This window comes from Mycoplasma sp. HS2188 (genome assembly GCF_025209835.1).
Classification (GTDB): Bacteria; Bacillota_I; Bacilli_A; order Mycoplasmatales; family Metamycoplasmataceae; genus Mycoplasmopsis.
This window is the reverse complement of record NZ_JAOAOI010000002.1, coordinates 1-115,343: the sequence shown is the minus strand read 5'-3', so window position 1 is coordinate 115,343 and position 115,343 is coordinate 1. Positions and strand designations below refer to the sequence as shown.

Below are 115,343 nucleotides of genomic sequence, written 5' to 3'. Positions count from 1 at the left end.
ATTTACAAGTCTATGGTGCTAAAGCAGCGGGAGTGAAATCGTGTTTTTTATCAGGCACAGATTTAATTGCTGATTTTGCTCTGGTCAATAAAAACGATATTGTCAATATTATTGCGAACGAAAAATATATTAAACGTATAAAAGTGTCAAATATTTCTAAAGTGTCTAAAAAACACCTTGGAAAACCGTTATTCCCTCAATTTAAAACAAAACCATTGACAATTCACGACATGATAACAAACGATGAAAGTTTTGAAATCTTTGTGAAAAATCAAAATAACGAAATAATTATCGAAGACATTTCTGATTATCCAGTTTCAACAGCTGAAGAAGGATTTTCAAAAATAAAAATTGATGCAATCCTAAACACTTCATTCAAATATGGTTCTTTAACAAAAGAAAAACCAAAAACAATTAAAAAAGAAACCAATAAAATTGAAACTAATGAGAAAAACAATAATACATACTCGGACAATCTTGATGATGTTTTAGATATGGATGTTGACGCAATTCTTAAAAAATACGATATTGATTAAACTTTTTCAAATCAAACAAAAAAACTTCAACTTTTTTGTTGAAGTTTTTTTGTTATTCTTCTGTCTTAATTTTTTGAAGTATTTTTTCAATTTTCATAGCGTCATCAATTACGTGATCTAATTCAAAGTGAATTTCTGGAACCTTACGTCAATTAAGAGCGTGCGATAATGTTTTTCTAATGTAGCCGGCAGCATTTCTGATTGCTTCAATTCCGTCTTGTGATTTTTCACTAAAAGTCACAAAGACTTTTGCGTGTGACGAATCTGCCGATAATTCACAATCGATAACTGTCGGGTTGATAATATTTACGTTTGTTAAGTCAGTAGTAACAATTTGTGCGATCATTGTTTTTAACTGCGATTCTTTTCTTAATGTGTTGATACTTTTGCTCATATTATCCTTTCTATAGGAGTTTATCTCCTTACTTTAATTATAATTTTTTTACTATGCAAATTTAAATGAGATTATATTTTATTGTAAATTTGTTTAGTCTAAACTTAATCTACTCACAGTATTGTAACAATACACACATAAAAAACGGCATTAATTTAAAAACTATGAAAATTTAGTCGTTAATAGACAAAAAAACCTAAATTGAAATGCTTTCAAAGAAACAAATAAAGATTTTTGTATTTATACCAAAATGAAGAAAGTTAATTAAACTTTTAAAAAATAAACAATTAGAAGTTATATCAAAAGCAGATCTAATCAACACTTAGAGACGACAAATATTGCGAAATTGACAAATTCGCAATGTTTTTATATTTTAATTACTGCCTAAAATTGCTTTAAAAAACATAGAGTTTAACTCTATGCCTCGTATTTTTCAGGATGTAATTGCATCATTTTAGCGATAAATTCTTTTTTAGGCATTTGGCCGTATTTATCCATTAATTCTTTGCATTCTTGCAATTCTTCCAATGCTCATTCAACATTTTCGAAACCTGTTACTTTTGAAGCACCAGGTTTTTTTCAATTTTTGTAGTTGTTGAAAAACATTTCAACATTTTTCAAAAATGGTTCAGGTAATTGATCTAAAGTAGTGATTGTGTCTAATCTATAATCATCAGCGTGGACTGCAATTAATTTGGTATCAGTTTCGCCTGAATCAATCATTTTCATTGCACCAATAATACGTGCGTTCAATAATGAACCTGGAACAAATGTTTCTGGTGAATAAACTAATACATCTAGTTCATCGCCATCTCAATCAAGTGCATTTGGTATAAAACCATAATTTGCTGGATATACAAAATCTCCTCTCAATATTCTATCCACGTGCAATTGACCATCTGCACGATCAAATTCATATTTAATATTTGATCCTTTTTGGATCTCAATTTTAACTTCTACTATATTTGACATACTTTAATTATAAGCATTTTAATGCTATCTCGCAAAATTTAATTAAATATGTAAAATTAATACCATTTTTGGACATTTTTTTATTAAAAAGAAAATTTATTTTTATAATTATATTATTAAAAACGGCAAAAATATTTTTGCCGAAAAGAAAGGATTATTATGAAAAAAGCTTTTAGCGAAAAAGGCGTAGCATACACAGGTAATGTTGACGCTGAATACGAAGTTATTATCGTCGGAGCTGGTCCAGGGGGATATTTAGCAGCCGAAGAACTTGGTAAATCAGGCAAAAAAGTTCTTATTATTGAAAAAGAATTTTGAGGCGGTGTTTGTTTAAATGTTGGATGTATTCCTACAAAAGCAATGTTGGCTTCTGCACACGTTTTAGACATTCTTAAAAATGCTGCTAGCTATGGTGTTGTTGCCAACTTAGAAGATATTAAAGTTGACAAACAAGAAACATGAAGAAAAATGCACGAAAGAAAAGCTGCTGTTGTTAAACAAATTTCTGGTGGTGTAAAAATGCTTATGAAAGGTTCAAAAGTAGCCATCGAAGAAGGACACGCAGAATGACTATCTTCACACGTTGTTAAAGTTAATGACAAAGTTTACAGAGGTGAACACATTATTATGGCAATGGGTAGTCGTGCACGTAAACTTGAACAATTACAAGGTTTTGAACAAGGTTACAAAGATTTCAAACTACTTTCATCACGTGAAGCAATTAATTTTGACAAAGAATTACCAGCTAGTGTAACAATTGTTGGTGGTGGTGTAATTGGTGTTGAATTTGCTCAAGTTTTTGCTACAGCAGGTTCAAAAGTAACTATTATCCAAAATACAGATTCATTACTAACCGGAATGGATAAAGACTTAATTAAAGAAATTACTAAACACTTTAAATCAGCTGGTATTGAAGTTATTTACAACGCTTCAACAAATGGTTTAAACGAAGCTAAAGAATTAATGTACGAAGTTAACGGTGAACAAAAAACAATTCTTTCAGATGTTTACTTAATTGCTGTCGGACGTATTCCAAATTCACACGGTTTAGAAAACACAGGTGTTGAATTAGGTCAAAGAAAAGAAGTGTTGGTTGATGAATACATGCGTACAAATGTTGAAAATGTATACGCTATTGGGGACTTAACTGCTCAAAATATGTTAGCACACGTTGCTTACCAACACGCTCTAACAGCTGTTGCTCACATTTTGGGACACGATGTTAAATACGAACTTACAAAACCAGTTCCAGGTTGCATCTACACACACCCTGAAATTTCTGTAATTGGTATAACAGAAGAAAAAGCAAAAGAATTAGGAATGGATGTATTTTCAGCTAAATACTCATTTGGATATTTAGGAAAAGCTATCGCAACTAAAGATACATCAGGTTTTGCTAAATTAGTTGTTGACCGTTCTACAGGTCTAATTGTTGGTGCTGCTATTATTGGTGCAAATTCAACTGACTATATCGCTGAAATCGGAATGGCAATGCAACACAAACTAACCGTTTCAGACATTACCTATACAACTCACCCACACCCAACATTCAACGAAATTGTTTGAGAAGCAGCTCGTTCAGCTCACTTAAAACTTGAATTAGAAAAAGCAAAAAAATAATTCACTAATATTCTTTAAAAAGAGACATAATTCTGTCTCTTTTTAAATTTGCAGAATATTCAAATAACAATGAGTATTAACAATTAGCCATTTTAATATATAATTTAAAGACTATGGCTATGTTATTTAATTACAATAAAGAATTTAAAAATACATTTGAACTTGTTTTCAATTCATCTATTCAAAGCGAAAAAAATTTAGTGATAAACACTGATGAATATAAGTTTTCAATAAACTATGCAAACAGCAATGACTTAAGAGTTAGCTCAATTATCGTTAGTTCAAAAAACCAATTAATAGAACAAAAACAATTTTCAATTGCTAGCAATCATTTAATCAATAAAATTATTGAAAAAATCAATAAAAACACTGAATTTAAATTCATTTTTGAAGATATTGCAAACATCAAAATCGGTAAAATAATCGAAAGAAAATCTCATCCTAAAAGCGAAAAATTATTTGTTCTAAAGGTTAATTTTGGTGAGTATAGCAAAACAATCATTACCAATACAACATATACGACAGAAGGTAAATATTTAGCTTGATACATGAATGGTTCAATTACACCTGGCGGACTAATAATTAAAAATGGTGAAGTTATGGGTGTAATGAGTGAAGGAATGCTATGTAGTGCAGATTCTTTATCTCTGAGTGAATATACTAATGAATTTGAAAACAATGTATTGGCGAAAATTAGTGAACCTGATAATTATTTAGGCAAAAATATAGAAACGGTTTATACAGAATTGATAAACAAAACCGAGGAGAAATAAATGAATATCATTGAAGAATTAAAACAAAGGGGTATTTTAAAACAAATAAGCAACATTGACAAATTCAATAAGCTAGTCCCTTCACAAACAAGCGTATATGGCGGTTTTGACCCAACAGCTAAAAGTCTTCATCTAGGTAATTACATGTTAATGTCAACTCTTAAAAGATTTAAAGATGCTGGTTTCAATGCTGTTGCTCTTATCGGTGGCGCAACAGGTATGATAGGCGATCCTTCGTTCAAAGATTCTGAACGTGTATTACTAGACAATGCACAAGTAGTTGAAAATAAAAACAGAATTAGAAAACAACTTGAAGGCATTGGCCTAGAAGTTTTTGACAATTTTGATATTTACAAAAATATGAATGTTTTAGAATTTCTAAGAGACGCTGGTAAATTAATAAATATCTCATACATGTTGGCAAAAGACTCTGTTTCTTCTCGTATTGAAAGAGGTCTATCTTTCACTGAATTTGCTTATCAATTACTACAAGGTAATGACTTTTTAGAGCTATATAAAAACAAAAATGTAATGGTACAAGTCGGTGGAAGTGACCAGTGAGGCAATATCACAACTGGCCTAGACATGATTTCGAAAGTAGTTGGCGATAATAATTCAAAAGCTGTTGGAATTACATTAGATTTACTAACAGATGAAAACGGTAAAAAAATTGGCAAAAGTACAGGTGGTGGTTCATTGTGACTAGATAAAGAAATGTCTTCGCCATTTCACATGTATCAATATTTATACAATCAAACTGACGCCATTGTTGAAAAACTATTATTATGATTAACGTTTATTGATATTGAAAAAATTAAAGAAATCATGACAAAACACAATGCAAACACATCTGCTCGTTTTGCACAACAAGAATTAGCCTACAATGTTGTAAAAGATATTTACGGAGAAAGTGAAGCAAAAATTGCTGTCAATATCACTAAGATATTATTTGATAAAAGTTTTGATGCATCAAGCTTAACCATCCAAGATCTTGAACAAATGCAATTATATTTACCAGTTTCAAATATTGCAATCAATGAAAATATAGTCGATAACTTAATAATGAATAAATTCATTTCTTCAAAAAGAGAAGCGAGAGAATTTATCAATAACAAGGCACTTAGAATTGATGACCAAATCATTGGCGAAACAACACAATTCAACCCTCAAAAATACGGCAATAAATTCGCCATTTTCAAAAAAGGTAAAAAACAAACAATAATTTTAAAAGCAATCTAATTGCTTTAAATGCCAGTTTCGCTTAGTGGTAAAGCAGTTGACTCGTAATCAATAGCCACGGGTTCGATTCCCGTAATTGGCACCATATAATTAATAATTACCATTTCAAAATCAGTCTAAAAATTACTATTCAATATAAAGCAATAAAATTTAAACAAAAACATTTGTTTAAATTTTTTATATATCTAATTTGCCAAACATAAATCAACTAATTTTGTCAATAAATACTGAATTAATATGAGTAAAATTTGATTTTTTTAAGCTGAATTAGCATAGTAAAATTTAATGAATATTTTATTTGTTACGTCCTCAATATATCTATAATTAGAGTGTACGAACAAGGAGAGAAAACAATATGAAAAAGATTTATTTTGCTAACGCTTTATTCTCGCAAGCGGAATTAGCATTTAACGAGCAAGTTGTGAAAAGAATAAGAGAATTAGGTAAATATGAGGTCTATTTACCACAAGAAAACTTTTCAATTAACGATAAAACAAAAGTTGCTGATTCAGAAAAAATATATCTAGCTGACAAAAAAGAATTGGAAGATTCACAAATTATTGTCGCAGTTTTAGATGGATTAGTAATAGATCCAGGAGTGGCAGCAGAAATTGGTATGGCGGCTCAAAGAGGAATGAAAATTTACGGGCTAATTACAGATTCTAGACGTACAGGTTATTTACAAAGAAATGATGCACGCTTGGATTTAATATGTAATTCAAAAGCTGAATCTCAATTTATGTATTTCAATTTATTTGTTATTGGAGCAGTTAAAGCTAACGGGCATTTATTCGACAATGTCGATGACTTAATTAAAGAACTAGATAAGTAAAAAATAGCATCAAATTTTGATGCTATTTTTTGCTTCGTTTTTTATTTTCTAATTGAGATTTCAATTCGTGAATGAAACCACCAGCAATAACACCACTTGGTATGGCGAATATTGCTATACCAATTAATGAAAGCACAATTACCATTATTCGACCAGTTTGTGTTGCCGGAGTTAGATCGCCATAACCAATAGTTGTCATCGTTACGGTTGTAAAATATATTGCCTTTAAAAACTGATTTCCATCCGGTACTGTTTGGCCTTCTTTTTTCATAAATATTCCGGTAACTTTGTCATATTCTTCTAAGTAAAAGATAATAGAGAATATTAAAATCACAAATATAATGAATATAAACGTGTATATTAATACTGATTTTTCTTTTTTAAAGACACTAAATAGAGCAGCAAATGGTTTGAAATAAGAAAGCAAGAAAAATAATCTGATTATTCGAACAAGGACTAAATAACGTAATTTAGAAGCTTCTGTTTTGGAAAAACCGGTGTAAATTAAAAGTTGATTAATTGATGGCACCATTATCAAAATCAATAATATACCGATAAAACTAAATGGAAATTTAATTAGATTTAGCAACGGCTTTTTGCCTTTAAACGATATTAAGAACCATAGGAAAAAATCGGCAATTGCAATGATAATAACCAATAAGTCGTTTATACCTAATAGGTAACTTAAAAATTTATGATTTTCTATCACGCTTTTGTCAGCGGCTATAGCTGAAAGAGATGTGAAATAGACAATAAATATTGTTATCATATAGATACGACGAAGAATTTTTGTCATTGTGTGATGTTTATCATCAATTTTAGACATATCACGTGAAGAAGTGACAATAACTTCAGTGATATTACGGAACGTATTCCAATTTTTTGTGTTTTTATTCATGTTTGAATTATATAAAACTTATTGTTTCAGATAGAAACAATAATAATTTCGATTCAATTTATGCAGTTATTGAGCGCTGTTTTGTGTCTGTGGAATATTAAAAAATGCCTTTGTTTTTTACAAAGACATTTTTTAATTATTCATCATGTGATTTTACTAATTCTTTTGCATAACGAGCTATAATAATTTCTTCGTTAGTTCTAACTTTAAATACAGGGAATTCTGATGCAGGAGTTGAAATTTCAAGAAAATCATTATAATCTTGCACGTTTTTAGGTGCTGATAATTTAATACGGTATGAGTTCAATCCTTTTACAATCATGTCTCTTATAACAGGGTCGTTTTCACCTATACCGGCAGTAAATACTAACGCATCGATTCTTTCGCCAATTTTATTTAAATAACTTGAAATATAATCAACTGCTCTAGCAACAAAAATGTCTATAGCAAGTTTTGCATTATTGTTTGTGTTGTAAACATCGTGTAAGTCACGAATGTCATTTGATACACCCGATACACCTAAAAGTCCTGACTTTTTGACCATCATATCGTGAACTTCTTGAATATCTTGTTTTTCAACACGAACTAAGTAATCTGTAATTCCAGGGTCAATAGCTCCAGGTCTTGTTCCCATCATCAATCCGTCCGATGAACTAAAACCAACAGTAACATCGATAGATTTAGAATCTTTAACAGCACAAACAGAAGAACCTGAACCTAAGTGTGCAATGACTACATTAACTTTTTTCTTGTTCAAAATTTTTTGCATTTTGTGTGTTACATATTCATGTGAAAGACCGTGGTATCCGAATTTAAAAATGTGGAATTTATCACTTCACTCACGTGCAATTGGGAATATTCTGTTTACATCTGGAATTGATGTGTGGAATGCTGTATCTTGGCAAATAACTTTTGTTACATTTGGAAGTGAATTTTCAAAACCGGCTACAGCATCTAGAGTTGCTGGTGCATGTAAAGGTATAAATTTAGTAGCTTCTTGAATGCCTGCTCTAACATTTTCGTCAAAAATTACTGGCGAAAGGAAGTTGTGGCCTGCGAATGGGGTTCTAAAACCTACAACTTCAATTTCGCTAAAATCATTTACCACACCGATTTTTCCTCAAAATTTCAATAATTCGGCAACAGCAACTGTATGATTAGGTAAATCAACTTTGTGTTCGTATGTTCTACCATTCATTTTAATAATTATGTTTCCGTCTAGATTAATTCGTTCACATAATCCTTTAGCTAGAACCTCCATTTTAGTGTATGAATATAAAGCTCATTTTAAACTTGAGCTACCGGCATTAACTGTTAATATTTTTTTCATTATAGAAAATCATATCCTTTCAATATTGTGATCGATGTAACATCGATGACATCTTGTACAGTGGCACCACGGCTAAAGTCATTAATTGCACCGTTAACACCAACCATGATTGCACCAACAGCACCATATCCGCCCATTCTTTGTGCAACTTTACATGCGATGTTGCAACTTTCTAAGTTAGGGAAAACAAAAACTCCGGTAGGTTCTTGCGTTGCTGATGGGAATTTGTGTTTTCTAACATTTAAGTCATATGCTGAATCAAATTGTAATTCACCTTCAATTACATTTAAACCTTTTTCTAATGATAATTTCACTGCTTCTCTAACTAAATCAGGGTTTTCCCCTTTTCCTGAACCATTTGTTGAATATGTTAAGAATCCACCTAATGAGTTCATGTTCATTGATTTAGCAAAATCAATGGCATTTTTTGCAATATCAACTAGTTGATTAACATCTGGTTTTTGAACTGTTGAAGGGTCTGTGAAAATAATTTTTTCGTCGCCTTTGTGCATTACGATAATAGATGACATTGTTTTAACACCTGGTTTAGGACCAACACATTTAAAAGCGGCTCTTAAAATATCTTGTGTTGAATAAATTAAGCCGCCAACTGCGCTATCAATGTCTTTATTTCTAATCATCATCGCACCGTAATATGGACGGTAAGCACATAGTTCGCGTGTTTGTTCAATTGTTTCTTTACCCTTTCTGATTTCGGCCATTAATTGAGCATATTTTTCAATTGATTCACTTTCATCTTCTAGAACAATATTTTTTAACCCGTCATCAACGATTTGATCTCTTGTTTCTAAAAGCATTACTGGTTTGGCTAAGTTATTTTTTTGTAGAAAAAGAGCTGCCTCTCTTGATCTTTTATCATCACCGTCTATAAATAGAACAGATAGAATTTTTTCCTTACTTTTTTTTGTTAGTAAGTCATTTATATAGTTACTATAATTCGCCATTTTATCTCCTTAAAAAACTTATTTTTTGTACATTTTAATTTTATATTCTTTACAGAAAAAAGATTGATAAAAAAAGATTTTTATCTATAAAAAAATTTTTTATTATTTTTTGTACGATTTAGCAAAGGACCAATATCACTTAAAATAAATATAATTAGTAAAATGAAACATAAAAGTCTTTGTTTATAAAATATGAACTTTATTTTTCCACAAATTTCCATAATGGGAACAATTTCCTATAAAGTATGTCATCAAAATAAATTGCTTATTTTTTAATTTTTCAAAAAGACTTATTTAAATTTAAAAAAGTAATAAAAAACCAAATTTAATAAGTAAATATAAATTTATATGGAATTGATTTTAATATATAATAATGATAGCAGTTTAGCGATTGTATTGTCATGCATCAATACATCCATTATCGTCAAATTGCAGAATTAATAAATTCGAATTTATATTTCACAACAAGGAGACACACATGTCAAACGAAGAAAAAAAAGAACAAGGCGCGCCTGCTGTTGTAGGACAAATTAAAGTTTCAGATGAAATGCTAGATTTTTCATCATTTAAAAAAGCTACAAAAAATGTTGCTCCAAAAAAAGAAGAAGTTAAGGATGGTGATCTTACACCACGTGAAAGAGCAATTCTTGAAAGATTAAAAGCTAAAGCTGAAAATAAATAATAAAAAATTAAATTAATAAGGTTTATAGAAAAGAGGATAACAAATGTCAGAAATGATTAAACCAAAAGATCTAGTAGCTAAAGTAGAAAAAATTCCACCAATTCGAAAAGCTATTGCTAAAAACCTTAAAAATGTAATGGATAACATCGCATATTGTGCACTTACACGTAAAGGTGATGCAACAACATTGTGAAATTACCGTAAAGCAAATGTTGCTAAAGTTTTAGAAAAAGATGGTGTTAAATTAACATTTTTATCTTGAATTACTAAAGCAACCGCAATCGCTTTAACTGAATTTCCTGCATTTTTAGGTTCATGAAACGCAGAAACCGGAGAAATTACATATCCAGATTCAGTAAATATTAATATTGCTGTTGATACACCATTTGGATTATTAGTTCCAGTAATCAGAAACGTTGAAAAACTTTCTGTTGTTGAAATCCAAAAAGAAATTGTTCGTCTTGCTGCATTAGCACAAGAAAGAAAAATTGGCCCTAAAGATATGGCGGGCGGAAACTTTACAATCACTAATGTTGGATCTGTTGGTGTACTACATGGTTCACCAATTCCAAATGGTGGTCAAGTAGGTATTCTTGCAGTTGGTGCCATTATGGACGAAGTTATCGTAAACAAAGATGGTTCATTCGCGCCATCAAAACAAATTTATTTATCTGTTGCTGCAGACCACCGTTGAGTAGATGGTGCTGATATGGCCAGATTGAATAATAGAATTATTGAATTACTACAAAAACCAGAATTATTAGGAGAATTATAATATGTTTAGAATGAAATTTACAGACATCGGAGAAGGACTACACGAAGGAACAGTTGCTGAAGTATTTGTTAAAGTAGGTGACTCAGTTTCTGAAGGAGATAACCTATTCTCAGTTGAAACTGATAAAATGACATCAGAAATTCCCGCACCAACAACAGGTGTTATTGCTGAAGTTCTAATTGAACCAGGTCAAGAAATCCACGTAGGTGAAGAAATCTTTGTTATCGAAGAAAAATAATAACTAAAAAAACACAGGCAACTGTGTTTTTTTCATACCCTCATGAGATTCCTGCGTTATACACATAAAATAAATTACATTATAATATATAAATATTAATGTAATATAGTAGATAAATTAAAGAGAGTAAATATGTGAAGATTATTTAAGGAAGTTTTTAAGTCATTAAGTAAAAATAAAGTGGTTGTTATAGGCTTAAGTATTTTAGTATTTTTAAGCTCAGCAGTTATCACTTTACTTTCTAATGTCGGCAACGTAATCGTTGGCGGATTTAACAATTATAAACGTGTTTCAAAACTGCATGATGTCAGTGTTGATTTAAACCTTCCAACTCAAGGGGATGCGTATAATCAAGGTTATTTCATTAACGGCGAGAGCTCACAAACACTCTCATCAACCGGAAAAAAAGGGTATACACCAATTATTTATGACATTGACCAAAGCTTATATAACAGTTATGGTCAAGCGGCTAAGGAATATTTATTCGCTAACCAAAACGAGTTATACACTGACTCATTAAGTGAATATATTCCTTTTAGTGAATTAGGAATCAATGATCCTGAGTTGAACAATAAATATTTCCATCGTGACGACTTGTTGAATCTTTACTCAATATTTTTAGCAGAAAAAAGCAATAATATTACAGATAAATCAATCGATTTTATTCTTAATGATCCAAATAACGCAAGAATTTCTCTTTACAACAACCATTCTTTCGATGTTTATAAATATCAAGACAATTTTTATTCACATATGACTGAAAATGTGTCAATTCAGCCAAGTGAAAATGTTCACTTTGATAGTGATGTTCAATTAGGGAAAATTATAAGCTTCAAAACAATTCAAGACAGATTGTACGCAACACAGGTTGCTTCGCTTTATATCAATGTTGAAACTAAAGAAATTACTGAAAATTTCCAAAAAGCATCTAAGTGAATAAACGAAAATAAAGCATTTATAGTGCCGCCACACGCAATAGCAACTGCACTAGGTTTCGAGCGAGCCGAGCAAAATGGTACTACAGTTTTTGTGCAAACAAACCCGCATAAAGATTTGCATAATATTATTAAAAATTACGAAAACACAATCGATGAGTTAAGTGTTTTTGAAAACCAAATACCACTTTCGTTATTTTCACAAAAACCAATCAACATAGAGAAAAATATCAATAAAGTTATTGAAAATGGTACTGACTTAAAAATTAACGGATCATGAATTATAAACAACAAAAGTCAGACCCAATTTTTAAGAAATAATTACTATACTTCTTTTGTTGACAAAGAACAAAGCAAAAATAAATGAACCGGTGCCTTTAAAACATATATTCAGTCATTAGGTGATATTCGTGCTCAAAATCGAAATGACGATTGAAACGAGCTTGAAACATTCTCAAATTGAGTTAAATTAAAAACAAACACTTATACGCCATTTGAACAAAATTTAAGCGGTGAGTGGGTTCTTGATCCAAAACACGCAAGAACCATTGAAACAGAATTGCCGCTGAGTGATGGTTTTGACTTTTCTGATATCTCACGTGTAAAATTATTCACTAATGATAATAGAGTTAATTTACTGGGTGAACCTTATAAAATATCACAAAATAACTCAACTTCAATAATAGATATTGAAACAAAGTCATTATTTGGCAAAGCACAAGATGATTTTATTAAACTAAGCAATCAAGAAAAACTTGAATTATTGAATAACCAAAATCTTTTGAGTGAAAAATATACATTCATCAATGCGAAAGCTTATGACGCTACCAAACAATTGATAGTTAATCGGATAATTGACATTGTTGGCAATGAAAATATTGGTTTAAGACAAACAATAACTGTTGACGGAATTAATGAAGAAACAGGGAAACAAAATGTGTTTCATTTTATCAATTCCGGAGATGAAAATTATTCAATTTCGGGAATTAAATTAAATGTTGGTTCATTGTACAATGAAAAACTTGAACCAACTGCATTAACTCAACTTGAGAGTGCAACTACTTCTTTATACAATTCACCACAACTAAACCCATTTGTTGCTGCTTTATTAATTCAATCAATATCAAAAAACTTATATCCAGATCCCGAATATGTATCACCTATGTATCGTTTTGCTGATGTTATTGATATTAGTGAACAAAGCGGACAAGAAAAAATTATAAACAACGCAAAAATAGTAATGTTAGCCGACTTTGCTAACGATGATAAAAATCACAATAATGAAACAAATAATTTAGGTGTTTTTGCTGTAGGTAATAAATTTAAAATTGTTTTAGAACAAAACAATAAATACATAGTCGAATACACAAAAAATATGCCATATGAAGGTATGGATATTGGTTTACTAACTCGGTTCTTGTCAAAAAATAATTTAACTATAGCCCTTAAAAATATTAAAACTAGCGGTAGAGGTTGAACGCTTAGAGATAAAGAATTCGATAATGTTAATTACATTCCAATTTATTTCTTATCTCCTAAATCTGAATTAATTAATGATGTTTTACGCAATGGCAGAATTGATATTTTGCCCGAAACTATTGAAAAATATTTATTTAACTCAGACTTAATTAAAAAAGATTTTCTAACGGTAGAGCAAATACTACAAATATCAAAAATAATGAAAAAAGTGTTGAACAAACACAATTTTGCCGCTGTGTTTGCCAACGGTAAACTAAATAAAGGTATTCTGCCTGAATTAATGATTGATTTTGCTTACGAATTGAGCCATACATCGAGTGGTGATTTGTTAAAACAAATAATTTCAAGAATATTATTACAAGCCAATAAACAAATAACTAACAATAAAGATATTGAACATCAAAAAGAACTATTAGCTTTAGAAGTCGATAACTTGTTTAAAACAATCAAGGTATTAGGCAACATTGATCTAAACAGTTTTATCTCCCCTGAAGCTTTAGCTAAATCTTCAATATCACCAACAAAATTTATTGATTCATTCATCAAAATAGTAAATTCAATTGATATCAAAAAATTCAGCGAGCTTGCTCATGAATGATTTGAAAACCACAACAATAAAGTAATTGTTGAAAATAACATTGAATATGTAACCAAATTAAGTAGTGGACGAATGATTGAATGAATTTTCTCATCAATTAATCAAAACTTATTGAAGGAAGGCCTATCAGAATTAATTCAAAACCTTGATTTATCTTATGTAATTGACTTAGATAATACAAATTCAATTATTTATCGGTTATTACAAAATTTTGTGCCAGATTTAATTCAACCATTAAAACCTATAGTTAGAAAAATCACAGTAATCGATGAAAATGACCCTACTTATTCAAATGTTAAAGAGGGCATCATCAATTTCATAAATAGTATTAACTTTAATATTTTGGCTAACGAATTATCAAAATCAATAAAACCAAAACTAGTTAAATACAGTCATAAAGTATTTGATGAGCAGACTTCTAAATATGTTGATAAATTCTACAACGTTGCTTTAGATAGAATTTCACCGAAAGCGGGCATAATATCATTTTTAAAATCAATATTTAGTTTGCCTGGTTCAAACCGTACATTTAAAGAGAATATTATTAAAATGTTTAACTTATCTGATAAAGTTAAAGAAATTGAGATAAAAGGGACAAACCAAAGAGTTTATGTACCTGATAATGATGATGAAAAACTTTCTTTCTTTGACTTTTTAGGTATTTTCACTAATCTGCTTAAAAACAACAGTAATAAATTATTTAAAAATTATGTGTACGAACAAAAATTGACAAATCTATTGAACTATGTTTCAAATTCAAAATTAGAAACGTTCAATTTAAATGATTTTGCAATTCAAGACAGTGCGTTTATTAGAGAATTTAACATCATAACAGCTGATATTTCAAAAAATGAATTAATTAAAAAAATTAGTAATTTATTAGAATTTATTCAACAAACAAAAGGTGGTACAAACACTTTCCTAGATGAAAACGAAAAAACAGGAACTGACTTACTATTTGATTTAGCAAAATTTGAAGATGGTAATAGTTCATGACTAATTATTAAGAAAATAATCGAATCTACAGCAGGTGTTGAAATCGAAAACGAATATGCATTGGCACCACAAGCTTTCGATATTTACTTGTCTTATGTTCAAATGTATTTGAATAAAGATGCTAACATAATTCAAGCAAACAAATTTGTTAAGGATTTCCTTGCTTTCGCTATTAAGCCAAGTGTATTAAAACTATCACAAGCCAAATCAGCAAACGAAAACATTCCTTTTGAAAAATCATTAGATTACTACATTACTGAATATTTAGCAAATCATAGAACTGTTGATATATTCAATACTGATGCAAATGGTGATTTTATAAATGCTGATGTTCAAAAATTAGTAGCGTCAAATCCGCAATACAAAGACTGAATACTTAACAATAAACAATTGCTTATTACTCAATTATCTTATATTGGTGCGAGTGCTAAATTCAGTTCGAATTCAACAACACACCAAAATGGTATTTATCACTATGTAATCAGTAAATTTATTGACAATTACATGTCAAAACCTTCATTCTACTCAGTTAAAGAAATTGCGGCTTTAATGATTTCAAAAATTACACCATCATTACCAACGCAAATATTTGATATACCAAGCACCATCACAAACCCTATCTTAAGATTTGTCTTCCCTGAAGTTTCGTTGACATTCCTTGCGTCACAAAAACAAGACAACAATTTAATCAACGGTAATTTAGCTTATTTAGTGCTTAATAAGATTGGTAATTTTGAAGAGTTAATTGATGAAAATAGCGATAGCTATAAACAACTAAATAACCTATTAGAAACAGCATTTATTGACAAAGATACTTCATTGGTTCCGCTAAACTTAGATGAAAATCAAAATCTTCTAATTGATGGCCCTGTAATAGCTGAATTACAATCAAATTCACAAATTCTTCCACCTATTTTCGGAGTCAATATCGCCCAAATAATTCCTGAATTAATTAGAGATATTGTTGAACCTAAAGAAATTAAAGAAATTGTCTTTAACTCGCCTTCGAGTTATGTTGCTAAAGCTAATTTCGCTTACTTAATTAAAAATAATAAGGAGATTTTTAACGGTACAATTCCGAGCGATCCTTTACAAATTAATGATTTTGTCAATAATTTAGACACAAAATACATTCTTAATGTTAACGGGGTAAAATTCATAATTGTTGGTGAGGAAACCACTGTTGATTATATTTATCCAGTTATTGACGAAAATAATTTACAAGTAAATACTGAAAGTCAAGCTTTAGTCTATGTCAACAATTATGGTTTTTCACGTGTCAAATTAGCATATCGTGGTAACGTAATTAAACAATCATTACTCGTTAAAAACAATGGTTCAATTAGCAACCAAGAACTTAAAAAAGAAATCACAAAAATTGTTGATTCATCAATAAGTGATTCAAACAAATTACAAAGGGTTTTCCTATCTAGCGAAATTGACCCAATTAACCCCGAAAGAGCACTAAGAATAAATACTGTCGGTTCAATGATTAACTTAATTGAAATTACAACATTATCTGTGCTAATTGTCTTGTCATTAGTTGTCAGTGTTTCTATTATATTTATTATTAAAAGATACATTGCTAACAAGTACAAAGTTTTAGGTATTCTTGTTGCCCAAGGATATACGGCATGACAAATTGCTCTCTCACTTACTGTCTTTGCTCTTGTTACTTCCGTTATTGGTGGGGTATTAGGCTACACCATTGGTAATAAATTACAACTCGTGTTGCTTGAAATATTCTCCGGCTATTGAACATTGCCGAAAGAAACAATAAGATTTAACTGAATTTCAATGATTTTTACAGTATTTATACCATTTATTGGAATGAGTTTATTGATCTTTGTTGTTTCCCTAATTTCCTTGCGTTATAAACCTAATGAGTTAATCACAGGAATTGTAACTACACCAAAATCGAAACTACTTACCAACTACTTTAAACTTAAACCAAAAGCAAATGTTAAGTCGAGATTCTCATTTGTCTTGGCATTAAACAACTTCTGAAAATTAACAGCATTTGCTGTTAGTGTAATGTTAACAGGTGTGACGACAATGTTTGGTATTGCCTCCCACAATACATTCAAGAAGACAATAAACCAGACATATCTAAACAGACATTACACCTTTAAGGTTGATTTACAGACGCCTACTATTGAAGGTGGTCCATATAAACTATATTCACCTACAGATTTAAGCAAAAACATTTATACGCCTATTGGTGAATCGATTGAGTCACAAAGAGAGATATTTGATTACTTTAGACCTGGTTATTCATCTGTTATAAACAAAGGTGGTTTAAACGGAATAAAAAATGCTTCTGACTCAAGTTTTGATTCGCACATTCTAACTCAATTCTCTGCTTCAATTAAAGTTGACGCCGGAGTATCGGCCGACCCATGATTAGTTGCTTATAACTCGATGCCTGATTCTCAAAAAGCAAAAATTGACAAATCGAGAGATAAAGTTGGAGCTTTATTAGAAAAAACACAAAACTATCAAACTGAATTGCACTGATTTGTTGACCCAGTTTCGAAAAATCTTGCATTACGTAACTCACGTGATAAAAATGTAAGTTTCTTCAAATACTATCGTTCACCATACGAAAAACAAGGTAAATTTGTGTATGCTTATTGAGATGGTGATGAATATCAACTAAAACCAATAACAACTGAGAAAAATATTCGTCTAGAGTATCGTAACTTCTTAATTAAGGGATACAGAATTCTTGAAGAACGAATTAGACAGGAAGAATTGGACCCAACATTAATCAACAAGGCTCCTAATGGTGTAGAACCAGACTATTCAAAATACGATTATTGATTGAATGACATTGGTCAAATTTACGGCCCTACGATTAATGATTATTTCATTAGTTTTGGCGGTGTGCAATTTAATGAAAAACATGACCAAGTTTATACATATCTATCATCAAATATGAATGGTAATGAAATAAAAATTTATGGTTACCAAAACAATTCACCTTATGTTAAGTTAGAAAACAAAAACGGTGATGATTTATACACAAAATTGTATTCATTTAACAAAGAAAATGTTTATCCATTGGTAATCAACGAGACAGTTGCAAGAAAAAGTCTATTGAAAGTTGGAGATAAACTTGAATTAAGTATTGATAATCACATCAATAGATTCCATAACAAAATTCTTGCTCAAATCAATGGCGAAAATGCTCAAAAATACAAAGCAAACTTTGAAATTGTCGGCATTAACTCAACATACATTAATTCCGAATATATAACAACATATGATGCAGCCAATAAGCTAATCGGATTTGACGCATTTAATCTACCGAGTGATTTTATCAAATTTAACGGAATTTTAACCAATAATAAAGAGCCTCTACAAGTAACTCAATCAACTGGCCTATATTCAATGAGCGGTTACTGATCGGGTATTGATTCATTTGATATTTCAAGCACTTCGCCTGAAACATTAAAATCAATGTTTGATCAAATATTCAATCCAACAAATGGTGTTCTAGCCAAAACATTAACAGCCGATCAGATAATGAAATTTTTAGACTCTTCAAAAACAAAATTTGATCAAGCAACATACGATAATATTCGTCAACAACCTAAAGAAGCATTAACTAAATTCTCTGAAGCATACAATAATAAAATCTATGTTGCCCTTTCAACATCAATTGACTCAAAAGACATTGAAGCCGGCTTCATAACTCAAATCAGTTCAACAATTCAGTCAATATCATTTGTTATAATTGCCTTGAGTTTTACAATATCACTGATTATTTTAGTGATTATGTCAACGATAATGATTGGTGAGAACCAAAAAAACATCGCTATTTGATCTATACTTGGATATAACCAAAAAGAAAAAACCAAAATGTATTTCGGTGTTTATATTCCATTCATTTTAATAGCAATATTATTCTCTATTCCAGCAGTAATTCTAACAATACACATATTCAATATATTCTTGTTGAATTTCACTAATATTGCACTATCGTTATCTCTATCATGAGTGCACGTCTTGATTACAACCATATTGATATTTGCTATATTTATAGTAACTTCGTTTATTACCTGAATCACAGTCAATAAAATGAAACCTGTTGACTTATTGAAAGGAAAATAATGAGCAAGATAAACAAAAATTGATTTAAGAAAAAAAATAAACTTAGCCCTGAAGAAACTCAGTATTTAAATCTACAATCGCAAACCGGTGAATTTATTGTAAAAGATAAGATTACAACTAAAAACATTTTTGAAATCGCTGATTCAATCGGTGAAGCTAGAAGTTTTGTTGTCCCTTCACGTGTCGCTCGTTTTCTTAAGCGAATTGCTAAATACAAAAGAAAAAAAGACGGTAAAGAAAAAGACCAAAACACCAACGATAACATAATTGAAGTTAGAAATGTAAGTAAATATTATGTCACAGCCAATGTCGTAACAAAAGTTTTAAAACACATCAACCTAGAAATCAAACGTGGCGAAATTGTTTTAATTCTTGGTGTCAGCGGCGGCGGTAAATCAACGTTATTGAATCTTATTTCTGGTTTAGATCGACCTACATTGGGAGATATTATTGTCGACAATATCAATTTGCCTTATCATTCTGACAGAACATTAACCAAATTTCGTAGAGATTCTGTAAGTTTCATTTTCCAAAATTACAACTTGTTAGAAAATCTTAATACTTTCGACAACATAATGACTGGTGTCTGATTACAAAAAGATAAATCTAGACGTTTAGATTTAACCGAGTTATTGAATACTTACGGCATGGGAGATCAAATAAATAAATTTCCTTCACAAATGTCTGGTGGTCAACAACAACGTGTATCGATTATGCGTGCGTTAGCAAAAAATGCCCCAATAATCTTTGCTGATGAACCAACAGGAGCACTTGATGAGCAGACAACAAGAATTGTGTTAAACTCTTTATATAATATCAATCGAGATTTAAAAACAACAGTTGTTATGGTTAGTCATAACCCTGCGATGTCAGCAATGTGTCATCGTGTCGTTCATATTGATAAAGGTGTAATTAAAAAAATAGACATCAATAAAAATCCTTTACATCCCGATAAAATCGGTTTGTATAATGAATAACAAAAAAGCACTATCAAGTGCTTTTTTTGTTATAAAAAAATTATTGGTTATTTTTATCGTTTGTATCTTCTCTATCTTTTTCGCTTTTTAACTGTTCTATTTGGTCTTTAAATTCTTCGTCACTAATTGGTAGTAAATATCTATCAGGATATCTTTTGAAAGCTGCTATGATTCATGCTCTAATTAATTTTCTTTGGTCTTGTACATTTGCCCCTTTAATAACTCTTGAGACAATAACCATTATTAAAACATTAGCAACTAATCATCAAACAGAAACAATAAACGCTAGAATCAATAAAACCATTCCTGATATAAGATTGGCTGTTGGTGTTGTATTATTAGATTTAATTAAAGAGTAAGTTATCAACCCAAGCAAAGTACCAATAATCAATACCATTAACGATGATGACTGAAGAGACAATAAAGTTCGTGATCTAAAATGCTCTGCATTTTTATCAATAACTTTTTCTCATGTTTCGATTTTTTGTTCTAATGTGTATTTTTTCTTCATAATTTCTTCTCCTAATCGTAAGTAACATTTTTTAAATTACGAACTCAATTTAAAAAGAACTTATATGTTCGATTTAAGTCTATCTTATTATTAACTTTAAAACCTCTAAGATTGGCTAAAGCCGAAAATATATTATGTTTATCAATGTCGCTTAATTCGTCATGTGTGCTGATTTCAATACCCAGTTCCTCTTTAAATCTGTGTGCGTAATATTTGTGAATGATTGTTAGAAATGAATTAGCAAGAAACATGATTGGGAATATTTTAGTTTCAATTGAGCCTATCATAGCCAGTTTTGTGGCTGCTTCCTGGTCTTCGTGTTTAGGAATCAAAATTCCAGGAGTATCCATGAAATAAAAATTGTCAATAGCTACTCACTGTTTTGCTCTCGTGACACCAGGAAAGTTAGCAACTTTTAAAGATTTTTTCTGACTTAAAAGATTAATTAACGTACTTTTTCCTGCGTTAGGAACACCTAAAACAAATGCCTTAATTTTAGAAATCAGTAAACCTTTTTCTTTATCACGTTTTACTTTTTCTCTTGTGATTTTTTCAATATTATTCAGTATTATTGAACGGCTTTTTTGTTTTCTTAAGTCAAGTCACAATAATGTTGAACCTTTGAAGCGTTGCTCAATAACTGCTTTTTTAGTCTTGTCCATTAAATCGCTTTTGGTAATAACAAACAATCTTGGTTTATGAGGAGCAATAGCATCAAAATCTTCATTATAACTACTGATTGGGCAACGTGCATCCAAAACAATAATAAATACATCAGCAATAGTTGCGTTTGTTTTAATTTCACGCATTCCTTTCGCCATATGGCCCGGATATCAGTTGATTAAATTCTTGTGTTCATCGGATATTTTAATCACTACTTCCTCCCTCTATTTTCTTACTAAATCTTAAGGAGCTAATTTCATTTTCTAAATTTTGATTTTTGATTAGTTCACTCATTAAAGTATTATTCAAAATATTTATCTTTTTTTCGCATTCATTCAATAAAAACACTAAATCATCAATGATTGCTGTTGTTTCAGGTACGCTGTAGCCGTTAAACTCACGGCCGATATTATGGAATCTTTCTAAAATTTCTTCTTTATTCATTGTTTTCTCCATTGTATGTTCTACTCAAAATTATACCACCCGCAACAGCAACATTAAGACTCTCAAATTCAATAGGTATGTATACTTTTTCAGTAGCGAATGAGTATAATTCTTTATTTACTCCGTGTCCTTCATTGCCTAAAACAATAACTTTATTCGATCTTGGATAAGAAATTGTGTTGTATGGTTTTGAGTCTTTATCTAGAGTTGTAATATAAATTTTGTTTGTCTTTGCTAACTTTGCAATTTCTTCTTTTGAATCTGAATAATTAATTATGTTGATTTTAAATATTGCCCCTTGTGTTGAACGAATAATTTTAGGGTTATAAACATTAACATTTGTAAAAACAGTATCGTAGCCAAACGCAATTGCACTGCGAATAATTGTGCCTATATTGCCAGGGTCTTGAACATTGTCGCAAAAGACAATATTTTTGCCCACAGTAAAATTTTCTGGTTTTTTACACAAAGCAACAAAACCTTCCGGAGATTTTGCACTTGCAATCGCTTTTAAAACATTGTCAGTAATTTTTATTGAATTTTTGAATAAATTTGTGTTGTTTAATTCAAAAATTTGTTCAATTTTAATATTATTATTTATTGCTTCTTGAATAATGTTTTTGCCTTCAATCACAAAATGAGTTTTGTCGCCCTTTAAAATCTTTTTAACTCGTTTAATTAATTTATTTTCAGTACTAGATATCAAATTACTCATCTATATTCTCCAAGTAATTTTTGCCTTTTTGGGTTTCAAAAACACTTAATCCATCGAAGTTTAATTGACGCATGATTTCAAAACCAATAATTGACACACAATTAGCTAAATTAAGACTTCTCATTGCCGACACCATCGGAATTCTTAAACAATTATCAAGATTATCGTGAAGTATTTTTTTATCAATTCCGGTGGACTCACGACCAAACATTATTCAAATTTCACCTTCTGTTTTAGCTATTTTCAAAAAATTAGGTTCAACATATGTTCGCAATCCATAACGAGTTATGTATCAAATATTCTTGTTAGAATATTTTTTATGAAAATCTTCATATGAAGCATGAACTTCATGTTGAATATCACTTAATAATCTACCTGCCGCAGGTCTAGATAATTTATTTGGCAGCAATTCAAAACCTAGCGGTTTTATAATGTGTAATTTTGCTCCTAATGCATAACAAGTACGAATAATATTTCCGGTATTAGGTGATATTTCAGGTTGATATAAAACGATATTTAACATAATGCTCCTTTGTTAATATGTATATTTTAACAAAGAACACATTTTAACCACTTCTTTTTGCTTAATAATACAATATAAAACTCACACAGGAGTGTGAGTCAAATTAACCAAGAATTTCCATAGCTTCTTCACAAATGTCGTCTTGCTTTTTCTCTAGCAACTCAATTTCTTTTTTCATATTCGATATATTTGAAAAGTGAAAAATTGCAATAATGACAGGAATTATTATTGTAAGAAAAAGCAATAACATTCACATTACTGGAAAACTTGATTTGTCAAGTTTATCTTGTAACTTTTGTTTTTCTCTTTCGCAGTCAAGAAATTGTTCGAATAACATCGATAGTTTTTCCATGTTTGGTTGTGAGTCTGATTTAGATATAAATTCTAAATTAACGCTTTGTGAATAAGTGACACTTTTTTCCAACTCAAAACCAAATTTAGCGGCGGATTTTTTTAATCAAGAAATAGGTCTTTTATTAGAAACATTTATTGTTTTTTTATAAACTTCGGGCATTTTTCTCCTTTTTCGTTTCGAAAAAATTATATGAACATCAAAAAAAAAAAAAAAAAAAAAACGAGTTTTTTAAAAAAAATACATACGTTTTTGTGAAAAAATATGAAAAACCAGGCTTTTGCCTGGTTCTAAATTATTTAGCTTCTTCTGTTTCAGTTTCTTTTGATTTTTCTGCCATTTCTTTTTCTTTAGCAGCTTTTAATTCTTCAGCTCTTTTTGTTCATTCGTCAGCAATTTTAGCTAAGTTTTCGTTTAGTTCTTTTTCAATTTCAACTAATTGTTTACCTTTTTTGCTGTCAAGTTTTACTAATAATGCTGTTAGATTTCTTCTGTCAATTAAACGTGAGTAAATTGATCTTTTGTTGTTTTCATCGCTCAAGAAATACATTTTAATGAATGCTGCAGGAAGACCTGTTGAAGCAACTGTTGCGTTTATGAAAGCTTTTAGTTCGTCTTCTGTTGGTTCATTATCTTCTGTTGCAACTTCTTTAATTAAATGTTGAGCAATTAAAGCAAATTTGATATTTTGTTTTTCTTCATCGAAAACAAGTTTTCTAAATTCGTCTTCAGTTTTACCTAAAACTTTTAAATATTCGTCAAATTTAATATCTTGTTGTTTCAATTGCGAAGCAACTTCGTTTATTCTTGTTTCTACTTGGCTAGCAACCAAACGGTCGTTTAACGCAATATCATTTTTTTCTAGAATTGAAGCAACGTATTTTTCTAAGAAAGCACTTAGACTTACTTCAACATTGTTGTTAAGTAAAATTCATTTTAATGCGTCAGTAGCTTCTGCAACTGTTTTTGCAGCACCTGCTCTAAGTAGTGAAACATTTTCGTCTGTTAATTTAACATCTTCAGCTCTTTTAGCATCAACGATTTCAACATCGAATGTTGCTTTTTGCCCTGCTAATTTGTCAACTGGATATTCTTTAGGGAATGTAACAACAACTTCTCCTTTGTATCCAACTTTTTTATCTAATAATTGATCTTCAAATGTATCGATAAAGGTTTTTGAACCTAATTTTAAATCGAAGTTTTTAGCTTCACCACCATCAAAAGCTTCATCATTTACGTAACCTTTGTAATTTAAAGTTACAGTGTCGCCTAATTTAGTTTTGTCATCAGCTTTTAAAGGTAATTGCAATGCGTTTGCACTCAATTTCTCTTGAATGTATGTATCGATGTTTTCTTTGGTAGTTTGTGGTAATTCAAACTCAACTTTAACATCTTTTACTGAAAGATTCGAAAAGTCAACATCTAATGGATAAGCAATAACAATTTCAACTTCTTCATCGCTTATTTTTGTAATGTTTGTAAGTGGTGTAACGTTGATGATTTTGTCATTTTCTTTTTGAAGTTCTTCAAAAATAGCTTTTAAATTATTGTTTAAATATTTATTAATTGATTGTTCATAAATAGCACCTTTAGAAATGTGTTTTTTAGCAATATTTGCTGGCACCTTTCCTCTTCTAAAGCCATCTAATTTAAGATTTTTAATTAATTCTTGAGTTGCTTTTTCTTGCAGATCGCTTCATTCAGCACCTGATAAAACAATTTTTTTACTGATTTCTGATTTTTTGTGATCAACAGTAACGTTTTTATTTGCCATATTTTCTCCTTATTTAATTTAATATTTAAATATTATACATATTTTAATATAAAAAAAGATTTTTCGCTTTATTTTGTTTATTCATATTAGCCGGTTAATTCAAAATTTTTCATTTTTAGAAAAATATTTATAATAAATTAATCTATGGAGGTCGTATGTCTAAACACAGAAAAACAAAAATAATGTCAGGTATAACGATTGGGGCTACAGTAATTGGTGTTGCATCATATTTCGGATACAAATACATATTGAAAGATAAATTTTTCAATAAAAAGACTGAAAAAAACAAACAAAATACCAAACAAGACCAACCAAAAAGAACTATTTCAAGTGATAATGCGAAGTTGAATGCTGAAGTTCAAACTCAAATTTATAAACCTAGCAATGTGAATCGTGTAGGACACTGAAATATTTTAAATTTTGGTGGTAGCGGCAGCGAAAAAGGAAATATTAAAGTAAATGCAATTGCAGAAGCAATACACAAAACAAAACAAGATATAGTTGGTCTAACTGAGGTTAATTATCGTGACGGGGACAAAGTTCAAAGAATTACAAAAACATTAAATGAATTGGGAGAAGAAAACTTTGATCAAGTTATTCAACCTCAAAGCGATTCAAACACTAAATCAAGTAACGCTACAAAAGAAGTTGTTGCAATTTTATACAATACACAGAAATATAAATTAATTAAAAGTGGTAGTTTTAACATTGAGAATAATGGCTACAGTTATAAAAGAACTCCTTTCGGAGCAATGTTTGAAGATTTATCGAATGGTAAAAAAGTGATCACATTTTTTGCTCACCTAGATTCACCTGGTGTTAGAAAAGACAGAAATGACAAACACCCACAAGAACAGGACAGTCAATATGCCGGTCAGGGAACACAAGAGGTTTTTGAAGCAGAAAATATTGAAAATGCATTCAAATACTTCCAAAAATGAGATCCGAGTGCAAGTATTATTTTTGGTGGTGACACAAACATTATGACTAAAAACCGTGCCATTTTTGAAAACAACAACACTTATAAAAATTATTACAATGATATTAAAGCTGCAAGTGGTAAAAAACCAAATGAACAATATGAGTACTACGAGACAAGTTTAGGTTCAAAACAAGGTTATGCAAACGCATATGACAAGATTTTATTCAAAGAAAACGATAATTTAAATATTATTGACGAAAACGAAAAAAGAGCCTTTTCAGATGAAAAATACCAAAATTCATGATTCAAACTCGATTTAGTCAATTCGTTTAATAATGGTTTCTACGATAAAACCTATTATCAAAAATTATGAACGCAATATGAGAAATCATTATGACCTAAAGATTTTCAAGTCATTCGTTCGAAAATAAGCGACCATACACTCGTTTGAATTGATTATGTTATTAATTAATTCAATAAGCACACTACAAGCATTACAAATAAACAAAATCCAAACACATGATGATAGAAGCTTCCTCTTGTATTTGGATTTTTTATTTATAAAATCGTTACTAAACAAAATAATCAAGAGATTTTGTGTGTTGTTGAAAAGAAAAACACTCACAAATCTCCGTGAGTGTTTATGGTGTTTATAGTGTTTAACCCAATAGTTTAAACACTGTGTGAGCAACAACAGTTCAAATTGGCATTGTCACTAGACATAGCAATGTTGTTAGTGAGCTAACCTGTGCTGTGAATCCGGTGTGTTCGTGTTTGTAGGCAACCGAGAAAATAATACATACGGCAGCTGGTGGACACGAAGCTAAAACAACTAGCAATGTTCCTGTTGAAACCTGAATTGATTTAGTACGTACTAAAATTAGAGTAATTAAGAATACCACTAATGGCATTACAACCAATTTTCTTAATGTAGTAATTCAAACATCTTTATCTCTAGCAGCAGCTTTGATATCTGATGAAGCCAATGAACCACCAATAACGATTCATGCTAATGGCGAAATGATTTGTACACCAGGAAGAATAATAGCAGTAAGAACAGGGAATCTAGCTAGTAGTCCTCCTCAGAATTGGTGTCCGCCTGTTGTCGCTTTCGCAAAATTAAATGGTTGAGCGGCACTGGTCACGAAATATGTATTTGGACCAGGGATAAATTGAATTAATCATAGTAACATCGATGTATATAGAACAATTAACATCGGTGTTGTTAAAGCTTTTATAATTGGTTTTACTTGGTCTTTACTCATTTTTTGGCCCGAGTAGGCGATTTTTACGTATGAGAAAGCACCGATCATGTAAGGTAGATTTCAAACCTGTAATAATCCTTGTGAAAAGCCTCCAAATACTTCTGAACCTAATGCTTGCACTAGGGGAACAGCGAAGAATTGTAATGATGCATATCCAATCATCATTTGAGCAGTTAATAATTTTTGAGCATAACTATTTACATATGCCTCTTTAAATTTAGCTTGTGATTGAGAACCATCAGTTCTTTCTCACATTCTAACTGCTTGTGCGTGTAATTTACGCGAAATAAGTTTTGGTACAAACTTAATAATTAGTGTATTGTATACACCAATTAAAATGTAGAATGCTGCGGATAAACCGATTACAATTCCAACTTCTTTACCAATTTTTGCATTTGCGTCTTTCATAAACGCAACTAAACAAAGGAATGGTAAAGCAAAATCTAGTAAGAATTTTGATAGTTTTCCGTTAATTTCTTTGTTGAAAATACCTTTTTTGGTAACAAAGAAACCTATCAACACAAAGGTAAGTGTCGCTAGTACAGCACCGTATAATCCTTGAGAGCTAAGGATTTTAATTAAGTGTTGCATATAATCCTCTTTATTGTAAGTGTATCTCTGATACTATTTAATTTAAGTGTTTGGTACGATGTACCACCTATATTATACATTTTGCTCCGTAAATGATTTATTTTTAAGATTATTCAAAATAATTTTTTTTGTTGAAAAATGATATATTGGCTGTGAAAAAATAACCAATAACACTTATAGAGTAATTTTTAGGTAAAAATGTAATTAAATTTGTGAATATATAAATTCGAAAAATATGGAAACGTTTTTCCACATATTTGTTAATAAAAAAATTAACTTTTATCAATTAGAGTGATAATAAAATTATCGTAATTTTAATGTATAATAAATTAATAATGATACTACAAAATAAGGAGAATGCATGGTAGAAAATAAAAAATATATGTTTGCCATAGATTTGGATGGAACTTTACTTAAGTCTAGTGCTGATGGTTCTATTCACGAAAAAGCAGTTGAGGCAATTAAGAGAGCAAGAGAATTAGGACACGTTGTTGTTATAATTACAGGTCGTCCTTGAAGATCGACTCGGCCAATATACAAATCTTTAGGTTTAGATACAGTTGTAACTAATTACAATGGTGCTCAAATTCACAACCCAAGTGACGAAAACTTTATCCCGTTAATTAAATATCTAAACTTGAACGAAATGCTTTATATTTTAGGAGATCCTAAAGTTAAAGAAGAAATTACTAACATCGCAATTGAAGGTCCGGGTTGAGTACAATTACAAAAACGCGATCTTGCAATGGAACAAGTTTTCGGTTTTAGAGAAAACCCTAAATTTCATGTAGGTTTGGATTTTACGAAAATCCCATTAAAACCAACAGGAATCATTTTTGACGTTAAAGAAACAACCGACCCTGATGATTTAAGAGACTATCTAAGAGCTAAATATGGTGATTTAGGTGAGTTTTCATATTGATCAAAAGGTGAAGGTTTAACCCCTGTTTTCGATATTACCAATGTTTCAGTCAATAAAGGTAGAGCAATTTCATTGCTAAGCCGTTACTACGACATTCCATTGGAAAATATAATTGCATTTGGTGACGGACACAATGATATACCTATGTTTAAAGTTGCTAAAGTTGCTGTTGCAATGAAAAACGCACCAGAACCTGTTAAAAAACACGCAACAGTGCGTTTGAACAAGAAAAACACTGAGGGTGGGGTTGGATATTACATTAATAAATTCCTTGATAACCCAGAAGAAGAACTACAAAAAAGTCTTAAAATTCGTCAAAAATTTAGAAAATTCAAATACAATGATCCAGAATCTGATGAATAATGAAAATAATTGAATATAACAATGATTTAAAACTTGATGATAAATTAATTATCGGTATTGATGAAGTAGGTGTCGGCGATTATTTCGGCCCATTGATTGCTGCAGCAGTTTTAATTCCACAAGAAAATAAAAAGAAATTATTAGAACTCGGTGTAACCGATTCTAAAAAAATTATAGATAATAAAATAAAAATTTTAGCTTCCAAAATTCGTGAATTAACTCATTTTGCTGTTTACACATTGACTCCAAAAGGATATAACAATTTAAGTCAAAACAACAATGCTAATGAGCTAAAAATGTTTGTACATTTAAGTGCTATTAGTTCTTTATTAAACAAAAATGTTGAATATCAAGCAGTGTTTATTGATAAATATTCAACAACAAAGAGTATTGAAAAGTATTTCGCAAAGTTTTACCAAGATGATTACTTTATTAAATTCGCTAAAATTGATGAGCCCATAATCTTAGCCAATAAGGCTGAGAGTTTGTCTCTCGAAGTCGCTTGTGCTTCGATACTAGCAAGGGAAAAATTTATTTACAAAATGCAAGAAATGAACTCACATTACCAAGTGGAATTTCCTTTTGGAGCTTCCAATGCTGTTAAAGCGTTCGCAAAACATTTGTGAAGTGTTCGAGGAGATATAAAAAAAGAAGAAGTGTGCAAAAACACATTCAAAATGGATATTTAAAAATCAAGATTTCTCTTGATTTTTTTAATTTTTATTTAGATTTTGATTGTCTTTTGAAACAAAAGTATGGGAATGTTTTTGCGTCTGGAGATGGTTCTTTAATCATTAAAGCACCAACAACCGAAATCGATGACAATAGAACTAGAACTACAAATTTAATAATTGCTATATTGAAGGCGCTTAGACCTTGTTTAACTCCGATAATATTTATAATTGCCATAATAATTACGCCAATTGTAAAGAAGATATATCCGAAGCCTCAGATTAAGGCAAACATTCAACCAATAGTTTTAGGGTTATTGTCTTTATATTCGTGTGGCAAGTTCAATGTCACACCTTGAATTCCTCATAATGATAGTCCAGTAATAAATGCGAAAATAAAGAAAAATATTAAAGCCGCTAAATTACCTTTGGCAATACCAAATACAAATGTTAACATTGATAGAATATAAAATACTATACCTGTTAGAAGCGCTGCTGTAATAAATCATCTACGTTTTAAGTTATATTTAGATCATAGACCAACTGTGATTGGGCCAACAAATACAGCCGCTAAGAAAATTATGAATCAAATTCTAATAATTTTACTTACACTCATTCCGAAAAGTTGTGTACTTGCACTAACGCCTGAAATTTTTGTGAATAAATCAATTGAGAATGAGGTAGGGAAAACAACCGCTACTAGGAAACCTCCATAAAGTAAAATTCATACATAAGTTGATTTTGTTTTTAAATATTTTCCTAAAATCGCTCAGTTGTTTACTTTAGGTTCTGTGCTTTGTTCTTGTTTTTTAACGTCAAATTTAGTCCCGAAAATTACCATTACAATCAATGGAACAACATTTAATGCTGACAATACCGTTAAAACAATTTGTCAATTGTCTCTAATTAGTGCTACATTTGCTGCAAAAACAAACGGTACTATTGCAATAATTGTACCCAATGGGTAAAATCAAACACCGAATTGAGAAACGAATGATTTTTGTTTCTTGTTAAAAAAGTTAGCAACCACTGGTTGAGTTAAAATAATTAACATTGTTCCACCAATAGCCATTATTGTTCTTAAAATAATAAAGAATGCATATCCTACACCATTGCCTGGCAAATATTGGGCAGGAATACCAAATAATGTAAGTGATAGAGCAACTATTGTTGAATATTTATGTGCTAATTTAGCTAGTAAAAACGCTACTAAAATTGAGCCAATACCACGACCAATAGTTATTCCTCAGTTGGTAGCTTGGTTAATCAAAGTAAAGTTAGCATCTGGGATGATATCGAAATATCCTAGAATACCTGTATCACCATGACCGCCACCATTTAAACCGGCAGCAAATCCCCAGTTAGCTACGAAAGCAAGATAACCAATTGAAATGAAGGCTCATAATAATAAGCCACGCACAAATTTCGCTTTTTTATTTTCACTAGTTGAAAATTTTGAAGTGCTATTCATTTTTAATTCCTTTCTTTAAATTATTGACAAAATAATTTGTCTTACTTATTATAAAAAAATATATACCGTGTACGCAACAATTAGTAAAAATATTTCCTTTTTACTAATTGTACTTAAAATAAGTGAAATAAGTAAATTACATATTCGCAAATAATTGAAATATAATTTTTTTCACCTTATTTAATAATCAAAAATGTGGAAATGTTTTTAAAATTGTATATTAACAAACTTTTTTCATGTATCAAAATTGCAAATAAAAAGTTGACAGCGTCAACTAATTATCATTTAACAAATATAAATATAATAGAAAGCACAAAGATTAAAACACACATAATACTAAATGAGATTTTATAGTATCTTGTCTTTGTCCGTTTTATCGTCTGCAAGTCAATAAATTGGGTAAATTGCATGTTTTTTTGTTGTGATTGATAGATATCGACACGTCTTTCGCCAATGAAAACTAATATTAAAACAATGGCTGATAATATGGTCGGAATAATAACTGTACCAACACCATTAATTGATGTTAATAATGATGATTTTTGAGAAATACTTAAGCCGCCGGCTGCGTCAGGTTTAATAATAAACTCAAATATTATTTTCCTAATAATATCACTTGTCCCAGTACCCCCTGGTGTAGGTGAGATTGAATTAATATTTCTAATCAATACGTCTGCGGTCATCATATTGAAATATGCACCGCCAGGAACTACTTTAATCATGTCAACCGACATTGCGAATAAAGCAACTGGCACATAGACTCATGGTAAGAGTTTTCAAAGTAGAATTTCCAAAAAGTTATATCATTTTTTGACAATAGTTTTTAGACCGTGTCGTACTTTATAGAACTCATATTGAAATTTTGTTCGTAAATTTTCAGGGTCAGTAATTGTAACAAATGGCAATCACTCTAAAAAACCAATTAAATGTTTTAAGGCAAAATTTTGAATTCTAGAGCTTAACGACAATATTAGAAGTGTTAATGCTAAAATCGTATCAATAGAAATACCCAAAATCAATGAAATTAATAGAATTAAATTTCTACCACCTGAGGTGTTATTAAAGAAATTACCATAAAATTTAATACCAATCGGAATAAAAATTAAGATTAAGACAATGTTTGAAATTTGTCAAACAAATGTGTTGATAACAACAGCGGAAAGTAATTTATCTCGTGAGACATTCCGGCGTCTTAAATATCAATATGTGGCTATATCGCCACCAATTGATTTGGGAGTTATATTTTGCGATACTAAAGAGATTAAAGAACCAACAAGTAGGTCCTTAAAGGACACTTTTTCATTTTGTCAATGCAATAAACGTTTAAAAATTATTGCATTGACTACTGACGTTAATAAGAATGTGGCTATTATTGCCAAGAAGGATATTCTTGAGTATATATTCGTTTTTATGTGTGTTCACATTGACGCTATAACACCCAACGGATTATCAGTAACTACTCCTTGGGTTTTAAAGTTATAAACCGTGTGGAATAGGAAAACAAAAATTCCGATAAATATGGCCGTTAAAAGCAAGTATTTTATGATCGATTTAATTCGTGTTGTTTTATCAACTTCTGTTTCTTTTAGGTCTAAAACATTATTGAGCAATTCTTTTTGTCTAACAACAACATCTAACCTCGAGTTTTCGACATTTTTTCGCTCGTGTGTATTGACTAGCATCAACCCTTTTTCCTCTAAGGGGTCATATTCAAATATTAGAGAACTGCCATCGTTTAATTTCGTCTTTAATAAAGTAGATGAATATTCAATATCTTGCGAGTATATTTTTGTGTTAACAACCTTCATGTCGCCAAAATTTTCAGTATTTTTTACTCGTTCAATAAACAATTTTGCATTTTTGTTTGATAAGCGAAATTCTTTAACCACCGAGTTAGTGTAGCCATAACATTCATACACACTCATCAATACATCGTATAAGGTTTTATTGCAAGATTTATAATAAGCTGTCATGTTAATTATTTTGGTACTAAAAGTGATTGCGTCTTTGTTTGCTGATGAATTACCAAACAGGAACTCATTATTATGATTATGAGCCAATAATAATTCTTTATTATTGTTTTTTAGATAATCAAATAATTCTTGTTCGTCCTTATATTCAATAAAATCTATTTTATTTTTTCGAGCAATAACATCAATAAGAGAAGAAGATTCAATCGAACGAGCAATAACATATTTAGACAGTCTATTTTTGTCGAATTGTGAGCAATCATTGAGTAGAAAATGTAAGTATATTGCCGTTAAATGTTCGTTTTTTAAATATTTATACACTTTCTTATGTTTAATTGAAACAACTAACGATTTCCCTGTTTTATTGATTGCTAAATTTAAATCATTTTTGTGTAGAAAATTTTTAGTATTGATACTAGAAAGATTGGATAATTTTATGTCAGTTGTCTTAGAATTTAAGGTTTTGGAAATCTTATAATCAATGTTTAATTGATCGTAAATATTTCTAGCATATTGATAATGAAAAGAGTTGAATAAATGTACACCGATTTTGAGATTATCAAAATTGCTGTTTTTTTCTATTTTTTGTTTAGAAATATCAATAATTTTGTCTAAAATTGATACTTTTGTAACTATTGGATTTTGAGTAGGTATTGAAACACTTTCATAGTCTACTTGCTGCAAAAATTCTTTTAAATACAAAATATCATCATGAGTAACTTTATTCCCAGTTCAATTAAATTCTACTTGCATCAGTGAGTTTTTACTTGATATTTCACTGATATTAACATAAAATACTGAATCTGTTTTTTGTGCTATGTAACGATCGAATGAATTGGGTATAAACTCATTTTTATCAATAGTAAAAATGTTAAAACCATTCAATATTAATGCTTTGGCAAAAATATTTAAATAAATATGCGACCTAAGAGAATTATCTCTAATAAGCAAAACTTTATTGTTTGTGAAATGTTTAGATTCGATTAGTGATGAAATCGATTGAGCAAGAGTATAAACTGTGAAGTCGTTAAATAAATCAGTCGCAATACCAACACGCGCAGTAATTTTATTCGTGGAAAACAAAAGAGGTCTAACAAACGAATTTTTGTGTTTTTTATTCAATATAAACATTGGTTTTTTTAATCTTTTGTTCAAAAAAACATCAGGTGACTGATATCTGCTTCACTTTTCAATTATTGTTTTCATTCTTTCTCCGTTGGTAAAATTATATATTAATATTAACGAGTAGATATTCAATAAAATATATAATAGATTTATGATAAAAGTTTTACTAGCCGGAACTCCTGAGTTTGCAGTTCCTATTTTTGAGAATGTTATTAAACATTTTGATGTCGTTGGAATAATTTCACAACCTGACAGACCTTCACAAAGAGGTCGAAAAAGCGTATTTACGCCAACAAAAGAATTGGCTTTAAAATACAATATAAAATTATTCCAACCAGAGAAAATCGGTGATATTTATGATGAGTTGGCGGCTCTTGAATATGATTATTTACTTACAGCTGCTTTTGGTCAATTTATACCAACAAAAGTCTTGAATATTGCTAAAAAATTAAATATAAATGTTCACGGTTCTTTATTGCCAAAATATAGAGGGGCAGCACCAATACAATATTCAGTATTGAATGGCGATAAAAAAACTGGAATAAGTATTATGGAAATGGTTAAGGAAATGGATGCAGGCGATGTGTTTGCTCAAAAAGAAATCGACATAACCGAAGACGACACATCTTTAAGTGTATTCAATAAATTACAAGCAATTGCGGCAGAAAATATAGTCGATTGAATAAATGCACTCGATAATGGCCAATTAACACGTACAAAACAAGATGAAGCACTAGTTAGTTTAAGTCCAAAACTGGAAAAATCAAAGGGTGAAATACACTCAGATATGAGTGTTGATACAGCACTGAAAATTATTAAAGCTTATAATCCCAACCCGGTGGCCTTTAGCTTTATTGATGAAAAAAGAGTAAAAATATTTTTTGCCACTGTAAAACCAATAAAAAACGCACCGCAAATAAAACTAAGTGACGGTGCATTGTATTTAAGTGATTATCAATTTGACTCAAAAAAACGAGTAATTTTAAAATAAAAACTCGCTTTTGCGAGCGGTGAATTTACATATGGTGCCGACAACAGGACTTGAACCTGCGACCCCATCCTTACCATGGATGTGCTCTACCGGCTGAGCTATGACGGCGTATATCAATTATAATATAAACATTTAAAAAACAAAATTTTTCATTATTTTTTCAATAAATTTATTGAAAAAATTGAATAATTAAAAAACGTCTCTTACATAAGAGGCGCTTTTTTGTTATTTGAATGGTATAACGTGAACGTGTGTATGGAATATTGATTGTTCGGCACTTTTGCCAGTATTTACAACAATTTTAAATCCTGGAATACCTTTATCTAAAACTTCTTGTTTTCCTAATTTACGAGCAACATTAATTAAATGTGCTGCTGTTTCGTCATCCATTTCGGTTATATTTGTTGATTTTACTCTCGGTACAACTAAAAAATGTCCGGGTCTGAATGGAAATTTGTCGTAAAAAGCTACGCAAACATCATCTTTATAAATAAATTCTGCTTCAGCTTTTCCGTTGATTATGTCTAAAAATATGTTGTCCATTATACTAACTCCACAAATGGTAAATCTTTTATTGTTTCTCTTAGTGCTTTACTTTTATCGTTAACTTTAAACTTATAGCCAATATCAGCAAATGATTTAATTGCTGTTTCATATAATGATTGATCATTTAAGAAAAATAGAAACGCTAAAATATCTAATTTATCTCTATAGAAAGTGTTTTTAAAACTCAATAAAGTAACTTTTGTTTTGTTGTTTACATCGTTTTCAACAGTTGGTAATTCTACTTCAACACCAGATGAAATTGGTGCAACTTGATTTACATAGACAACTGTAGGAATATTGGTTGGATTATTTGAAATTTTGAATGGGTTAATAACAAAGTTAGGTTCTATCTCTTCATTAACAAGACGGTCGTTGTTGACATCATAATAACCGTATAAATCTTTTGAACCGGTTTTGTTTTTTAATGAGTCATAATCTCATTTCAGTGAGTATGAAGTTGTATTTGCTTTAAATCCTTTGTAACCATATAGTTCTTTGTCACTTTCATGACCACTAACAAATTCAATGTCATCTTTTAGTTTTATTTTAGGTAGTTTAGAGAAATTTCAAAAGTCGTTAAAAGTTTTTACATTGCTTATTGTGTTATATCCACGAGTGAAAAATGAGTCATTATTGTTAGATGCTTCATTGTCTTTGCTTCAAACTTGTGCAAACTTTTTATCAACTGCGTATTTTGAAAGTAAATAATTTTCAAGTTCATATTTAAGTTCTGAAGTGTATTTAAAGTTTTTATCAATTTTTTTCAATTGATCTTTATCAGAAATTTTGAAATAAGCATTTACAAATAACATTTTTTCAATTTCTTGACGAATTTGTGTTTTTTCGTTCAATCAAATAATGCTAAATTGATCTTGTGTTAATGGTTTATCTTTTTCAATATCACCAATACTTTGAACATCTTCGACACTTAAAATTCTGTCTCTATTTCAATCGATTACTTTTTGTGCAAAATAGAAAGGATCTTTTTGTAATTCATTTCTTTCATATAACTGGAACGCTTGATAAGAATCAATGAATAATTTTGAACTTCTATCTTTGAAGGTATTGATGTATGTTTCGTCTAAATTGCTTGATGAATTAAAAGGAATACCGTATAAAGATAGCAATGTAGCGTGTGAAAATTCTGTTTTTAATTGTTCTACAGAAAACTTACGGATTTCATCATCTTGTTTTAATTTTGCTGTGGTATCAATTGTTTGGCCACAAGCAATCACTGAAAAAGGTGTTATAGCAGATACGCTAGCAAGTAATAATTTAATTTTTTTCATATATACCTACTTTCCTGCCTTTGTAATTGTTTTTAAAGTTTCATAAATAATCGCACTAGCATTTTTGGTGTGTGAATCGTTATTGTGTGTGAAATAAACTTTGCCTTGATTTATTTCAAAATTAGAGTCATATCCATCTTCTGCTCTTTGTTTCATTCAACTTTCAACACCTTTAACTAGATCTAATGATTTTTTCTGTTTGTTTGCGTTTAAAACATTGACATTTAATTTAATGATTTCGTCTATTTCGCTGTCAGTGATTTTGTCAACAAATTTATATGTGATAGACTTATCGCTTTTGTCCGTTACAAAATAATCTGATTTCATGAATGTTTTAAAGTTATCGTCTTTAAGCATATCTTCAAGAACAATTTCAGACATATCCATAGATCTATTAATTAAGTTTAAGGCATTATATTTGTTGCCGTTAGCTGATGATTTATATTTATTACTTAATAAGAAATCACTTTTAATCATTTCTTTAATAATTTCTTCGTTAGATTGAGAATTACCGTTATTTAGCTGCGATAATTGTTTAACATCTACTAAAGTAATTCCTTTTGAGGTTAAAATGACTTTTGTTTTTGCTGAGCCATGTAATGTGTAAAAAGTACTAATTTTATTATTAGTTGAATCTTCGAACAATTGAATTATTGGTTTAACAACTAATTCATTGTATTTATCTTGATAAATACCTTCTTTTTTCACATCGCTTGCTTCATCAAAAGCTTTAATAATTTCTTTATTGAAATCAGCAATTTTTGTTTGTGCTTCTTCTTTAGATTGTGCACTAGCAACTAAATCTTTAGGGTCTTGTAAACCCAAATATTGAATAATGTTTGTTCTTATGTCGCTTAATGTTTTAAATAGATCAACATCTTTGCTACTATCGTTGCCTAATACTAGGTTATCGAAAACAGAAAAAGCTTGTAAGGTTTTGTCATTTTTTGAAGTTAATAAACCGGTTATTGAAACTAAACCTTCACTACCTCAATTTGATTTTATACTTTGGTCATCTAAAGCAATAACAGACAACAATGTACCATAATCTGCAATTTCTTTGTTTAATGTAGTTGATTTATTTTCAGTTGCTTCTTTAACAAATTCATCATAACTTTTGAATGTGTTTTTAACCTTTTCGAATGATGTTTCAGCTTTAAACGGAGCATTTTCATTATCAATTGGTCAGTAGAACATCAATCTTTTAAATGCCTCTCTATCAATTGTTCATTTAGCCTCTTTACCTTCCTCTTTTTTAGCTGGAGCAATTCCAGGTAAAGTAAATTGACTAATTAAGAAAGGATTATCGTTGCTTAAATAAAAATCAATGAATTTTGATGCATCTTTGTACTCTGCGTAATTTTCTTCATCAACAACATAACTGTTAGTCATAAATGTCATTTTTTCTTTAATTTGGTCAATTTCGAAATAGTTGACATTTTTTTTGAAAAATGGAAATACCCTTTGTCCCACTTCATATAGCACTTGGTTTGTAGGTTTACCATTTTCATCTAACTTGTAAATAGTTGTTTTAGCAACTCTATCAATATCATCAATATTGAATTGAGTATTTAATTGGAAACGACGTAAAGCATCTTTTTTAATTTCATCGTAAACTCTAAGTGTTACAGCTTCATTAATTGATTTTGCACCTTGAAAATTTTTAATTAAGAAATCATTAAAAGCTTGCTCTCATTTAGAAAAACCAAATGTTTTTATCATTTGTTCTTTAATATCTAAAAGTAAATCTTTATGTTTCTTAGTTAATTCTTCAATTGGTTTTAAAGCAATATCAGTTCTTTCTTTTTCATTGGTTTTAAGTGAAGCGTTCCATAATCTTTGGTATTCTTTGGATGCCTTAACTTCTTTGTTGTATAGATAAAATATCGCCGATTTGAATGCGTTGTCTAACATCAATTTTGGATTGCTTTTTTCATCTGTAGAGCTGTTTTTTAATACATCTCCTAGATTAAAACCAATTGATTTAGAATTTTCATCAGGGGTTTTAAAATGAAACACAACTGTATCATTTTTTAAAGGATCATTATATTTTTTAACTAAACTATTTGCAACTAAAGGAATTGTGATACCACTTGCTACAGTGGCAGCAATTGATGATGCAATAACTCAGAATTTTCAATTTTTTTTCTTTGGTGATTTTGGATTTTGACTATCTTCTTGTTGAGCGTTTTTTCTAGTTAGACGCTCAAAAAATGTTTCTTTTTTCTTTCCCATTTTAATCCTTTCATTACATAAAATATTCTTTATTATACTAGATTATATATATAGTTATATATAATAAATGTATGAACAATGAATTTATAAGTGTATTTTCTGAATTTTTAGGAATATTAAATACAGAAGCAATGATGTGATCATTGTCGCCTTTAACACACAAAAAATTCAATAAAATTCAATCAACTTTCAATCATTTTTCAATAAGTTTATACTTCAATGATTTCTTAATATTGAGAGAAAAATACCCCGAAAATTTCAGATTTGAGGGCTGAATGTATGAAAACAAAAGTTTTATGCCTTATTTTTATTATGATTCAAAAAAAGTGCATATCTCTTTAATTATTCCAACAAATATTGATCAATTTACTGAAAAATTAACAAAAATCAACAAAATACGTTTGTGTTATTGAGGCAATAATCGCAAAAGTTTACTATTAAAAATCAAAGGCTCAAGAACTAAACACATTGATATAGATGAATTAATAGATCTGTTTTATATCAAAAAAAATACACAATTTATTATTACGGAAGATAGCATTTACAATTTTACTGTTTGAAACAATTTGAATTGAAACAATATGAATTATTTTGAAATACAAAATATAAGATTCCAATATTTTGATGAATTTGAGAAGTACCTAAATTTTATTAACATAAGTTAATATTTTCTTTTTTAAGATAAAATAATCGTTATGAAAAATATAAAGTTAAACAATTTAAAAGAGAACAAAAATTACCTGTTCTTAACGCTAGGGCTATTTATTTTGTTAGGTTCGTTTATTTTTATTTTGATGGATTCTATCAATTACAATTCTTCCTACGAAATAGATTTAAAAACATTAACACCAACTGTTTATGCTTTGTTTAAACACGCAGGGACAATATTTTATTTCACTTACTTGACAAACTTATTTACTGGTATAACATTGATTTTGTTTTCTATAATTAAAAATAGAGAAAAGATACTAAAAATGTTCGTTATTTCTGTCGGTCTGATTACTATCACGTTTTTAGTTTATTGACTGTTATTATCATGAAGAAAGGAAACATGATCTACATTCTACTCTGCAATAAGATCAACAATCACACACGCAATTAACCCAGTAATCGCTTTTGTTGTGTTGTTTTTATTGAGAAAAACAGCAGTGATATCGAGCAAGGAAATAAAAACTACAGCAATCATTACAATTGCCTACTGCCTATTTGCACTGATAATTTATTTTGCTTCTTACAATAAATTTGTCGAGGGCGCAGGTGTTACAATATATTCATTTTTAAACTTTACTAAACCGCTATTTTATACCGGAGGAAATTTAGGGGTAGTTATATTTTTAGATATTTTAATCTTTGCTTTAGCCGTTGGTTTATCTCTAAGTACATTATTATTTTGAAAAGGAGTTTATAAAATCAAGTTTGTTAAATGTCAAAGACATAAATAATTTTGATTTAAAAATAACACTTTAAAATATCAAGCACGGTTTGTTGTGCTTGATATTTTTATTACTTGCATACAAAATTTTAAATTGAGTTGCTTTTTTTGTAAATTTTCCGGAAATTCTCTATAAATTTACTGAAAAAAGGCAAAAAACACACATTTTTTTTTTTTTTTTTAGCACGTATAAAATTTAAATACATATCTTAAATTTATATCAAAGTATGTAAACAAAATAACTGTTATAAGGAGAAGATTATGGCAAAATATATTAATAAAGTAATAAGAACTTCAATCAAACAAGAGGCTTATTTAAATGAAACGGCCGGTCATTTCGGATTTGAATTAAAAGGTTCGCAGGATATTTCGCAAGGAAAAGTTAAATTAGATTACACTATCGATACAAACGAAAAAAAATGCTATTGCACTAGCACAATTATTCCAAGAATTTTTAGATTTAGAAGAACGCAAAAATGTGTTGAGAGAAGAATTAGAGAATAAAAAAATCAATAAAAAGACGGCGTTCATATTATTGATGTGATTTATAATCCCAGGTATTATTTATATTGCTTTATTTTTTAGTAAGATAAAACGAATCGAACTCGAAATAGATGAAGTTATAAAAGAGCAAAAAAGAATTTACGAAACAGCAGTAGAATTACAAGGTGGAATATCTGAGAACCTTGAATCGCAAATCGAAGCATAAAATTATCATTATTTATTTCAAGGTGCTATGCATCATTGCATAATTACTTGATTTTTATTTCTATAATTAGACACATAAAATATTGTGAATAACAATTTAAAACAATTTAAAATATACAAAAATTAACATTCATGCGAATGTTAATTTTTTTATTGTTATTATTTGTTGTTACGTTTAATTTCTTTAAGTCTTGCTGATTTACCACTTCTTTCACGAATGTAGTTTAATTTAGCACGACGAACTTTGTTTGAACGTACAACTTCAATTTGTGCAACAAATGGTGAGTGTAATGGGAATGTTCTATCAACTCCAATACCGAATGAAATTTTTCTAACTGTAAAGTTTTCACGAGTTCCTGATTCAGTTTTGCTAATTACTAAACCTTCAAAAATTTGAATACGTTCTTTTTCACCTTCACGAATACGAACGTATACTTTAACATTATCACCAACACGAAAATCTGGGTGATCTTTACGTAATTGGCTTTGTTCTACTAATTCAATTAATTTACTTCTCATTATTAATCCTTTCGATAATATCGGGTCTGTTTTTTAATGTTTTGTTATATTGAGCTTCTTTTTTCCATTTTTCAATTTCAGCATGATTGCCGTTAAATAACACATCTGGAACTTTCATTCCTTTGTATTCGCGCGGACGAGTGTATTGAGGATAATCTAATAATCCTTCATTTTGAAATGAGTCATATTGGTGTGATTCCTCTTTAATTACTCCAGGCACAAGTCTGATTATTGAATCTGCCATAACCATTGAAGGCAATTCACCTCCGGTTAAAACATAATCGCCAATTGAAATTTCTTCATCTACCAACTCAACAACTCTTTCGTCAAAACCTTCATAACGTCCAGAAATGAAAGTAATTTCCTTTTCGTTTGCGAGTTTGTTAGCAATAGATTGATCGAATTTTTTTCCTTGCGGTGTAACTAAAATTTTATAACCACCTCTTTGTTTAAGCGAATCTAAAGCCAAATCAATTGGTTCAACTTGCAATAATAAACCATGTCCACCACCATAAATTTCATCGTCAACTTTATGATGTTTATTCTTGCTGAATAATCTAAAATCAATTACTTCAATATCGATTAAATTTTTGGCAATTGCTTTAGAAATAATCGATTCTTCAACAAAGGGTTTGAAATAATTGGGAAAAAGAGTCAAAAAATTAATTTTCATTATTTAGCTTGATTTTTTGAATTTTTAGCAAGTTTTTCATTTAAGCCGTGTTTTCTGAATAAGTCGTGAACTACTTGTGTTAATTGAGCACCATTGTCTACTCATTTTTGCACTAATTCTTCTTTAACAAAGAATTCTTTTGTGTGAGGGTTGTATTGACCTAAAGCTTCGATAAATTTACCATCACGTGGTGAATGTGAATCTGCTGCAACAATTTTGTATTGTGCATTAAATTTAGATCCAGTTCTTTTTAATCTAATTTTTACCATAGATTGTCTCCTTACATATTTGTTGTTGACAACTTAATGTCAAGCGCAAGTGCTTGACACCAAGCCAATTGCAATATAATTCTATAACAACATTTTAAAAAGATAAGGAAAAAGTGCTAAGTTTTTTTCTTGCACTTTTTCAATATCTTATAAATTTTCTAAATCTTCTAACTCATTCAAAATTTTAGTCAAACCAGCGTTTGAAAAATCATAGCCGATTGCGTCGGCATTTTCTTTAACAAAATCCAAGGCCCCTGCAACGCAGATAAACTTTCCTAAATATTGTTTTGTTGGCAAATCATTAGCAGAATCTCCAATATGATAAGCATCTTTAGGATTGATTCCTAAATATTCACACACGACTGAATTTGCTATACCTTTATTGGCGTCTTTAGGGCCAACTTCGATTGTTCAACCATTAGAAACTAAGTAAAAAGCTAATTGTGGGTATTTTGCAGATAATTCTTCTCATAACTGTGCTGTTTCTTCACGAGATAGACCAAATACTAACAATTTAGAGAAATCAATAGATGTATCAATTTCTGAATAATCTTTTTTTGCTGTATCGGCCGCTCAAGCCTTCATGTATTGACTATCTAAATTGCCGCCATGATACATCATCATTTCGCCGTTAATGTAAATAAACATCTTGCGGCTTTTAAAAATTTCGATTACTTCTAGCAGTGGTTTTTTATCCAGTGTTTTACGATACAAAATGTTGTTGTTTTTATCAACTATTAGTGCCCCATTTAAACAAACAACATACTCAGAACCAACTTTATTGGCAATATTCATTGTGAAATCTGTATTGCCACGTCCAGTCGAAAAGATTACTGGTTTGTATTTATTTAATTTTTTGGCCGTTTCAATATTTGTATCGCTGACTGTACCGTGGCCATTAGGTTTGTCTAAAAAAGTACCATCAAGGTCAAGGAAATATGCCTTGGCTTTGTTTTTTAAATTTTTCATGTGTTAATTATAACAAAGTAATTTTTTATTTGCATATGGAATTATTTCTATAAAGACAATAAAAAATAGGATTTAGCATCCTAAATTTATAGCATTGAAAGTGGATCTCATGGTTCAATTTCAATAGCTTCTTTTTTATTGGCTTCAACAGTTGTATTTGAACAAAAATCAGGATTAACAATAACACTGTAAACATACTCGTCAAATCATTTATCACTCATTGAGAAATAGCCTTTATTGCCGTTTTCATCGCCTCATGAGTTTTCAACTTCTCATTTAATTGGATTATCGTTTTCGTCCAAATCAACACCTACAAAAGTCATAGCATGGTTAGGTGTTGACATTTTAAAGTTCAATCTGTCAGCTTTTGATAAAACATTATTCAATTCAAATGCTTCATCAATATTATAAAGTCTTGTATCCATTAGTCCGTTTTTACGGTCGATTTGTGGACCCATATCGCAAGCAAATCATACTGGCTCACCCGCTTTAATACTTTTGATGGTTGCTTTTTTCAATTCATCCATCGAAACATTTATGAATGATAAGTGTCTACTTTCTACTGGTCCTCTAAAATATTTAGCTTGTAATTTGGTGTTAACTGGATAAATATCTCTTGGATCGGCATATAGGTTGATTAAATTTTTATATGTTGGAGTTGTGTATTTTTCCAATCATTCTAAAGGTGTTATATCAGAAATTTTGTGAAATTTCTTGTCTTTATCACGGTATTCAAAATCAAATTTGATTGGAGGCAATCCTAATGATTTGGCACAAATATCAAAGACTTTTTGCATTGCTTGTGTTTTAACTTGTTGTAATTCAGTATTATTTGCATTTTTTTGTTGAAGTTCTCTTAATATTTTAGTTGTTGATAGTAAGTGAATTTCTAGCACAGAGTTCATTTGTGCAGTGTTTGAAGCGTTAAAAGTTTCAGGCATAATTGACTTAGGAACTACACCATATTTTGTAATTAAACCTTCTGATCATTCTCAAAAACCGCCATCTTGGTGACCAAAACCTAAAAACATTTCAAATAGACGATCTTGGTATTTCAATTCAGGATGTTCAATAATCAATTCTAAATAGGTGTTGGCTTTTTCCATTTTTTCTCAAAACATTGTGTAGGCTTGAGAATATTCAAAACTTTCAACATTTAATTTTTCCATTGTGATTGGTTTTAAAATATTTAATGCTGCAAAAATTCAACATCTTCCGGATGATTTTTGATTAGTCATTCCGGCTTTTTTAGTTTGATTGCTAAATTCATTATTATGAAAAGCACGTACCTCGTTGTTGTAGGTTGCATTGTAAATGCCATTTTTTGTAACTGCGTTTTCAACAATTTTGTTTACTTTGTTTTTTTGGTATTCACTATAAAAGTTTTTTATCATATCAAATTCTAATTTCATTATTTACTCTCCTTTTCGTTTATAAATTTTTCAAAATTTTGAATAGTTCTGCTCAAGCCAGCATTGGCGAAATTTTCGCCAATAAAGTTTGCAACTTTTTTTACTTCATCGTCAGCATTACCCATTGCTACTAAATAACCTGTATCAGGCAGAGCTAGAACATCATTGCGTGAGTCACCTATGTGTGCGCATTTTTTAATGTCAATGTTTAATAGTTGGGCCACAAAAGCATTTGAGGTTCCTTTTGTAGCTTTTTTGTCAGTCACTTCTATTGAATAACCATGCGAAACAACGTGTGTTGATAAATTAGGAAAATTTGTATTAATGTATTTTTCTAATTGGGCAATTTCCTCAAGTCCTGGACCAAAAACCAGTGTTTGGCGTATGTTTTGTGTTAAATCAAAACCATCGTAACTTATTTTATTAAACCTTTTTACTCAATCTCTTTTATCTCAAGTAAATTTGTCTCCAAAGTGATATATATTATCAATACCATTTACAATAAAATTAAGTTTTTTACTCATAAAGTATTGAAAAAGTTGTAATTTTGTGTCGTTTTCAATTAATATTTCTCTCACAAAATTACCTCGACTATCAATTACTACACCTCCGGTCGAACACACGGCGTAAGGAGCATTAATCATTGCCATTATTTCAGCGACAGCACCGGTTGGTCGGCGACCAGTTGAAATAATTACTGGTTTAATTTTTTGTAATTCGCGCAGAAAATTCTTATTTTCTTCAGTTAAAAATCCTGTTTCATCGGTTTTGTCAATCATTGTTCCGTCAAGATCAATGAAATAACCTTCTATATAATCTTTATGCATAATTTAATATTATAGTATTTTTAAAAAAAGCATTAAAAAAGCACAAAATGTGCTTTTAATTGTTTTATTGATTGTTTATTATTGATTCAATTGCTTTAACCATTTCTTCATCTGTTTTAGCGCTATCTGATGAAGAGATATTTGTTTGTCCAATCAATTCTTTTCCAAGTAAATTAATAATATTTGCTGTTGTGTCATCAGTTGGCAATTGTACAGCTTTAATATTTAATTCAGGATCTTGCAATTTTAAAATTGATGTTAGTGAAATTCACGCAGAAGATAGATAATCTGCATATTCGTGTGCTTTTGTTCTTTCTTCTTCGGTTAAACTTGCATTATTTTGTATTGCTCTTTGTTTGTCGTGTTCAGCTAACAATGATTGTTTAGTTTGGTCATTAATAACATCTTTTAATGGAATTATATAACCAGTTGTTTTAGCTAAGGTCAATCAGTTGGGTTCAAAAGTACCTTTATTTAAAGTGTCGTTAGTTCCTAAATATAGTCAATTTAAAAACGCTTTAGTACCTTCATTTAATGCTGGATCTGATGATTTAATTGGTAATAAACTCGATCCACCTTCTCAATAAACATTGCTTTTATTAGGCCCAACAATATTAACTTGAGGTAGGATGTATTGATCTTCGAATTCTGCATATTTCTCGAATGCATCTAGTGAATCTTTTTGGAAACCAACAAAGAAGCCTTTTGAGAATTTAGTTTTATGCGATTGATTGTTTCCAACACTTGCTGCAAAACTAATTACAGTTTTTCATTTAGCAATATCGTGTGTACCTCATTCGCTATAACCATTTGCCATGTATTTAACAGCTTGAAATGCTTTTTTATTTATACTATCACTTCCATAAGCAACTTCTGTTTTTTTAGAAGCAGCGTCTTTGTACACGTTTCATAATTCTTTAAATTTATTTTTAACTGCTTCATTTCTTGTTATGTTGTATTTAATTCTAGTAGGTTCGTTTGAATCTCCAGTTTTTTCTAACTCAAAAATTGAATTATCGCCAATAATACCTTGTAGTTCTTTTAGAAAGGCATCTTCTTGATAGTCTATTGCTAAAATATGCCCACTAATTGTGTTTTGATTAATAGAATCAGTAGCTAAATTAACTCCATCATAAACTTTGTTTGCAAATTCTCTAATTTTTTCCAATGAGGCAAATGTTGAATCATCTACTGTGTAACCAGAAAACTGTGTGTCTGATTTAACGCTTAATAATTTGAAAATACTATTTTCAGGAACGCTATTACCCACGGTTGTTGCTTTTCTAGCTCTCTTAACAATATCTGCTTCCTCATCGATAGCTCCGCCTCCATTTTTAATTAAGTTTAAAATCAAGTCTAATAAATCTAAATTAAATCTTACTGCATCAATATCAGCTTCATCGAAAGGTAAGTTGTATAGTTGGTCTGCATCATCTTTACCAGCCAATTGTGAGTGAATTTTAGCAATTTTTGGATCAAAAATACTTGTTGTAATACCGGCATCGCTAACATCTAGCAATCTATCGTCTTGTGATAACACATACGCTCCGGATTGCGCCCCTAAGATTAAGTTAGGAATTTTTTCAATTTTTGCATTGGTTTCAATTTTCTCTTTTACATTTTTAATTAATGGGAATTCTTGGAAAAATTTGTGGTCTTCAAAAAATTCAAGTTTAACCGGAAGGAATCCAGGTTTGTTTTGTTGTGTTTCATTATAGTAATTGACCAAAGGTATAACACCTAGTGACAAAGGTCAAGATTTTCCTTGCGGGGTTTGAAATAAAACTTGTTTATTTTTTATATTTTCTTTGTTTTCCCCGTTTTGTTTAGTATCTGTATTTTTATCATTTTCTGTGTTTTGTTTATTATCTTTTTTACTATTATTAACACATGCTGCTGCTAAAAAACTAACACCAATTCCTAAAGTAGGAATCAATGATAACCATTTTTTGTTCATTTTTTTCTCCTTAGAAGTATTTTGTATTCATACATTTTGATAAATTAATAAAAAATTATCTTAACTATTATATAACTAAAAATATATTTAAAACACTTATAAAGAGATGCAAAAGTAAAAACCGGAATTGTTTTCATTAATTTATTTATAGACAATATAGTTTAAAGAAAAAATGAGTCTATATTGACTCATTTTGGATTAATATCTTTGATTTATTTTTTTAGAAAATATTGAATAAATTGTTAGTGGAACTAGAACTGTAATAAATGAACCTGCTGCTTGCAAATTACCTAAAACACCTGCTTGATAAACCCCGACATTAATGTATCAAATTGTCAAATTGGTTAGTTTTGTATCTTTAGTAATAAAATCTGGTCATAGATAATCATTTCAGGTGCCGATAAAAGTAAAGATAATAAGTAGAAAATATGCGAGTTGAAGTTTAGGACGATAAACATATCAAATTTTTTCATATCATTTTAAATTGTCATTTATCATTAATTTTCTTCTTTCTAGTGATGTGGCTTTTGCAACATTGAACACATATGTGAAAGTGAAAAAATTAAATATCGAATTTGAAACAGCGCTAAAAACAGTTCCTCTTAAATTTAGTCTACCTAATTGGGTTGCTAAAGCTAAATAAATTGAAAATTCTGGTATTAAACTAATTAATAAGAAAAAATATTGAAAAACTTTTTGAAATGACGTTTTCATTTTTAATAAGCCAGCGATTGCAAACGAGAAAACAAAAATTCGCAGCATAATTAATATCGTTGAAAATAAAAAAGTATATCCGAGTGCGATAAAAAATTCCTTGCCTATAACAGACTTAAAGTTTGTTCAACTCCATTCCTTGACAAAAATATAGATCTTACCTTCTATATATGAAGGGCTCGATAGCAGTGCGTATAGCAATAAATAATAAAGGGGAAATAAAAATAAAAATAACAAGAAGATAATTAATATATATTTAAATATTTCTTTACTGATGTTTTTAAACATTTTTAACTCCTCTCGTTTTGTTTTTTCTGATTAGTGCAATAATTTTATTTTTAAATCAAATCAACGAAGATGGTTGCACAATAATAGCTAACAATAATAACGAAAGTAAGTAAATAAAACTGAAAAATGCGGCCGCATAACCTTTTTCATATTTTAGTGATGGTTGCGAACCACCACCAAAATACTTAATAGTATAACTAGTCAAGGTGTGAGCTTTATTAATGTCAAAATTATAATTTGCTCCCAAAATTGCTTCTGGTAAAAATAAGCCCGCATATATAAAATTAGTAAACAAAATGGCAAACATAACTTTATTTAGTTCTGGGACATAAACATATTTGATTTTGTTAATTAAAGATATTTTATCTGTTCGCATTAATCGGAAATATTTGGCGTTAGCTTTATTGATTGCAGCAGCAAATAAAATCAAATTAAATGGCAAGGAGCGTCAAACCTGAAACAATGTGTAATAAACTCAAATAGGAGTTTTGTGGCTACCGGATGTGAATGCGTATTGCTCTAAATTAAAGAGTCTAAAGAAAACTCTCTTTTCGCCAAAGAAAAGTGAAAAAGCAAGACCGACAGCAAATGACGAGATAAAAAATTGTGAATATAAAATTCCTAAAACTGCCGTTTTTGCTTTTTTATGAATCAATGATTCAATAATAACAGCAAAAAATAGGGCAAGAATTATTGAAATGCCAGTCCCTAACAATAAAACCGCACTTGTGTTTTGAATTGCGGCTTTAAAGCCAGTATCATTCAACACACTTTGATAGTTTTTAAAATTTATTTCAATAATTTTATGATTGCTTTTGTAAGGATAATATTTTAAAGACTTAAAAAACGTTTCGCCAATAGGTATTAATGTGAACAATAAAACCAATATAAGTAAAGGCGATACTAAAATAATGATTTTGGAAATGCTTCATGTTTTACTTTTGAAGATTTCTAATTTAGATTTTTTCACTATAAACCCTTTCGCCATCAGCATCAAAAACCAAAACATCCGAGTTTAAGTATTTAACATTTACTCTCTGACCAATAGCATATTCCTCGTCGTCTTTTAGAACAACTACTCATGTATTATTTTCATCAACTTCAATTCAATAATGAATAGTATCACCAAAATGTTTACTGTCAATTATTCGATATTTACCGTTCTTCACTGCCTTCAATTGCATTTTATTTTGTCTTATGTAATAATGCAGTCCATTTTTTGTTTCAATGAAATTTATTTCAGGTGAACCAATAAATTTAGCAACAAATAAATTGGCTGGATTATCATACATATTTTTGCCGTCGCTATATTGTTGTAATTGACCTTTGTTTAGCAAAATAATTCGGTCGCTAATTTTCAATGCATCGTGTTGATCGTGTGTAACAATAACAATAGTTAAATTGAATTCCTTGCGAATTTTCAATAATCATTCAATAGTTGATTCTTTAATTTTGGCATCTAATGCACTAAAAGGTTCATCCATAAACACTAAATTTGTTCGCTTAATGATCCCTTTTGCAAACGCAACTCTTTGTTTTTGACCACCACTTAAATCATTTACATTTTTGTACAGTATTTCTTTAATTCCTAGCTTTTCAGCAACTTCTTCTACGTCGTTTTTGAAAAGGTTTTTTAACCTTAAATCTCTTAACATTCGCATGCGATCTTTAAATTTCATTGCTTTGAAATTAAATAAAATTTGCCAGATGATTTTAAAATAACGTATTTTTTTTACAATAGGTTTTATTCCAGGACTAACCAATGCGTTTGCATAACGTCAGTACGCACTCAGTAGTTTATAGTTAATATTTTCACTGAAATATTTATCAAAATACTTAACTCGAACACTTTCAATTCATTTTTGATAATTTTTAGCACTTAAAAAAATATTGTCAAAAGCCGTGATGTTTTCGTATATTGCATTTTCTTGCATAATATAGGCTGTTTCGTGTATTTTTGGATTATTTCTAATGATTATTTCGCCATCAGTAGGCTTTAAAAAACCTAAAAATAAATTAAGTAATGTTGTTTTACCAGAACCTGATGGACCAAGCAATGAAACAATTTTATTGCTTGGTATTTTCAGCTCATCTATTCTTATATCATCGTGTTGTTGTTTACGATTGTATTTAAATTTTAAGTTTTTAACAGAAATCAAAGGATAATTGTCTTTAAAGTTATCTTTTTTCATAATATAAAATTATAAACTATATATCAATAATGCGTTTAGTTGAGTTATTTTTATCTAAAATATTTGTTTTTACTTTTACTAAAAAAAGTGTTTTTTCGGTAAAAAATGTCTTTTTTCTTTATTTTTAAAAAACTCTTTTGTAATAAAATAAAAATTATGAATAATAATAAAAAATACGATGCAATTGTTGTTGGCGGAGGGCACGCAGGGCTAGAAGCTGCGTTTGCTTTAGCACATCAAAAACATAAAACATTGCTAATTTCATTTAATAAAAATAGACTAGGAATGATGCCATGTAACCCTTCAATAGGTGGGCCGGCAAAAGGTATAATTACCCGTGAAATCGATGCATTGGGAGGAATGCAAGGACTATGAGCTGACTTGGCGACTATACAACTAAAAATGTTGAATAAATCAAAAGGGCCAGCCGTGTGAGCACTAAGAGCTCAAATCGATAAAGAAAAATATTCACAAATCATCAGTGAATATGTAGAAAAAGAAGAATTCCTTGACCTACTTGAAGCTGGTGTTGAAGAAATACTTACTGAAGATAATAAATTTATTGGTGTTAAATTAGAAAACGGCGAAATCATAAATGCATCAGTGTGTGTAATTACCACTGGAACATATATGGATTCAAGAATCTTGCGTGGTAGCGAAACAACCAAAAGTGGTCCAGATAACGAAAAAACCACATCGCAACTCAGTGAATCATTGAGAAAAAACGGTTTTAAACTACAAAGACTTAAAACAGGAACACCTCCACGAATTTGATCAGACTCAATAAATTATGACGAAGTAGAGCAAGAAGTTCTTGAAGATATTAATTTAAGTTTTTCTTCAAGATCTAACGTTAACACACCTTCACAAATAGCTTGCCATTTGACATATACAAACGCAGAAACACACAAAATTATCAATGAAAATCTTCAATTAAGTGCAATGTATTCAGGTTTAATCGAAGGTATTGGTCCTAGATATTGTCCTTCGATAGAAGACAAAATTGTTAAATTTTCTTCTAAACCTAGACACCAAATATTTTTTGAACCAGAAACTGCGGACGGAACAATAACCTATGTTAACGGCTTATCAACTTCTCTACCGATTGAAATACAAGATAAAATTATTAGAACCATTCCCGGTTTAAAAAATGCTCGTGTTCAAAAATGAGCATATGCTATTGAATATGATGCAATTGATCCCTTACAGTTAAAACCTTCTTTAGAAACAAAAGTTATAGAAAATTTATTCACAGCTGGGCAAATTAACGGTACTAGCGGTTATGAAGAAGCTGCTGGTCAAGGGTTAATTGCAGGTATTAATGCAGGTTTAAAATTAGATAATAAAGAACCAATAACAATACTGAGAAATCACGGATATTTAGGTGTTTTAATTGATGATTTAGTGACAAAAGGTACAAAAGAACCATACAGAATGTTGACTTCTAGAGCTGAATATAGACTGTTATTGCGTAATGATAATGCCGATATTAGATTAGCGGAATACGGGCTATACGCAGGAACACTAAATCAAGATGATTACACAAAAGTTATTGATAAATACAAAAAAATTGATGATGAAATTGAAAGACTGCAAAACACATATTTATCATCAAAATCCGAAATTGCTATTAAATACAAAATTTTTGATGGTGTTACCTTACTAAAAGTATTGTCGCGCCCTGATGTTGATATCGATGATATTATCCCTGATTTTGAATTCAAAAGAGAATTGACAATTATGGTTAGACTTCACGGCTATATTGAAAAACAAAAAAACGACGCCGACAAAATGGTTCGTCTAGAAAACTTAAAAATTCCGAGAGATATTAACTATGACGATGTTAAAAATATCGCTACGGAAGCAAAACAAAAATTGTCAAGTGTTAGACCGCTAACAATAGGACAAGCGAGTCGGATTAGTGGTATAAACCCTTCAGATATACAAATGTTGATGTTTTACATTGAAAGCAGACACAGTGAAAAAAATTAAAATAATTGCTGTTGGTTCACTTTCACCTGATTTTAAAAAACTTTTTTTACACTACGAAAAACGAATTTCGCAATATTACTCAGTAAATATAAGTGAAATTAAAGAGTTTAGTGAAGAAAAAAATATAGAAACTAAAAAATTAAAAGAAACAAAATTAATAATTCAGACAATTCCTGAAGATTCATATGTAATTTTATGTTCTCTTAAAGGAAAACATTTAGATTCAGTCAAATTCAGTCAACTCATTGAAAATAAAAGTAATTTAACCTTTATTATCGGCGGTTCTGACGGGATGATAGAAGATATGATAAACGCTAATGAAAAAATTATTTTTTCGCAAATGACTTTCCCGCATCAACTTTTCCGTGTTATGTTGTCTGAGCAAATTTACCGTGCCGCAACAATCCTAAATAATAAAAAGTATCATAAATAATTATGATATTTTTTATGAAACAAAACAAAAAACTCAAAAAAACTACAATTTTGTTTATGTATTTAAGGAAAAAGGTTGATAAAAATATATAATTTAAGTGTTCATTTAATTGAATAAGGAGTTTATATGAAAAAAAATAAATTGTGATTATTATCTGCAGGAGCCTTAGCACTTGTTCCTGCGTCAGTCGTTTCATGTCAAAATGACAAAAAAGTAGAAGAACCAAAACAAAAAAATGAAACAACTGAACAAAAAATTACACGATTATTAGGTGAGTTAACTACACTTCAACCTGAAGAAAGAATTAAAGTTGCAACACAATTAGGTTTAGATGACTCTCAAATGGCTAAATTATTAGAAAGTTTCGTATACCAAGCTGGTGCTGCAAGTGCTGTGGCTTGATATATGAAATCAGCCGAAAATAGATTACAAGCTGAACAAGCATATAAATTAGCTACTATTGCTTTTGATAACATTAAAGCTAAACACGCTGACAGCGACCATTTAGATTACACAGCTTTACAACAAGACACAGGAATTGTAAATGATCCTGCTGCAGGTAAATATGTACCAGTTGTATTCATGGATATTGATGAAACAGTATTTGTTAACGAATACATGGAAGCTTACATGTTAAAAGGTTGAAAAAACGGTGACTGAATTGAAAAAGACAAAGATGCAGTGGATGCAAAAGGAAACAGAAGAGCAGTTCCAGGTGCTATCGACTTTATCAACCACGTTTTTAAAAACGGTGGAATCGTAATGTTTAACTCAGGTATTAGACAACAAGAAGCATCAATAGAAGGAATTAAGAAAAACTTAATTGCTGCTGGTGTTGAAGCAAAATATGTTCACGACTGAATGTTCTGATGTTCAGGTGTACAACCAGTTCTTTCAAATGAAAATGGAACAGTTAGATACGACAAAACACCTTGAAGAACAGCAATTAATAAATTCAAAACATTCTCAAAAGATGAAGAAGGTGAAAAAGCAAGCTTAAAACACCAAAAAGTAACATTTAAAAACGAAAGAATGAATGCTGTAAGTGATAACCCAGACGGTTGAGATTTTGCAGAAGCACAAAACGGTCAAGGCGGTCACCATGTAAAAACTAGAGTAATAATGAGAATCGGTGATGACTTTAACGATTTCTATGACGAAGCATACAAAAACCTAAAAAGTAACGACAAAAATGTTGAATTTGCTGAACAAGAAAAAGTTAAAAAACTATTTACAAACATTGACGGTGCACAAGGAATTAAAGTAACAGTAAACTACACAACTGAAGGCGATAAAAAAATTCCTGAAGTTATTATTACTGACTTAGACTGAAATCAATTTAACTTACAAGTTCCAGGTAATGCAATGTATGGTGGATGAAATAGAGGTTTAGGTTACGGTTCATTTACAAAACTATGAAAAGAAATCGAAAACATAGTTGAAAATTCATTAGACAACAAAGAAGACACACCAAGATATACTCCAACCACTACTCCTGCTCAACCAACTACACCAACAACTACAACAACAGGAGCTTAACAAACAAAAAAATCAGAAGCGTATGTCTTCTGATTTTTTGTCGCCCAAAGCATCAATTAAATATTTAGTATAATACCTTTGAATTTTCAAAGGAGAATATTATGAAAAAAAATTTTAAATTTATTTTAAGACTTTCAGCAATAAGTACTGTAATTCCTGGAATAACTGTTGCTTGCAATAACAGCAAAAGCACTCAAAAAAGCAATGTGAACACAGCTGACGAATTAAAACAAAAAATTGAATCGTTATCGAAAAATGATCAAATTAAATTGATTTCGAGCTTAAATTTAAGTGTTGACGAAAAAGCTGACTTAATTGCTAAATTAAATTCAGGCGCTGGAATTGTGGCCTCTCTAGTTTGATACATGAATTCAGCTGAGCAACGTTTAGCTTCTCTACAAGCATACGCATTAGCTACACAAGCATACGATAACCTAAAAACACAAAACATTGATGGTTTTGACTACACAAAAGTTAATTCAGACACAGGACTTGTAACTAATCCTGATGCAGGTAAAGCAATTCCTGTTGTGTTTATGGATATTGACGAAACAGTGTTTGTTAATGAATATACTGAAACAGCAGTAGTTTTAGAAAATGATGGTAGATTTATCGAAGATAAAAAAGATGCCGTGGATGCAAAAGGAAACAGAAGAGCTGTTGCAGGTGCTATCAACTTTATCAATCATGTTTTTGAAAACGGTGGAATTGTATTGTTTAACTCTGGTATTAGACAATTAGAAGCTTCTGTTGCTGGTATTAAGAAAAACCTAATCAAAGCTGGTGTAAAACCAGAATATGTTCATGACTGAATGTTCTGATGTTCAGGTGTAGAGCCAATCAGCTCAGTCGAGGGTGACACAATAACATACGATAAAACACCTTGAAGAACAGCGATTGAAAAATTCAAAAACGGAACAGCAAATAGCAAAGCGACATCTAAAAACCAAAGAATGAATGCTGTAAGCGACAATACAACTGGCTGAAACTTCAGTGAAGCTCAAACCGGTGCTGGTGGTGCTGTTGTTACAAAAGTTGTTATGAAAATCGGTGATGATTTCAATGATTTCTTTGACGATGCCTATAAACCAGAGAAAAAAAACTCAGTCAATGTCGAATGATCTAAAAAACCAGAAGTTGAAAACCTTTTCACCGACTTTAAAGGAACCGCAAAAGGTGTTAAAGTAACAAGAGAAGGTAAAAACGATGCTATTTTAACCGGACTAGATTGAAATCAAGTTTATGTTCAAGTTCCAGGTAACGCAATGTATGGTGGATGAACAAGAGAATACGGTTATGGCGCTTTCACAAAACTTTGAGCAGCTCTTAAAGACATAATTGCAAATTCACAAGATAATGTTGAAAGTGCATAATTCAACACTAACAATTGATTAACATAAAAAAATTGACGGGCTTCGTCAATTTTTTCAATTAAATTATTGTGTTATTTCTTCTGTTGAGTTTGCTTCTTTTAAAACATCGTCTATCGAAAGATTCTCAATGTTAAGTTCATCTTTTTGTTGAACTGGAGGCAATTTCATATTTTTAGCAATATATTCAATTTCTTCAGCAACAATTGTTTCTTTTTCTAATAAAGCAGTTTTAATTAATTCAAGTAATTCTTTGTTTTTGCTTATTACTTTGACAGCTCTATTTTTTGCATCTAACACAATTTTTCTTACTTCTAAATCAATTTCTTTAGCAATTTCAGGTGAAAATGTCGAAGATTTTAAATAATCTCTACCTAAGAATGGCGAGCCTTCATCAGCTTCGTATTGAATTGGACCTAAATCAGACATTCCTCATTCGGCAACCATTTTACGAGCAATTTTAGTTGCTTTTTGAATATCATCACTCGCACCGGTCGAAATGTTGTCGGCGCCGTAAATAATTTCTTCAGCTGCACGACCACCCATGAACGATGTAATCATTGAAATTAATTCATTGCGAGACATATTATATTTTTCATCTTCAGGGGTCATTAGGTTATATCCACCTGCTTGACCACGCGGGATTATTGTTATTTTTTGTACTTTATTACCACCAGGAACTTTGATTCCTACTACCGCATGACCAGCCTCGTGGTAAGCAACCATTGTTAATTCTTCTTTAGAAATAACTCTATTCTTTTTAGCAGGTCCAGCCATTACTCTATCGATTGCCTCATCAATATCTTCTAAAGTAATAACTTGATGATCGAACCTAACGGCCAATAAACTCGCTTCATTAATAACATTTTCTAATTGAGCACCTGAATAACCTGGTGTTCTTTTAGCAACATTAGACATTTTTACATTTGGTGAAATTCTTTTGCCTTTAGCGTGTAATTCTAGAATTTCTTCACGTTCTTTAACATCTGGCAAACCAACTGTAATTTGACGGTCGAAACGACCTGGTCTAATTAAAGCTGGGTCTAAAACATCAGTACGGTTTGTGGCAGCGAAGAATAACAACCCGTTATTTTCCTTCATACCGTCCATTTCAACAAGTAATTGGTTTAAGGTTTGCTCTCTTTCATCGTGACCACCACCTAAACCGGCTCCTCTTGTACGACCAATGGCATCAAGTTCATCGATAAATATGATAGCAGGTGCATTTTTACGAGCTTCAGCAACAACACTTCTTACACGTTTAGCTCCCAAACCAACATACATTTCAACAAAATTAGATGCAGAAATGAAATAAAATGGAACATTAGCTTCTCCGGCTGTAGCTTTAGCTAATAAAGTTTTACCCGTTCCGGGAGGACCACCTAATAGAATACCGTGTGGCATACGAGCGCCAGCTGTGGCATATTTTTTAGGATTTTTTAAATAGTCAACAATTTCCGATATTTCTTCAATAGCTTCTTTATTACCGGCAATATCACTGAATTTTTTATCACTTTTGATTTTTGTTGCAGGGTTTTTTTCTTCACCGATAACACCCATCATTCCGCCTGTGCCTCTAAATAATGGACGCATTAAGAATCAACCAATTAGTATGAATACTATTAGTGGTAATGTTGATTCTAAAATAATGTAAAGCAGAGGTGTTTGAGTAGATTTTTTAGTCGAAGTAATAACCGGTAGAACTAAATTAGATTGTTCTAGATGACTTCCTGCTTTATTTAAAGCTTCAAAAAGCGTGAAGGTTTTGTCTAATGGTAAACCAGCAGCTTGTTTAAACGAGCTAGGCGTATCCTTTGTTAAATCGACCAAATCACGGCCAACATTAACGCTGTATTTAAACTCTTCTCCTGCTTTAATCAAAGAATAAACTATTTTACCTTCATAAGTTTGTACATCAATGTTATTTACATATTGATTTGGGTCTTTGATTGACTGAGCTAATTGAGCATATCAGTCATTAATACCAATATTTTGGGGTGTAGGTTTGAATTTTTGAAACAACATATACCCAAGTAAACCAACTGCTAAAGCAACTATAATAGCAGTAATAACAATTCACGTTACATTCTTTTTAGGTTTGTTTTCGTTAGTATTATTCATATGTCTCCTTTCTTTTATTTACATATTTATATATTATATAGAATAATCAGGATTGCTAGTTTAGTAATTTTCCTGACTTTTTATTTATTCTTAAGTCTTTTTTCAATAAGTATGAAGATGTTCTGTTTTTAGATAAATATCATTCAATGATTGATTCTAGTTTTGAACTTGATAGTTTCACCTCATTGAAATGAGTGTGAATGTATTTATAGATCAGTCTTTTCTTATATTTTAATGATTGAAAAAAATCTTGAGTATAGAATGAATTTTTTCAATCATTGTATTCACGATCGACTTCATTTTTTTCAAAAGTTAACTGTTTATTTTTTTCAAGTATTGACTGATAGATATTTTCTTTTTCTTGTTTACTCAATGATCTGTTGTTGTCTCTTATTAAATTTCGTTTAAATTTCGTGTCAAAATTAGACTCATCAATACAGAATGGAATATTGTTTTTTTGAACCAATTCAACAATTTCTTCTTTGAAATATTTATTCACAAAAGGTCTATAAATATTCATATTTTTCAATAAATTTATTGATTTTATTCCTAAAAAATCAGGAAACCTATTGCTTTCAAGTTGCATTTGTGCAGTCTCAATAAAATCATCTTTGTGATGTCCTAAAATTAATAAATCACAATTATATTTAATGTATATACTCTTAAAAAAGTCATATCTTTGATTTCGTGCTCAATTTTCAAAATTTCCTTCAGCGTACTGCTTATCACACACAATTGATTCAAAAATAATATTGTTTTTTTGACAATATTTTTTAACTAACTCAATTTCAAAATCACTATTTTTTCTCGTTTTATAGTTAACACTCACAACAACTATATTGTCTATTCCATATTCATTCATGCACCAATTCAATAAAAACATTGAGTCAGGTCCACCACTAACGGCAATTACTTTTTTACTTGTTTTCACTATTGAATTTATCAATAACTGTCTTGATATCGTTAAACACAAAAGATAGTGCAGCGTCAGCAGCAACAGAACATACTTTTTCCATAATTCCAACTTCAATTGCTGAAAAATTACTCAAAACTCAATCTTTTAATTCAACATTTGTGTCTCTGCCTATACCAACTCTAAGTCTTTTAAAATCATTAGATGGATAATGTTGTAATACGCTTTTCACTCCGTTATGTCCACCGGCTGAGCCACCTATTTTTATTGCCGCTTGACCTAATTTATAATTCATTTCATCATAAATTATCATAATATCTGAGCTGTCTATTTTATAGAAATTAGATATAGCTTGAATGAAATCACCTGACTTATTCATGTAAGTTGATGGTTTAGCAATAATAAAACCATCACCAAGCCCAAATTTACCATTGAATTTATCTTTGTTTAATTTAATTCCTGTTTTTTCGATTAATTTATCTATAACCAAAAAACCAGCATTATGGCGAGTAAATTTATACTCATTACCTATGTTTCCAAGTCCTACGATTAGTTTCATTAAACACCTTCTTTCTTTAAAAATTCAGTTAAGGATGTGTGAATATTATTGTTTTTATGTTGTTGAATACGATAGTTATATTTTTGCATATCACCAAGTAAAACTAAATTACTTTGAGCTCGTGAAACGGCTGTATAGATTAATTTTGTGTCCAGCATTCTCTCAAATTCGTTTAAAACCCCAAAAATTACTGATTTAGATTCTGAACCTTGAAATTTGTGAACGGTTACAGCATAACCTAACGAGATATATTTATTGAATTGTTCTTTTTCATAAACAATTTCTTTGTATAAAAAGTCAACAGTTATTTTTTTACCATCAAATGATTTAATATACCCGATTTCGCCATTGTAAACATCTAACTCATAATCATTTTCGCCCTGTACAACCTTGTCTTTTAGATAAAAAATTTTAGGATTTTCAGTGCTTCCAAAGCTTCTGTATTCGACTTCATTGTCATTGTTAAAATTATTTGTTTTGTTTCATTTTTGTAATAATTTATTAATTTTCACAATACCATTTGGCGTGTTATTCATTGGCAGTAAAACAGCAACATTGTCGATACCAAATTCGTTGACTTTTTGTTGATATATTTCAACTAATTGCTTTTGAAAATCATATTCATTAGCCTCTGATATTTCTATAGGTTTTGATTTTTCGCTATATGAATATGTATTTTTCTCATTCAACTCAATACCGTGATTGTTTTTTACATTCAAAAAGTGGTCAGGAATTTCTTTGCTATCAGTTCTAAAAATTTCAATTAGTTTAGTCAATGGGAAAACATTTGAATCAACAAGATCGGCAAGAATATTACCTGGACCAATGCAAGGTAATTGATCAGCGTCCCCGACCAGTATTAATCTTTCAAGATTAGGAGAATTTTTTAAAACTAAATACAAAATATCAGTATTTACCATTGAAAATTCGTCTATTATCAGTAATTTATGTTCAAGTTCGGTTGAAGAAAAAGATAAATTTGTTTTAAGTGAATTGTCACCAATTTTAAAGAAACTATGAATTGTTTTAGCCTCAACATTTAATTTATTTTTAATGTTGATAGAAGCCCTTCCGGTCGGTGCTACAACAGCAATATCTGATTTTTTACGATAAATTTTGTTTTCTTTAAAAAAGTCAATAATTGCTTTGATGACATACGATTTACCAGTGCCAGGAAAACCAGAAATTATAGAAATTTTGTTACTTACCGCTTTGTCAAAAGCTTCTTGTTGTAACGGTGATAAAGAATTTAAGGTTAAATTATTTTTTGTGTTTGTTGATTTATTTTTTAAAGCTATTAAAGTTGCAGCAATGAATTTTTCTTTTTCACGCATTTTATATGTTGTAATCAATTTTAATTGCTCATCAAAGATAAGCTTATTGTCATTTATCAATGATTGAATTGCTTGATATAAATCAGCTTGGTTGTATACGGCTGATTTAGCTACTTGTTTTTCGATGTCGTTAATTGATACCAAAGTACTTCCGTTGTACATAATTTTTTCAATTGATGAGAAAACTAAGGCTTTTAGTCTTTCTTGTGACGTATCAAGCTCCAGCAAATGACACAACTTATCAATTTCGTCAAAAACATAATTATCATCAATAACAAGATTGTATGGATTATTTTGTGCAAAATAATCTAGTAAATTCAAATCAGGAAAATCCTTTTTCAAAACATCATAAAGTTTTTGTAAACCGTTTTTGACAAAAAAGGCATAACTTTTGTCTTTTAATTCATCAAAATATTTTGATAGCGATTCAAAAGTTGAGCTGGTGATTTTACTTTGAAAATATTCTGGCTCATTTTGAAATTTTTCTGGTCAATCTTCTCCAAATTTTTCATCTAATTTCTGAATTGTTCTTGGTCCGACACCTGGAACAGAGCGAGAAATTACTTTTTTAATTTCTAAAGATGTTCGTGGTTTTGCTATTTCTAAGGAAACCAAAATCTTGTTATTTTTGTAAGCTGCACTGTGATTATTTGTTAAAGTCACTTTATATGGAGTCATCAATTTAATTTTTTCTTTTTTAATATAAATTGTGATGTGTTTTCCTTCATCTGATTGAAAAGAAGCTAATGTATAACTTCAATCAACACTCTCTCCACCTGATAAAACTTTTTTAAATGATCCTATCACTTCTTCGGTCTTAATATTTTCGGTATTTTTGCTTTTATTAAATCTGTTATCGTAGTTCATATTTAACATTATATTAATTTTTAATTTTTTTGAAAAAATTAGAATATTTACCAAACAGCAACATATTTTTATAGTGTTCGTAATTAGTTTTTTTATGTGGATAACTCCGTTAATATTTATTTCTTAAACCACATTTAATATGCATATAAACACAAAATTATCCACATAACATTTTATGTTGATAAAAATTACGTGTTTTTTTCTTTTATTCTTTATTTTAAAGTGTTTTTGTTGTGGTTAAAACCTTATTTTTTATGTTGATAACTAAAATTAATAACTATTTTTGGATAATTAAAAGAAATTAATTTATCATTTAATCACCATGAAGGAATAAATATGACAAAAAAAACTTTAAACAACAACGAAATTCACTATTTGAACAAAACCTTTTCAGAAAACTTAAACAACATCGTCGATGATAAGATGATTTTAAAAAGCTTTTTTACAAGAGTAAAAATTTATGATATCGAAAATGACGAAGTTGTTATGATTACTGATTTAAAAGGCGATAGTTTGAACTTTTTAAGAAGAGATTATAAAGAAAAAATAATCAAAGCTTTAAGTGAAACTTTTGATCGTAAAGTAACTTTTAGATTTGACATAATCGAACAGAAAAAAGAAACTAAAAAGGCATTAAATTCTGAAACAAAAGAAAATAAAAATGATGTTTTTGAGATAAAAAATCAAACAATTTTCACGAGCAAAACAAATTCTCAATTTAAAAAAGAATTTTCTTTCGAAAACTATGTTGAATCTGATTTTAACCGTGAAGTCATAAAAATTGGTAAATTAATCGCTGACGGAAACTTCTTATATACACCTGTTTTTATTTCTTCAAAATCAGGGTTAGGTAAAACTCATTGACTAAACGCTGTAGGTTTGGAGTTAGAAAAGAAAAATATAAGTGTTATTTATTTAAACCCGATCGATTTTGTTACTGAAGCAACTATGATCTTACAAGACAACAAACAAGAAAAAATCAAAGAATGATACCAAAAATACTATTCAGTTGATGTTTTAATGTTTGATGACTTCCAAAATTACGGACAAGGTAACAAAAAAAGTACTTTAGCGGCTATAAATCAAATAGTCGATAATCGAATAATTTCAAATAAATTAACAATTTTTACTTCTGATAAAGATTCAAGACTCTTAAATACGATGTTTGACCAAAGATTGTTAACTAGAATAACAGCTGGATTACAACTTAAAATAAATCCTATGAAGCAAGATGATTTAATAATTTTATTAAACCACTTCTTGATACGAAACCAAATTTCTCCTGAAAATTGGGAAGACGAGGCTAAAAAATTTATGGCAAGAAACTTTTTAGATTCTATCCGTAAATTAATTGGGGCTGTTAATATGTTAAATTATTATAAAAATGACATAGAAACTAAATCAAATTCGAAATACACTTACGCAATTGTTAAAAAAATTCTTTCGGAAATAAGTAATAATAAGGATGTGACTCCAGATTCTGTAATAGAACATGTTGCAAAATATTACAAAATTCATAAAAAAGATATTCTCGGTAAGTCGAGAAAAAAAGAATTTGTTATTGCTCGTCATATTGCTATGTTCATTATTAGAGATGAATTGAAATTCTCGTTAATTAAAATAGGTGAAATTTTCGGAAATAGAGATCACTCGACCGTAGTAAATGCAGTGAAAAAAGTTGAGTTTCAAAAGGAAAGAGGAGATATGTCATATGAACGAGCATTGTCAGACATTTCCGATGAAATCCACAAATTTATTTAAGTTATTAACAATATAACAACATTTATTCATTTTACTAATCTCTCTTATTACAAGGGGAAAAAGTAAAATAATTGTGAATTATCAACAAATCAACAAGATATATTATTTATATCATTAAGGAGAAAAAATGAAATTCCATATTAATAAAAAAATTTTCGATGATGCGTTAGAAGTAGTTTCGAAATATGTAGACCCTATCAGTACTTTTTACAGTTTTAGGGGAATTTATATTAATTTAACTGAAGATTTTATTACCTTAAAAGCAGCAAATGATTCAACAAGTATAGTTAAAAAAATTCCAGTCGATGATGTTAATATTAAAGTTGAACAAACAGGCGAATTTTTAATTCAAGCAAACATTTTTAAAAATATTATCAAAAAACTATCGGGGCAAATAACCATAAATAAATCTATTAATGGATTGTTGGACATACACGAAGGAAATTCAAGATATCAAATTTCAACATTAGATGCTTCATCTTTCCCAATAACTGATAATTTATTAAACACAAAGCAAATAGAATTTGATACAAACGAATTTAAAAAAGCAATTAAATCAGTTACTCACGCTTCTAGTCAAGACAATAATTTAATTTATAGATGTATCAATATGAGATATAAAAATGGTCATATAAATTTCACTGCTACCGATTCATATAGACTTGCTCTTTATCAAATGAAAACAACTTTATTAAATGATGAAGATGTTGACATTTCGGTTGTTGCAAAAGATTTAAAAGATATTGTTGGTGCAGATGCTCCGAAAAAAATAACATTCTTTTACAATGACATTAAAGTTGGTGTTAAATACGACAACACAACAATTATTTCAAGAATTGTGTCAGTACCTTTTAAAGATACAGAACCTATTTTTAAAGAAATGAATATAAAATATACGATTCAAATAAACAAAAATGAATTGAACGATTTATTAAACAAAGTTTGAATCGCAAATGGCGACAAACAAAATAGAATTGAATTAAAAGTTACTGCTGATTTTCTTCAAATAACCAATAATATAGCTGAAATAGGTTCTTCGGTTGCTAAAACAAAAAACTTTAAATTCAAAGGTGATGATTTAGAATTAGATCTTAACTACAACTTCTTGAAAGACGCTATTTCTGTATTTGATGACGAATTATCGATATTAATCGACCAAACTGTTAAAAAAATATTGATTGTTTCTAATTCAAATAAATTATCTAAACAATTAATCACTCCTTTAAGAAGATAAAATGATAAAAAATATTTATATTAATACCGAATTTATTACGTTAGGCCAATTGCTTAAATTAGTTGGTTTAATATCTACCGGAAGTGAAGCTAAATACTTTATTAGCGATAATTTAAATAGAATCAGAATTAACGGAAAACACCCGCAAGGTAGGGGAACTAAAATTTATCCCGGGATGGCAGTGACGATTATTTCAACTATTTATTACATCAAAAAACAAGAAAATTAATGTCTTTATCAAACACTTTTTGTGTTTGGTTTTTTTTAAAATAAAAACCACACGCTTGTGTGGTTTCAAATTATTTTCTGGTGATAATCATTAAATATACTTGTGATGAGTAAATTGATAACGATATTGATTGTCAAACAATACTTGTTAAAATGTTTGAGTCAAAATCACCTCTGTTTATACCTAAAAATATTCAGTATCCAAGTCACATTATGTTAATGAAAAGCAATGTAAATAACATTCCTTTTGACATACCGCTGAATTTTTTTTCTTCTAGCGATTTAATTGCACCTGGTAAGAAACTGAAAGATGTTAGCATTGGGAATATCAATATAACAACTGACATTAATTTTACTGGCATATGTTTATTAGCAACATATCCTCAAATCGATAAAGAAGCAGCTAGTGTAGAAATTGATAGCGAAATTATTAGTGCTGGTATAGAAAATTTTTGTTTTTTTATCTTTGATGAATACTTGTAAGATAAAAATATGGTTCCAGATAAAATAAATGAAGATACAAGGTTGGCAAACATAGTTGCGGTCATTTTAACTTGACTAGGATCTCATGCACCTATCAACATTCAACCTACAACCCCTGTGAAGAACATTCAAAATGAATAGAATTTTGTCCCGTCTTCAGTCTTCTTGGTTTTGATTAAATGAACAAATTGTGGGATTCCAACCGATATTGTTAAAATTACTGATAAAACTCCAAATATAAAAGCAAATCAAGCAGAAACAGGATGGCTAGAATCTAATATAAATAGCTTTAATAAATCCATATTTTCCTTTCATTATTGTGATATATGATTAAAATCTATTGATTTTGATTGAGCGTCTCTCATTATATATTTTTATTGAAAAAACAATAAAAAAACTCTATAACACGCATTGAAATTGCTGTGTAAAAAACAAAAACGTCCGCTTAATGTAAGAAATAAAAAAACACGTCCAAGAAAATACTAAGTTAGGACAAAAATTAGACCAGGATCTTTACAGATCTCGGTCTAATTTTTTGTTTTAATTTTTAGTGACTGTTTTTTTAATAAAAGCCTTCTTTTTTAAGAATGAAATTATTTATGTATTTATGTATTCTTGGTGTGTTTTTATAGAACATAGCGTGTCCCGAATCATTTATCTCAACTGATTTGATATCATAAAGGTCTAGATATTTCTTTGAAGCTGGGTAATCAAAATATTCATCATTAACGCTAACAAAAGCCATAAAATCGTGTTTATTTTTGAAATATTGACTGTAAATTTCTTTGACATATGACCCGTCTACAATTTCGTTTGCTAATTCAGTAAAAGTTGAGTGTCTATGATTGTAGAAATCTACACCAGTGTTTATTATTTTGTTTTTAACATTTTCTTGAATGATGTATGAATTATCGTGTTCACAAAACAATTTTAATTGCGAATCATATAATTCTTCGCCATTGGTAGGAAGAAGTCATTTAATTCTTTTTTGTTTCATTTTTTCGTCCTCATCGCGCGGCATTAGAGGAGCTACAGCAAAAATCTGAATAATGTTAGGATTTTTAACTGCGTTATAAAGCGCAGTTATTGTGCCTAGCGAATGGGTGACGATATATAGACGTTTTTCTGGTAATGATGTATTGATAAACTCTTCTACAATTTGACAGTAGTATTCCATAGTTATGTTTTTGTGGTTATTTGTTGATTGACCACAACCAGGCATATCGGGAGCAATTATAGAGTACATTCTGTCTTCGTTTTTAAATAAAGTTGACGCACGGATTGCTTCGTCTCCAAATCCGTGTAAAAATAAAACAACTATATTGCCTATTTTTTCATCAACTAAATAACTAATTGTTTCTTCTTTTATTTGTACTGTTTTTCGTATCATTTTAACCTAAAATTAATTTTATTAATTCTTCTTGTGTTACAGTGCCAAAATATTCATCTAATTCGATGCTCGAAAAAACATTTTTTAAAGATTCTTCTTTAAGTGGTAAATTAACAAATAATGGTTCAATTTCAGAAACATCTTTTTTACTTAAAAAATCACCTTCAAATCTCAATTCTTTAATTATTCCTTTTTCAATGTTTCCTTTAACATTGACAATTCCACCCTTGAATTTATCACCATTTCTAAATGTAAATGTTGCTGCTTTATTGAAAATTCAATCTTCTGAACTAACTTTTTTATACATTTCGTCCAATTGTTTTTGATATTTTTTGTAAGGTATTTCTACAACTTCAACATCGTAATTTTCAACAAAGTATTGAATAAGTCTTGTAATAAATTCTTCAACGTCCATTTTTTCTTTTAGTTCATCATAAACGTTTGTTACACGAGCTCTAACTGACTGAATACCTTTTGACTCGTATTTAATACGAGCTGGGTTTAAGGCGTTAGAAAGTTTGGTTAAATCAACATTGTATAAAATTGTTCCGTGGCTAACAATTCTATTTTTACTCAAATATTGGGCATTTCCACTGATTTTTGCTCCATTTACGTGTATATCGTTTCTACCGTGGAATTCTGCGTCTAAGCCCAATGAACGTAAAAAGCCGATAATAGGAGCTAGAAATCTTTCATAGCCGCTTTGTTTGTTGTAATCGGTTATGAAGCTAAAGTTGATATTTCCCATATCGTGGTAAACGGCTCCGCCACCAGATTTTCTACGTGCTAATTTAATGTCTTTATCAATAACATATTGTCTATTAATTTCTTCATGTGCGTTTTGGTTGTTACCAATGATTATTGCGTTATCGTGTTGATACAAAATCAACACATCCCCAGTCACATCAGGGTCGTTTAATATTATATTTTCTAAAGGTAAAGTAATATAAGGATTTGTTTCTTTTATTCTATAAATTTTCATAATACCTGCTTTCTGTATATTACAATTTTACCACTATTGCAACCCTTTAAAAATGCGTAAAAAAATAACGAGATAACCTCGTTATAAATTATTAAGTTCTTATCTTTTTGTTGTATCTTTTACGGAAAAACTCTGTTTTACGTAAATAGTGAATTACAATTGCTTGAGCTATTGATCACAAGTTTGTTGCTACTCAATATATTTGAACACCAGCAGAGAAAATTAATGTAATGAACAAGAACACAATCATCATAATTCATTGAGTCTTATCGTTTTTTCTCATTGCTTGTTTTTGTTCGATTGTCATATGTTTAGTATTACGTTTATTAAGTAATTTAGGAACTAACATTGACATTAATTGAGAACCTGCTGTGATTAATAATAAGAATATGTATCATCATTCTCCAGCAAATAATCTTTTATATGAAATGGCGGCAAAATCAAAGCCTAACCAGGTAGTTGATTTTAATTCCGGTACAGATTGAATAACACGTCACATAGCGATAAAGATAGGAATTGAGATGATTAACGATAGAATTGAATCCATTGGACTAATGCCGTTTTTCTTGTACAATTCTGAGACTTCTTGTTGTTGTCTCATTCTCATTTCTTTATTGCCTTTATATTCAGCGTATTTTGCGTCAATTTTTGCTTTTTTAACACGTAATTCTTCTTGCATCGTCTGCGACATAGTTGCTTTTCATGTAATTGCTAAACCGATTAAACGTGTAACAATAACAGCGATTACAATAACAAGTATTGTACTTCATCCGTCAGCCACCGGCATTGGAGTTCTAATAGCAATAGTTAATGCTGCAATTGGATAGATAACAAAAGAGAAGAAAGGTCCGTATGATAATGTTGATTTAAATGAATAGAATGGAATTTGAGGTTCACTAGCTGAAAAAACTAAATCTTTATTTAAATCAACTGAAAAAGGTGATCCTAAAACTGAATCTTCACTACTTAATTGAGAGTAGGCTAAATTTCCTTTTTTGTCATATTTTTGAACACCATTTTTGTCCAATAACGGAAGTTTAGAAATAGTTTTATCTAAATTAGTTTGACTTAAGTATTTTTTAACAACACGATCGTAATTGTTTAATACAGTAAATTGTTCAGAACTAATTTTATCAATATCACCATCTAAAATTTTGGTCATAATTGTTTCATATGTTTCTGTACCGAATGTTCTTTGATATACATTGTTTTGAACTAAAAATGTATTACGGTACAAGAATTCTAGAACATCACGAGCGTATTTTGCTCTTGAAGTTTTATAACCATCTTGACTATTGAAAACACTAAATAATGTTGCGTTTTTTAACACAAGTTCTTTATTATCTGGGTGTTTCATTGCTAAAGCATCTCTATTAACAACATATCCATCTTCGCTTTGTTTAAACAAATTAGAAAATTGGAAATCTGGATCTAAGACTGAAAAAGCAGTTCATTCGTTGTAAATAGAATTGTAATCAGAAGCATCAACTAGATGAGATGTGGTAAATAAATAGTTTCCATTTTCACCTCTAACAATTGGTGGATTTTTGATGCTGCTTTGATCGTATTTGGTTTCAACAAATTCGCCATTAGGCAATAAGTATTGAATAGAAGATGTTTTAACACCTGATAGCCCGTAATTTTTTTCACCGACTTGGTTTCTTAAATCTTGTAAAACATCTTTGTAATTTTTGTAAGCTAAATGGTAGTTTATTTCTGGTGAATTATTTAATTCGTAAAACTCACCTTTGACTAAAACTTTATCGTTTTTTGGTTTATTTGCTCTTTCGAATGTAGCAACTCTAGGTGCTATACGGTCTTTAGACATGTAAAACTCGGTACCAGCTCCAGTAAAATTAGAGCTTTTGACAACCATAGTTTGCACACACCCTGTAAGAGTTAAAGCAAATAATAAAACATAAAGAATTACTTTAATTATTAATCAAACCTTTTTGCGAATATCTTTATTTCTTTTCGGTCCATTTGCATCATTGTTTGATTTAAAGTAATCAAAATTTTTTGATCTATCTTGCATATTTTATTTTTGAAAATAACCTTTCGGTTGTTTTGTGTTTTGTATCATAGTCTTGATTTAAAAAATCTTTTCTTAAGATAACAACGAAGTGAAAATTTAAATCATACATATTTAAAGAATGAATTATTGACTTTAGTTGTCTTTTATAGTAGTTTCTATATACGGCGTTACAAAATTTTTTTGGAACTGTAATGCCGACTTTAAAACTTTGAGCAGGTTGGTAATAAACTATTAAAAATTTATTTATGACTTGCTGTTTATTTTTGATTACACTGTCAAATTCTCAACTTTTTTGTAATCTGTATTGTTTTTTCATTTCTAAACCTTGATTAGATTAATTAATTTGCGTCTGATACTGTCAATCTTGATCTACCTTTAGCTCTTCTTGCTGCTAAAACTTTACGTCCACCAGCAGTAGCCATTCTTGCACGAAAACCGTGTGTTTTAACGTGTTTTCTTTTGTTTGGTTGGTATGTTCTTAAACTCATTATAACCTCCTATATATTAAGTCTTAGTTAAATATTAATACTAAAACGCTTTTTTATTATATACAATGTCGTTTTTTTTCATAGCAAAAATATATCTGAGTAGTTTTGCCATGAAAATTGTTTGCTTTATCTGTGTATAAAACACTTAATTTTTGGCAATATTTTTGAGTAAATTTTTATCGAATCAAGAGCTAGAAAATAAGTTATACAGGTCAAAAAGCGAAAATATTTTTATAATTTTTTGGTCTATAAAATACACATTTTAATGCTGGTTTTTGGAAATGTTTTCATATATCATATTTTTTTACTTTTTGTATTGATTTTAAATTTAATTAGTAAAAAAGTTATTTTGTTTTATTAGCAAAATTATTGAGAAAAAAATGTTAATAAGGATTTTGTGTTTCGAAACAGAATTAATATTGACTGTATTTATATAATAAAGTAGCACAAAAAAATAAAAGGAGATAAAAATGACGCCAAAACAACTATTATCTACAAAATGAAACACAACAGGATTCATGTATGAGTTTATTGCGGTTTTCACATTGATATTCTTTGTATCTTTATGAATTTTTTTAGCTAATATAAATAAAAAACAAAATAACAAGTTGTACATGACATTCGGATTTACATTTGCAACACTTTTAATGTTTGTTATTCCATGATCTTGAAGTTTCTTTCTATCGAGCCGTAGAACATTTGCACTGGCAAATCCTATTGTGGTGCTATTACAATCAATATTGCAAGGTATTGATGTTTCGCGAAAAACCTTTTCGCCGATATTTGATGGTGTTGGTTACCTAATATTAGGGGAAATGTTAGGTGGTCTTTCAGGTTTTATATTATTTATTCCTATTTTTTACCTACTTAAATTCTTTTTCAAAGATAACGAAAATATCAAGAACACAAATTTAATAAATATATTTAACATCGGAAATAAAGCCAACAAGCATCCTGGGTATTTTGCAATTAAAGAGGCAATATTTATTTCGTTATTTACTGCGTGCATTCCACTATTGAATTACATAAATCAGACAAGTTATGGGGCAACACATTGAGATAAAACCTTAATTACAATTGCAGTTGTAGGATTTACAATATACATTTCTTCACACTTTGGATATTATGCTTTTCACATCTTTTTCACGATTATGAACTTAGTCCTTTCGTTAGTTGATATTATTCGTGTTAGTTTCAAAAAGACAAAAATGAAAATTCAATTGCAACACTTATATCAAGGTTTATGAAGTAGTTCAATAGTTACAGTCCTTTCGGGTTTAATTCCTATTGTGTTTGGTTTGTTGATAGTTTGAATAACAAAAAATTCAGGTGCAGGCCTAAACTTTTAAAGGAGTAAAATGAAAATTAAAAAAATTACGGAACTTTTGTTAATACCGACATTATCATTACCCTTTGCTGTGGTAGCTTGTGTTGACAACAAAAGCGACACTGAAAATAAAGGTAAACAAAATTCACAAAACAAAACAAATTCAACCCCTAGTATAAAAAATAATGAAACTCAATTAGATACTACATTTCATATTGAGCCAATCCAAAGTTATTTTAAATACAATGATAGGGTAGTTGATTTATTCAAGTTTAAAACTCCTGGAGCACAGAGTTCTAAAATTGAATTTAGAGATTTTATTCAAAATAATTATGTAAACAAACATTTTGATTTTGATTTTGAAACTTTCAAAAATATTTTAATTAACGATTTACAAATGAATGCTGATCAGGTTAATCAACTGAAATGAAAATTTGATTATCATAATATTGAATTAGATCCGTCAAATATCAATAATGTCATATTACCGATAAAAATAATTTCACCAGCAAACATTGCAGACAACGATAAAAATTTATTTACAGAACACAGATTAGAATTTAGATTACCAGACATAAAATTAAGTTCTAGTGATCAAAAAAAATATCAAGAAATTAATCAATTAAACAAATCATTAAAACAAAAAATAACACCAGAAACTATTGAAATATCTTTCAATAACAGTCAAAAAGATGGCTTTATTGAATTACTAAACAAATATGATATTGATAAACTTTCAACAACTCAATTGAATAGTATATTCAACATTAGCGGTTTTAATCTTGAAGAATTAAAAAACGGTTTTGCTAATCAAGATATAAATATATTTGTTAATGGAATAGATTTAACAAAAAATCCTGAATTAGACAAAATTACAATTTCAATTAGAGTTGCTAACGGAAAAGTTGTAACAGATAAAAAAACTGGACAGCCTACTAAAGAAAGTAAAGAAAATGTTGGCTTCAACATATACAAAGAGATTCAATTAGATGATGACTGAAAACAAGTTTTATTGCAACAAAAATTGAATAAAAATGTGTTGTTTTCAATAAAAAACAACAACATCTATGATGCTGATTTTACAAAATTAAACAAAAATAGTTTTGCTTTAAAATCGCTAATCAACAGGGTTGACTATAAGATAGTTTCTTATAAACCAATCGATTTAAGAAACGGTATTTTAGAATTAGAAGTATCGTATGGAGATTCTAAGGTAATTTTGAACAAAAAAGTCGGTACTGGGAAATATTCGAACCCATTCCAAGATCAATTTGTTGAAGAAAATGTCAATGCATATAATTTCATAATTGATACATTGACACGTGAAGACGTGTCAAAAGTAAATGATTCAATTTACAATATCTATGGTACAAGATTGCTATCGGGTGGTTACGATTCAACTAGAGCAGTTTATGGTGCAAAAATCACAGTACCAACATTTTTACATATCGGTGAAGATTATCTAGCACCGGCATACACACCAATAACAGCACCTTATGATGGCGAAATTATAGGAATTTTTAGTAGAGAACAAAATTCAGCAGAAAAAAATGATGCCGATGCTTCAGGGACAACTCTAATGATGCGTGTTAAAAAATCAGAGCTAAATTTAGCACCGGCAGAATTTGAAAAACAATTCAATGTATCAAATACTGACGAACTTGATGAATGAATGTATATAGGTTTTATTCATTTAGACGCAAACTCAACAATGAATAACAGCAATTTGAATATTCATCAATCTCAGTATACAACAGGAAACAAAAGCTTTAGTATTGCTGTAAACACAGAAACAAATAAAGAGATTGATGTTATCAATCCAATTAAAGTTCGAAAAGGTCAAATTATTGGTTTTTTAGGAACTCCTGATACCAATGGTGGTTGAATGCCACACGTACACATCACTGTATATAATAACAGCGATAAAAATTTTGATAACAATGGATTTTATACAAAAGTTACACGAACTAGAGAAAAACGTGTCAATGATTGAGATTTTGTTAAATATTACAAAAAAACTAATTCAAACCCATCAAAATTAATTCCTAAACCAGATCCGTTCAGAAGTATTCGTGTTGATGGGGTTACTGCCACAGTTTCTACTTCAGGTCAAAAAGCCTATGTTGTTGACCCAATAACAGGTAAAAAAGTTGTGAAAAATGACGGCGTAGAGCGAGAAAAAAATAACCCGAATAATTACGAGGAAGACGGACAATTGATTTGAATTTCAAACCCAATTAGCAATCAAGAAAAAAGAAATGGTTTTGTTAATCCTAATGTTTTATTTAAGATTAGAGGAAGCGAATCATTTTCGTTTGATTTAGAACAATTATTTGAATTACAAGACAAATAAAAACAAACTAACACCTTTGGGGTGTTAGTTTTATTATTGATATTAATCCTCATTAAATGAGTTAACAAAAATTTCGAATAAATTAACGATAAAGGCTGCTGTACGATTTTGTTTATTTTCAAGCATTTTTTGGATCGTCTCATCTTTTCTCAATCTTAAAACACTTTTTTCACCATCAACTATGTTTTCTTCTTGAACAATTATTGTTAAAAAGTCTCTAATACTATCGGTATTTCAATTACCGCCTTCAGTGTTATTCAAAGGTATTATTAAATTATCCCCTTTTTTTGCACGTGTGTATGAAACAACAACACGGTCACCTTCAATATCATGTTTTCCGTATGAAATTTCAATATAACTATTACTATTCATTGCTAAACTCCTTCAATTTTGATTTATTTATTTGAACTCTTTTTTCTAATGCAGACATTCCACCTTCTAAATAACGTGTTTCGGCGGTATTTAATTTGTCGTAAATTGCGTTAATTTTAAATTTGTTCTCAAAATCACTCTCACGTAAATCAACTGTGATAGATGTAGAATTTTCCAAAAGAGTACCAATATTCGCATTATGGGTTACAATAAAAATTTGTTTATCTTCGCTAATCAGTTTTTCCAATAAAGGTATTATTTCTTCAATAATAGTTCAACTATCTAAGTCGTCTTCGATTTGATCTAGTAGTAGAAAATTACTTGTTTCCTTGTATGGATTACTGTTATTTATTGTATTTTTGATTCCGAATAATGTTTTTTGTCCATTAGACAAAGTTTCATAAATTTGATTATCAACATTTACTTTATGGTGCGTTTTGACCCATTCTTCAAAAACTTTTTCCATTGCGTTTTGGCTGGTATCAGCAGAGAAATCATCGGGTTTTTTGATTAAAGATATTAAATTTTTAGGAACTGTGTTGCTGGTTGAAGTTGAAATAATTTTAATTATTTTACCCTTTTCGCTTTCGTTTAAAGCGAAAGGCGGAATTGAGTAAGTGATTGAACTATATTCTTTATTAATAACAGGTTCGATTGCAAAATCCACAACTTCTTCATTTTTATGACCATTTACTAAATCAAAGCTCTTTTTAATGTTTTTTAAATAAGATGGCATATCTTTGAAAAATCTTGTCAATCTGTCATAATCGGATTGATTTTTTTCATTTTCTTCCATCGTTTCTCTAATCGAATTGGAAGCTTGCGTGTACGCATCGTTGAACTTTATAAATGTTTGGTTTAATTTTTCAATTTTCTCAATTGCATTTTGATAAATATTAATTTTGCGTTGAATTGATTTATATATTTCTTCATTAATTTGTTGCAATTCTTCATTGTCTTTTTCAAACAAAGAACTTAAAAATGAGTTATTTTCACCAATAGATGTGCTTAAAAGTTTTGGGTCGCTCAATTTGCTAACTGTTGAACGCAAAGAGCTTATTGCATCTTTTAATTCTAGTTTTTTAACATCTATTCTGGCATCAGTTGTTTTTCACAATAAAGAACCGTCGTTGTTGTCTGTAATATCTTTATAAATTACATTTAGATTTAAATTATTCGATTGTCCAAAAAATGAATTTCAGTCACGTATGGAATTATTTAGCATTCTAACATTTTTAACAAATTGCAACTCAAAACCTGCTTTTTTAATTTTGTTCAGTAATTCGGTTGAATAACCATTTTTTTTGGTTGATTTAATATCATCAGAATAAATGTCATCCAAACCTTTTTTTCTATCATCGTTTTGTGTGATGTAAACTTCAAATTTTTCTTTTAAGGCTTTTAAAGCCTTTTCATAGCCAGTAGGAGTAGAGTTCATTGACAAAAAAGAGTTTCAAGTTTTGGTTTCATTGTCGATATTTGCTTCCTTAATTTTTAAACCGAAACTTTTTTCAACAAAATCTTCTTTTTTAAATATTTTGGTTCTTAATATAGTTTCGGCAATCATTCTCAAAAATGTACTTTTTCCGGAACCTTTTTCACCCAAAATAATATTTACATTGCCGAAATTGATTGTTTTTTCTTTGTCGCCGTCTTTATTACTGAAAGTAATTGAATATAATTTTTTCATTTTTCCTCCTTATTTAGAATATTTAAAAACATTTGTCTTGTCTTTTAAAACATTTTTGATGTATGAATATATTTCTCTTGAATCATTTAATTCATTTTTTCACGAAATAGCTGTTCGATGGTTGTTGTTATCGAAGGGGTATTTTTTTCAGTTGTGTACATCACTAAAATAAACATCCGGAACATCTGGGTACAATTTCATTGCTTTTTTTAAATTTGAACTCTTGGGATTTGAACTATCAAAACCGGAGATATAGCATCCTTCTAGTTCGAGGGGATTAATGATGTCCTTTGCTTTTCCAGTGTGTGGAAATATCATAAAATCGTAGTCGGCAAATTTATTGAAAATATTGCAATAGCTAATTTTGTTTTTATTAACGATTTTTTTGATCTCGTTTAAGTCTTGATCAGGTCTAAAAACTAGAATAGCTTGTGCTGATTTTTCGCCATTTAATAAATTTATTTCACAGCCTGGTAAAAGAGTTAATTCATATCCTTTTTCTTTTATTATCTCCACTCTTCTATTATAACTCTCAACAAATAAATTGTCATGATCGGCAAAGCATGCCACACGAACCCTATTATTGATTAATTTCTGTAACATTTCAACATCTGAGTGTTTGGAAATTGTACTTCCTGTATTATTAGAATCTTGAGAATGAATGTGTAAATCAATATAAACTTTAGTTGTTTTCATTTATTTCTCCTTTATATTTATTGAATTTTTTAAAATTAAGGGCAAAAAAACACTATCAAGTAGTGTTTTTTCTTTGTTCATATTTTTTTCTAATGGCCAATATCGGAAAGAAAACAAGAGAAGCCATAATAACGTTAAAAATTGGTTCGGCTATTAAATTAATTGTGTTAAGAGCTAATATTGTTTTAAAATCTGGCAGCCCAACCAATTCACCAATAAATTTTGAGTGAAAGTACAATGAACCGAAAACAAAAACACTATTTGCCTCTGTAGCGATCAACACCAACAGCACAAATTTTCAAAGTTTTGGCTTTTTCCGTAGATTTAATAAAAAGTAAAAAAGGAAGGTAGTTAGACCGACTAAAATTCTTGATAATATCGAAATATCAACATTTTGAAATCAAAATAATCCTAATAATAATGACGCAATAAATGATGAAATACCAAATCCTAAACCTGAAACTAGTGCACCAAAAAAACCTAAATGGAATGTAGCAATCCCAACGATTAAAGGTAAAAATGTTAGTCAAGTCGGACCAAAAGGTAAATAGGCTAAAAATACACTAAATCCTGAAGCAATAAAATATGCTAAATAAATAGATAGCGAAATCATTTGGTAAATTAAATTTGATTTACTTACTAATTTAATTTTTTGTCCAATAGTGTTATTATTAAGTTTATTTATCATGTGGAAATTATATTACAAAAGCAAAAAACGAATATTATTGAAATTTATCTATATATTATTATTTTTTGTTATAATACTTAAGCAATTACGTAGGAGTGTAGTTCAATGGTAGAACAACGGGCTTCAACCCCGTGTGTTATGGGTTCGAGTCCTGTCACTCCTGCCATTTTTTTATACCTTTTTTGCTTTTTTAAAGAAAATAAAAGTATAAAAAAATGGTAAATAAACAAAAAACCGTGCTAACGGTTTTTTAATTCAATAATTTTTTCTTTGTAGAGTTCAATAATTTTTTTGTCCAATTCAAAAGCAAGAACAGCTAAGGCTTCGGGTCCTGTGTGCATAGCAACAACAGGAGCAATTAAATCAACACAAGGTTTGACTCCCAAGTGATTTTCAATATTATTGACAAATTCTTCAAGTTCTTGCTGTGGTGAAAATGAGTGTAAAGCGAGAGTGAATAATTCTTTGCCCTCATTGATAGGAAAAATTTCTCTTTTTTTCTCAATAGCTTTGAGAATAGTTTTATTAAATGTTCTACCTACGCCCTCTTTTTTTAATGAACCTTCTTCTCAACAAATCATTGGAATTATTTTGAAAAGCTTAGCAACAGCAGCTGCTGTTGGATGAAGTCTACCACCTTTAACTAAATAATTATTATATTTAGGGATCAAAGTGATTGAATGTCTGTATCAACCGTTTTCCATTGAGTCAACATACCCATCAAATTTTGTTGGGTCTATACTCATTTGGTGTTCGAACCAAACTAAATCAAGTAATATCATTTGTAAAACTTGTACAGATTGAACCACTCTAACATTTTCGTAATTACGAGCCAAAATTGTCAATGATGAACAAGTACCAGACAAATTTTTAGAAATAGGATAAATTAATACTTTCTCGTATTCTTTTGTTAATTTATCTAAAAGCTCTTCAGCTTCACCTAAATTAACGGCAGAAGTTCGGCCTTCTTCATTTTTGCCATAAATTTCAAAAAGGTTGTTTGAATTGATGTCAATGCCATCTCTATACTCTTTACCATTTATATTAATATGAAGTGGGAGAAATTCTCAGTTTAATTCGTTTGCTTGCGTTTTAGTCAAAGTGCAAGACGAGTCTACAATTATTGCGTATTTCATAAAAATATTATAGCAAATACAAATAAATGTTTATTATTATACTAATATCGTTTTTAGTGGAACTTTACAGCCCTCTTAGCCAAATAACTAAACTAAAAAAATTCCGATTTTATAACTCCAAAAATAGGTTTATTTATAGCTAATGTAGAAAAAATTTCATATTTATGAAAATAATAATATAAAAAAACATTACCATATTTATTATTTACGTTAAAAATGATTGATTTTTGCTTTTTTTAGCGTATTTTTGGGCTTTTATGAAGATTTTAATAAAAAAATATTTTTACGCTTTCGGTTTTCCCTTTGTATAATTATTACGTATAAAAAATATACAATTTTATTCTATGAAAGGAAACGCATATGAAATTCAAATTTATCGATGGTCGCAAAGTTATGAACGACCCAGAATCAATGATTCGTTTTTTAGACGTGGATGGAAATTTAATTGATAAATCATTTAAACCTTCAGCATCTAATGAGTTATTGAAAGACATGTACAACAACATGTTGAAATCTCGTGCATGAGATACATACGCATTAACACTACAAAAAACAGGGCGTTTAGGTACATTTGCACCTGCTTTAGGTGAAGAAGCTCACTTAACAGCTTTAGGTTTTGCTATGAAAGAAGAAGACTGATTCATTCCTCACTACCGTGTTCTAGGTACATTACTAGCTCGTGGTGAAACAATGGAATCAATCTACCTATACTGAAGAGGTTCTGAATTAGGTAACAAATTCAAATCAAACACAGTTCCATTGCAAGTTGTTATTGCTTCACAAATTTCACAAGCTGCCGGAGTTGCTAAAGCTCTTAAAGAAAAAGGCGAAAAACAAGTTGCTTTCACAATTATTGGTAACGGTGGAACAAACGAAGGTGAATTCCACGAAGGATTAAACTGAGCTTCATTGTTCAACTTACCAGTTGTTGTTGTTGTTGCAAACAACAGATGAGCTATTTCAGTTCCAGAACACAACAGCTACAAAGTTAAAACTATTTCACAAAGAGCTCTATCATACGACATTCCAGGTCTACGTGTAGACGGAAACGACTTATTAGCTGCTTACGAAGTATTAAAAGAAGCTGCTGAATGAGCACGTGAAGGAAATGGACCAGTTCTAGTTGAAATGGTTACATGACGTCAAGGTCAACACACCACTTCAGATGACCCACGTGTTTACCGTACAAGAGAAGAAGAAATTGAACACGAAAAATGAGAACCATTCCACCGTATTGAAAAATACTTGATGGAAAATGGTATCGTTACTGAAGCTGAAAAAGAAGCATTCTTTAATGCTGCTACAGAAGATGCTAAAGCATCATACGACAAATCTACAGAAACTCTTACAAAAGAAGGATTTGACGACATTTACAAATACACCTATGAAACATTACCTGAAGAACTAATCGAACAAAGAGAAGCAAACAGAAGATTTGTAAAATAGGATTCACATTTACTAAGGAGATATATTATGGAAACAATTAAATTAAATAACATTGGTGCCATCACAAACGCATTAGAAATTGCGATGGAAAGAGATAAATCTGTTATTGTTTATGGTGAAGACGCAGGTTTTGAAGGTGGTGTGTTCCGTGCAACACAAGGTTTGCAAAAAAAATTCGGTGTAAATAGAGTATTTGATGCCCCAATTTCTGAATCAGCTATCGTAGGTACTGCTATTGGTTCAGCTATGGCTGGATTAAGACCAGTTGCCGAAATTCAATTCTCAGGTTTTATATTTTACGGTTTGGGACAATTATTCCCTAGTGCAGCTCGTATGAGAAATAGATCACGTGGTAAATTCAATGTACCATTGGTACTAAGAATGCCAGTTGGTGGAGGGGTTAAAGCTCTAGAACACCACTCAGAAGCAATCGAAGCATTGTTCACACACATCCCAGGTCTAAAAGTAGTTATGCCAGCTACACCATACGATACAAAAGGTTTATTACTTTCAGCTATCGATGACAATGACCCAGTTGTATTCTTAGAACACAAACACGACTATCGTGCTTTCAAACAAGAAATTCCTGCTGGACACTATACAGTAGAAATTGGTAAAGCAGACGTTAAAGTTGAAGGTGATGACCTAACAGTTGTAACATACGGTCACATGCTACACGAAACAACAGCTGCTCTACAATTATTAAGAGAAGAAGGAAAAGATTACTCAATCGAAGTTATTGACCTAAGAACTCTAAAACCACTTGATACTAAAACAGTTATCGACTCTGTTAAAAAAACAGGACGTGTATTGGTTGTATCAGAATCAGTTCAATCAGGTTCAATTACAGCAGAAGTTATTACACGTGTAAACGAACACGCATTCGACAACCTACTTGCTGCGCCAGTTCGTTTAAACGGTGCAGACGTTACAATTCCTTTACCAGCACTTGAAAATGAATTCACTGTTAACAAAGATAGAATTGCCACAGTAATTAAAGAAATTCTAGGATAGAATTAAATAATCAAAAAACAGGAGCGATCCTGTTTTTTCTTTGCGTTTTTGTAACAAAAAAAGAGCATTTGATATGCTCTTATAAACGAAAGCTTATTATGCTTCAACAATAGCGTTTTGTGCGTTAACAAATTTATCTAGACGAGATGATTTTCTTGCACCTTTATTTGGGTGGAAAACACCTTTTTGTACTGCTGTAGCAATAATTGAATGTGCTTTTTTAACTAATTCATTCATTTTATCGTCTTTTGCTAAAACAGCTTCTCTTGCTGCTCTAATTGCTTTACGCACTCTTGTTTTCATTGCGTTGTTTCTTAGTCTATTTTGTTCAGACTTTGCAATGTTTTTAACTTTTGATTTAATATTTGCCATATAAGCCTCCTCTTTTTTCATAATGTACTATTAAAATAGTTGAAAAAATCAAAATTATTATATATCAAATTAAATTTAATAAAAATTATTTTTTTGCTCAAAATAATAATATAATAATTTACTTCTATGAATTTAAAAATGAGCGATTTGGTTCATAGACCCTAAAGCATTTTTCAATAAATAATCTAAATTTTAACTAATATCAAAAGAAATAAAAATTAAGATAAGGAACTAATGAAGTCAAAATTTGAATTAAGAAAAACAAAAACATTAAAATTAATTGCAAATAATAAAGACCTAACCAACAGCCAACTTGCAGAAAAAGCAGGGTTGAGTATTTCAACCATAAAAAGATGCAAAAAACGTTTAAAGGAAAACGATGGATACTCTGTGGAAAAGGTTTTTCACGGCAACAAAAATAAAAAACACAACAAGTATTCGGACGAAGAAATTATAAAATTAGGCGAATTTTACAATAGTATTAAGGTTTTATCTGAAAACGAGGAAACAGGTAAATTTAAAAAATATTTAAATCTAAGTGATTTTTATAGAAAATATGTCAAAATTGACATTTCTCTGTCTAATTTAACACGCAGGCTGAAATCACTAGGTTACACATCTGTCTTTGCCCACAAGAAAAAAGTGTAAACACTTCAAAATATGTTTATTTTTCGTGGTTAATTGCTAAAAAAATGCAAAAATTGTTTAATTTTGTGTATAATAAATTCAACAAGTCAAATATTAATTGAGTTGCGACAGCAACTTTTTGTTATTTTTAAGGAGAAATATTGAACTGGAAGGAAAAATTACAAGCCCAATTTGGCGACGTTATTGTTGACGCCAAAGAAACAAATATTGAATCAATGTTTGTGTTGGATATTACTTTGAAACATACAGATATGAGTAAAGTTAATGCTGAATCACGTTTAATAAATGAGTGACTAGACACTCAAAATATTGAGCGATTTGATTCAATTTCAATACATTCACCAGGAGTTGATTTAAATTATACAGTCGATGAATTAAACGAACATATCGGCGAAGAATTATTAATAAAATTACACAAAAATGAAAACAAAGTTAATGAATATAAAGCGATTTTATTAGAAGTTTTTGATGATGAAATTTTATTGAGATGAAACCAAAAAGGCAATATTAGAAAAATAAAATTATCAAAATCTAACATCGCTTCTATAGAAAAATATATTAAATTTTAATTTATAAGGAGAATATAATGACAAAAGCAATTAAAGTTTCAAATATTGCTAGAGATTTTTACGAAATCGTTAAATCATTTGAAGAAAAACAAAGACTAAATTTAAGTGATATTATCAATGTTTTTAGCACCGAAACCACAAAAATACTTTCAAAAATTGATGAAGATATTGAGGTTGAGTATGTATTAAATGAAGAAGACAAAACATTGACACCATTGGTAAAAACTTTAACAGTAATTTCTGACGAAGAAGCGCAAGAATTTACCAACAATAATGACCACGACACACGTTTATTGATGTTCACCACATATATCTCATTATCAGATGCAAAATTAATTAATGAAAACAGTGAAGTCGATGATACAGTGGCTAAAGAATTAGATTTAGAATCTCTATCAAAAGTATTAAAAAATACTAAATTCCCAAACCTATTAAGAACAATTCACTCATCAATTCAACAAGGTATGTCAATTTTAAGAAAACAACGTGTTTACGAGATTTTTAAAAACAGAATTGGCGAAAGAGTAAGAATTCAATACAATGCGAAAAATTCTGATGGATCATGAAATGTTCAAATTACTGAAGAAGACACAATGTCAACTCCTGCCTATTTACCTTCTAATTTAATTAGTTCAAAAGCTAACATCAAAGTTGGGCAATACGGACACGCAACAATTATCAATGTTGAAGAAGAAGCAAGACTTAGTCAAGTACAAGTTTCAGTTGATTCAAAAGAAAATGTAGAGCAAGCACTAAAAGTAAGTATTCCTGAATTAAATGAAGACTTAATCGAAATTGTTGATTCAGTAAGACAACCAGGCGAAAGAACAAAAGTTGCATTTAAACCCGGAATAAATGCTAATAGTGATTTTGATGTTTTTGGTGCAATAATTGGTCCAAATGGTCAAAGAATTACTGGCGTAAACGAAGTTATTGGCGAAAAAATTGATGTTATTTTATATGATGAAGATCCTAAAAAATTCATCATCAATGCTATGTCACCAGCAAGAGTTATTGATGTAGTTGAAAAATCAAATAATAACGAAAATGCAATGAGAAATTCATATTGAGTTATTGTATCAAAAGATGCTTTAACACCAGCAATAGGTCGTAGAGGTGTGAATGTATCTCTAGCGTCAAGCTTAACAAATTGTAATTTAGATATTATTAGCGATGTAGATGCTAAAGCTCAAGGTATTGTGTTTAATAACTCAAAAGCGTTTGAAGTTAAAACCTCAACCGCAACTCGCAAAAATACAAGACCAGCAAGACGTGCAAACGCTTTTGATGTTTCTAAAATTAACATTTCAGCTGATTCATTTGACGATGATGTTATGAGCTTTACTGAACAAGAATTCAAGGACATTGATACATCAGACTTTGGCTTAGAATTTGAAGAATTATTCAAACAACATCAACAAAACACTGAAAAAACTGTTGAAGAATCATTCACATTAGATGATGCGGTTAATAGTTTTGTTGCTGAAAATGATAAGGCAACTCAAATTAAAGACGACTTTGAGGATTACAGAAGAGTTAAAGAAGTTATGGAAAACTTCAAAACAGACGATGATTTATCTAAATACGGTCTTGATGATTTTGATTTAAGTGAATTTGATGATGAAGATTGGGACGAATAGTCTTGGTTAAACGTAAGTGTATTATTACTAATCAGATTTTAGAAGTTGCTAATTTGATAAGATTTGATTATGACAAAAAAAACAATCAAATTAGTCTCGATTTAGATAAAAATATGAAAGGTCGTGGTGCTTATCTTTTATTGAACGAACAAACTTGACAACAAGTTTTAAAAACAAAAGCACTTAATCGTACTTTTAGGACAAATGTTAGTCGTGAAACGTATATAAAAATACAACATCAATTAGAGGAGGCGAAATGTCTAAGAAAAACAGAATAACAAACCAACAAGATGTTCAATCGCAATTAAACAACATTAAAACCGAGGTAAAAGACGGAGTGTTTATTTTTACAAGCACAATGCCATTGGGAGAATTTGCGAATAAAGTCGGTGTAAACCCTAATGATTTAATCAAAAAGTTTATGATGAAAGGCAAAATGTACCAAATCAATCATATTTTGGAAGAAGAAGAAATTGCTGAATTATGTTTGGAATTAAACCTTGACTTTAAAAAAGAACAAAGTGTTGATGCATCAAATTTTTTAAACACAGTTGAATTTATTGATGATGAAAAATCTTTAACAAAACGTCCACCAGTAATTACCATCATGGGACACGTTGATCATGGTAAGACTTCTTTATTGGACTATATTCGTAAGTCTAAAGTTGTTGAAACTGAATCAAGTGGAATTACACAACATGTTGGTGCTTATCAAGTAATCAATGATAAAGGCACAATTACATTTATTGATACTCCTGGACATGAAGTGTTTACTGAAATGCGTTCAAGAGGAGCACAAGTAACTGACATTGTTATTTTGGTGGTTGCTGCCGATGATGGAGTTATGCCACAAACCAAAGAGGCGATCCAACACACCAGAGCGGCTAATGCTCCTATGATAGTGTTTGTTAATAAAATGGACAAACAAACTAAAGATATAGAAAAAGTTAAACGTGAATTAGCTGAAAATGACGTAATTGTTGAAGAATACGGCGGCGATGTTCCTATTGTTTATGGTTCAGCCAAAACGGGTGAAGGTGTTGACGAATTATTAGACAACATTATTACTTTTTCTGATTTAATGGACTTGAAAGCAAACAAAAATAGATATCCATCAGGATTTGTACTAGAATCGAGAGCTGACAAAGGTGTTGGTGTGGTTGCTACATTAATCATTGACAATGGTACTTTATACAAAGGCGACTATATGGTGGCTGGTTCAACATATGGGCGTATTAAGTCACTAAAAAATACCAACGGTAAATTAATTGAATTTGCTACACCAGGAATGCCGGTTGTTGTGTCTGGGTTAAACACATCACCACAAGCTGGAGAAAGATTCATTTCATTCGAAGATGAAAAATTTGCTAAAAAAATTGCTATCGAAAAACAACAAATGGACAAGAGAACTGACTTATTCAATCGTGCTCAAGCAGCATCTGATGAAGATGGCAAAAAAATCTTAAACATTATAATTCGTTCTGATGTTCAAGGAACATCAGAAGCCCTAAAATCAAAATTAGATGGGATGAGCAATGATGAGGCAATAATTAGAGTTATCGGTGCTCAAACGGGTGAAGTTTCTAACTCGGACTTATTATTAGCTCAAACATCAGATGCGCTAATTATTACATTCAGAATAAAAGCAAGCTCAAATATTAAACAAAGTGCTAAACAAGCAGGTGTAAAAATTGCTTACTATGATGTTGTATTCAAAGTTATCGAAGACATGCAAACTTGACTTGATGGCGAAAAAGCAGTAGTTTATGAAGAGAAAAAAATTGGTTCAGGCCATGTTATTAAAACATTTTTCTACTCAAAAGTCGGAACTATTGCGGGTACTATGCTTGATGAAGGTGTTGTAAAAGCAAACTCTAAAGTTAAAGTCTTTAGAGGCAAAAAACTAATCCACGAAGGTGTTATTGAAACACTACGTAGAGACATAAACGATGTAAAAGAAGTCGAAAAAGGAAAAGACTTCGGTATGAAAATTCGTAAATTTAATGACATTAAAGAAGACGATGTGGTTGAATTTTTCGAAGATGTTGCAGTAACAATTTAATTGATTTAAAAAATAAATTGGAGATTTAATGAAATTAGATAAATATATTAGAGATATCCCAAATTTCCCAAAACAAGGAATTTTGTTTAAAGATATTAGTCCTTTATTGGGTGATGGTGAAGCATTGCACTATACAATAACACAGATGGCTGAACTTGCAAAAGATTGTGATATTATTGTTGGTCCTGATGCCAGAGGATTTTTGTTCGGTACACCAACAGCAGCTATATTGAAAAAACCATTCGTAATGGTTAGAAAACCGGGAAAATTGCCTGGTGAAGTTATCAGTAAAAATTATGATTTGGAATACGGAAATAATGTATTACAAATACAAAAAGGCTTTATCAAACCAGGTCAAACAGTGGCTATTATTGACGATGTTTTAGCGACCGGTGGCACCACTAAAGCAATTGTTACTTTACTTGAGGAACAAGGGGCAATAGTCAAAAGAATTATTCTTTTATTAGAACTTGAATCGCTAAAAGGTAGAGAAAAATTTGCCAATAAAAACATTGAAGTTTCATCTTTAATTAAAGTTAAATAAAAATATAAAAATCGGCTGGGGCCGATTTTTTGTTTAATTAATGTTGATCATTAACATCCAAAACTAAATCATAGCTAATTGGCGAATGATCTGAAACACCAGAATAAATATAACCTATTTCACTTTTGTATTTTTTTTCTGAAATTTGTGAACAATATTCAATTCATTCTTCTAACGAGCTAATTTTAGAAAATTGAAAAATTGAAGGATCGTTTACAAAATCATACAAGTGATAAATTTTTGGATTAGTATATTTTAGGTTAGAACTATGAATAATTTTGTCGTATGGTTGACTATATTTACCATATGCTTTTTTAAGTGAGGTTGCATTGCTTTCATCATCATCAAAGACAATTTGAGCATTATAATCATTTACTCAACCAAAAGCCTGACTTTGATTTTTCAATTCAATATTAGTATCACCTTGAAAAATTAAATCATCATCACCATTATTTATTGTTTTTGCTCATTCAAATGCATTTTTTATGTTTCATGCTTCATTAAATTCGCCAGATCCATTACCACCGCTAACACCAATTTCTCCTTCATTAACTCCTGGTCCGTCAAAGTGCGAAACTAGGTAAGTGAAATTATTATTTTTATATTTCAATAAATTTACATTGAATTTAACTGTAAAAGGTGGTCTTGAATAACCATTTAATGAGCCGCCGAATTTATTTTCAAAATTTGAATTATTATAGAGTGCTTTATACTGATTATTTTGCAATAAAGCAGGCGAAACTACTGTATTTTTATAGATAAATCCAGCATGTTTATCTGCTTGATTTTTGTGACCTTCGGCTATTGGGTATTCATCAGAAATAATGTATTTTCAATCATTATTGACTGAATGTTTTGTATCTATTTCATTTAGAAGATTGACCACTTGTTTAATAGCCTCTTCACTGTCTAATTCAGTCACACCAACAACATCATAATCTTGTGTATAAATAATTGAAGCTATTGCTTGACCTTTTGGTTTATACTTTACTGATCTTGAACCGAAATTTAAAACATTTCAAGAAGCTATTCTTATGAAGTTTTTTGAATCACCGTTATTTATATTATCGTTATCGTTGGTATCGGGCTGTTCATGTTTTTCTTCTTTATTGTCAGTAACATTACTTTCGGTAGCAGTGGTTTCTTCAGATGCGTTTGCGTCTGATTTATCAGTGTCATGCACTTCAGTGCTGTTGGTTTCGGTATTTTCGCTTGGGTTTGATTGTTGATTGTTATCATCTTTGTTTTGATCGTTATCACTTACAACACTATCTTTTGGTTGGTCTTCGTTGATTTTAATAATTTTATCAGCAGGAATAACCAATTCCTTGATATTTCAAACATTTTGGTGATCCTTTAGTTGATATAGAACACGAATGTCGCCGTTACTTAATGTTTCTTTATCTATCAACATTATTTCAATGTTTTTGTTGTTGTTAAGTAGTTCAAAACTATTTGATTTGATTTCGTTGAAGTGAATTTTATCAATATTTGTCTTTAATTTTATTGATAAATTATTTATATCCTGATTATTTTTGCATGAAATAACAATTAAGGGTGTTGTTGTGATACTTAAAGATGAGAAAACAAACTTTAATTTATTTTTAGTCATAATTTTATTATACCTTTTTTTCGGGCATTTTCACGAATAGCCTTATAAATAAGCAATAAAAAATACAGCGTGAGCTGTATTATATTATTTGTTTTTGAAGTATTCTCTAACGATTGGTGCAACTTTTTCACCAAAAAGTTTGATTGAATTTAAAACATCTTCATGTGGCAATGAACCAACTGGTAGGTGAATTAAGAATCTTGTTAATCCTAATCCCTCTACTAATTTAATAATTTTTTTAGCAACTAATTCTGGTGAACCGACCATCATTGCCCCTTCTTCAGAAACCATGTGTTCGTATGCTTCTTTAGATAATTCTCTTCATGAAGATCTATCTTTTGCGATTCTATCTACAAAAATTTTGGTTGGGTAGTAGTATTTTTTAACAGCTTCTTCAGTTGTATTATCAATGTAACCTCATGAGTGAGCTCCGACTTGCATATTTTCTAAATTATCACCGTGGACACTTTTGAAAGTTTCCTTATATGCGTCTACTAAATATTTAAATGCGAATGGATTTCCACCAATAATTGCATAAATAATTGGTAGACCTCTATAAGCTGTTTGTAGTGTTGATTGACCATTACCACCGGTTGCTACTCAAATAGGTAAGTTAATGTGACGTGGGTATACACCTCTTTTATCTACACTTTGAGTTAGTTTTCCTTTTCAATCAAGTATTTCGTTAGCTTTGATTTCTTCAAGCATGTCTAATTTTTCGGTGAATAATTCATCGTAGTTATCTAATGTGTAACCAAATAGTGGGAATGATTCGGTAAATGATCCTCTACCAACCATTATTTCTGCTCTACCATTTGATAAAGCGTCAACAGTCGAGAAGTTTTGATAAACTCTAACTGGGTCATTTGATGACAATACTGTAACAGCACTTGATAATTTAATGTTTTTTGTGTTAACCGCACCAGCAGCCATCACAATTTCAGGAGCTGATACTGCGAAATCATCTCTATGGTGTTCGCCAATTGCATAAACATCAAGACCAACTTTATCAGCTAGTTCAATTTCAGCAACCATTTGTCTAATTCTTTCATCGTGTGGAATAGTTTTTCCTGTTTTTTCTAATGGTGTTGTTTCACCAAAAGTAGAAATTCCTAATTCAATTTTCATTTTAGCCTCTTTTCTTGAATTTAATTTTATTATTAATCTAATATTATTATTTATATGTCTTAATTATACAAAAAACGCAAAATCGGTCAAAATTTTATTTATTATACGCGTTTTTCGTTTTTTTAGCAGATAATGCATTATTTTGCTAATTTTTTAGCCAAAATCAGCATTTTCGTTTTTTTGCAAAAATATTTGAAAAAAATTTTTATATAAAAAAATAGAAAAAACTTATAAGTTTGATCTATTTTTGATAATTAGTTCTCTGCGTTTGTTGTTGCTGTATCGAATAATTCAAGTTTAAATACTTCGGTATCATCTTCACCGTTCGCTAAAACTAAAACGTACTCAATGTAGTATTTGGTTCCATCGTTAACAATTGCAATACCTTTGTTTGATCCTTTTTTATGTGGTCAGGAAACGTTATTATTCCCTCCGTGTGTAAGCACCTCAACGCTTTCGTCATAAGATAAGGCAGATGTAAAGGCTGGATCTTTTTTGTTTAAAGTAACAGCGTTATTTTTGATGGTGATAAATGCAACTTTTCTACCATTTTCGTCTTTTTTCTTGCTTTTTTCGTAATGATTAATTATTCTATTGTTGTTTTCTTCGTTTGCAACATATTTAAATAATTTGTTGTTTCATGCTAATGCATATAGTTCAGGAGTACGATATTCTTTGCTTTCAACTGCTTTAAATCCATCAAATTCATAGGTTTTTAATACAGGATCTGAATTTTCAACAAGGATATTTGTTCAATTTACACTAACAACAGCCACGGTGTTGTTATCTCCTTTGACACTAACACCGACTATTTCTGCGCTAACTGCTTGCGCATCATATTCAGGAAGTGTAAAGTTTGAAGGTAGCAGAGTAGCTGCATTAGTTTCTGCTTTATTTGCTTCGATTTCTGGGTTTAGAACTGGACGATGCGATTCATCATTAATATAATTTTGGAAATTAAATTCTTTATGTTTGAATCCTGTAAAACTATAATCGTTGGTAAATGTGTTATCGTCTTTAGAAACATTTAATGTTATTGTTAAAAGTCCTTTATAGTCATTTACAGAATTTTCTTTTATAGTTACAGTTTTTGTAACTCCTTCAGGGAAATTGAAATCTTGATCCCCGTTTTTAAATGTAAATGAATTTGCAACCGCTTGTGAAGCAAGAGTTTCACCCATATTTGGATATTCTGCGGTTAGATTAGCAAATTGTGCGTCAAAATCGTCGATTTTAAAGCCGGTTAATTCTTGGTTTTTAATTTCTGTTTCAAGAACTTCATCTCCAACTTGTGTAGTAACTGTAAAAGTTACAGCAACTTTACCTTGTCCGTTTAGTGGGTTAAATTCTTTGATTGAAATTTTTAGATTTTCATCATCTAAATTGTTCGTTATGTTTCCAGCAACAGCATTCACTTCTTTAACATCTGCGGCATTAGGATAACTTAAAGTAACACCACTAGATTTTTCATTAAGTTGGTCCAAGGTTAAAAATGTGAATTCTTGATTTTGCGATGTAACTACATCATCATAAAATACACTCGGTGTTTTATTGTTTTTGTATTGCGATAGTCTAAATTTCAATGAGTAACCAGCATCATTTTTTACTAAAACAGCACTGTTATTTAATTCGCTATCTTCTTTTCCTTCTTCTCTAGGAGATACTGTGTTAACTCCGAAACCTAATCTGAAGTCTTGATTAACCTCAAACAGTTTTACTCTTGTATTGTTTTCGTCACTACCATTCACGAATGGTTTGTCATAAAATGCAGCTTGTTTATAATCTCAATAAACTTTTGCTCCATCTTGAGCAGTGGCAAAATATTTTGAACTAGCAATATTTTTAACAATGTTGATATTGTTTGGAAGTTCAGCATAAGCGCTTTGAATTTGCTCTGGGTATTCTTCTTTAAATCCTTCAATTTGTTTAACAATTCTCAAGGTGTTACCGTTTGATTCGGTTATTGTAATAGTAACATCCAAAATTGATTTATTAGCTTTATTTGTGGCTAATGTAGTAACGGCAGCAGTTGCGTTTTGACTGTTTAGTGTAACGCTTACTTCTGGAATTGTTACATCTTTAGGGAATTTAGATTTAATTTCATCCGGTACGGAAACAGTGATTAATTCTGCATAGTTTACAGATTGGGCACTGTCTGTGTTTTCGTTTTGAGTTTGTGGGAATCCGGTAATAGATTTAATAACTTCAGAAATTTTTCCTGTTTTATTGTCTTTAACTTCTAATGTAACTAATAAAGTAGTATTAGATTCGCTCGAGACTTTAACGCTTTTTACGCTTACTGTAATTTTATCACCAGCAGTTGTGGTTGCGTTTATGTCACCCACAGTCACTGCTGAAGCAGGTTTAGTTAGTCCTCCCCTAACTTCTACACTGATTTCCTTTGAATAATCAGTATTTTTGGTACATGAAGCAGCAATAACTGGGAAAGCTGTCAATGTTGTTGCGGCAATTGTTAAAAAGCCAATTTTTTTCTTATTCATTTCACTCCTAATGTATTTTTTACATTTTTATTTTATATTAAAACCTCATATTTCGCCACTATATGTGGTTATAGGAGGGCTATTTGTGAAAAAAATATGAAAATATATAACAAAAAAACAGCGTCAAAATAATACGCTGTTACATAAATTCTTTTCATTTTGTGATTACATAATTCAAATCAAACGATTCTAAAACATTGATTCCTTCATCAACATTTATGGTTGTTACTGAGTAAAAAGGCAAATCGGTATTCATTTCAACATTTTTGTTTAATATTGTCAATGATTTTGCAAATTTTGCATCATTAACACCTAGTTCAAGTTTTGATTTTGTTGCCCCTTTAATTTCGTGAATATTTTGATAAATATTTTCGATTGAACCATATTTATTAATTAGTTTAATAGCACCAATTTTTCCTATTCCCGCAACACCTTTGATATTATCTGAACTATCTCCTGCTAGTCCTTTTAAATCTGGAATCTGGTAAGGTTTAATTTTGTGTATTTGTTCGAAATTTGATGTTGTGTATAAATCAAATTCATTATCGCTACTTTTGTATATAACACTTGTGGATTCGTTGACTAATTGTAATAAGTCTTGATCTTTGGAAAAAATATATTTTTCCACATTTTCAATTTGGCTTAATGTTGCAATTAAATCATCCGCTTCATCGCCAACTTGTTCAAATCATTTAATGTTAAAACCAGTTAAAATTTGTTTTACATAATCAAATTGCTCATGAATGCTTTCGGGTGCTTTTGAACGACCTGCTTTGTAATCTTCGTATAGAAGATGTCTTTTTGTTTTACCATGTGCATCAAAAGCGATAAACAGGTATTGTGGTTGAATGTAATTTAAAATTTTGTGTAAAGTCATAAAAAAGACGTGGACACCATTTGTGCTACGTCCTTGCGAGTCTTGCATAGACGAACCGTATCTTGAATAAGACGCATAAAATGATTGAAAGAGCAAAAAGTTGCCGTCAATAAGTAAAAATTTATCTTTTTTGTTATTCATATTAAATTCCTTTAAATGTTAGTAGTTTTAGTTTTGAATTATTGTTTGTTATTTTTGCTCTTATTAGATCATTTTTTTTGACATTAGACCATTCGTCTCATTTTGAGTTGTTCAAGAAGAAAACTTGTTTAGTTGTGCTATCGCTTAATTCAATAATAAAATAAGGTTTAGCGTTTAATTTTTTAATTTGTTCAACTTTTACAACAACTCATTCTGAATAATTCATTGGAATAGAGTTCAATTTAACACCACCCTCTTTTTCAAAACGCGAGGTGTCAAAAGCATTATAAGACATCCCTAATAATTCTTCTTCATTTTTGATTTCAAAAGCAATATCACGTTCGACATCATCAACTGAGTAATTAAAATTACCCATTTTTTCGAATTTATCTTTTAAAGTAATTCAATCAGTATCTTTAGGTATGCTTCTAAATTCATCTAAAATTGTGCTCAGTTGTTTAAGAATAGAATTCATATTGCCGTATTCTCTAAAAACATTGGCGCGAACTAAAATATCAATTGCATTGTCGGTTAGACCGGCAAGGCGTAATCTCAATATTGTTTCTGTTAAATTATTGCTAAATGGTCCATATTCATCAATGTTTTGAATGATTTTATTGATACTTTCACCCCCAAAACCTTTGATGATATCGAAAGGTAATCAAATTTGACCGTTTTTGATAACAGTATTAGCTGACGAATGCAATATGCTTGGTGAATTGACAATTTTGTTTTGCTTTCTAATTTCTAAAGCATATTGATTAATTTTTGATTGCGAACCTCTTGAATTTGAAATTAATGCTGAATAAAAAATTAATGGATAATATGTTTTATAAAAAGCCATTTTCATTGTTAAAAACGCATAAGAAACTGCGTGTGATTTATTGAATCCGTATTCGGCAAAACGTTCAATATTTGAATAAATTTTATTTACTTGACTCTCGCTTAAACCATTTCTCAAAGCGCCTTCAACAAATTTGTCTTTATATTGTCTTATCTTTTGTTCGTCTTTTTTACTGATTGCTCGTCTTAAAAAGTCTGCTTCAACAAAACTCATGTTTGCAACTTTTTGTGCAATTAACATTATTTGTTCTTGATAAACCATTATGCCGTATGTTGAACTTAAAATTTCATCATAAATAGGATGAATTTTTTGTATTAACGAAGGGTTTTGTTTATTGTTGGCATAAGTTGATATATAAGCCATCGGTCCAGGACGGAATAGAGAAATAATGGCGTATAAATCTTCAAACAAGTTTAATTTTACCTTTGAAATTGTTTTTTTCATTCCGGGCGACTCTAATTGGAATAAACCTTCAGTAAATCCATCATTTAAATTTTTAAAAACTTTTTGGTCGTTGATAATTTCTTTGTGTTCTGGTGTTTTTAATAAGTTCTCAAATCAATATTTTTTATCAATCAATTGCTCCATATTTTGAATTTCAGTCAGTGTTTTTAAACCTAATAAATCAATTTTCAACAAACCAAAATTTTCAACAAAATCCATTGTTAGTTGAACTTGTTGATAAAGCCCGTCATTGCTTAAACATACAGGAGCATAATTTGAAATATTTTCTTGAGCAATTATTAATCCTGCAGGATGATAACTTTGTTGTCTAGGCAGTCCTTCAATTTTCATTGCGTGTTTAAGTAGCAATGGAAATTCTTCAATTTCTTTTCTAAATGCTGGATTTTTAAGCACTGCATCCGATAAAGATTCGCTAGGTGATAAAGTTTTGGAAATAATATTGATTTTGTTTAAAGGTATTTCCAACATTCGCCCCACATCTCTTATAGCCATCTTAGCCCCTAAAGTTTGAAATGTTGAGATAAATGAGACTCTATTAAAACCGTACTTATTTTTTAAATATTCAAACACTTCCATACGACGATCGTCCTGAATATCAATATCAATATCAGGTCATGAAATTCTTTGAGGATTTAAAAAACGCTCAAATAATAAATCATATTTCAATGGGTTTATTGATGTAATGTTTAAAAGATAAGAAATAAAGGAACCGGCCGCACTACCTCTACCAGGACCGATACTGATACCTTGAGATTTTGCTCAGTTAACTAAATCTTGGATTATTAAAAAATAGTCAACAAAACCTAATGATTTAATTGTTTCAAACTCATATGATAATCTTGGTTTTCATTCATTTATGTCTTTAGGCAATTCATCACGAATTCTATCAATACCCTTATTCAATAACTCAACTAAAAGTGCTTCATTTTGCTTCGCATCATTATTATCGTATTTAGCCAAATGTAATTTTTTTTCCGGCAATACAAAATTGCAATTTTCAATAATTTCGTCAATTCTTTCAATTATTATAGGGTCTAATTCAGGTGTTTCAAAATAGTCTAACATTGTGCTAGAAATTGAGTTATTACCTAATTTTTGCAATAAATTTAATGTATCAATATCATTTTTGTTGAATAGCTGATTTTGTTTAATAAAGATAGCATTTTCAATATTAATATCCAATGAATTGACATAATATTTTGCATTTTCAAATTGATACATTTCTCTATTTTTAGTGTAATAACCATCAGTAGGGTGATCTATGATTATTAGATCAGTGTGATCAATATCAGAGAGCAAAATTTGATTGTTTTTTGATTTTTCTAACACAAGCTCATTTAATTTTTGAAAACCAGTGTAATTTTTAGCAAGCAATATAAATCTATACTCGCTAACATCAAGGTCAAGCCCGACGATTGGTTTAATATTATTCAAAGCACATGTGTCAAGAAATAAGCCAAGTCCAAACATATTGTTATGGTCGGTTAAGGCAACAGCTTTTAAACCAGCTTTTTTGCTTTCTTCAACTAATGTTTTGATACGTATTAGTGAATCTAAAAAAGTATATTCAGTTGTGTTATATAAGTTTGTAAATTTATTCATATATTAATAATACTAAAATATTACTTTTTAGACTAAACATGGAAAAAATAATTAAAATTATGTCCTATGTTTGGATTTATTTCAGCAAAAATGCTAAAGATAATTATTAAAAATATCAAAAAAACTCGAACTGAATCATTCGAGTTTAAAATTATTTTTATTGAATAAAAACCACAATGTTTAGTCTTTATAAATTAGGCGTCCGCTGATTCTAGATCTTTCAATATCGTTTTCTAATATTTCAACTTTAATATTTTGCCCAACTTTCAATATTTCACTAGGATGCTTGATTAAATGTTTGTCATTTTTCTTCATTTTACTGATGTGAATTAATACATTTTGTTTTATACCGATATAGACGAACGCACCAAAATCAGTAATACTTTGAACACTACCGTCTAAAACCATACCCTTAACGACATCCTCAACATTTAAAACATCTTTTTTTAGAATATAGCCATCTTTTTCATCTCGAATGTCTTTTGTAGGGTTTTTTAATGAGTCAATAATGAAGCTTACATCATAGACGTTAGAATTTAATTTTTTAGCTAATTCTTCAATATTTTGATTGTTCAATAACTCAATATCAATATCATTCAAATCAATGCCTAATGTGTCAACAAGTTGACCCGCTAATTTGTATGATTCAGGGTGAATTGAGGTTCTATCGAAGAAGTTTTTAGAATTGTGTATTCGTAAAAAGCCGACACTTTGTTCAAAAGCTTTTGGTCCAATACCTTTAACGTTTTTTAGCTCATTTCGATCGCTAAATTTTTCGATTTTCGATCTGTGGTCAATTATATTTTGAGCCATTTTTTCACTTAGACCAGAAATGTATGTAAGTATTGTTTTTGAAGCAGTGTTTAAATCAACTCCAACTTTATTCACAACCTTGTCGATTTTAAATTTTAAGGCTGTTGAAAGATCTTTTTGATTAACATCGTGTTGGTATTGACCAACACCGATTGATTTTGGATCAATCTTAATCAATTCATTTAACGGATCTTGGAATCTACGGCCGATATTGATAGCCGAGCGTTCTTCAACGCTAAAATCAGGAAATTCTTCTTGTGCAATTTTTGAAGCTGAATAAACAGAAGCTCCAACTTCAGAGACAACTGCGTATTGAATATCTTCATCTTTGTCTCTTCGTCTTTGTTTTAGTAAGTTGGCGATAAACTCTTCTGTTTCACGTGAAGCAGTACCATTACCAATAACGATTATGTTTACTTTGCGTCTATCTATAATCGAGTTTACGATTTTAGCTGAACGCTCAATTTCGTTACGTGGTGGGGTTGGAAAAATTAATCATTTTTCTAGAAAATTCCCTTGTGGGTCTAAAACGGCAATTTTACATCCGTGTGCGTAAGCTGGGTCAATTGCCAAAACAGTTTTATTTTTAACTGCTGGTCATAATAGCATGTCCTCTAGACTATTGGCAAATAGTTCAACTGCCTCTTTTTCTGCTCTAGCAAATAAATCGGCTTTAATTTCACGAATTATTGAAGGAATTATCAATCTATCAAGAGAATCTTGAATAGATTCATTGATTAATTTACCTGTTTTTTTGTTTTTGAAATATACGTTGTTTAATTCATATAAAATTTGCTTTTCGTTGTATGAAATATCATATGAGATTATTTTTTTGTTCTCACCACGGGCTATAGCCATTACTCTGTGGTTTGGAATAAATTTAACTCTTTCGCTGTAGTCGTAGTAGTTTTCGAAATTTCTGTTTTCATCTTCAACATTTTTCTTGACTTTAGTTACAATGTTCCCATAATTAAATAACTGTTTTTTGACATATTCACGTGTTGACGTGTCTTGCGAAATAATTTGGCTAATTATGTATTTTGCCTGTTCTAAGGCAAACTCCACGCTTTCAACTTTATCATTTAAGTATTTTTCAGCATCTTTATAAGGGTTATAGTTAGGGTTGGTATTTGTCATTATTTCTTTAGCCAATGGCTCTAAACCTAAAGCTATTGCCTCGGTAGCCTTAGTTTTTTTACCAACCTTGAATGGTTCGTAGATGTTTTCGACTTCTGATTTTGTTTCTGCGGCACGCAATTTATTTTCAATTTCTTTTGTTAAAAGCTCTTTTTCTTTCAAAATTTCAATAATTGCATCTTTTCTCTTATTCAATTCAACATCGTATATGTATAAATCATTGATTTGACGAATAATTTCTTCATCAAGTCCGCCGGTTTGTTGTTGACGATATCTGGCGATAAAAGGTACCGTTGCATTATCAGCAATTAAGTCTAAAACTGTTGTTACTTGTGTTTCAGTAACACCTAGTTTTTTGGCAACATTTTTGATTGAAATGTTCATATTTTCTCCTAGTTGAAATTAAATAAAGATTTTATTAATTTTTTAGCTAAATTTTCTACATTTTTGTCTTGAGAATTAATCATTTTTTTGTAAAAAATATTAACTAATTGTTCTTGATTTTCTTTAGAAATATTGCTTTGTATTGGTTTTATGCGATTTTCGTCAAAATAGTCAATTTTAACTTTAGTCTCATCAGGATTTTCTAATGATAGTTTGATAATATTGTAGATCTGTTTAATGTATGAAGCGTTTCTTTTTTGTGTTTCGGCACCAAAATTCAATTTTGAACTTATCATCTTAGTAAACAGATTTCATGATTCGTTTGTTTGGCTTAAATTATTTAAAACTATTTGGCTAACTTTCGACAAATTGTTTCAGTTTTCGATTTCTTGTGTTGTTGTTAATTGGTTAAATAAAGCAATAGTTAATTTATTTGTAGGCTTATCAAAATGGATACGATCTGGATTAAATCCTCTTTGAATTAATTCTAATGCCTCTTTAGCTTTTGATAAATCAATATTTTTTTCTTTTATTTCAACAATAGTTGTTACAAGCGGAGTGTATCTAGATATTCCTTTAATTTGTCCGCCTGAAAGCGTATAAAGAATTTTGTCATTTCACTCGGCAATTTTGTTTTTATTGCCAAATACCCCAGTAATATTGACAAACCCTATTGAAAGTGGGATTACTGACACAGGAGCAATTAAAGCACCTAAAAGTCTATTTAATTTAACTTTTTTACCACGTTTTTTTAGTTTTTTCGGTGTTAAACGTGATGCACCGACAATGATTGCTGTTATAATCAGCGAAACAATATGGAATAAAGCAACTATTATCAGGAATAGCACACCTAACGCTACGCCATTGACATCATCAGCAAATAATTTTAATGTGTCATCGACTTTGAATATGTCTAATTCCATTAATTTCTTATGAGTAAAACCAGAGACAGACTTAGTTAATATCAATAAGGTTAAAACACCAAAGGCGATTCCCAAAATTGACATAATTAATGAATGTCAAAAACCTCCTCATATTCCTCTTATTACGGCTATAGCCACAATAACAAATATCACAGCCAATGATATTATTGTTGCTACTGAACCGTTGCTTTTTGAGAAAAAAGCAAAAAACTTACTGTTTAAAAATTCGAAATTATTCATAACATTACAATTTTACTAAATAAAAATAATACCTAGCTAATTTTAGGCATTACTATCGTTTTAACTATCCTACAAGATGCGAATTTGCTTCTTTTTTTCAAGGGTTTTTCTTATTGATTCTATCAATGAATAATTTACCACTCAAGTGGTCTAATTCGTGTTGTGCAACAATTGCTAAATAACCTTCTAGGTCCATTTTAACAACTTTTTTCTCGTTATATGAATAAGCCTCAAAAACTATTCTGTTTGCACGATAAACATACCCGTCTTGACCTTTAATATTTGAGCCAACACTTAAACAACCTTCACCATCATTCAATGAAATTTTGTGCTCTGATTTTGCTATTATTTTTGGATTAATAAAAACATCTTTAATTTTTCTGGCACCGTTAGAAATCAATAATGGGTCTATTTCTTCAGTGTTTATATAGAACATATTTTTCAAAATACCATATTGAACAGCGGCAACACCTACTCCAGGTTGAAATTTAGTTCCTTCTTTTTGACTATCATCAATGTGATAAATCATTGTTTCGGCTAAATGAATGTCCTCAGGGGTCAAGGGAATTGGAATATCTTGAGATTTTTCTCTTAAAATTTTATTGGGTAATTTTACTAATTTTACATTGTATTTCATAGTTTAATTATAATACCATAAATTAGATTTTATAAACGAGGTGATATGTTAAGAATAATTTCAGGAAAATTTAGAAGATTACAAATTAAGCAACCTGCTACTGATTTAACTCGTCCTACTAAAGATAGTGTTCGGGAAGCGATTTTTAATTCCATACGCTTTGATATGGAAAATAAAAATGTTTTAGATTTATTTGCCGGTAGTGGTGCTATGGGGTTAGAAGCATTGAGCAACAGTGCAAACAGTGTTGTTTTTATTGACAATAATTTTGTGGCTATAAAAACAATCAATGACAACTTAAAATCATTGAAAATTGAAAATCAACGAGTATTAAACACTGATTCATTGAAATTTTTAGCAAACACAGATTTAGTCTTTGATTTTATATTCATTGATCCACCATATAAAAATTATATGATAGTCAATCAAGCTTTGGAGCTAATCAAAGAGAGTTCTTTGTTGAATAATGAAGGGCAAATTATCATTGAAACTGATAATATTGATAATATCAAAATCCCAACATTATTTAAAAATATCAAAACCAAAAAATATGGTAAAAGTTTTGTCATCTTTCTTAAAAATGATTAATAAAATTGAATAAAAAAAGCGCCCATAGACACAACACGTTTCGATGTGGCTGCTGCGTTCCCGCCCTGACCAAGTTACGATGTTATTGTTCTACAAGCATTTTTATTATAAACTAAAATCAAATATTCTAATAAATTATATATAATTTAATCATGAGAAGTTTTTCATATAAAGATATATCAAAGTTAGCTAAAGTTTCAATTAGTACAGTAAGTAGATACTATAACGGTGGTTATGTAAGTAAAAAAACAAAATCTAAAATAGAAAAGGTAGTCAAAGAACACGGTTATTATCCAAATAATGGTGCAAGACTTATTAAAGGTCGTAGTAGTTCAATATTTATCATTGTTCCCGAATGATACGATAATGCTTACACACACATAATGAACGGTATCGAGCAAGCCGCAAAAGTAAATGGTAAAAAAGTGTTTATTACACATTCATCACCGAACCAACACGAGTACATCGAAACAATTAAGTATTGTTTAGCTTGAAAACCAAGCGCAATTGTTTTCTTTTTACCAAAAATTGAAAACGACCAAATTATCCATTTCTTAAAACATCAACATTTTGATACAACAACTGTGATTTACGGACAACAAGTTGAAGGAATAAATTGAGTTGATATTGATGTAGAAAATGCGTTTTTCTCTGTTACAAAAATATTCGCCGATTACATCGAACCTTCGCAAAAATTAATTTATGCTGATGACGCTAAATTATCAGAGAGACAATGTTACTTACGTTTTTTAGGTTTCAAAAAAGCCTGTGAAAAAATGAATATCCAATACGAGCGTTATTTAGTAGATAACAAAAAAATTGTCGAAGTACAAAAATTCCAAAAATATTTAATTGATAACAATCATGTTAATGTTGTGTGTTCAACACACGAAACATTCGTAAATCTAGTTTCTTCAAATGATAAACAATTAAGACTAACAGATATTGGTTTTCAATCAATATATGACACACAAAAAAAATATAAAACAAAAATATTTGTTGATTATAGAAAAATTGGTGAGCAAATCGAAAAAATTATTCAGTCAGTTGAAAACGCGAAATTTAATGAAACAAATACTGAACAAAAATCGTTTTCTCACGTGTTTAAACCAGTAATAATTACACAAAAATAAGGCGTCGCCTTATTTTTATTATTTATAATTTTTCAATACTTTTTGTAGATAACGATCGTTATCACGTTTTTTAATAGTTTCACGTTTATCAGCTTTATTCATACCAACAACCAAAGCGATTTCTACTTTAATTCTTGATGCTGAATTGAAGTATATTTTAGTAGGCAAAATGGTTGAAGCACCTAAGCGATCTTTTTTATTTGCTAACCTAATTATTTCATTTTTATGCATTAATAATTTACGTTCACGTGTTTCGTCGCCTTTAACAAGCATGAACTGTTTAAATGTTGCATTAGAAAGAAAAATTTCATTATTTCTAAAAAAGCAATATGAGGTTGTTAGTTGAACAGTGCCAGCACGGGCCGATTTAACTTCCCAGCCTTCAAGAACTAACCCCGCCTCATATGTATCAATAATTTTATATCCGTGTAAACCTTTTCGATTATCGCTGATTATTTTCATAGTGAAATTATAGCAAGCAAATATTCAATTAAATAAAAAAAGCGATTGCTCGCTTTAATTATAAGTATTTTGAAAGGTCTTGGAATAAGTCTTCGTAAGGTTTGTAACCTACAACTTTTTCAGCAACTGTACCATCAGGGTTCATAATAAATCAAGTAGGTAGATTTCTTACGCCGTATTCGCTTGGCAAGTCTAGATTTTCATCAACATTCACACGGTAAACATTAACACCATTTTTTTCTGCTAATTCTTCTAAAGAATGTTTGAAATTTCTACATGGTGGACATCATAAAGCGTGAAAAACTAGTAAATATGTTTTTTCTTCTTTGCCGTGAATTTCATTTTTATAAGTAGTTTGATCAACTTCTCTTAACATAATAATTCCTTTCATTTGTTTTATTACGATAATTTTAATATAAAAACACATTTTTTTATTAAAAAAAACACCTTTTTTGCATTTTTTGTTAAAGGTGTTTCTTTTTTGATTATAAATCGATATTTTTTACATATTTTGCGTTAGCTTCAATGAATTCACGACGTGGAAATACTTCGTCACCCATTAAGGTTGTAAATGTTCAGTCGGCTTGTGCCGCATCAGAAATTTGAACCTGTAGCATTTTTCTGTTTGCTGGGTCCATTGTTGTATCTCACAATTGTTCAGCGTCCATTTCACCTAACCCTTTATAACGTTGAACGGTGATTTTTTGAGATTGATTCATTTCGGCCATTAATGTTTCTTTTTCAGCATCTGTATAAACGTATTTAATTGTTTTACCTTGTTGTAATCTGTACAAAGGAGGTTGAGCAATGTAAATAAAGCCATATTCAATTAATGGTCTGAAATAACGGTAGAAAAAGGTCAATAATAAGGTTCGAATGTGAGAACCATCGACGTCGGCATCGGTCATGATTACTATTTTGTGATATCTCAACTTATTGATGTTAAAATCTTCACCAACTCCTGTACCTAGAGCAGAAATTAACGATAAAATTTCGGCGTTGCCAAAAACTTTACTTGGTGCATTTTTTTCGACATTAATAACTTTACCACGCAATGGTAGAATTGCCTGTGTTTCACGGTTACGACCGTTTTTGGCCGATCCACCGGCTGAATTCCCTTCGACAATGTAAAGCTCACTGATTTCAGCATTTTTTGAAGAACAATCAGCTAATTTTCCTGGTAATGACCCAGTATCAAAAACTGTTTTACGACGAGCAGCGTCACGAGCTGCTTGTCCAGCAAGTCTTGATTTTCGAGCATCGATAATTTTTTGAATTAATGTTTTAGCCTCAGCAGGATTTTCGTTTAAGAATCTTTCTAGAGAATCACTAAACACTTTATTTACTGCAATTCGAGCGTCTTTATTTCCTAATTTACTTTTTGTTTGTCCTTCAAAAATAGGATCTGTATGTTTTATTGAAATAATCGCAACTATTCCTTCTTTAACATCATCACGTGTGAATTTATCATCATCATTTTTAACGTATGAATTCAAGGTAGCATAATTATTAATTAGCCGTACAAGAGCATCATAGAAACCGCTTTCGTGTGTTCCACCTTCAACGGTGATAATGTTGTTTGCATAACTAACAACATTACTGGTTATTTTTTCGTTATATTGCACAGCAACTTCAACTGCAACTGATGGTTCATTATTGTATGAGTATTCACCTTCAGCATAGATTACATCTTGGTGAATAAGTTTTTGGCCTTTGTTCAATTCTTTAACATAATCAACAATACCACCCTCAAAATGAAATTCTTTTTCTGTGCCATCTCTTTCGTCAGTAACAGAAATTTTTAAACCTTTGTTTAAGTATGCAATTTGTTTAGCATGGTCAATAATTACATTTTTATCAAAAGGATGATTGTCCATTATTGAAAAGTCAGGTTTAAATTTAATTTTAGTTCCAGTTGTTTCAGAGTCAATATCACCAATTTCTTTTAAGTGCTCAACAATTTCGCCACCATTTGCAAAGCGAGCGTAATATTGTTTTGAATTACGATTAACTCACACTTCTAGACTGGTACTCAAAGCATTAACTACTGAAGCTCCAACTCCGTGTAATCCCCCTGAAACCTTATATGTTTCTGAGTCGAATTTACCACCGGCGTGTAAAACAGTTAAAACTGTTTCAACTGTTGAAAGACCTGTTTCGGGGTGAATATCAACAGGTATTCCCCGTCCGTTGTCTTCAATAATTGCGCTACCATCTTTAGTAATTGTAATTGAGACTTTATCAGCAAATCCTGCCATCGCTTCATCAACAGAGTTATCGACAATTTCTCAAATCAAGTGGTGTAAACCTCTTGGACCTGTTGAACCAATATACATACCTGGACGTACACGAACAGCTTCTAATCCTTTAAGTACTTTAATGTTCGAAGCACCATATTCTTTTTTATCTGGCAAAGCTACCTCCTCTATTAAATTTAATATTAATATTATAATGTGATTTCACATTTATTGAAAATAATTTATAATTTGTAAAAAACGCGACTAAATTTTTTTAGTTCTTTTTTTATACAAATACGAGGAAAGGAGAATTATGAATAAAAAAGATAATGGGTTAGAAAGTTTAAATACAAACGCCAATCAAGATGATTTTATTGCATCTGAAACTCAATTAGATCCAGCAAGTCTTGATATTTTTACTCAAGAACCTGGACAGGGTGTTAAAAAAACTGTTGCAAGAAAAAATACAAAGTATAAATATACAAAATTATCTAACTTTGTACTGAGATTATCAAGATTTTACGCACCAATGCCAATGTGAAAACTTGCGTTAATCACTTCTGGTTTAGCAGTTTTATTCGGTATTATCAGTGTTTTTCTAGTTAAAAACCCAGGTATTTATAATTTTGGGGCAGCAGCTTTCGGGCAAGCGACTGCCAGAATAACCAATGTGTTATTGAAAAATAATAAAAATATTAGTCCCGCAATTTACAATGTTATTGATCACTCATTGTTCTGAATTCTTTATATTGTTCTTTCGATACCAATATTTATTTTTGGTTGAAAAAAAACAGGAAAGCTATTCACTCTATTGACAATTTTATTTTTAGTTGTCTCAAGTTTAGTTTCATTTGCCGTCGGGCAAATTCCCGGATCGGATAAACTATACTTAATCGGAAACTTTTCGCACAATGATATTCCTGTTCAATTAAAAGAACATATTGTTAAATATTATTGAGCTGGTAAAAATCAAATGTGATCGCTAATTCCTTTACATTGAAACGATGCAGGGAATGTTATAGCACAAATGATTTTTGGTGTTGTTTATGGTTTCTTATTAGCATTCTTTTTTGCAGTTATTGCAATTATCGGTGGATCGGCAGGTGTTACCGGAATTATCGGTGAATACATGTCAGTAGTTAAACAAAAAAACTTTGGTACCATAAATGGTTACATCAATCTTGGAATATTGGTAGTAGCGGTGGCAATTGGTTCATACTTACCAGGAAGTTTATTAATCAATTCATTTGCTAAAGAAATAGCCCCAACTAACACAGTTGCTGATTGAGGTTCTTTTGTTAAAAGAATTGAAAATTGAGACAATTTAGGTGCATACCAACAAGGAAGAATTATTTCAACCTTACAATCATTTAAAGAACTGGCTTGATCGCCATCAATGTATCTTTCACCTAACTTTGTTTCAACCCTAATTTCAAACTTTGTTTTTGTCTTTGCTCTAAATAAATTATTCCCTAGATTTAAAATTGTACAATGTAAAGTTTACTCACCACACATGAGTGCTATTAAATCTGCTATTATTGGCGATAAGAAAACAATTAATAGCTTTACAGTCACTGTTGGTGAAGGTGGTTATTCAGGATCTAAAACTAAAGTTCTTTCTTCAATAACTTTATATAAACAAGTTCCTAGATTAATTAAAAAAATAAGAGCTGTTGATAAAAACGCATTGATTACTGTATCGAATGTTTCGTCAGTCGATGGTAAACTATATATTCCAGATAGTAAATTCTAATAAAGTTCGTTCTAGAACTTTATTTTTTACTAAAATACACGTTTTTAAGTGTAAAAAAGTTAAACACAACTACAATGAAAGCAATATTTTAAACAGTGTTAGTTTTTTTAAACTATAATTAAATAATGAACTTTAATTATATTGATTTTGATAATGAACAAATTCCAATTTACACAGACGATCGTAAAAGTGATACTACAATATTATTTTTGCACGGGATAAATTCAAGCAGCGATTTTTGTCAAAAACTTATTGAACTAGACCACGAGTATAACACTGTCGCAATCAATTTTCCTGGCAGTAAATATATTCAAAGCGAAGACATAAATTCTAAAATTAATTTAGATAAATGATGTGAGTACGCTGATCAAGTTATTAACAGAATAAAAACAAAACACATATACATTATTGCACACTCAATGTCTGGTTATGTTGGGGCAAAATTAGCAAATCACAATCGAGTTAGAAAAGTAATTTTACTTTCTCCTATCAATCCCAATATGGTTAAATCTCAGTCATATTCAATGATGAAAAATTTATTGAATAATAACGTAAAATCAGGTGATTTTTGAACAAAAATATTGAGCATGGGTCTAAAATTTTCATCAATCGGTCGCAGTATTATGAACGTTAATGAAAAATGGATTCCGATAATTAAAGATAATTTACTTAATCCTGAATTTTTAAAAAAATTAGATGATTTGTATACGTTAAACAAAAATAAATTGATTTTTATGATCGGTGAAAATGACCCCATTGTTGATACTAAACGTTTAATAGAATATGCAATGAACATTGACGCAGCACATTTGATTATCGGTAAAAATCACTCGCCTCTATACACAGATCCTAAAGGAATTAATCATTTTTTAAATATTTTATTAAAGCCGAAAAAAAGATTTTGAAACACAAGGTTTATTGATTTTAATAAAAACAAAATGGAAGTCTTTGTTGAACAAGAACCAGAAAATTTTGAAGAAATATTTAATATCCAAAATTAGATAAAGGAGAAATAATGGATTACACTAGTTTTGAACTAAAGTTAAGAAGCATATTGAACAATGGTAATGGGCCAAAATTATTGCTTAAATTAATCGAATCGCCTTATCGATTCAATTCAAATCTGCACCCGTTCAATATTGTTACTAAATTAGAACAATCTTTTTTAAGAGCACAAGAGAACAATTATTACAAATTTATTGTAAATTGTGCGGAGGAAATTTTCTATTCTAATTTAGACGATATTGAGCACCTAAAAAATTCATTTAAATTGGACTATGTTATTGACAGAGACAATTTAGATGATATGAATTCAGAAGAAATTATTGATAAAAGCGAAGTTATTAAATTTAGGACTTCAATTGCTTTTCGTAACTCAACTGATAAAGAAATGACCTTAATATTTGCACGAAAAAGAGATACCTTTTCGCAAAAGAAAGCTGATGAATTTATTGAACAATCTATAATTAGAGCTAAAGCACTCTCGCAAGGAAATCCTGATTGAAAAATCAAATATATTGTGTGGTTTATTGACCCTTTATACATAAGTTCGAAAGAAAAATTCGATAACTTTACAAATAACGAACATTTGCAAGATATTTCAATTTCATTTAGATATGGTGCGGATTTGTTTAGTGATTATATGTTGGAAAATAAATGAAGAGAGATTGAAGACAATATCAATTTATTTAAAGAAAAAAATGAAGATTTTTTCTTAAAAATGCCGAATTTATCAACTGATAAAGAAACACTTGAATTTATGATAACAATGAGCGATAATGCTTGAGAAAAACTATCATCATTCGATCCTGATATGGTCAAATTGAGAGAAATTGTTTTTGATAACGAGAATGAAAATAGCAACTTTAAAAAAGCTTCACGAATGAGAATACAAGTTTTAAATGACAGTTCAAGCGAATTAAATGAATAAATTTATTCAAAATTTAGGCTATATATTGTATATATAGTAATATTCTTATATAAGAAAATGGAGTTAATATGCCGAGAATTGGTTTGAGAGAAAACAGTAATATAAATTCAAAACCTATTGAACAAAAAATTGAACAATATAGCAATTATTTGGTTAATTGATTGCGTGAACGTGTAAAAAAAGCCAAAGCAAAAGGTTTAATTGTCGGAATTAGTGGTGGGATAGATTCAGCATTGGTTTCTGCTCTTGCAAAACGCGCTTTTCCCGACAATACTATTGGCGTTGTCATGCCAATAGATTCAATGAGTTTTGACTTAAATGATATTGAACAGCTACAAAAAAACATTGAATTAAATTTAATTTCAGTTGATTTGAAATCAACATTTGAAGAAATAAAATCAGCAACAAATGTTACTGATAAAATGTCATTAGGCAACATCAAACCTAGATTGAGAATGACAACGTTGTATGCTTTAGCACAACAAAAAAATTATCTAGTTGTCGGTACTGACAATGAAGATGAATTATTTATTGGTTATTTCACCAAACATGGTGATGGGGGAGTTGATATACTTCCAATTTCTAGATTATTAAAAAATGAGGTTAGATTACTTGCCAAACACCTAAATGTTCCGGACTCAATTATTAATAAAAAACCTTCTGCCGGTTTATGAGAAGGACAAAGTGATGAAGACGAATTAGGTTTTTCGTATAATGATTTAGATAATTACTTAAATAATAATTTAGATTTATTAGATACTAATATAAAATTTAAAATTGAAAGATTGCATAGAGCAACTCATCATAAAAGACAAAAAGCATATCAGCCCAAAACAATAGAACAATATTTTAAGAAGGAGAAATAATATGGCAGGACATTCACATTCAGCTAATATAGCACACCGTAAAGGTGCACAAGATGCAGCAAGAGGGAAAATATTCCAAAAACTATTTAAAGAGATTTATGTAGTAGCAACTGGTGCTGGCGGAGCTGATCCAGATTCAAACCCAGCTTTAAAATTAGCAATTTCTAAAGCAAAAGCAAAAAATATGCCTAAAGCCAATATTGAAAGAGCTTTAGCAAAGGCAAAAGGTGAAGCGAAAGATGGTGCAAGTTTTGTTGAAACTTTATTCAATGCCACAATTACTGGTGGAGCAACATTTTTAATTAAAACATTGAGCGACAACATGAATCGTACTAAGTCATCAATGACCGCATACTTTAACCGTCAAAACGCAACCCTAGGTAAAACAGGTCAAGTTCCTTTTCAATTTGATTTACAAGGTATTATTGAGGTATCAAAAGAATTAGTTGATGAAGATACAATTACTTTAACATCATTGGAACACGGAGCAAGCGATATTGATGTAGACGATAGCAGTTATCTAATTTCAACAACACCAGATGTGTTTAGTGAAGTTAAAAACGCTATTGAAAACGAATTAGGTATCAGTGAATTTTTACAATGTGAAGTTACATATATCCCTAATTCAACAGTGAAATTTGACGAAGAAAAAACAGAAAAAATCAAGGAATTTATTGCTAAACTTGAAGATGATGACGATGTTCAAGAAGTATTTCACAATATTGAATTAGACTAATCACAAATCAAAATGCGCTTTTGCGCATTTTTTTTATATTCTAAAAATGCAATAAAAAAAGTAGCCAACAAAGCTACCAAATATTTATTTCTTTAGTAAAAATGGTTCTAGAATTGAAATAAAACTATCTCAATTTTCTTCAAACATCATATGCCCTGTCTTAGGAATGAATGTTGTTTGTACATCTTTAACGTGTTCGTTGAAATACTTCAAACACTGATCTCTTGCAATTACAGCGTCTTTTTCGCCCAATATTAATAGCGTTGGCACATTAATGCTCTCTAAACCTGCCTCAATATCATTGTGTAATTTTAAAACAGGTAAAGAATCTCCTAATTCTAAAATATCAGGGTTATTAAAGTCATCTGCATTGAATGTAGCTTTTGTTAAACGCATTCATTTTTCATCATTAGTGAATTTTGAAATATCAAAATATAAACCTCTAAGAAAATTCAAAAATTCATCGAAGTTCTTTGGGAAATATGTTTGTTTATAGGCATCTGCTGTTGCTAAAGATGTTTTATTCATCGGTGCTACATAAACCATTTTTTTGAATAGTTCAGGTCTCATACGGTAGGCTAATGAAATTGTCCCGCCCCCCATTGAGTGTCCGATTAAAGTAACATTTTTTAATTGATTTTGCTCAATAAAATCAATCAATAACTCAGCAAATTGATACACACTAAGTTTATGGTTTTTTACTGCTTTTACTCCACTATTTCCCGGGAATTGAATCGCATAATAATTTGAATTTTTTCAATAATTTTGAAACAATTTAAATGTGTTTGGGCTTGAATTAAAACCGTGAACAAAAATTATATTTTCTTCGGGATTGTTGTTATCTTTAAAAACATAAGGATAATCGTAAATAATTTTTTTCATTTTTCTCCATTTTTTAATTTTTATGATTTGTTATTTTGTTATACTTAACAAGCGATGAGCCGCATTGAAGTGAGTAACTTCTATGTACCGCCTGTGAAAACAGGTGTTTTTTTATTTTTTTATTAATTTTAAATCTCAAATTTTTTCAATGATGTCAGTGTTCATTTTGTAACTTGAGGCTGATTTTATGGTTGCATGAGTGTATGAATATGCTGCTTTGTCAGGAGCAATTAATTTAAAGTAATCTAAAATTTGATCATTGTATTCAGCGACATCATGTTTTAATCTGTCAATATCGTATTTATTTTCAAATACTCTATTCAATTTAGGTTTAATTTTACCTTCACTAGCTTTGTGGCCAATGGCTAACGAAACAACTGGAAAAGCCTGTCCTTGTATGTTTAAATTTGTGATTAATGGTTCAACCATCATTCTTGTTAAACCTAGAAATAAGGTATCAAGTCCTAGGCTCAAAGCCATATCTTGTGCCATAGTTGCTTGAATAAAAGCATCACCTACAGCGACAGTGTATGATTCAGTTGAATTGCTATTGTATTCATACTCAGGAAATTCCTTTTTCGCTTCATTCATTCTATTGAAATCGGCTAAAAAAACCAATAATATATCAGCTGTTTTTAAGGCTCCTGTAAATTTGTTTGCCTTGCTTAACTCAGTCAATATTTCACGGTCTTTGACAACAATAACACTCGATGAGTGCCAATTAGATGATGTAGGTGCTGAATTTACTGCGTCAATTATTTTTTTATACTCATCATCAGTGATTGGGTTATTTGTATCAAATTCCCTAACACTATATCTGTCCATAATTTTTTGATAAAAATTCATATTAACTCCCTTTAAATATTTGAATTGTAAATATATTTTACATTTGTTTTAGATTTTATTGTTTTTAAAAACTGAAAGACTATTGACAACGTTTTTATAAGTTATTCTATGTTCTTCACAAATTCCGTGTTTTTCAATCAATTCATTGTGTAATTTTGTACAGTATCCTTTGTGCTTATCAAAACAATATTGAGGATATTTAGTTGACAATGAGTTCATGTAATTGTCACGGTAAACTTTTGCAATTATTGAAGCGGCAGCTACTGATAAAGACTGAGAATCGCCTTTAATTAAATTGATTTGCTCAATATAAGAAATGTCGACTTTTTCAAAATCAGTAATTATTAAATCGGCAAAATTTAATTCTTCCACAATTTCCTTCATTAACTTTCTTGTTGCTTGTTTAGGGTTCAATTCATCTACTTGTTTTGGTGTAGCAATTTTAATTGAATATTTTATTGCATCCTTTTTGATAATTTCAAAAGCTTTATCACGTTGCTTTTGACTTAATTTTTTTGAATCATTAATCAGACTATTTGTATATCCTTTAGGCAAAATTACCCCAGCAACAACGAGCGGGCCAGCACATGCGCCTCTACCTGCTTCATCAATTCCTAAAATATTATTTTTGTTTGAGTATTCTTTTTCAATATCTAAGTTGTACATTATTTACCTCGATAAAAAAGCGGCATTTCAGCCACAAATTTATTTATTTTTTTCTAGAATATCGTAAATTAAGTTAGCTAATTCTTCTTTGTCCATTTTTTCGTAGCCACTAATATATAATTTTTCGGCAATTGCAAATAATTTGGAATTTGGTAAGGAAATTAACTGACTTATTTTTTCATTTCTGACTGTTTCTTTTTGTTGTTTTTCTTGTAATATTTTCTCGTCTTCGGTGTTTTTATCAGATTTTTGATCGTTTTCAGTTGTTATTTTTGAACCGAATAATTGAGACATCATATTTGATAATTCTTCGTTATCTGCCATTTGATTTTTTAAACTTTGCATAGCTTTTGCATTAGCAAAGGCAAGACCAATAAATTTTGTTTCTTTAATAAAGCCATAATAAAATGCAATATTCATCACAATTAATAGAGCCCCAATTGTAATTGATGCAATTTCAATTGGATCTAAATTTGTATTTTTATTAAATGATCTAGTGAATAAAAAGATTAAATTTATGATCGAAATAAACGACATTATTCCGTAAAACATTATTGCACGTTGATCTAAATATTCAAATGTTTTTTCTTTATAGCTCTTGGAAATACTTTTGTAGTACGTTATGGCAATATAGATATTGATTGATAGTAACACCAAATCTATTAGCACATCTGATGGTAATTCTAATTTTCCTTCTTGCAGAGAGTTTTCTCTAATAAAAAGCAATGTTGCATCAACTATCGTCTTAGTGATAATAGTCAATAAAATCAACCCTATTGAAACACAAGCACCAATAATAAATAATCTAAATCTTGATTTTTCTAAAGATCAAAGTTCATTTGTATCGGTAATTTTTAAATAATCTCTTTTCATTTTTCTCCTTTTACTAGTTTTCTAATTGACTAAAATCAAAATCGGCAACATCAAATTCCTTTGGAATTGGGGCGTAGACTTTAATATGTTTATTTGTTATCGGGTGATCGAATTCAAGTTTGTACGCATGCAAACGTTGATTGAAATCATCTACTTTTTTATTATAAACAGGATCGCCAAACACTGGATGTCCTATATATTTTAAGTGAACACGAATTTGATGAGTTCTACCAGTTTGTAACTCGCACCGAACTAATGATTTTGGTGTCTTGTCTAAATAGAAATGTTTCAATAAGTAAACAGTAGTTATTGAATCTTTACCGTCTCTATGCACAGTCATTTTCTTTCTATCATTTGCGTGTCTATTGATAGGTAAATTTATTTTAGTGGTTTTGTTTTCAATCAAACCGTCAGCAATAGCAATATACGAACGGTGAATATTGTGTTCTTTAAGCATTTCGACCAATTTGATATGTGTTTCATTGTTTTTAGCAACAATTAATAAGCCACTTGTATCTTTATCTATTCGATGGACAATCCCAGGTCTTAATAAACCATTTTCATTTGATAGTGTTTTAAAATGGTGCAATAAACCATTAACCAATGTATCGTCGTAATGACCGGGTGCTGGGTGCACCACCAGTGAAGTTGGTTTATTCAAAATCACTAAATGGTCATCTTCGTACACGATATCTAAACTCATAGCAGTGGGAACAACATTAGTTTCTTTTTCGATTAGTTTGGTAATTGTAATGTTTCAACCTGGTTGAACTATGTATTTAGGTTTATTGACTGGTATTGTGTTGTTATTCAATAAAACTGCACCTTGCAAAATTAATTGTTTAACATCATTTCTTGAAAGTTCCGAATTATCGGAAATATACTTGTCTATTCTCTCTTTATAATTTACTTCTAATTTAATCATATGATTATTATATATAATTATTATTTTAGATTAAATTAGTTTAGTAATTATACGTATTCTATTTATTTTAAATATATGAAATAAAAAACAAAAGTTCCTAGGGTAAATAAAAAACAAAAGTTCCAATTTTTAATAAAGTATTAACGTAATGAAAAAAAGCAATTACGAAATTAACAAGAGATATCAATTGGAGTATAT

Annotated in this window: 101 protein-coding genes, 3 tRNA genes, 1 other RNA gene and 1 pseudogene (1 of these 106 running past the window's edge); 44 read left to right on the top strand and 62 right to left on the bottom strand. The window is 30.0% G+C overall.

The features are described 5' to 3' along the window. Nucleotides 1-536 carry the final stretch of a DNA topoisomerase IV subunit A gene (parC, locus tag N1F73_RS01435; RefSeq protein WP_260359617.1) on the top strand. The gene continues 2,041 nt to the left of window position 1, outside the view, so only the last 536 of its 2,577 coding nucleotides appear in the window; its start codon lies beyond the left edge, outside the window; it ends in the stop codon at nucleotides 534-536. 52 nt (nucleotides 537-588) lie between these two features. Here parC and rbfA read toward each other — a convergent pair whose 3' ends face one another. Then, complete coding sequence (gene rbfA / locus N1F73_RS01430; protein ID WP_259289872.1) at nucleotides 589-930, bottom strand: 30S ribosome-binding factor RbfA; 342 nt, start codon at nucleotides 928-930, stop codon at nucleotides 589-591. A gap of 417 nt (nucleotides 931-1,347) precedes the next feature. Then, complete coding sequence (locus N1F73_RS01425) at nucleotides 1,348-1,902, bottom strand: inorganic diphosphatase (protein WP_260359615.1); 555 nt, start codon at nucleotides 1,900-1,902, stop codon at nucleotides 1,348-1,350. Nucleotides 1,903-2,061: 159 nt separating this feature from the next. Between N1F73_RS01425 and lpdA the strand changes: the two genes are divergently transcribed. From lpdA to N1F73_RS01400, 5 genes are all read left to right on the top strand, one after another. After that, nucleotides 2,062-3,522: a dihydrolipoyl dehydrogenase gene (lpdA, locus tag N1F73_RS01420; protein ID WP_259289874.1), complete on the top strand. Its 1,461-nt coding sequence runs from the start codon at nucleotides 2,062-2,064 to the stop codon at nucleotides 3,520-3,522. 113 nt (nucleotides 3,523-3,635) lie between these two features. Then, complete coding sequence (gene tapR / locus N1F73_RS01415; protein ID WP_260359613.1) at nucleotides 3,636-4,295, top strand: TyrS-associated PheT N-terminal domain-related protein TapR; 660 nt, start codon at nucleotides 3,636-3,638, stop codon at nucleotides 4,293-4,295. After that, complete coding sequence (gene tyrS / locus N1F73_RS01410) at nucleotides 4,296-5,534, top strand: tyrosine--tRNA ligase (RefSeq protein ID WP_260359611.1); 1,239 nt, start codon at nucleotides 4,296-4,298, stop codon at nucleotides 5,532-5,534. Nucleotides 5,535-5,545: 11 nt separating this feature from the next. Next, a tRNA-Thr gene (locus N1F73_RS01405) sits at nucleotides 5,546-5,619 on the top strand. Between the two features lie 270 nt (nucleotides 5,620-5,889). Continuing rightward, nucleotides 5,890-6,366: a nucleoside 2-deoxyribosyltransferase gene (locus tag N1F73_RS01400; RefSeq protein WP_259289877.1), complete on the top strand. Its 477-nt coding sequence runs from the start codon at nucleotides 5,890-5,892 to the stop codon at nucleotides 6,364-6,366. A 22-nt stretch (nucleotides 6,367-6,388) separates the two neighbouring features. Here the strand turns inward: N1F73_RS01400 and N1F73_RS01395 are convergent, their stop codons facing one another. The 3 genes from N1F73_RS01395 to N1F73_RS01385 all read right to left on the bottom strand — a co-directional run bounded on the left by N1F73_RS01395 (nucleotide 6,389) and on the right by N1F73_RS01385 (nucleotide 9,559). Further along, a complete protein-coding gene (locus tag N1F73_RS01395; protein ID WP_260359606.1) occupies nucleotides 6,389-7,264 on the bottom strand; it encodes a potassium channel family protein in 876 nt (291 codons plus the stop codon). Nucleotides 7,265-7,400: 136 nt separating this feature from the next. Next, the gene (locus N1F73_RS01390) at nucleotides 7,401-8,594 is read right to left on the bottom strand and encodes an acetate/propionate family kinase (RefSeq protein WP_259289879.1); all 1,194 of its coding nucleotides are present in this window, start codon (nucleotides 8,592-8,594) and stop codon (nucleotides 7,401-7,403) included. Then, nucleotides 8,594-9,559 (bottom strand): phosphate acyltransferase, encoded by a 966-nt coding sequence (locus tag N1F73_RS01385; protein ID WP_259289880.1) that lies wholly within the window; start codon nucleotides 9,557-9,559, stop codon nucleotides 8,594-8,596. Before N1F73_RS01385 ends, N1F73_RS01390 begins: the two co-directional genes overlap by 1 nt. Before the next feature lie 478 nt (nucleotides 9,560-10,037). On the opposite strand from N1F73_RS01385, the gene N1F73_RS01380 reads away from it, so the two are divergent. From N1F73_RS01380 to N1F73_RS01360, 5 genes and pseudogenes are all read left to right on the top strand, one after another. Next, complete coding sequence (locus N1F73_RS01380) at nucleotides 10,038-10,241, top strand: hypothetical protein (RefSeq protein WP_259289881.1); 204 nt, start codon at nucleotides 10,038-10,040, stop codon at nucleotides 10,239-10,241. Nucleotides 10,242-10,284: 43 nt separating this feature from the next. Further along, entirely contained in the window at nucleotides 10,285-11,016 is a 732-nt protein-coding gene (locus N1F73_RS01375) for a 2-oxo acid dehydrogenase subunit E2 (protein ID WP_259289882.1), read from the top strand. A gap of 1 nt (nucleotide 11,017) precedes the next feature. Next, nucleotides 11,018-11,248, top strand: a pseudogene (locus N1F73_RS01370) (biotin/lipoyl-containing protein); the annotation flags it as partial. A gap of 138 nt (nucleotides 11,249-11,386) precedes the next feature. Continuing rightward, complete coding sequence (locus N1F73_RS01365) at nucleotides 11,387-19,378, top strand: ABC transporter permease (RefSeq protein WP_260359594.1); 7,992 nt, start codon at nucleotides 11,387-11,389, stop codon at nucleotides 19,376-19,378. Further along, the gene (locus tag N1F73_RS01360) at nucleotides 19,378-20,355 is read left to right on the top strand and encodes an ABC transporter ATP-binding protein (RefSeq protein ID WP_259289885.1); all 978 of its coding nucleotides are present in this window, start codon (nucleotides 19,378-19,380) and stop codon (nucleotides 20,353-20,355) included. Before N1F73_RS01365 ends, N1F73_RS01360 begins: the two co-directional genes overlap by 1 nt. A 40-nt stretch (nucleotides 20,356-20,395) precedes the next feature. On the opposite strand, the gene N1F73_RS01355 is transcribed toward N1F73_RS01360, so the two are convergent. The 7 genes from N1F73_RS01355 to tig all read right to left on the bottom strand — a co-directional run bounded on the left by N1F73_RS01355 (nucleotide 20,396) and on the right by tig (nucleotide 25,337). After that, nucleotides 20,396-20,866: a hypothetical protein gene (locus N1F73_RS01355; protein WP_260359592.1), complete on the bottom strand. Its 471-nt coding sequence runs from the start codon at nucleotides 20,864-20,866 to the stop codon at nucleotides 20,396-20,398. A gap of 11 nt (nucleotides 20,867-20,877) precedes the next feature. After that, complete coding sequence (gene ylqF / locus N1F73_RS01350) at nucleotides 20,878-21,741, bottom strand: ribosome biogenesis GTPase YlqF (protein WP_396888674.1); 864 nt, start codon at nucleotides 21,739-21,741, stop codon at nucleotides 20,878-20,880. After that, a complete protein-coding gene (locus tag N1F73_RS01345; RefSeq protein ID WP_260359591.1) occupies nucleotides 21,734-21,973 on the bottom strand; it encodes a hypothetical protein in 240 nt (79 codons plus the stop codon). Before N1F73_RS01345 ends, ylqF begins: the two co-directional genes overlap by 8 nt. Then, on the bottom strand, nucleotides 21,966-22,688 hold the full coding sequence (locus N1F73_RS01340) for an RNA methyltransferase (RefSeq protein ID WP_260359590.1): 723 nt from the start codon (nucleotides 22,686-22,688) through the stop codon (nucleotides 21,966-21,968). The genes N1F73_RS01345 and N1F73_RS01340 overlap by 8 nt, the downstream gene beginning before the upstream one ends. Further along, on the bottom strand, nucleotides 22,681-23,211 hold the full coding sequence (locus tag N1F73_RS01335) for a tRNA (cytidine(34)-2'-O)-methyltransferase (protein WP_260359589.1): 531 nt from the start codon (nucleotides 23,209-23,211) through the stop codon (nucleotides 22,681-22,683). Before N1F73_RS01335 ends, N1F73_RS01340 begins: the two co-directional genes overlap by 8 nt. A gap of 103 nt (nucleotides 23,212-23,314) precedes the next feature. Continuing rightward, on the bottom strand, nucleotides 23,315-23,725 hold the full coding sequence (locus N1F73_RS01330; RefSeq protein WP_260359588.1) for a hypothetical protein: 411 nt from the start codon (nucleotides 23,723-23,725) through the stop codon (nucleotides 23,315-23,317). Between the two features lie 133 nt (nucleotides 23,726-23,858). Further along, complete coding sequence (tig, locus tag N1F73_RS01325; protein ID WP_260359587.1) at nucleotides 23,859-25,337, bottom strand: trigger factor; 1,479 nt, start codon at nucleotides 25,335-25,337, stop codon at nucleotides 23,859-23,861. A gap of 155 nt (nucleotides 25,338-25,492) precedes the next feature. Here tig and N1F73_RS01320 point away from each other — a divergent pair, with 155 nt between their 5' ends. Then, the gene (locus N1F73_RS01320; RefSeq protein ID WP_260359584.1) at nucleotides 25,493-26,731 is read left to right on the top strand and encodes an MnuA family membrane nuclease; all 1,239 of its coding nucleotides are present in this window, start codon (nucleotides 25,493-25,495) and stop codon (nucleotides 26,729-26,731) included. Nucleotides 26,732-26,918: 187 nt separating this feature from the next. Here N1F73_RS01320 and N1F73_RS01315 read toward each other — a convergent pair whose 3' ends face one another. Further along, nucleotides 26,919-28,115, bottom strand: a complete 1,197-nt coding sequence (locus N1F73_RS01315) for an AEC family transporter (protein WP_260359583.1) — start codon at nucleotides 28,113-28,115, stop codon at nucleotides 26,919-26,921. A gap of 361 nt (nucleotides 28,116-28,476) precedes the next feature. On the opposite strand from N1F73_RS01315, the gene N1F73_RS01310 reads away from it, so the two are divergent. Together N1F73_RS01310 and N1F73_RS01305 are read left to right on the top strand one after the other, a co-directional pair. Beyond that, the gene (locus tag N1F73_RS01310) at nucleotides 28,477-29,400 is read left to right on the top strand and encodes a Cof-type HAD-IIB family hydrolase (protein ID WP_259289894.1); all 924 of its coding nucleotides are present in this window, start codon (nucleotides 28,477-28,479) and stop codon (nucleotides 29,398-29,400) included. Next, the gene (locus tag N1F73_RS01305) at nucleotides 29,400-30,089 is read left to right on the top strand and encodes a ribonuclease HIII (RefSeq protein WP_260359582.1); all 690 of its coding nucleotides are present in this window, start codon (nucleotides 29,400-29,402) and stop codon (nucleotides 30,087-30,089) included. The genes N1F73_RS01310 and N1F73_RS01305 overlap by 1 nt, the downstream gene beginning before the upstream one ends. A gap of 31 nt (nucleotides 30,090-30,120) precedes the next feature. On the opposite strand, the gene N1F73_RS01300 is transcribed toward N1F73_RS01305, so the two are convergent. Together N1F73_RS01300 and N1F73_RS01295 are read right to left on the bottom strand one after the other, a co-directional pair. Then, nucleotides 30,121-31,542: a hexose phosphate transporter gene (locus tag N1F73_RS01300; protein WP_260359581.1), complete on the bottom strand. Its 1,422-nt coding sequence runs from the start codon at nucleotides 31,540-31,542 to the stop codon at nucleotides 30,121-30,123. A gap of 278 nt (nucleotides 31,543-31,820) precedes the next feature. Further along, complete coding sequence (locus N1F73_RS01295) at nucleotides 31,821-34,718, bottom strand: lysylphosphatidylglycerol synthase domain-containing protein (protein WP_260359579.1); 2,898 nt, start codon at nucleotides 34,716-34,718, stop codon at nucleotides 31,821-31,823. Nucleotides 34,719-34,788: 70 nt separating this feature from the next. Between N1F73_RS01295 and fmt the strand changes: the two genes are divergently transcribed. Continuing rightward, entirely contained in the window at nucleotides 34,789-35,628 is an 840-nt protein-coding gene (fmt, locus tag N1F73_RS01290; RefSeq protein ID WP_396888673.1) for a methionyl-tRNA formyltransferase, read from the top strand. 32 nt (nucleotides 35,629-35,660) lie between these two features. On the opposite strand, the gene N1F73_RS01285 is transcribed toward fmt, so the two are convergent. The 4 genes from N1F73_RS01285 to N1F73_RS01270 form a co-directional block, all read right to left on the bottom strand. Then, nucleotides 35,661-35,736, bottom strand: a tRNA-Thr gene (locus N1F73_RS01285). A 117-nt stretch (nucleotides 35,737-35,853) separates the two neighbouring features. After that, nucleotides 35,854-36,171, bottom strand: coding sequence for a histidine triad protein HinT (hinT, locus tag N1F73_RS01280; RefSeq protein ID WP_259289898.1), 318 nt, complete (start codon nucleotides 36,169-36,171; stop codon nucleotides 35,854-35,856). Then, entirely contained in the window at nucleotides 36,171-37,463 is a 1,293-nt protein-coding gene (locus N1F73_RS01275) for a HinT-interacting membrane complex lipoprotein P60 (RefSeq protein WP_260359576.1), read from the bottom strand. Before N1F73_RS01275 ends, hinT begins: the two co-directional genes overlap by 1 nt. 6 nt (nucleotides 37,464-37,469) lie before the next feature. Then, nucleotides 37,470-39,698 (bottom strand): HinT-interacting membrane complex protein P80, encoded by a 2,229-nt coding sequence (locus N1F73_RS01270; RefSeq protein ID WP_260359574.1) that lies wholly within the window; start codon nucleotides 39,696-39,698, stop codon nucleotides 37,470-37,472. A gap of 71 nt (nucleotides 39,699-39,769) precedes the next feature. Here N1F73_RS01270 and N1F73_RS01265 point away from each other — a divergent pair, with 71 nt between their 5' ends. From N1F73_RS01265 to N1F73_RS01250, 4 genes are all read left to right on the top strand, one after another. Then, on the top strand, nucleotides 39,770-40,363 hold the full coding sequence (locus tag N1F73_RS01265; protein WP_260359573.1) for a hypothetical protein: 594 nt from the start codon (nucleotides 39,770-39,772) through the stop codon (nucleotides 40,361-40,363). Nucleotides 40,364-40,393: 30 nt separating this feature from the next. Continuing rightward, the gene (locus N1F73_RS01260) at nucleotides 40,394-41,140 is read left to right on the top strand and encodes an MAGa3780 family membrane protein (RefSeq protein WP_259289902.1); all 747 of its coding nucleotides are present in this window, start codon (nucleotides 40,394-40,396) and stop codon (nucleotides 41,138-41,140) included. Nucleotides 41,141-41,391: 251 nt separating this feature from the next. Continuing rightward, a complete protein-coding gene (locus tag N1F73_RS01255; protein WP_260359571.1) occupies nucleotides 41,392-41,634 on the top strand; it encodes a hypothetical protein in 243 nt (80 codons plus the stop codon). 34 nt (nucleotides 41,635-41,668) lie between these two features. Beyond that, on the top strand, nucleotides 41,669-41,839 hold the full coding sequence (locus tag N1F73_RS01250; RefSeq protein ID WP_260359570.1) for a hypothetical protein: 171 nt from the start codon (nucleotides 41,669-41,671) through the stop codon (nucleotides 41,837-41,839). A 158-nt stretch (nucleotides 41,840-41,997) separates the two neighbouring features. Here N1F73_RS01250 and rplS read toward each other — a convergent pair whose 3' ends face one another. The 10 genes from rplS to N1F73_RS01200 form a co-directional block, all read right to left on the bottom strand. Beyond that, entirely contained in the window at nucleotides 41,998-42,357 is a 360-nt protein-coding gene (gene rplS / locus N1F73_RS01245) for a 50S ribosomal protein L19 (protein WP_259289904.1), read from the bottom strand. After that, a complete protein-coding gene (gene trmD / locus N1F73_RS01240; RefSeq protein WP_260359567.1) occupies nucleotides 42,347-43,030 on the bottom strand; it encodes a tRNA (guanosine(37)-N1)-methyltransferase TrmD in 684 nt (227 codons plus the stop codon). Before trmD ends, rplS begins: the two co-directional genes overlap by 11 nt. Beyond that, the gene (gene rpsP, locus N1F73_RS01235; RefSeq protein ID WP_259289906.1) at nucleotides 43,030-43,299 is read right to left on the bottom strand and encodes a 30S ribosomal protein S16; all 270 of its coding nucleotides are present in this window, start codon (nucleotides 43,297-43,299) and stop codon (nucleotides 43,030-43,032) included. Before rpsP ends, trmD begins: the two co-directional genes overlap by 1 nt. A gap of 147 nt (nucleotides 43,300-43,446) precedes the next feature. Next, nucleotides 43,447-44,268 carry an HAD family hydrolase gene (locus tag N1F73_RS01230; RefSeq protein ID WP_260359565.1) on the bottom strand — a complete coding sequence of 274 codons (822 nt, stop codon included), beginning with the start codon at nucleotides 44,266-44,268 and terminating at the stop codon, nucleotides 43,447-43,449. A gap of 86 nt (nucleotides 44,269-44,354) precedes the next feature. Next, nucleotides 44,355-45,680, bottom strand: coding sequence for a C1 family peptidase (locus N1F73_RS01225; RefSeq protein ID WP_260359564.1), 1,326 nt, complete (start codon nucleotides 45,678-45,680; stop codon nucleotides 44,355-44,357). Further along, nucleotides 45,680-46,507, bottom strand: a complete 828-nt coding sequence (locus tag N1F73_RS01220; protein ID WP_260359563.1) for an HAD family hydrolase — start codon at nucleotides 46,505-46,507, stop codon at nucleotides 45,680-45,682. The genes N1F73_RS01225 and N1F73_RS01220 overlap by 1 nt, the downstream gene beginning before the upstream one ends. Before the next feature lie 64 nt (nucleotides 46,508-46,571). Then, nucleotides 46,572-48,464, bottom strand: coding sequence for a P68 family surface lipoprotein (locus tag N1F73_RS01215; protein WP_260359562.1), 1,893 nt, complete (start codon nucleotides 48,462-48,464; stop codon nucleotides 46,572-46,574). Nucleotides 48,465-48,662: 198 nt separating this feature from the next. After that, nucleotides 48,663-49,178: an ABC transporter permease subunit gene (locus N1F73_RS03970; protein ID WP_396888589.1), complete on the bottom strand. Its 516-nt coding sequence runs from the start codon at nucleotides 49,176-49,178 to the stop codon at nucleotides 48,663-48,665. A 280-nt stretch (nucleotides 49,179-49,458) separates the two neighbouring features. After that, a complete protein-coding gene (locus N1F73_RS01205) occupies nucleotides 49,459-50,436 on the bottom strand; it encodes a sugar ABC transporter permease (protein ID WP_260359560.1) in 978 nt (325 codons plus the stop codon). After that, a complete protein-coding gene (locus N1F73_RS01200) occupies nucleotides 50,423-51,658 on the bottom strand; it encodes an ABC transporter ATP-binding protein (protein ID WP_259289913.1) in 1,236 nt (411 codons plus the stop codon). The genes N1F73_RS01205 and N1F73_RS01200 overlap by 14 nt, the downstream gene beginning before the upstream one ends. 156 nt (nucleotides 51,659-51,814) lie before the next feature. On the opposite strand from N1F73_RS01200, the gene mnmG reads away from it, so the two are divergent. The 4 genes from mnmG to N1F73_RS01180 all read left to right on the top strand — a co-directional run bounded on the left by mnmG (nucleotide 51,815) and on the right by N1F73_RS01180 (nucleotide 56,995). Further along, nucleotides 51,815-53,650 carry a tRNA uridine-5-carboxymethylaminomethyl(34) synthesis enzyme MnmG gene (gene mnmG / locus N1F73_RS01195; RefSeq protein ID WP_260359559.1) on the top strand — a complete coding sequence of 612 codons (1,836 nt, stop codon included), beginning with the start codon at nucleotides 51,815-51,817 and terminating at the stop codon, nucleotides 53,648-53,650. Further along, nucleotides 53,637-54,083, top strand: coding sequence for a 23S rRNA (pseudouridine(1915)-N(3))-methyltransferase RlmH (locus tag N1F73_RS01190; protein ID WP_260359556.1), 447 nt, complete (start codon nucleotides 53,637-53,639; stop codon nucleotides 54,081-54,083). Before mnmG ends, N1F73_RS01190 begins: the two co-directional genes overlap by 14 nt. A gap of 126 nt (nucleotides 54,084-54,209) precedes the next feature. Beyond that, a complete protein-coding gene (locus N1F73_RS01185; RefSeq protein ID WP_260359554.1) occupies nucleotides 54,210-55,622 on the top strand; it encodes an HAD family acid phosphatase in 1,413 nt (470 codons plus the stop codon). Between the two features lie 101 nt (nucleotides 55,623-55,723). Continuing rightward, entirely contained in the window at nucleotides 55,724-56,995 is a 1,272-nt protein-coding gene (locus N1F73_RS01180; RefSeq protein ID WP_260359553.1) for an HAD family acid phosphatase, read from the top strand. A gap of 63 nt (nucleotides 56,996-57,058) precedes the next feature. On the opposite strand, the gene ftsH is transcribed toward N1F73_RS01180, so the two are convergent. The 4 genes from ftsH to N1F73_RS01160 are packed head-to-tail and all read right to left on the bottom strand — an operon-like array spanning nucleotide 57,059 to nucleotide 62,786. Then, nucleotides 57,059-59,113, bottom strand: a complete 2,055-nt coding sequence (ftsH, locus tag N1F73_RS01175) for an ATP-dependent zinc metalloprotease FtsH (protein WP_259289918.1) — start codon at nucleotides 59,111-59,113, stop codon at nucleotides 57,059-57,061. Between the two features lie 55 nt (nucleotides 59,114-59,168). Continuing rightward, nucleotides 59,169-60,044 (bottom strand): tRNA lysidine(34) synthetase TilS, encoded by an 876-nt coding sequence (tilS, locus tag N1F73_RS01170; RefSeq protein ID WP_260359550.1) that lies wholly within the window; start codon nucleotides 60,042-60,044, stop codon nucleotides 59,169-59,171. Then, nucleotides 60,031-60,585: an aminoacyl-tRNA hydrolase gene (gene pth / locus N1F73_RS01165; protein WP_259289920.1), complete on the bottom strand. Its 555-nt coding sequence runs from the start codon at nucleotides 60,583-60,585 to the stop codon at nucleotides 60,031-60,033. The genes tilS and pth overlap by 14 nt, the downstream gene beginning before the upstream one ends. Beyond that, entirely contained in the window at nucleotides 60,585-62,786 is a 2,202-nt protein-coding gene (locus N1F73_RS01160) for an ATP-dependent RecD-like DNA helicase (RefSeq protein ID WP_260359547.1), read from the bottom strand. The genes pth and N1F73_RS01160 overlap by 1 nt, the downstream gene beginning before the upstream one ends. Before the next feature lie 336 nt (nucleotides 62,787-63,122). Between N1F73_RS01160 and N1F73_RS01155 the strand changes: the two genes are divergently transcribed. From N1F73_RS01155 to N1F73_RS01145, 3 genes are all read left to right on the top strand, one after another. Continuing rightward, a complete protein-coding gene (locus N1F73_RS01155) occupies nucleotides 63,123-64,547 on the top strand; it encodes a DnaA ATPase domain-containing protein (protein ID WP_260359545.1) in 1,425 nt (474 codons plus the stop codon). 127 nt (nucleotides 64,548-64,674) lie between these two features. Beyond that, the gene (gene dnaN, locus N1F73_RS01150) at nucleotides 64,675-65,781 is read left to right on the top strand and encodes a DNA polymerase III subunit beta (RefSeq protein ID WP_260359543.1); all 1,107 of its coding nucleotides are present in this window, start codon (nucleotides 64,675-64,677) and stop codon (nucleotides 65,779-65,781) included. A gap of 1 nt (nucleotide 65,782) precedes the next feature. Continuing rightward, nucleotides 65,783-66,010, top strand: coding sequence for an RNA-binding S4 domain-containing protein (locus N1F73_RS01145; protein ID WP_260359541.1), 228 nt, complete (start codon nucleotides 65,783-65,785; stop codon nucleotides 66,008-66,010). Nucleotides 66,011-66,080: 70 nt separating this feature from the next. Here N1F73_RS01145 and N1F73_RS01140 read toward each other — a convergent pair whose 3' ends face one another. The 6 genes from N1F73_RS01140 to rpmH all read right to left on the bottom strand — a co-directional run bounded on the left by N1F73_RS01140 (nucleotide 66,081) and on the right by rpmH (nucleotide 71,387). Further along, nucleotides 66,081-66,794, bottom strand: coding sequence for a PQ-loop domain-containing transporter (locus N1F73_RS01140; RefSeq protein WP_259289925.1), 714 nt, complete (start codon nucleotides 66,792-66,794; stop codon nucleotides 66,081-66,083). 260 nt (nucleotides 66,795-67,054) lie between these two features. Beyond that, on the bottom strand, nucleotides 67,055-67,882 hold the full coding sequence (locus tag N1F73_RS01135) for an alpha/beta hydrolase (protein WP_260359537.1): 828 nt from the start codon (nucleotides 67,880-67,882) through the stop codon (nucleotides 67,055-67,057). Between the two features lies 1 nt (nucleotide 67,883). Beyond that, nucleotides 67,884-68,864 carry a lipoate--protein ligase gene (locus N1F73_RS01130; RefSeq protein WP_260359534.1) on the bottom strand — a complete coding sequence of 327 codons (981 nt, stop codon included), beginning with the start codon at nucleotides 68,862-68,864 and terminating at the stop codon, nucleotides 67,884-67,886. A gap of 91 nt (nucleotides 68,865-68,955) precedes the next feature. Beyond that, a complete protein-coding gene (gene yidC, locus N1F73_RS01125) occupies nucleotides 68,956-70,899 on the bottom strand; it encodes a membrane protein insertase YidC (protein WP_260359533.1) in 1,944 nt (647 codons plus the stop codon). After that, the gene (gene rnpA, locus N1F73_RS01120) at nucleotides 70,889-71,215 is read right to left on the bottom strand and encodes a ribonuclease P protein component (RefSeq protein ID WP_259289929.1); all 327 of its coding nucleotides are present in this window, start codon (nucleotides 71,213-71,215) and stop codon (nucleotides 70,889-70,891) included. Before rnpA ends, yidC begins: the two co-directional genes overlap by 11 nt. Before the next feature lie 22 nt (nucleotides 71,216-71,237). Beyond that, nucleotides 71,238-71,387: a 50S ribosomal protein L34 gene (gene rpmH / locus N1F73_RS01115; RefSeq protein WP_259289930.1), complete on the bottom strand. Its 150-nt coding sequence runs from the start codon at nucleotides 71,385-71,387 to the stop codon at nucleotides 71,238-71,240. Nucleotides 71,388-71,857: 470 nt separating this feature from the next. Between rpmH and N1F73_RS01110 the strand changes: the two genes are divergently transcribed. Both N1F73_RS01110 and N1F73_RS01105 read left to right on the top strand, forming a co-directional pair. Further along, on the top strand, nucleotides 71,858-72,736 hold the full coding sequence (locus N1F73_RS01110) for an MAG4940 family membrane protein (RefSeq protein ID WP_260359529.1): 879 nt from the start codon (nucleotides 71,858-71,860) through the stop codon (nucleotides 72,734-72,736). A gap of 9 nt (nucleotides 72,737-72,745) precedes the next feature. Next, a complete protein-coding gene (locus N1F73_RS01105; RefSeq protein WP_260359528.1) occupies nucleotides 72,746-75,067 on the top strand; it encodes an MSC_0775 family lipoprotein in 2,322 nt (773 codons plus the stop codon). A gap of 42 nt (nucleotides 75,068-75,109) precedes the next feature. On the opposite strand, the gene N1F73_RS01100 is transcribed toward N1F73_RS01105, so the two are convergent. The 4 genes from N1F73_RS01100 to N1F73_RS01085 are packed head-to-tail and all read right to left on the bottom strand — an operon-like array spanning nucleotide 75,110 to nucleotide 78,513. Then, a complete protein-coding gene (locus N1F73_RS01100) occupies nucleotides 75,110-75,439 on the bottom strand; it encodes a hypothetical protein (RefSeq protein ID WP_260359527.1) in 330 nt (109 codons plus the stop codon). After that, nucleotides 75,432-77,129, bottom strand: a complete 1,698-nt coding sequence (locus tag N1F73_RS01095) for a hypothetical protein (protein WP_260359526.1) — start codon at nucleotides 77,127-77,129, stop codon at nucleotides 75,432-75,434. Before N1F73_RS01095 ends, N1F73_RS01100 begins: the two co-directional genes overlap by 8 nt. A gap of 9 nt (nucleotides 77,130-77,138) precedes the next feature. Continuing rightward, on the bottom strand, nucleotides 77,139-77,825 hold the full coding sequence (locus N1F73_RS01090; RefSeq protein WP_260359524.1) for a hypothetical protein: 687 nt from the start codon (nucleotides 77,823-77,825) through the stop codon (nucleotides 77,139-77,141). A gap of 52 nt (nucleotides 77,826-77,877) precedes the next feature. Next, nucleotides 77,878-78,513 (bottom strand): hypothetical protein, encoded by a 636-nt coding sequence (locus N1F73_RS01085; RefSeq protein WP_259289936.1) that lies wholly within the window; start codon nucleotides 78,511-78,513, stop codon nucleotides 77,878-77,880. 91 nt (nucleotides 78,514-78,604) lie between these two features. On the opposite strand from N1F73_RS01085, the gene N1F73_RS01080 reads away from it, so the two are divergent. Further along, nucleotides 78,605-78,679 (top strand) — tRNA-Trp (locus tag N1F73_RS01080). 73 nt (nucleotides 78,680-78,752) lie between these two features. Here N1F73_RS01080 and N1F73_RS01075 read toward each other — a convergent pair. Continuing rightward, complete coding sequence (locus N1F73_RS01075; protein ID WP_260359523.1) at nucleotides 78,753-79,649, bottom strand: DegV family protein; 897 nt, start codon at nucleotides 79,647-79,649, stop codon at nucleotides 78,753-78,755. Nucleotides 79,650-80,009: 360 nt separating this feature from the next. Here N1F73_RS01075 and N1F73_RS01070 point away from each other — a divergent pair, with 360 nt between their 5' ends. Both N1F73_RS01070 and N1F73_RS01065 read left to right on the top strand, forming a co-directional pair. After that, nucleotides 80,010-81,095: a thiamine pyrophosphate-dependent enzyme gene (locus tag N1F73_RS01070; RefSeq protein ID WP_259289938.1), complete on the top strand. Its 1,086-nt coding sequence runs from the start codon at nucleotides 80,010-80,012 to the stop codon at nucleotides 81,093-81,095. Between the two features lie 27 nt (nucleotides 81,096-81,122). Continuing rightward, complete coding sequence (locus tag N1F73_RS01065; protein WP_259289939.1) at nucleotides 81,123-82,109, top strand: alpha-ketoacid dehydrogenase subunit beta; 987 nt, start codon at nucleotides 81,123-81,125, stop codon at nucleotides 82,107-82,109. A gap of 96 nt (nucleotides 82,110-82,205) precedes the next feature. Here the strand turns inward: N1F73_RS01065 and rpsT are convergent, their stop codons facing one another. After that, the gene (rpsT, locus tag N1F73_RS01060; protein ID WP_260359522.1) at nucleotides 82,206-82,481 is read right to left on the bottom strand and encodes a 30S ribosomal protein S20; all 276 of its coding nucleotides are present in this window, start codon (nucleotides 82,479-82,481) and stop codon (nucleotides 82,206-82,208) included. Nucleotides 82,482-82,715: 234 nt separating this feature from the next. Between rpsT and N1F73_RS01055 the strand changes: the two genes are divergently transcribed. The 6 genes from N1F73_RS01055 to N1F73_RS01030 all read left to right on the top strand — a co-directional run bounded on the left by N1F73_RS01055 (nucleotide 82,716) and on the right by N1F73_RS01030 (nucleotide 87,944). Further along, on the top strand, nucleotides 82,716-83,129 hold the full coding sequence (locus tag N1F73_RS01055) for a winged helix-turn-helix domain-containing protein (protein ID WP_259289941.1): 414 nt from the start codon (nucleotides 82,716-82,718) through the stop codon (nucleotides 83,127-83,129). 140 nt (nucleotides 83,130-83,269) lie between these two features. Continuing rightward, a complete protein-coding gene (locus tag N1F73_RS01050) occupies nucleotides 83,270-83,698 on the top strand; it encodes a ribosome assembly cofactor RimP (RefSeq protein ID WP_260359521.1) in 429 nt (142 codons plus the stop codon). A 17-nt stretch (nucleotides 83,699-83,715) separates the two neighbouring features. Beyond that, nucleotides 83,716-85,338: a hypothetical protein gene (locus N1F73_RS01045; RefSeq protein WP_260359520.1), complete on the top strand. Its 1,623-nt coding sequence runs from the start codon at nucleotides 83,716-83,718 to the stop codon at nucleotides 85,336-85,338. Next, nucleotides 85,326-85,616: a YlxR family protein gene (locus tag N1F73_RS01040; RefSeq protein WP_259289944.1), complete on the top strand. Its 291-nt coding sequence runs from the start codon at nucleotides 85,326-85,328 to the stop codon at nucleotides 85,614-85,616. The genes N1F73_RS01045 and N1F73_RS01040 overlap by 13 nt, the downstream gene beginning before the upstream one ends. Continuing rightward, on the top strand, nucleotides 85,595-87,400 hold the full coding sequence (infB, locus tag N1F73_RS01035) for a translation initiation factor IF-2 (protein ID WP_259289945.1): 1,806 nt from the start codon (nucleotides 85,595-85,597) through the stop codon (nucleotides 87,398-87,400). Before N1F73_RS01040 ends, infB begins: the two co-directional genes overlap by 22 nt. A gap of 28 nt (nucleotides 87,401-87,428) precedes the next feature. Then, on the top strand, nucleotides 87,429-87,944 hold the full coding sequence (locus N1F73_RS01030) for an adenine phosphoribosyltransferase (protein ID WP_259289946.1): 516 nt from the start codon (nucleotides 87,429-87,431) through the stop codon (nucleotides 87,942-87,944). A 37-nt stretch (nucleotides 87,945-87,981) separates the two neighbouring features. On the opposite strand, the gene N1F73_RS01025 is transcribed toward N1F73_RS01030, so the two are convergent. The 8 genes from N1F73_RS01025 to def form a co-directional block, all read right to left on the bottom strand. After that, a complete protein-coding gene (locus tag N1F73_RS01025; protein WP_260359519.1) occupies nucleotides 87,982-89,556 on the bottom strand; it encodes an MnuA family membrane nuclease in 1,575 nt (524 codons plus the stop codon). Nucleotides 89,557-89,640: 84 nt separating this feature from the next. Further along, nucleotides 89,641-90,684: an LLM class flavin-dependent oxidoreductase gene (locus tag N1F73_RS01020; protein WP_260359518.1), complete on the bottom strand. Its 1,044-nt coding sequence runs from the start codon at nucleotides 90,682-90,684 to the stop codon at nucleotides 89,641-89,643. 254 nt (nucleotides 90,685-90,938) lie between these two features. Next, entirely contained in the window at nucleotides 90,939-93,185 is a 2,247-nt protein-coding gene (locus N1F73_RS01015) for a lipoprotein 17-related variable surface protein (RefSeq protein WP_260359517.1), read from the bottom strand. Between the two features lie 139 nt (nucleotides 93,186-93,324). Continuing rightward, entirely contained in the window at nucleotides 93,325-94,203 is an 879-nt protein-coding gene (locus N1F73_RS01010; RefSeq protein WP_259289950.1) for a 5'-3' exonuclease, read from the bottom strand. Between the two features lies 1 nt (nucleotide 94,204). Next, nucleotides 94,205-97,114, bottom strand: coding sequence for a DNA polymerase III subunit alpha (gene dnaE, locus N1F73_RS01005; RefSeq protein ID WP_260359515.1), 2,910 nt, complete (start codon nucleotides 97,112-97,114; stop codon nucleotides 94,205-94,207). Nucleotides 97,115-97,294: 180 nt separating this feature from the next. Next, nucleotides 97,295-99,448 carry a helix-hairpin-helix domain-containing protein gene (locus N1F73_RS01000; protein ID WP_260359512.1) on the bottom strand — a complete coding sequence of 718 codons (2,154 nt, stop codon included), beginning with the start codon at nucleotides 99,446-99,448 and terminating at the stop codon, nucleotides 97,295-97,297. Nucleotides 99,449-99,456: 8 nt separating this feature from the next. Next, a complete protein-coding gene (locus N1F73_RS00995; RefSeq protein ID WP_259289953.1) occupies nucleotides 99,457-100,611 on the bottom strand; it encodes a hypothetical protein in 1,155 nt (384 codons plus the stop codon). A 64-nt stretch (nucleotides 100,612-100,675) separates the two neighbouring features. Next, nucleotides 100,676-101,248, bottom strand: a complete 573-nt coding sequence (gene def / locus N1F73_RS00990; RefSeq protein WP_259289954.1) for a peptide deformylase — start codon at nucleotides 101,246-101,248, stop codon at nucleotides 100,676-100,678. Between the two features lie 45 nt (nucleotides 101,249-101,293). On the opposite strand from def, the gene rsmD reads away from it, so the two are divergent. Further along, the gene (gene rsmD, locus N1F73_RS00985; RefSeq protein ID WP_260359510.1) at nucleotides 101,294-101,836 is read left to right on the top strand and encodes a 16S rRNA (guanine(966)-N(2))-methyltransferase RsmD; all 543 of its coding nucleotides are present in this window, start codon (nucleotides 101,294-101,296) and stop codon (nucleotides 101,834-101,836) included. Between the two features lie 8 nt (nucleotides 101,837-101,844). On the opposite strand, the gene ffs is transcribed toward rsmD, so the two are convergent. Then, nucleotides 101,845-101,941: signal recognition particle sRNA small type (gene ffs, locus N1F73_RS00980), an RNA gene on the bottom strand. Between the two features lie 47 nt (nucleotides 101,942-101,988). On the opposite strand from ffs, the gene N1F73_RS00975 reads away from it, so the two are divergent. Beyond that, nucleotides 101,989-102,969, top strand: coding sequence for a LacI family DNA-binding transcriptional regulator (locus N1F73_RS00975; RefSeq protein WP_259289956.1), 981 nt, complete (start codon nucleotides 101,989-101,991; stop codon nucleotides 102,967-102,969). An 18-nt stretch (nucleotides 102,970-102,987) separates the two neighbouring features. Here the strand turns inward: N1F73_RS00975 and smpB are convergent, their stop codons facing one another. The 3 genes from smpB to gyrB all read right to left on the bottom strand — a co-directional run bounded on the left by smpB (nucleotide 102,988) and on the right by gyrB (nucleotide 105,845). Continuing rightward, nucleotides 102,988-103,431, bottom strand: a complete 444-nt coding sequence (gene smpB / locus N1F73_RS00970) for an SsrA-binding protein (RefSeq protein WP_259289957.1) — start codon at nucleotides 103,429-103,431, stop codon at nucleotides 102,988-102,990. A 58-nt stretch (nucleotides 103,432-103,489) separates the two neighbouring features. After that, complete coding sequence (locus N1F73_RS00965) at nucleotides 103,490-103,822, bottom strand: thioredoxin family protein (RefSeq protein WP_311733628.1); 333 nt, start codon at nucleotides 103,820-103,822, stop codon at nucleotides 103,490-103,492. Nucleotides 103,823-103,916: 94 nt separating this feature from the next. Then, nucleotides 103,917-105,845 carry a DNA topoisomerase (ATP-hydrolyzing) subunit B gene (gyrB, locus tag N1F73_RS00960; protein ID WP_259289958.1) on the bottom strand — a complete coding sequence of 643 codons (1,929 nt, stop codon included), beginning with the start codon at nucleotides 105,843-105,845 and terminating at the stop codon, nucleotides 103,917-103,919. A 136-nt stretch (nucleotides 105,846-105,981) separates the two neighbouring features. On the opposite strand from gyrB, the gene N1F73_RS00955 reads away from it, so the two are divergent. From N1F73_RS00955 to N1F73_RS00935, 5 genes are all read left to right on the top strand, one after another. Continuing rightward, nucleotides 105,982-107,421, top strand: coding sequence for a DUF2179 domain-containing protein (locus N1F73_RS00955; RefSeq protein WP_260359508.1), 1,440 nt, complete (start codon nucleotides 105,982-105,984; stop codon nucleotides 107,419-107,421). Nucleotides 107,422-107,546: 125 nt separating this feature from the next. After that, a complete protein-coding gene (locus N1F73_RS00950) occupies nucleotides 107,547-108,422 on the top strand; it encodes an alpha/beta fold hydrolase (protein ID WP_260359507.1) in 876 nt (291 codons plus the stop codon). A gap of 14 nt (nucleotides 108,423-108,436) precedes the next feature. Next, on the top strand, nucleotides 108,437-109,351 hold the full coding sequence (locus tag N1F73_RS00945) for an HpyAIV family type II restriction enzyme (protein ID WP_260359506.1): 915 nt from the start codon (nucleotides 108,437-108,439) through the stop codon (nucleotides 109,349-109,351). A gap of 116 nt (nucleotides 109,352-109,467) precedes the next feature. Beyond that, entirely contained in the window at nucleotides 109,468-110,217 is a 750-nt protein-coding gene (nadE, locus tag N1F73_RS00940; protein WP_396888677.1) for an NAD(+) synthase, read from the top strand. Nucleotide 110,218: 1 nt separating this feature from the next. Continuing rightward, the gene (locus N1F73_RS00935) at nucleotides 110,219-110,953 is read left to right on the top strand and encodes a YebC/PmpR family DNA-binding transcriptional regulator (protein ID WP_259289963.1); all 735 of its coding nucleotides are present in this window, start codon (nucleotides 110,219-110,221) and stop codon (nucleotides 110,951-110,953) included. Nucleotides 110,954-111,037: 84 nt separating this feature from the next. On the opposite strand, the gene N1F73_RS00930 is transcribed toward N1F73_RS00935, so the two are convergent. The 5 genes from N1F73_RS00930 to N1F73_RS00910 all read right to left on the bottom strand — a co-directional run bounded on the left by N1F73_RS00930 (nucleotide 111,038) and on the right by N1F73_RS00910 (nucleotide 115,145). After that, nucleotides 111,038-111,835, bottom strand: coding sequence for an alpha/beta fold hydrolase (locus N1F73_RS00930; protein ID WP_260359503.1), 798 nt, complete (start codon nucleotides 111,833-111,835; stop codon nucleotides 111,038-111,040). 111 nt (nucleotides 111,836-111,946) lie between these two features. After that, a complete protein-coding gene (locus tag N1F73_RS00925; RefSeq protein WP_260359502.1) occupies nucleotides 111,947-112,681 on the bottom strand; it encodes a nitroreductase family protein in 735 nt (244 codons plus the stop codon). Nucleotides 112,682-112,729: 48 nt separating this feature from the next. Beyond that, nucleotides 112,730-113,347 (bottom strand): ribonuclease HII, encoded by a 618-nt coding sequence (locus tag N1F73_RS00920; RefSeq protein WP_260359498.1) that lies wholly within the window; start codon nucleotides 113,345-113,347, stop codon nucleotides 112,730-112,732. A gap of 39 nt (nucleotides 113,348-113,386) precedes the next feature. Then, complete coding sequence (locus N1F73_RS00915; protein ID WP_260359497.1) at nucleotides 113,387-114,220, bottom strand: hypothetical protein; 834 nt, start codon at nucleotides 114,218-114,220, stop codon at nucleotides 113,387-113,389. A 13-nt stretch (nucleotides 114,221-114,233) separates the two neighbouring features. Then, nucleotides 114,234-115,145 (bottom strand): RluA family pseudouridine synthase, encoded by a 912-nt coding sequence (locus N1F73_RS00910; RefSeq protein WP_260359496.1) that lies wholly within the window; start codon nucleotides 115,143-115,145, stop codon nucleotides 114,234-114,236. Nucleotides 115,146-115,343: the final 198 nt, after the last annotated feature.